87 protein-coding genes, 1 pseudogene and 1 riboswitch (1 of these 89 running past the window's edge) are annotated in these 115,343 nt (G+C 75.4%); of the genes and pseudogenes, 50 read left to right on the top strand and 38 right to left on the bottom strand.

The annotated features are described in order from the left end of the window. Positions 1-408, bottom strand: the 5' portion of a protein-coding gene (locus IE106_RS04770) for an Hsp20/alpha crystallin family protein (RefSeq protein WP_189530162.1). 33 nt of this gene lie to the left of the window's left edge; only the first 408 of its 441 coding nucleotides appear in the window; it begins with the start codon at positions 406-408; its stop codon lies off the left edge, out of view. 137 nt (positions 409-545) lie between these two features. Here IE106_RS04770 and IE106_RS04765 point away from each other — a divergent pair, with 137 nt between their 5' ends. The 7 genes from IE106_RS04765 (at position 546) to IE106_RS04735 (ending at position 8,026) form a co-directional block, all read left to right on the top strand. Beyond that, positions 546-1,247, top strand: a complete 702-nt coding sequence (locus tag IE106_RS04765; protein WP_189530160.1) for a type III effector protein — start codon at positions 546-548, stop codon at positions 1,245-1,247. A 143-nt stretch (positions 1,248-1,390) separates the two neighbouring features. Beyond that, entirely contained in the window at positions 1,391-2,779 is a 1,389-nt protein-coding gene (locus IE106_RS04760) for an ABC transporter substrate-binding protein (RefSeq protein WP_189530158.1), read from the top strand. A 38-nt stretch (positions 2,780-2,817) separates the two neighbouring features. Beyond that, the gene (locus tag IE106_RS04755) at positions 2,818-3,726 is read left to right on the top strand and encodes a carbohydrate ABC transporter permease (RefSeq protein WP_189531124.1); all 909 of its coding nucleotides are present in this window, start codon (positions 2,818-2,820) and stop codon (positions 3,724-3,726) included. After that, a complete protein-coding gene (locus tag IE106_RS04750) occupies positions 3,726-4,559 on the top strand; it encodes a carbohydrate ABC transporter permease (protein ID WP_189530156.1) in 834 nt (277 codons plus the stop codon). Before IE106_RS04755 ends, IE106_RS04750 begins: the two co-directional genes overlap by 1 nt. A 54-nt stretch (positions 4,560-4,613) precedes the next feature. Further along, complete coding sequence (locus IE106_RS04745) at positions 4,614-5,810, top strand: ABC transporter ATP-binding protein (RefSeq protein ID WP_189530154.1); 1,197 nt, start codon at positions 4,614-4,616, stop codon at positions 5,808-5,810. A 196-nt stretch (positions 5,811-6,006) separates the two neighbouring features. Then, entirely contained in the window at positions 6,007-7,191 is a 1,185-nt protein-coding gene (locus IE106_RS04740) for a S8 family peptidase (protein WP_189530152.1), read from the top strand. A 106-nt stretch (positions 7,192-7,297) separates the two neighbouring features. Next, a complete protein-coding gene (locus IE106_RS04735; protein WP_189530150.1) occupies positions 7,298-8,026 on the top strand; it encodes a class I SAM-dependent methyltransferase in 729 nt (242 codons plus the stop codon). Between the two features lie 85 nt (positions 8,027-8,111). Here IE106_RS04735 and IE106_RS04730 read toward each other — a convergent pair whose 3' ends face one another. Then, on the bottom strand, positions 8,112-9,602 hold the full coding sequence (locus tag IE106_RS04730; protein WP_189530147.1) for a dienelactone hydrolase family protein: 1,491 nt from the start codon (positions 9,600-9,602) through the stop codon (positions 8,112-8,114). 459 nt (positions 9,603-10,061) lie between these two features. Between IE106_RS04730 and fusA the strand changes: the two genes are divergently transcribed. Then, positions 10,062-12,149 (top strand): elongation factor G, encoded by a 2,088-nt coding sequence (gene fusA / locus IE106_RS04725; RefSeq protein ID WP_189530145.1) that lies wholly within the window; start codon positions 10,062-10,064, stop codon positions 12,147-12,149. Between the two features lie 45 nt (positions 12,150-12,194). Here fusA and IE106_RS04720 read toward each other — a convergent pair whose 3' ends face one another. Continuing rightward, entirely contained in the window at positions 12,195-13,556 is a 1,362-nt protein-coding gene (locus IE106_RS04720) for a M64 family metallopeptidase (protein WP_229840041.1), read from the bottom strand. Positions 13,557-13,706: 150 nt separating this feature from the next. Here IE106_RS04720 and IE106_RS04715 point away from each other — a divergent pair, with 150 nt between their 5' ends. Both IE106_RS04715 and IE106_RS04710 read left to right on the top strand, forming a co-directional pair. After that, positions 13,707-15,065 (top strand): tetratricopeptide repeat protein, encoded by a 1,359-nt coding sequence (locus tag IE106_RS04715; protein WP_189530143.1) that lies wholly within the window; start codon positions 13,707-13,709, stop codon positions 15,063-15,065. 130 nt (positions 15,066-15,195) lie between these two features. Then, positions 15,196-16,242: a PASTA domain-containing protein gene (locus IE106_RS04710; RefSeq protein WP_189530142.1), complete on the top strand. Its 1,047-nt coding sequence runs from the start codon at positions 15,196-15,198 to the stop codon at positions 16,240-16,242. 120 nt (positions 16,243-16,362) lie between these two features. Here the strand turns inward: IE106_RS04710 and IE106_RS04705 are convergent, their stop codons facing one another. Continuing rightward, positions 16,363-16,758, bottom strand: coding sequence for a DUF5997 family protein (locus IE106_RS04705; RefSeq protein ID WP_189530140.1), 396 nt, complete (start codon positions 16,756-16,758; stop codon positions 16,363-16,365). Between the two features lie 57 nt (positions 16,759-16,815). Between IE106_RS04705 and IE106_RS04700 the strand changes: the two genes are divergently transcribed. The 3 genes from IE106_RS04700 (at position 16,816) to IE106_RS04690 (ending at position 23,179) form a co-directional block, all read left to right on the top strand. Beyond that, a complete protein-coding gene (locus IE106_RS04700) occupies positions 16,816-17,595 on the top strand; it encodes a LysR family substrate-binding domain-containing protein (RefSeq protein ID WP_189530138.1) in 780 nt (259 codons plus the stop codon). 560 nt (positions 17,596-18,155) lie between these two features. Beyond that, positions 18,156-20,051: a ricin-type beta-trefoil lectin domain protein gene (locus IE106_RS04695; RefSeq protein ID WP_189530135.1), complete on the top strand. Its 1,896-nt coding sequence runs from the start codon at positions 18,156-18,158 to the stop codon at positions 20,049-20,051. Positions 20,052-20,095: 44 nt separating this feature from the next. Then, entirely contained in the window at positions 20,096-23,179 is a 3,084-nt protein-coding gene (locus tag IE106_RS04690; RefSeq protein ID WP_189530133.1) for a glycoside hydrolase family 3 protein, read from the top strand. Between the two features lie 76 nt (positions 23,180-23,255). On the opposite strand, the gene IE106_RS04685 is transcribed toward IE106_RS04690, so the two are convergent. After that, a complete protein-coding gene (locus IE106_RS04685) occupies positions 23,256-24,530 on the bottom strand; it encodes a serine hydrolase domain-containing protein (protein ID WP_373295901.1) in 1,275 nt (424 codons plus the stop codon). A gap of 178 nt (positions 24,531-24,708) precedes the next feature. Next, entirely contained in the window at positions 24,709-25,296 is a 588-nt protein-coding gene (locus tag IE106_RS04680; protein WP_189530131.1) for a DUF2867 domain-containing protein, read from the bottom strand. A gap of 94 nt (positions 25,297-25,390) precedes the next feature. Between IE106_RS04680 and IE106_RS04675 the strand changes: the two genes are divergently transcribed. Continuing rightward, a complete protein-coding gene (locus IE106_RS04675; protein WP_189530129.1) occupies positions 25,391-25,939 on the top strand; it encodes a TetR/AcrR family transcriptional regulator in 549 nt (182 codons plus the stop codon). A gap of 101 nt (positions 25,940-26,040) precedes the next feature. Here IE106_RS04675 and IE106_RS04670 read toward each other — a convergent pair whose 3' ends face one another. Then, positions 26,041-26,319, bottom strand: a complete 279-nt coding sequence (locus IE106_RS04670) for a hypothetical protein (protein WP_189530127.1) — start codon at positions 26,317-26,319, stop codon at positions 26,041-26,043. A gap of 239 nt (positions 26,320-26,558) precedes the next feature. Here IE106_RS04670 and bdeA point away from each other — a divergent pair, with 239 nt between their 5' ends. From bdeA to IE106_RS04655, 3 genes are all read left to right on the top strand, one after another. Continuing rightward, positions 26,559-27,458, top strand: a complete 900-nt coding sequence (gene bdeA / locus IE106_RS04665; protein WP_189530125.1) for a bis(hydroxyethyl) terephthalate hydrolase — start codon at positions 26,559-26,561, stop codon at positions 27,456-27,458. A gap of 229 nt (positions 27,459-27,687) precedes the next feature. Continuing rightward, entirely contained in the window at positions 27,688-30,507 is a 2,820-nt protein-coding gene (locus tag IE106_RS04660) for a helix-turn-helix transcriptional regulator (RefSeq protein ID WP_189530123.1), read from the top strand. An 84-nt stretch (positions 30,508-30,591) separates the two neighbouring features. Next, on the top strand, positions 30,592-31,893 hold the full coding sequence (locus tag IE106_RS04655; protein ID WP_189530121.1) for a PucR family transcriptional regulator: 1,302 nt from the start codon (positions 30,592-30,594) through the stop codon (positions 31,891-31,893). Positions 31,894-32,034: 141 nt separating this feature from the next. Here the strand turns inward: IE106_RS04655 and IE106_RS04650 are convergent, their stop codons facing one another. From IE106_RS04650 to IE106_RS04635, 4 genes are all read right to left on the bottom strand, one after another. Continuing rightward, the gene (locus IE106_RS04650) at positions 32,035-33,396 is read right to left on the bottom strand and encodes a serine hydrolase domain-containing protein (RefSeq protein WP_189530119.1); all 1,362 of its coding nucleotides are present in this window, start codon (positions 33,394-33,396) and stop codon (positions 32,035-32,037) included. A gap of 209 nt (positions 33,397-33,605) precedes the next feature. Continuing rightward, the gene (locus tag IE106_RS04645; protein WP_189530117.1) at positions 33,606-33,749 is read right to left on the bottom strand and encodes a hypothetical protein; all 144 of its coding nucleotides are present in this window, start codon (positions 33,747-33,749) and stop codon (positions 33,606-33,608) included. Then, on the bottom strand, positions 33,737-34,753 hold the full coding sequence (locus IE106_RS04640; RefSeq protein ID WP_189530115.1) for a DUF72 domain-containing protein: 1,017 nt from the start codon (positions 34,751-34,753) through the stop codon (positions 33,737-33,739). Before IE106_RS04640 ends, IE106_RS04645 begins: the two co-directional genes overlap by 13 nt. Positions 34,754-34,871: 118 nt before the next feature. Further along, the gene (locus tag IE106_RS04635) at positions 34,872-35,288 is read right to left on the bottom strand and encodes a CBS domain-containing protein (protein ID WP_189530113.1); all 417 of its coding nucleotides are present in this window, start codon (positions 35,286-35,288) and stop codon (positions 34,872-34,874) included. Positions 35,289-35,733: 445 nt separating this feature from the next. Between IE106_RS04635 and IE106_RS04630 the strand changes: the two genes are divergently transcribed. Next, complete coding sequence (locus IE106_RS04630) at positions 35,734-36,252, top strand: DUF6328 family protein (RefSeq protein ID WP_373295915.1); 519 nt, start codon at positions 35,734-35,736, stop codon at positions 36,250-36,252. Between the two features lie 14 nt (positions 36,253-36,266). Continuing rightward, positions 36,267-37,358: a glutamate--cysteine ligase 2 gene (locus IE106_RS04625; RefSeq protein ID WP_189530111.1), complete on the top strand. Its 1,092-nt coding sequence runs from the start codon at positions 36,267-36,269 to the stop codon at positions 37,356-37,358. Between the two features lie 202 nt (positions 37,359-37,560). Here IE106_RS04625 and tatA read toward each other — a convergent pair whose 3' ends face one another. Next, entirely contained in the window at positions 37,561-37,758 is a 198-nt protein-coding gene (tatA, locus tag IE106_RS04620; protein WP_189530109.1) for a Sec-independent protein translocase subunit TatA, read from the bottom strand. A 273-nt stretch (positions 37,759-38,031) separates the two neighbouring features. Here tatA and IE106_RS04615 point away from each other — a divergent pair, with 273 nt between their 5' ends. Together IE106_RS04615 and IE106_RS04610 are read left to right on the top strand one after the other, a co-directional pair. Continuing rightward, on the top strand, positions 38,032-38,502 hold the full coding sequence (locus IE106_RS04615) for a cation:proton antiporter regulatory subunit (RefSeq protein WP_189530107.1): 471 nt from the start codon (positions 38,032-38,034) through the stop codon (positions 38,500-38,502). Positions 38,503-38,505: 3 nt separating this feature from the next. Beyond that, positions 38,506-39,750 carry a cation:proton antiporter gene (locus IE106_RS04610; protein WP_189530105.1) on the top strand — a complete coding sequence of 415 codons (1,245 nt, stop codon included), beginning with the start codon at positions 38,506-38,508 and terminating at the stop codon, positions 39,748-39,750. Between the two features lie 71 nt (positions 39,751-39,821). Here the strand turns inward: IE106_RS04610 and IE106_RS04605 are convergent, their stop codons facing one another. Continuing rightward, positions 39,822-41,015 (bottom strand): globin domain-containing protein, encoded by a 1,194-nt coding sequence (locus IE106_RS04605; RefSeq protein WP_189530104.1) that lies wholly within the window; start codon positions 41,013-41,015, stop codon positions 39,822-39,824. Positions 41,016-41,096: 81 nt separating this feature from the next. Continuing rightward, positions 41,097-41,540, bottom strand: coding sequence for an RrF2 family transcriptional regulator (locus tag IE106_RS04600; protein ID WP_189530102.1), 444 nt, complete (start codon positions 41,538-41,540; stop codon positions 41,097-41,099). A gap of 198 nt (positions 41,541-41,738) precedes the next feature. On the opposite strand from IE106_RS04600, the gene IE106_RS04595 reads away from it, so the two are divergent. Beyond that, on the top strand, positions 41,739-43,184 hold the full coding sequence (locus IE106_RS04595; protein WP_189530100.1) for a glyceraldehyde-3-phosphate dehydrogenase: 1,446 nt from the start codon (positions 41,739-41,741) through the stop codon (positions 43,182-43,184). Positions 43,185-43,249: 65 nt separating this feature from the next. Here IE106_RS04595 and IE106_RS04590 read toward each other — a convergent pair whose 3' ends face one another. Beyond that, complete coding sequence (locus tag IE106_RS04590; RefSeq protein WP_189530098.1) at positions 43,250-43,894, bottom strand: class I SAM-dependent methyltransferase; 645 nt, start codon at positions 43,892-43,894, stop codon at positions 43,250-43,252. A gap of 149 nt (positions 43,895-44,043) precedes the next feature. Here IE106_RS04590 and IE106_RS04585 point away from each other — a divergent pair, with 149 nt between their 5' ends. The 4 genes from IE106_RS04585 to IE106_RS04570 all read left to right on the top strand — a co-directional run bounded on the left by IE106_RS04585 (position 44,044) and on the right by IE106_RS04570 (position 48,487). Next, on the top strand, positions 44,044-44,406 hold the full coding sequence (locus IE106_RS04585; RefSeq protein WP_189530096.1) for an MmcQ/YjbR family DNA-binding protein: 363 nt from the start codon (positions 44,044-44,046) through the stop codon (positions 44,404-44,406). A gap of 162 nt (positions 44,407-44,568) precedes the next feature. Beyond that, complete coding sequence (locus IE106_RS04580) at positions 44,569-46,851, top strand: AbeC-like domain-containing protein (RefSeq protein WP_229840040.1); 2,283 nt, start codon at positions 44,569-44,571, stop codon at positions 46,849-46,851. 11 nt (positions 46,852-46,862) lie between these two features. Next, entirely contained in the window at positions 46,863-47,267 is a 405-nt protein-coding gene (locus IE106_RS04575; protein ID WP_229840039.1) for a DUF5955 family protein, read from the top strand. Between the two features lie 158 nt (positions 47,268-47,425). Beyond that, positions 47,426-48,487: a chitinase gene (locus IE106_RS04570; RefSeq protein WP_373295900.1), complete on the top strand. Its 1,062-nt coding sequence runs from the start codon at positions 47,426-47,428 to the stop codon at positions 48,485-48,487. Positions 48,488-48,490: 3 nt separating this feature from the next. On the opposite strand, the gene IE106_RS04565 is transcribed toward IE106_RS04570, so the two are convergent. The 3 genes from IE106_RS04565 to IE106_RS04555 form a co-directional block, all read right to left on the bottom strand. Next, positions 48,491-49,444, bottom strand: coding sequence for a GNAT family N-acetyltransferase (locus IE106_RS04565; protein ID WP_189530090.1), 954 nt, complete (start codon positions 49,442-49,444; stop codon positions 48,491-48,493). Between the two features lie 127 nt (positions 49,445-49,571). Continuing rightward, positions 49,572-50,234, bottom strand: coding sequence for a ribonuclease H family protein (locus IE106_RS04560; RefSeq protein ID WP_189530088.1), 663 nt, complete (start codon positions 50,232-50,234; stop codon positions 49,572-49,574). A gap of 93 nt (positions 50,235-50,327) precedes the next feature. Continuing rightward, positions 50,328-51,053 (bottom strand): restriction endonuclease, encoded by a 726-nt coding sequence (locus IE106_RS04555; RefSeq protein ID WP_229840037.1) that lies wholly within the window; start codon positions 51,051-51,053, stop codon positions 50,328-50,330. Positions 51,054-51,316: 263 nt separating this feature from the next. On the opposite strand from IE106_RS04555, the gene IE106_RS04550 reads away from it, so the two are divergent. From IE106_RS04550 to IE106_RS04500, 11 genes are all read left to right on the top strand, one after another. Beyond that, the gene (locus IE106_RS04550; protein WP_189530086.1) at positions 51,317-52,285 is read left to right on the top strand and encodes a chlorinating enzyme; all 969 of its coding nucleotides are present in this window, start codon (positions 51,317-51,319) and stop codon (positions 52,283-52,285) included. After that, the gene (locus IE106_RS04545; RefSeq protein WP_189530084.1) at positions 52,282-52,560 is read left to right on the top strand and encodes an acyl carrier protein; all 279 of its coding nucleotides are present in this window, start codon (positions 52,282-52,284) and stop codon (positions 52,558-52,560) included. Before IE106_RS04550 ends, IE106_RS04545 begins: the two co-directional genes overlap by 4 nt. Before the next feature lie 31 nt (positions 52,561-52,591). Next, positions 52,592-53,320, top strand: a complete 729-nt coding sequence (locus tag IE106_RS04540) for a thioesterase II family protein (RefSeq protein ID WP_229840034.1) — start codon at positions 52,592-52,594, stop codon at positions 53,318-53,320. Next, a complete protein-coding gene (locus IE106_RS04535; RefSeq protein ID WP_189530079.1) occupies positions 53,320-54,912 on the top strand; it encodes an amino acid adenylation domain-containing protein in 1,593 nt (530 codons plus the stop codon). Before IE106_RS04540 ends, IE106_RS04535 begins: the two co-directional genes overlap by 1 nt. Then, positions 54,909-56,108, top strand: a complete 1,200-nt coding sequence (locus IE106_RS04530; RefSeq protein ID WP_229840032.1) for an acyl-CoA dehydrogenase family protein — start codon at positions 54,909-54,911, stop codon at positions 56,106-56,108. Before IE106_RS04535 ends, IE106_RS04530 begins: the two co-directional genes overlap by 4 nt. 76 nt (positions 56,109-56,184) lie before the next feature. Further along, positions 56,185-57,720, top strand: coding sequence for a peptide ligase PGM1-related protein (locus tag IE106_RS04525; RefSeq protein ID WP_229840030.1), 1,536 nt, complete (start codon positions 56,185-56,187; stop codon positions 57,718-57,720). 281 nt (positions 57,721-58,001) lie between these two features. Then, entirely contained in the window at positions 58,002-58,157 is a 156-nt protein-coding gene (locus tag IE106_RS04520) for a hypothetical protein (protein ID WP_189530077.1), read from the top strand. An 88-nt stretch (positions 58,158-58,245) separates the two neighbouring features. Further along, positions 58,246-60,636, top strand: coding sequence for a DUF4135 domain-containing protein (locus tag IE106_RS04515; RefSeq protein WP_189530075.1), 2,391 nt, complete (start codon positions 58,246-58,248; stop codon positions 60,634-60,636). Further along, the gene (locus tag IE106_RS30650) at positions 60,633-61,856 is read left to right on the top strand and encodes a hypothetical protein (protein WP_268255279.1); all 1,224 of its coding nucleotides are present in this window, start codon (positions 60,633-60,635) and stop codon (positions 61,854-61,856) included. Before IE106_RS04515 ends, IE106_RS30650 begins: the two co-directional genes overlap by 4 nt. Then, positions 61,853-63,139: a JmjC domain-containing protein gene (locus tag IE106_RS04505; protein WP_189530073.1), complete on the top strand. Its 1,287-nt coding sequence runs from the start codon at positions 61,853-61,855 to the stop codon at positions 63,137-63,139. Before IE106_RS30650 ends, IE106_RS04505 begins: the two co-directional genes overlap by 4 nt. Before the next feature lie 239 nt (positions 63,140-63,378). Continuing rightward, positions 63,379-65,580, top strand: coding sequence for a discoidin domain-containing protein (locus IE106_RS04500; RefSeq protein WP_189530071.1), 2,202 nt, complete (start codon positions 63,379-63,381; stop codon positions 65,578-65,580). A 241-nt stretch (positions 65,581-65,821) separates the two neighbouring features. Here IE106_RS04500 and IE106_RS04495 read toward each other — a convergent pair whose 3' ends face one another. From IE106_RS04495 to IE106_RS04475, 5 genes are all read right to left on the bottom strand, one after another. After that, positions 65,822-66,862, bottom strand: a complete 1,041-nt coding sequence (locus tag IE106_RS04495; RefSeq protein WP_189530069.1) for a LacI family DNA-binding transcriptional regulator — start codon at positions 66,860-66,862, stop codon at positions 65,822-65,824. Positions 66,863-67,398: 536 nt separating this feature from the next. Beyond that, on the bottom strand, positions 67,399-68,469 hold the full coding sequence (locus IE106_RS04490) for a glycoside hydrolase family 43 protein (protein ID WP_189530066.1): 1,071 nt from the start codon (positions 68,467-68,469) through the stop codon (positions 67,399-67,401). A 432-nt stretch (positions 68,470-68,901) separates the two neighbouring features. Next, complete coding sequence (locus IE106_RS04485) at positions 68,902-70,314, bottom strand: DEAD/DEAH box helicase (RefSeq protein WP_189530064.1); 1,413 nt, start codon at positions 70,312-70,314, stop codon at positions 68,902-68,904. Between the two features lie 368 nt (positions 70,315-70,682). Beyond that, on the bottom strand, positions 70,683-71,960 hold the full coding sequence (locus IE106_RS04480) for a glycoside hydrolase family 16 protein (RefSeq protein WP_189530062.1): 1,278 nt from the start codon (positions 71,958-71,960) through the stop codon (positions 70,683-70,685). A 298-nt stretch (positions 71,961-72,258) separates the two neighbouring features. Next, the gene (locus tag IE106_RS04475) at positions 72,259-73,722 is read right to left on the bottom strand and encodes a 3-hydroxybutyrate oligomer hydrolase family protein (protein ID WP_189530060.1); all 1,464 of its coding nucleotides are present in this window, start codon (positions 73,720-73,722) and stop codon (positions 72,259-72,261) included. Positions 73,723-74,278: 556 nt separating this feature from the next. Here IE106_RS04475 and IE106_RS04470 point away from each other — a divergent pair. After that, complete coding sequence (locus tag IE106_RS04470) at positions 74,279-75,772, top strand: extracellular catalytic domain type 1 short-chain-length polyhydroxyalkanoate depolymerase (protein ID WP_229840136.1); 1,494 nt, start codon at positions 74,279-74,281, stop codon at positions 75,770-75,772. A 213-nt stretch (positions 75,773-75,985) separates the two neighbouring features. On the opposite strand, the gene IE106_RS04465 is transcribed toward IE106_RS04470, so the two are convergent. After that, positions 75,986-77,518: an MDR family MFS transporter gene (locus IE106_RS04465; RefSeq protein WP_229840026.1), complete on the bottom strand. Its 1,533-nt coding sequence runs from the start codon at positions 77,516-77,518 to the stop codon at positions 75,986-75,988. Between the two features lie 154 nt (positions 77,519-77,672). Further along, the gene (locus IE106_RS04460; protein WP_229840024.1) at positions 77,673-78,287 is read right to left on the bottom strand and encodes a TetR/AcrR family transcriptional regulator; all 615 of its coding nucleotides are present in this window, start codon (positions 78,285-78,287) and stop codon (positions 77,673-77,675) included. Positions 78,288-78,866: 579 nt separating this feature from the next. Between IE106_RS04460 and IE106_RS04455 the strand changes: the two genes are divergently transcribed. Beyond that, positions 78,867-79,739, top strand: coding sequence for an SGNH/GDSL hydrolase family protein (locus IE106_RS04455; protein ID WP_189530053.1), 873 nt, complete (start codon positions 78,867-78,869; stop codon positions 79,737-79,739). Positions 79,740-79,868: 129 nt separating this feature from the next. Then, entirely contained in the window at positions 79,869-80,636 is a 768-nt protein-coding gene (locus tag IE106_RS04450; RefSeq protein WP_189530049.1) for a class I SAM-dependent methyltransferase, read from the top strand. Here IE106_RS04450 and IE106_RS04445 read toward each other — a convergent pair. Next, complete coding sequence (locus tag IE106_RS04445) at positions 80,561-83,596, bottom strand: LuxR C-terminal-related transcriptional regulator (RefSeq protein ID WP_268255278.1); 3,036 nt, start codon at positions 83,594-83,596, stop codon at positions 80,561-80,563. The two genes, IE106_RS04450 and IE106_RS04445, sit on opposite strands and share 76 nt — an antisense overlap. 563 nt (positions 83,597-84,159) lie before the next feature. On the opposite strand from IE106_RS04445, the gene IE106_RS04440 reads away from it, so the two are divergent. Further along, entirely contained in the window at positions 84,160-85,767 is a 1,608-nt protein-coding gene (locus tag IE106_RS04440; protein WP_189530047.1) for a S8 family peptidase, read from the top strand. Between the two features lie 87 nt (positions 85,768-85,854). Here the strand turns inward: IE106_RS04440 and IE106_RS04435 are convergent, their stop codons facing one another. From IE106_RS04435 to IE106_RS04425, 3 genes are all read right to left on the bottom strand, one after another. Beyond that, complete coding sequence (locus IE106_RS04435) at positions 85,855-86,850, bottom strand: GerMN domain-containing protein (RefSeq protein WP_189530045.1); 996 nt, start codon at positions 86,848-86,850, stop codon at positions 85,855-85,857. Positions 86,851-87,028: 178 nt separating this feature from the next. Next, positions 87,029-88,864 carry a serine/threonine-protein kinase gene (locus IE106_RS04430; protein ID WP_229840020.1) on the bottom strand — a complete coding sequence of 612 codons (1,836 nt, stop codon included), beginning with the start codon at positions 88,862-88,864 and terminating at the stop codon, positions 87,029-87,031. 254 nt (positions 88,865-89,118) lie between these two features. Then, complete coding sequence (locus IE106_RS04425) at positions 89,119-92,457, bottom strand: S8 family peptidase (protein ID WP_189530042.1); 3,339 nt, start codon at positions 92,455-92,457, stop codon at positions 89,119-89,121. A 293-nt stretch (positions 92,458-92,750) separates the two neighbouring features. On the opposite strand from IE106_RS04425, the gene IE106_RS04420 reads away from it, so the two are divergent. The 4 genes from IE106_RS04420 (at position 92,751) to IE106_RS04405 (ending at position 101,312) form a co-directional block, all read left to right on the top strand. Next, positions 92,751-96,584 carry an nSTAND1 domain-containing NTPase gene (locus IE106_RS04420; protein WP_189530040.1) on the top strand — a complete coding sequence of 1,278 codons (3,834 nt, stop codon included), beginning with the start codon at positions 92,751-92,753 and terminating at the stop codon, positions 96,582-96,584. 474 nt (positions 96,585-97,058) lie between these two features. Continuing rightward, a complete protein-coding gene (locus tag IE106_RS04415) occupies positions 97,059-97,742 on the top strand; it encodes a hypothetical protein (RefSeq protein WP_229840018.1) in 684 nt (227 codons plus the stop codon). Next, complete coding sequence (locus IE106_RS04410) at positions 97,739-100,552, top strand: M56 family metallopeptidase (protein ID WP_229840016.1); 2,814 nt, start codon at positions 97,739-97,741, stop codon at positions 100,550-100,552. Before IE106_RS04415 ends, IE106_RS04410 begins: the two co-directional genes overlap by 4 nt. Before the next feature lie 460 nt (positions 100,553-101,012). Beyond that, on the top strand, positions 101,013-101,312 hold the full coding sequence (locus IE106_RS04405; RefSeq protein WP_189530038.1) for a hypothetical protein: 300 nt from the start codon (positions 101,013-101,015) through the stop codon (positions 101,310-101,312). A gap of 173 nt (positions 101,313-101,485) precedes the next feature. On the opposite strand, the gene IE106_RS04400 is transcribed toward IE106_RS04405, so the two are convergent. From IE106_RS04400 to IE106_RS04375, 7 genes and pseudogenes are all read right to left on the bottom strand, one after another. Next, positions 101,486-101,752, bottom strand: coding sequence for a DUF4235 domain-containing protein (locus IE106_RS04400; protein ID WP_189530036.1), 267 nt, complete (start codon positions 101,750-101,752; stop codon positions 101,486-101,488). Next, complete coding sequence (locus tag IE106_RS04395; RefSeq protein WP_189530034.1) at positions 101,749-102,204, bottom strand: DUF3618 domain-containing protein; 456 nt, start codon at positions 102,202-102,204, stop codon at positions 101,749-101,751. Before IE106_RS04395 ends, IE106_RS04400 begins: the two co-directional genes overlap by 4 nt. Further along, on the bottom strand, positions 102,201-102,620 hold the full coding sequence (locus IE106_RS04390) for a phage holin family protein (protein ID WP_189531104.1): 420 nt from the start codon (positions 102,618-102,620) through the stop codon (positions 102,201-102,203). Before IE106_RS04390 ends, IE106_RS04395 begins: the two co-directional genes overlap by 4 nt. Before the next feature lie 451 nt (positions 102,621-103,071). Then, positions 103,072-103,194 (bottom strand): annotated as a pseudogene (locus IE106_RS30910) (MFS transporter); the annotation flags it as partial. Positions 103,195-103,219: 25 nt separating this feature from the next. Beyond that, positions 103,220-107,110, bottom strand: coding sequence for a CHAT domain-containing protein (locus tag IE106_RS04385; RefSeq protein WP_189530032.1), 3,891 nt, complete (start codon positions 107,108-107,110; stop codon positions 103,220-103,222). A 6-nt stretch (positions 107,111-107,116) separates the two neighbouring features. Continuing rightward, positions 107,117-107,890, bottom strand: a complete 774-nt coding sequence (locus IE106_RS04380) for a caspase family protein (RefSeq protein ID WP_189530029.1) — start codon at positions 107,888-107,890, stop codon at positions 107,117-107,119. Between the two features lie 585 nt (positions 107,891-108,475). Then, complete coding sequence (locus IE106_RS04375; RefSeq protein WP_189530027.1) at positions 108,476-108,733, bottom strand: hypothetical protein; 258 nt, start codon at positions 108,731-108,733, stop codon at positions 108,476-108,478. Between the two features lie 28 nt (positions 108,734-108,761). Beyond that, a riboswitch (cobalamin riboswitch) is annotated at positions 108,762-108,962 on the top strand. Between the two features lie 30 nt (positions 108,963-108,992). Here IE106_RS04375 and IE106_RS04370 point away from each other — a divergent pair. The 5 genes from IE106_RS04370 (at position 108,993) to IE106_RS04350 (ending at position 112,555) form a co-directional block, all read left to right on the top strand. After that, a complete protein-coding gene (locus tag IE106_RS04370; RefSeq protein ID WP_189530025.1) occupies positions 108,993-110,045 on the top strand; it encodes an ABC transporter substrate-binding protein in 1,053 nt (350 codons plus the stop codon). Between the two features lie 26 nt (positions 110,046-110,071). Next, a complete protein-coding gene (locus IE106_RS04365; RefSeq protein ID WP_229840014.1) occupies positions 110,072-111,157 on the top strand; it encodes a FecCD family ABC transporter permease in 1,086 nt (361 codons plus the stop codon). 20 nt (positions 111,158-111,177) lie between these two features. Then, a complete protein-coding gene (locus IE106_RS04360) occupies positions 111,178-112,035 on the top strand; it encodes an ABC transporter ATP-binding protein (protein ID WP_189531102.1) in 858 nt (285 codons plus the stop codon). Then, positions 112,032-112,307, top strand: a complete 276-nt coding sequence (locus IE106_RS04355) for a hypothetical protein (protein WP_189530021.1) — start codon at positions 112,032-112,034, stop codon at positions 112,305-112,307. The genes IE106_RS04360 and IE106_RS04355 overlap by 4 nt, the downstream gene beginning before the upstream one ends. Before the next feature lie 95 nt (positions 112,308-112,402). After that, positions 112,403-112,555: a hypothetical protein gene (locus tag IE106_RS04350; protein ID WP_189530019.1), complete on the top strand. Its 153-nt coding sequence runs from the start codon at positions 112,403-112,405 to the stop codon at positions 112,553-112,555. Between the two features lie 141 nt (positions 112,556-112,696). On the opposite strand, the gene nhaA is transcribed toward IE106_RS04350, so the two are convergent. After that, positions 112,697-113,989, bottom strand: coding sequence for a Na+/H+ antiporter NhaA (nhaA, locus tag IE106_RS04345; RefSeq protein WP_189530017.1), 1,293 nt, complete (start codon positions 113,987-113,989; stop codon positions 112,697-112,699). 264 nt (positions 113,990-114,253) lie between these two features. Beyond that, the coding region (locus IE106_RS04340; RefSeq protein ID WP_189530015.1) for an alanine/glycine:cation symporter family protein at positions 114,254-115,343 on the bottom strand (1,090 nt) is incomplete at its 5' end.

The following is a 115,343-nucleotide window of genomic DNA, read 5'->3' as shown; positions in this document are numbered from 1 at the left end:
GAGGGCGCTGATGCTGATCTTGCGCGGCTTGGCGCGTTCGGCGATCGGGATGCGCAGGGTCAGCACCCCCGCGTCGTAGTCGCCCTTGATGTTCTCCACATCGAGGGTATCGGCCAGCATCACCTGGCGGGAGAAGACCCCCAGAGGGCGCTCGGACAGCTCCATCTGGACGCCCTCGGCCCTCGTCGGCGGCCGGCGCTCGGCCTTCACCGTCAGCATGTTCCGCTCGACGTCGACGTCGATGGCGTCGGGGTCCACGCCGGGCAGGTCGAAGGCGATCACGTACTCGTCGCCTTCGCGGTACGCGTCCATCGGCATCGCGGTGGGACGCGACCACGTCCCGGACGTGCCGAGGAGCCGCTGGGCGATCCGGTCGAACTCCTGGAACGGATCGGTGCGCATCAACATCGTGAAACACCTCCACTGGCTCGCTTGCTCCATGCCAATGCGGTCACCTGACTCCCGTTGTAACATGTCATCGCAACGATGACAAGCCATCCCGTCGTCGGAACGACGACGATGGAGGATCCCGTGGAGGAGGACCCGTGAGCGAAGCCGAGCAGCCGACGCCCCCCTCACCGGCCCCCGGCTCCTTCGTCGCCGCCGCGGCCGCGCTGAGCGCGATCGACGAGGCGATCCGCACGGCGCACGGGACCCCGGCGGGCGGGACCCCGGCGGACGGGGGGCCGCCCGGGCCGGGGAGCCCCTCGCCCGGCACGGAGGACGCCCTCGCGGCGCTGCTGCTGCTCAGGGAGGTGCGGCGGCGGCTGGCGGACTGGGAGCCCGCGCTCATCGAGACGGCCCGCTCGGCCGGCGCCAGCTGGGCCGACCTCGCCGGCCCGCTCGGCGTGGCCAGCCGGCAGGCGGCCGAGCGCCGGTACCTGCGCCTGCGGCCGGGCGGCGGCCCCGACGTGACGGGCGACCAGCGGGTCAAGGCGACCCGCGACCGGCGGGCCGCCGACCGGTCGGTGAGCGCGTGGGCCCGGCGCAACGCCGCGGACCTGCGGCAGCTCGCCGGGCAGATCACGGCGCTCGGCGACCTCGCCCGGCAGGCCCGGTCGCCGATCGGCCGGCTCACCGAGGCGCTCGCCGGGGACGACGCGGCCGGTCTCCTCGGCCCGCTCGCCGACACCGGCCCGCACCTGCGGGGCCGGCACCCGGAACTGGCCGCGCGGGTCGAGGACGTGACGCGGCGGACGGACGAGCTGCGCCGGGCCAGCGACCACGACCGGCGCTCCCTGGGCTGACCGCGGGCCCGCCGCCGGGGGCCCGCACGCGGGCCGACGCCTCCCCCGCCCGGCCGGGGAGGCGTCGGCCACTCGGGTGGCCGTGTGCCGCGACCGCCCGTGCCGCGCGCCCGGTGCCGCCGCCGGGACCTACCGTCGGCCGCATGCCAGGAGAGGTCCGGGAGGACGCCGTCCGCCACCGGCCGGTACCGGCCGGTGGGCGCGGCACCGGGACGGGTGCCGGACGCCGCGCGCCCGGCCGGGACCGCGGGCGCGGCAAAGCGCGCGGGCGCCGCGTGCCGCGCGGGCTGCGGGCGCTGCTCGTGCTGCCGCTGCTGGCCTCGCCGCTGGCGTCCTGCGGCTCCGGTGAGCACGCCGGGGTCCCCACGCTGAACTGGTACAACTTCCCCGACGACTCGGGGGCGCTGGACTCCGCCGCGCGCAACTGCACCCGCGCGGCGAAGGGCCGCTACCGGATCGTGTACCACAAGCTGCCCCGCACCGCGGACGGGCAGCGGCAGCAGCTGGTGCGCCGGCTGGCGGCCGAGGACGACTCGATCGACGTCATGGGCCTGGACGTCACGTGGGCCGCCGAGTTCGCCGAGGCGGGCTGGATCCTGCCGTGGACCGGTCGGACGCGCCGCCTCGCCGAGCAGGGCACCCTCCGGGTGCCGCTCCAGACCGGCACGTGGAAGGACCGGCTGTACGCGGTCCCGTACAACACCAACACGCAGCTGCTCTGGTACCGCGCCGACCTCGTCGACGAGCCGCCGCGCACCTGGGCGCAGATGCTGGACGCCGCCCGCCGGCTGGCCGCCGAGGGCAAACCGCACCTCGTCGAGATCCAGGGCGCCCAGTACGAGGGACTGACGGTCTGGTTCAACACGCTCGTGGCCAGCGCGGGCGGCTCCGTCCTCGACGCCGGGGCGACCGCCCCGTCGCTGGGGCGGCCGGCGGTCCGGGCGGCCACGATCATGCGGGACCTCGCCAGGTCCCCGGCGGCCGACCCGTCGCTGCCGAACCAGATGGAGGACCAGAACCGGCTGGCGATGGAGTCCGGGCGGGCGGCGTTCCAGCTGAACTACCCGTTCGTCCACCCGTCGATGAAGGCCAACAACCCGGAGCTGTTCCGGCACTTCCGCTGGGCGCCGTACCCGAGGGTGGACGCCTCGCGGCCCGCCAGGCCGACGATCGGCGGGATCAACCTCGCGGTCGGCGCGTACTCCCGCCACCCCCGGCAGGCGTTCGAGGCGGTGCTGTGCCTGCGCAACCGGGAGAACCAGATCGCGGCCGCCGTGGACGGCGGGCTGCCGCCGACGCTGCGGGAGCTGTACTCGGACGAGGAGTTCGTCCGGAACTACCCGTTCGCCGACGCCATCCGCCAGGCGCTGGAGAACGCGAGCGTCCGCCCCCGCACCCCCGCCTACCAGAACGTGTCCATCGTCATCGCCCACACGCTGTCCCCTCCCTCGGCGATCGACCCCCGTCGGTCCGTGGAGACCATCGAGGGCCAGATCGCCGACGCCCTCCAGTCGAAGGGGCTGATCCCGTGAGACCCGCGACGAGGGAACGGGCCGGGAGCGGCGCGCCGGTGCCGGGAGCGGCGGCCGCCGCGCGGCTCTCCGCGGGCGCGCGGCAGGAGCGCCGGCTCGGCTGGCTGCTGTGCGCGCCCGCCGTGCTGGTGATGGCGGCCGTGACGGCGTATCCGATCGGCTACGCGGTCTACCTGTCGCTGCAACGCTACGACCTGCGCTTCCCCGACCGGGCGGAGTTCGTGGGGCTGGGCAACTACGCGGCGGTGCTGTCGTCCCCGTTCTGGTGGGAGGCGTTCGGGGTGACGCTGTTCATCACCGTCGTGTCCGTCACGGTCGAGCTGGTGCTCGGGATGGCGCTGGCGATGGTGATGCACCGCACCGTCCTGGGGCGCGGCACGGTCCGCACGGCGGTCCTCGTCCCGTACGGCATCGTCACCGTCGTCGCCGCGTTCTCCTGGCAGTACGCCTGGACGCCCGGTACGGGGTACCTCGCCGCGCTGCTGCCGGCCGGCGAGGCGCCGCTGACGGAGCAGTGGCCGGCGCTGGGACTGATCATCCTGGCGGAGGTGTGGAAGACGACGCCGTTCATGGCGCTGCTGCTGCTCGCCGGGCTGGCGCTGGTGCCGGAGGAGACGCTGCGCGCCGCGATGGTGGACGGGGCGGGCGGGTGGCAGCGGTTCGTCCGGGTGACGCTGCCGCTGATGAAGCCGGCCGTCCTGGTGGCGCTGCTGTTCCGCACCCTGGACGCGTTCCGCGTCTTCGACAGCGTCTTCGTGCTGACGGCGGGCGCGCACGGCACCGGCTCGGTGTCGATCCTCGGCTACGACAACCTGTTCACCGCGCTCAACCTCGGCATCGGGTCGGCGGTCTCCGTGCTGATCTTCCTGTGTGTGGCGCTGATCGCCTTCGCTTTCGTCAGGCTGTTCGGGGCGGCCGCCCCCGGATCCGGGGAGGGTGGTCGCTGATGGCGCGTGCGGGGAAGCGGCATGCGGCCGGGTGGGCCGTCGCCAACGTCGTCGTCGTGGCGTACGCGCTGTTCCCGGTGTGGTGGATCGCGGCGCTGTCCTTCAAGGACCCCACGACGCTGACGGACGGCAACTTCGTCCCCGTGAAGTGGACGTGGGACAACTACCGGGGGATCTTCGAGACCGCGGAGTTCACCCGGGCGCTGGTCAACTCGATCGGCATCGCGCTGATCGCCACGGTCATCGCCGTGGCGCTGGGCACGATGGCCGCGTACGCGGTGGCCCGGCTGCGCTTCCCGGGCAAGCGGCTGCTGATCGGGCTGTCGCTGTTGATCGCGATGTTCCCGCCGATCTCGCTGGTGTCGCCGCTGTTCGACATCGAGCGGGCGCTGGGGCTGTTCGACACGTGGCCGGGGCTGATCCTGCCGTACATGACCTTCTCGCTGCCGCTGGCGATCTACACCCTGTCGGCGTTCTTCCGGGAGATCCCGTGGGACCTGGAGAAGGCGGCGAAGGTGGACGGGGCGACGCCCGCGCAGGCGTTCCGGCTGGTGATCGCGCCGCTGGCGGCGCCCGGGGTGTTCACGACGGCGATCCTGGTCTTCATCTTCTGCTGGAACGACTTCCTCTTCGCGATCTCCCTCACCTCGACGCAGTCGGCGCGGACGGTCCCGGCGGCGATCGCGTTCTTCACCGGCAGCAGCCAGTTCCAGCAGCCGGCCGGGTCGATCGCCGCCGCCGCGATGGTGATCACCGTGCCGATCATCGTCTTCGTGCTGCTGTTCCAGCGTCGCATCGTCGCCGGACTGACCTCGGGGGCCGTCAAGGGCTGACCGGCGGCCCGCCCGACCCCCACCCCTACGGCACCCCTCCAAGGAGCTCCCACCGTGGCCGAGATCGTGCTCGAGGGCATCACCAAGCGGTACCCGGACGGCGCCGTGGCCGTGCGGGACGTCGACCTGACCGTCGCCGACGGGGAGTTCGTCATCCTGGTGGGCCCCTCCGGCTGCGGGAAGTCCACGACCCTCAACATGATCGCGGGGCTGGAGGACATCTCCGAGGGCACGCTCCGCATCGGCGGGCAGGTCGTCAACGACAAGGCGCCCAAGGACCGCGACATCGCCATGGTCTTCCAGAGCTACGCCCTCTACCCGCACATGAGCGTGCGGGAGAACATGGGCTTCGCGCTGCGCCTGGCGAAGACCGACAAGGCGGTGATCCGGGAGAAGGTGGAGGAGGCCGCCCGCATCCTCGACCTCACCGAGCACCTGGACCGCAGGCCGGCGAATCTGTCGGGCGGCCAGCGGCAGCGCGTCGCCATGGGCCGCGCCCTCGTCCGCGCCCCCAAGGCGTTCCTGATGGACGAGCCGCTGTCCAACCTGGACGCGAAGCTGCGCGTGCAGATGCGCACCCAGATCTCCCGGCTCCAGCAGCGGCTCGGCACCACGACCGTGTACGTGACGCACGACCAGACCGAGGCGATGACGCTCGGGGACCGCGTGGTGGTGATGCGCGGCGGTGTCGTCCAGCAGGTCGGCACGCCCCAGCACCTGTACGACCAGCCGCGCAACCTGTTCGTGGCCGGGTTCATCGGGTCGCCCGCGATGAACTTCCTGCACGCCACGCTGGAGGAGGGCCTGCTGCGCACCGCGGTCGGGGACCTGCCGGTGGACGCGGGGCTGCGCGGGCGGCTGGAGCGGGCGGACGCGCCGCGGGACCTGATCGTGGGCCTGCGGCCGGAGGCGTTCGAGGACGCGGCGCTGGTGGACCCGGACCTGCCGGGCGCCCGGTTCACGGCGACGGTGGACGTCGTGGAGTCCCTGGGCTCCGACGTGTACGCCCACTTCACGGAGGAGGGCTGGGAGCCGGCGACGAGCGCGGACCTCGCGGAGCTGGCGGCGGACTCCGGGACGGCGGAGGCCGGGGGCGGCGGGCACCAGATCATCACCCGGCTCGGCACGACGACCCGGGTGCGGGAGGGCGGCCGGGCGGAGCTGTACGTCGACACCTCGGGCATGCACGTCTTCGATCCGCGGTCCGGCGCCAACCTCACCCGCCGCGAGGCGGCCGCGGACGGCCGCTGACGGCGCCCGGCCGACGGGAGCGGCCCCCGCCGACCCGTTCGGCATCTCATCCCACTAATGGCGTGGCCCCGTCAAGATCGCGTGGCGCGGTCTCCGCGAGCCCACATAACTGACGACGCCACCCCGCCCTCCCGGGTCGGGCGCGCCGGTGGAGCGCGTACGTCGCTCGCCCCTCACCGACCGATCGGAGTCCTCCGTGAGACTGTCCGCGCGCTGCGCATCCGCCGCCCTCCTCCTGCTGCTGCCGTTCGCGGCCGCCCCGGCCACCGCGGCCGATTCCGACACCGCACCGCGCCGCACCGCGCCCGCCCCCCTGCGTCCCGCGGCGGCGGGCGGGATCGACGGCCAGTACATCGTCACCCTCGAACCGACCGCGGCCTCCGCCCAGGTGGCCCGACTCGCCGGGGTCACCCCGCTGTTCTCGTACGACAAGGCGCTGCGCGGCTTCGCCGCGAAGCTGTCGCCGGCGCAGCTGTCGGACGTGCGGTCGATGCCGGAGGTCACGGCGGTCGAGCAGGACGCACGGGTCACCGCCGCCCCGGTCCCGGCGACGCGGGCCGTCGCGAACAGCTGGGGCCTGGACCGGATCGACCAGCCGTTCCTGCCGCTGAACGGCCAGTTCAACGTGAACACCACCGGTTCCGGCGTGTGGGCGTTCATCCTCGACACCGGCATCGACTACGGCCACCCGGAGTTCGCCGGCCGGGCGTACTACGGGTACGACGCGATCGGCGACGGGCGCAACGGCCAGGACTGCAACGGCCACGGCACCCACGTCGCGGGCACCGTCGGCGGCGCCTCCTACGGGGTGGCCCGCGAGGTGAGGCTGGTCAGCGTGCGGGTCCTCAACTGCCAGGGCAGCGGCTCCCTGTCCGGCGTCATCGCCGGCCTGGACTGGGCGGCGGGGAGCTCGGCCCGGCCCGCGGTGCTCAACGCCTCGCTCGGCGGCCCGCGCTCCGAGGCGGTCAACGCGGCGGCCACCGCCCTGTCCGACCGGGGCGTCCTGCCGGTCGTCGCGGCCGGCAACAGCTCCGTCGACGCGTGCGGCTTCTCCCCCGCCGGCGCGGCCCGGGTCATGACCGTCGGCGCCACCAACCACCTGGACCAGGAGGCGTCGTTCTCCAACTTCGGGCCCTGCCTGTCGATCTACGCGCCCGGCACGCAGATCAGGTCGGCCAGGCTGGGCGGCGGCAGCACCCAGCTGAGCGGCACGTCCATGGCCAGCCCGCACGTCGCCGGGGTGGCCGCCCTGTACAAGGCGCAGAACCCGTCCGCGTCGTCCGGCGCGGTCGCCGGGTGGATCGTCGAGCAGTCCGTGAAGGACGTCCTCACCGTGACCAAGAGCTCCCCGAACCGGCTCGTCCAGACCGGCGGCCTGTGAGCCGCCGCCCGCCTCCGGGCCTGCCCGCCCGCCGACCGGAGGCGGGCGGGCCCCTTACCGGGCGTCGTGACCGCGACCGGGCCCTTCGTCCGGTAGCGTCCGGCCGGTGAGCGTGCGATTCCAGGAGCTCGACTGGCGTCCGACCCCGATCGGCGAGATCAGCCTGCGGCGCCGCCGCGACCCGGTGTCGGGCGCGGACGTGTACGAGGTGAAGCTCGACGACGCGTACCTGATGTCGAGCCTCTTCACCGAGGGCGAGGTCGCGCTCGCCCGGCTCGGGCTCGCCGCGCTGGACGGCGCCGTCGGCCCGCTGGACGTCGCGGTGGGCGGCCTGGGCCTCGGGTACACCGCGCGGGCGGCGCTGGACGACGCGCGGGTGGGTTCCCTGGTGGTCGTGGAGGCGCTGGCGGAGGTCGTCGAGTGGCACGAGCGGCGGCTCGTCCCGCTCGGTGCGGCCCTGACCGGCGACCCCCGGTGCCGGTTCGTGCACGGGGACTTCTTCGCGCTGGCCGCGGGGCCGGACGGCCTGGACCCGCCGCGGCCGGGGCGCCGCTTCGACGCCGTGCTCCTGGACGTGGACCACTCGCCGCGCCGCGTGCTGCACCCGCGGCACGCGGCGCTCTACCGGCCCGCCGGGCTGCGGGCCCTCGCCGGGCACCTGCGGCCCGGCGGGGTCTTCGCCCTGTGGTCGGACGACCCGCCGGACGAGGCGTTCACCGCCGTGCTCGCCGGGGTGTTCGCGCGGGCGGAGGCCCATGTGGTGGCCTTCCCCCACCCGCTGCGGGGCGGCACGGCGGCGAACACCGTGTACGTGGCGCGCCTCGGTCCCTCCTGACCGGGGCCCGGTGGGCGGGGCGCCCCGCCCACCGGAGCGCGGGGCACCGGCGCGGCCCCCTCCGGGAGCCGGGTGCCCCTCCGGCTCACGCGCCCCGCAGGTGGCCGAGGACCGTGCGCACGGCCTGCTCCACGGCCCCGCGGGTCTCGTCCGTGTGGTCGACGGTCTCGAAGCCGTGGCGCGCGCCCGGTACGTCGACCACCTCGACGGCCGCCCCGCAACCGGCCGCGGTGGCGAGGAACTCCTCGACGGTCGCCGCGATCTCGGGCCGTTCGCGCTCCACGCGGGTCACCACGAGCGGCAGCCGGCCGGCCGTGCGGACCGCGTCGGCGGGCCGGAAGCGCGACCCGGTCATCCCCCAGGCGGACATCGGCGCGAACAGCGGGTACGTCGCGGCCACGCAGCGCAGCCACGGCGGTGGCGCGGCGATCCACTGCGCGGACAGCAGCGCGCCGGCGGAGAAGAACCACAGCGCGACCCGGCCGGCGTCGACGCGCGGGTCGGCCCGTACGAGGGCGACGGCGTCGGCGACGTCCTCGGCGGCGCGCGCGTAGTCGGCGATGTCGTGCAACCGGTGGTCGAGGGTGACCCCGACGGCGCCGAGGCCGGCGACGTACCCGGCGTAGCCGGTGAAGGCGGGCCAGTCGCGCGGGGTCGGGCGCACTCCTGCGGGCACGGGGCCGCCGTGCACGAACACCACCGCCGGCAGGGGCCGCCCGGGTCCGGCGCCGTCGGGGAGGTACAGGTCGACGGCGCCGTGCCGTTCGCGGTGCCGCTCGGGCACGTCCAGCAGGAACGGCCGCAGGTGCGGCGGCGGTTCGGCCCCGGCGGGGGTCAGCCGGTGGCCCTCGCCGGCGGCCGCGCCGAGCAGGGCGTCCGCGAGCTCCCCGGGCATCGACAGCATCGGCCAGTGGCCGGTGGCGAGTTCGAAGAACGTCACCCGGGGGTCGGCGAGCGCCTGGAGCCGGGGGTCGCCGAGGTCGACGAGTCCCTGGACCGTCTCGATGCCGGCTCCGCCGGCGCTGCAGAGCACCCCGGTCGTCGGCACCCGCGCGGCCGCGCCGGTCAGCCGGAGCGGCGCGGTGAGGGTGCGCGGCGGCTGCGGCACGGCCAGCCGGGTGAGCCGCTCCAGGGCGGCCGCGGGGACGCCCTCGGTGCTGCCCCAGCGGCCCCACGCGTCGGGCGTCGCGGGCGGCGCCACCGGCTCGTCCCCGGCGTCCGGCCGCAGCAGCCGCTCGCGCACCTCCCCGTCGGGGAGCAGCTTCAGCGCCGGGTCGCCGTCCTGCGGCATGCCCGCGTCCAGGTGGACGACCCGGGCGGTCCTTCCGGGGCGCAGGTCGGCGGCGCCGAGCACGGGGTGGATGCCGTATCCGTGCCCGACGAGCACGACCCGCTCCGCGGCGGCCCCGTCGACGAGCCGCACCACGTGCCGGACGTGGGCGTCCAGGTCCGTGCCGGGGTCCGCCGGGAGGGCCGCCGCGTGCACCTCGGCGCCCGCCTCCCGGAGCCGGCCGGCCACCTCGTCCCAGATCCACCCGCCGGTGAAGACTTCCCCCACCAGTACGAACGCCGTCATGAGTCCTCCTCGTCCTCGCTTCGCACCGCACGCTAGGAGCTCCCCCTGGGGGAGATTCAAGGAGGTCCGGGGCGCGGAAAACCCGGTGCCGCGCGTCCGGGCCGCTCACTACACTCGCGGTGCGCGCCGCCGGCACACCGCCGCGACGCGCCGCCGCGTGTGACCGGACGACGAGTGAAGGGGGCCCGACCGTGCGAGACCGCACCGCTGTCGCCCCCTGGTCGCGGTACGACGTGATCCCGGTGTCCTCGTAGGCCCGGTGCCCGCTGCGCGGCCGGCACCGGCCGTTCCGTGACGAGACGCCACCCCTCCCCGCCCCACCCGGCCGTTCCGCCGGGGCCGCTCCGGCCCGCCGGCGAGCCGTGCGGGCGCGAGGGCCGCCCGGCCGTGCCCGGGCGCGTCCGCCACGGGTGATCGCGCCGCCCACGACACGCTTCACCGGCAGAAAGGCCACGGGCCGTGCGTACCGACCCGCGACACCCCTCCCCCACCCCCCTGACCGCCGTGCGGAACCTCGGCGTCCTCGCCCACGTGGACGCCGGGAAGACCACCGTGACGGAGCGGATCCTGTACCTGACGGGCGCCGTCCACAAACGGGGCGAGGTCCACGACGGGACGACCGTCACCGACTTCGACGCGCAGGAACGCGACCGGGGCATCACCATCTTCGCGGCGGCCGTGAGCTGCGTCTGGGACGGCCACCGCGTCAACCTCATCGACACCCCGGGCCACGTCGACTTCTCCGACGAGGTGACGCGCTCCCTGCGCGTCCTCGACGGGGCGGTCGCCGTGTTCGACGCGGTCGCCGGCGTGGAGCCGCAGAGCGAGGCCGTGTGGCGGGAGGCCGACCGGCACGGGGTGCCCCGCATCGCGTTCGTCAACAAGATGGACCGGGCGGGCGCGGACCTCGACGCGGCGGTCGCGTCGATCAGGGAGCGGCTCGCCGTGGTGCCGCTGGTGGTACAGCTGCCGATCGGGCGCGAGGACGGCTTCACCGGCGTCGTCGACCTGCTGCGGATGCGGGCCCTGGTGTGGGGCGAGGGCCGCGACGGGTACGAGGAGGCGCCCGTGCCCGAGGAGTTGCGGGACGAGGCGGCACGGCGGCGCGCGCTGCTGGAGGAGGCCGTGGCGGAGCTGCACCCGGCCGCGCTGGAGGAGTTCTGCGCGCGCTCGGCGCTCCGCGCGGACACGCTGGCGGCGGCGCTGCGCGACCTGACCCGCGACGGTGGGGGCGTCGTGGTGCTGTGCGGCGCGGCGTACCGGGACCGGGGCGTCGAGCCGCTGCTGGAGGCCGTGGTGGCGTACCTGCCGTCGCCCCGGGACGTGCCGCCGGTGCGGGGCGCGTGGGGCGGCGCGGTGGAGGAGCGGGCCGCCGACCCGGCGGCGCCGTTCGCCGCGCTGGCGTTCAAGGTGCAGTCGACGGCGACGGGCCGGCTGACGTACCTGCGCGTCTACTCGGGCACGTTGCGGAAGGGGGACTCCGTGCTGGACGCGGGCGGGCGGCGCACCGAGCGGATCGGCCGGATCCTGCGGGTGCAGGCGGACCGGCACGCGGAGACGGAACAGGCGGTCGCCGGTGACATCGTCGCCGTGGTCGGGCTGAGGTCGGCGCGCGCGGGGACGACGCTGTGCGCGCCCCGGGCCCCCCTGGTGCTCGAACCGCCCGGTGCAGCCGAGCCGGTGGTGTCGGTCGCGGTCGAGGCCCGGCGCGCCCCGGACGCGGAACGGCTGGCGGTGGCGCTGGCGCGGCTCGCCGAGGAGGATCCGTCGCTGGTCGTGCGGAGCCATCCGGAGACCGGGCAGACCCTGCTGTCGGGCATGGGCGAGCTGCACCTGGAGGTCGCGGTGGAGAAGGTCCGCCGCGCCCACGGGCTGGAGGTCGCCGTGGGCCGGCCCCGCGTGTCGTACCGGGAGACGGTCGTCCGGGGCGTGTCGGGGCTGGTGTACCGGCACGTCAAGCAGGACGGCGGCGCGGGCCAGTTCGCGCACGTCGTGCTGGACGTGGAGCCGCTGGAGGTGCCGCCCGGGTCGACCGGGGGGTTCGCCTTCCGGTCGGTGGTCACCGGGGGCCGGGTGCCGCAGGAGTTCGTCCGCGCGGTGGAGGCGGGCTGCCGGGACGCGCTGGCCGAAGGCCCGCTCGGCGGCCATCCGGTGACCGGGCTGCGGGTGACGCTGACGGACGGGGCGACGCACTCCAAGGACTCCTCGGAGACGGCGTTCCGCGCGGCCGGCCGCTTCGGGCTCCGCGAGGCGCTGCGCTCCGCCGGGCTGGCGCTGCTGGAACCGGTGGCCCAGGTCACGGTGACGGTGCCCGACGACGCGGTGGGCGGGGTGCTCGGCGACCTGGCGGCGCGGCGCGGCCGGGTCACCGGCTCCACGGCGCGGGCCGGTACGACGGTGGTGGCGGCGACGGTGCCGCTGGCCGAGCTGTTCGGCTACGCGACCCGGCTGCGCGGCCGCACGCAGGGGCGGGGCACCTTCACCGCCCGCCCCTCGGGCCTCGCCCCCGTACCGGCGGGGGTGTCGGACCGCCTCCTGGCCCGGTAGCCCCCGGCCCCGCCCGCCCGCGCGGGCGGGGCCCCGCCGTCCGGCTCAGCGGCGGACGCGCCAGTCGAAGGAGATCCTCAGGGTGTCCGCGACGGCCGGGTCGCGGACGGCGTCCGTGCGGTCCTCGACCGTCACGGACAGCCTGTGCGCGCGCAGGTCGCCGGGGCGCAGGCCCAGTTCCGTGACGCGCACCTCGGTGCGGCCCGCCAGGCGGGGCAGTTCGCGGCCGTCCAGGGACCAGCGGACGGTGAGCCGGTGGCCGTCGGCGGCGGTGAGGCGGGGGACGGCGATCCTCGCCGCCCGGTCGCCGCGCAGCGTCGTGCCGGCGGGGGTGAGGGCGGTGGCCGGCCTGGCGTGGCGGTAGAAGCCCGCGATCATCGCCTCGACGCCGGGCAGGTTGAACGGCTTGTCCAGGACCCGCATGAGGGAGTTGTCCGTGGGCCGGTACAGCCCGGTGGTGAAGTAGCCGCCGCCCTCGTACGCGCCGACCGTGCCGCCGTCCGGCGACTCCTCGCCCAGCCAGCGGTACCACTTGGCGCGCCGCTCGGCCAGGCGGGCGGCGTCGAGGGTCGAGACGTTGGGGTCGGCGGGCTCCTTGCCGGTGTACCGCTCGTAGCCGGGCGTGCCGGGGTGGAAGTACTCGTCGGCGAGGCCGCCGAGCGAGTGGCCGGTCTCGTGGACGGCGACCTGGCCGGACTTCTCGTTGCCCGCGGAGGCCGTGGAGATGCCCGCGTACCCGAGGGTCTGGCTGGGCTCGTTGTAGCCGGCGCCGCCGTACTTGGCGCTGTTGGCGAGGACGAGGACCAGGTCCGCCTCCGGGGCGAGCGCCGCGTACGCGTCGACCTTGTCCTGGTCGACGCAGAGGAGCCGCTCGATGTCGCCGCACCAGAAGAAGGAGCCGAGCGCGGTGTCGCGCACGGTGGTCCGGTCGGGGTCGCCGGTGACGCCGGACTCGCGGGAGACGGCGTCGACGGTCCAGACGTTGAACAGGCCCTGGTACGTCGTGTAGGGCTCGACCGCGGCGATCTCGGCCCACTTGGCACGGGCGTCGGCGTGGAAGCGCGGCAGTTCGCCGGCGGTGTAGCCGTCGCCGATGACGACGACGTCCAGCCGGTCGGCGGTGGGGCCGTTGTCGACGGCCTTGGTGACGGTGCCGTCGACGCGGGCCTGGGCCTCGGAGAGCCGGGACGCGGGCCGGTCGTGGCCGGCGGCGGGGACCAGGACGTGGCCCGAGCCGGCGACGGTGCCGTGCTCGGGTCCGGGCACCTCCACCTCCACCCGCTCGGCCGGCGCGGCCGGCTGCGCGGGTCCGGCGGCGGCGGTGCCGGGTCCGGCGGCGAGGGCGGCGGTGACGGCCGCGGCCACACCGGCGGCCGTCAGCGTTCTGCGCAGGGGAGAGGGGCGCACGGGGCCTCCTGGCGACGAGGGGTCGGGACGGGGGTTAAGCGGAGAATTAAATGCGATGAACAGGTCGCTTAAGGTAGGGGTGCGCACGGTGGCTGCGCAATGGCCAGGAGCCCCTGGATACTGGGGAGTTCGAGCGACCAGGGGGTTTCGATGGACGAACCGGCCGAGATCGGCCGCCGCGTTCAGCGGCTGCGTACCGAACGGGGTCTGACGCAGCGGCAGCTGGCGGAGCCCTCCTACACGGCGGCGTACGTCTCGACGCTGGAGTCGGGGCGGGTGCGCCCCTCGGAGACGGCGCTGCGCTTCCTCGCCGGGCGGCTGGGCACGTCGTACGAGGAGCTGACCACCGGCCGCCCCGCCCGCCTCGCCACCGAGCTGCGGCTCGCACTGACCGACGCCCAGCGGGCGCTCGCCACCGGCTCCGCCGACGAGGCCGCCGAGCGGTACCGGCGGCTGCTCGCCGACGCCGAGCGGCACGGCCTGGCCGCCGAGCGGGCGGAGGCGCTGCTCGGGCTCGGCGACTGCGCCCTGGAGACCGGGGACCTCGCGGACGCCGGACGGCACTTCACCGCGGCGGAGCGGCTGCTGGCCGGCGAACCGCTCCCGCGCCGGGCCCGCGCGGTCCGGGGGCGGGCCGTCGCCCACCTGCTTGCCGGGGAACTGCGGTACGCCTGCTACCTGCTGGAGTCCGCCATCGACGAGCTGACCGGCAGCGGCCTCGCCGACCCGGAGGCCCTGGTGATGCTGTACGCGGCGGCCATCGGGCCCTACATCGACATGGGCGCGCACGCCCGCGCGGCGCACGCGGCGGAGCTGGCGCTCGCCCTGGCGCCGCGGGTCGACGACCCGGCCCTGGTGGCGGGGATGCACCGGCAGGTCGCGCGGACGTTCCTGGCGGAGGGGCGTACGGCCGACGCCGACGCGTCGCTCGCGAAGGCCCAGGCGATGTACCGGCAGCTGCGGCTGGGGACCGACCTGGCGCACTGCCACTGGATGCGCGGCTACGTCAAGGCGCAGAGCGGCGAACTGGACGCCGCGGAGAGGGAGTTGCGTACGGCACGGGAGATGCTGGCGGCCCGCCGGGCGGCGCTCTACACCGCGCAGGTGGAGGTGGAGCTGGCGGACGTGCTGCGGCGGCTCGGCCGGTACGACGAGGCCGCCGGGCTGCTGTCGGCGGTGCTGGACCTGGACGACGGGCGCGGCGCCGTGCACGCGGGCGGCGCCCACCGGCTGCTGGGGCTCATCGCCGAGGAGCGCGGCGACGCCGAGGCCGCCGAGGAGCACTACGTCCTGGCGCTCGGCCTGCTGGAGCGGAGCGGGGCGTCGGGCGACCTCGCGGACCTGTGCCGGCTGCTGGGCGACCTGCTGCGCCGTACGGGCCGGGTCGAGGCGGCCCTGGACGCGTACCGCACCGGGCTGGGCCACCGGGCCGCGCCGGGCACGACGACCCTGGGGCCGGCGCCCGCCGCGCCGCCGTTCCGCACGGGTGGGGGCGGGCACCCGGCCTGATCCGGGTCCTCACGGCCCTTCAGAAGCCGCTCGCCGCGCACCGGGAGGTGCACACCGACCACCCGGAAGGATGCATTCCGATTCTGAGTACGATGCGGCCGGACGACCGTACGACCCGAGAGGCACCACCATGTCCGGCCCGAGAGCCACCGAGAGCCCCGCACCGCCCGACCCGTCGCGCCGGCCCTGGTGGCGGACGAACCGGGCCCGGGTCGGCTCCCTCGCCGCGATCCCCCTGCTGGGCCTGATCGCGCCCGGCCTCGGCGCGGCCGCGCTGATCGCGGCGCTGGTGCTGGTGTGGCGGGGCAGCCCGTGGCCGAAGGCGGGCAAGGTCGTGGCGACGGTCGCCGCGGCGGCGCTGCTCGGCTCGGTGACGCCCGAACCGGAGAAGGACGCGGCCCGGCAGGAGGCGGCGGACGCCGAGGCGGTGCGGCCGAGCACCCCCGCGCCGTCCTCGCCGTCACTGCCGACGCCGTCGCCACCGCCGCCGCGGCCGGCCCTGCCGGACCTGCGGGGCCAGACCCTCGACGTGGCGTTCGCGAAGGCGGGCGAGCGGGGCTACACGGTCGCCTACCACGACGCGTCCGACGAGGGGAAGGACATCATGGCCCGCTCCCTGTGGACGGTGTGCTTCCAGGAGGTCGGCGGGACGGGGGAGAGCCCGACGGTGGACTTTGCCGCCGTGCACACGGGCGACCCGTGCCCGGAGGCGGACGGCGCGCCCCTGCCGTGGCCGGTGATGCCCGAACTGGTGTGGAAGACGTGGGTGACCGCCCGCAAGGAGGTCCTCGCGCTGGGCGTGGACGAGGACAGGCTCCGCGCGGAGACGGCGTACCGCAACGACAAGCTGCCCGACGAGGGCGAGTACGACCACTGGCGGGTCTGCGCGCACGACCCGGCGCAGGGCGCGAGGGTCCCCCGGGACGAGTGGGTGACGCTGTACCTGTCCTCGCCGGACATCGCCTGCCCCGAGCCGGACCGGGGGACCGGCGGCGACGCGCGCCTGCCCGACCGGGACGAGGACGGCGACCCGGACTACCTCGACCCGTACCCGCGCGACCGCAACCGCACGTCGGACTGGCCGAACGGCTTCCCCGGCGGGTCGGACGGGTCGTCCGGCGGGTCGTCCGGGGGCGGCGACGGCTGGAGCCCGTGCCGGCACACCCGCTGGTGCTGACCCGGCACCGCCCGCCCGGCACGTGAGGCGGCCCGGCACGTGAAGCGGCCCGGCCGCCCCTGTGCGGGGCGGCCGGGCCGGGGTCGTACTCCCCCGCCCCGGTACGGGCGGGGCCGGGCGTCAGGCCTGCGGGGCCTCGCCCTTCTCGGCGTGCTTCTCCTTGATCCGCGCGGCCTCCTTGCGGACCTCCGCCTGCGTGGCCCGCTCCTTCTGCAGCCACTCGGGGTTCTCCGCCCGCAGGGCCTCGATCTGGTCGGTGGTGAGGGCCTCGGTGACCCCGCCGCGGGCGAGGCCCGAGATGGAGACACCGAGCCGGGCCGCGACCACGGGGCGGGGGTGCGGGCCGTTGCGCCGCAGCTCCCGCAGCCACTCGGGCGGGTCGGTCTGCAGGGCGTTCAGCTCGTCGCGCGAGACAACACCCTCCTGGAACTCTGCGGGGGTGGCCTCGAGGTAGACACCCAGCTTCTTCGCCGCGGTCGCGGGCTTCATCGTCTGGGTGGTGCGGTGCGACGTCATACGCCCAGGATATCGAGCATGTGCGCGGCTCCCGACCACGCCCGGTAACCTGGCCGGGTGACAGGCTCGGAAGCACCCTCCTCGTTCAGGCTCGCGTACGTCCCGGGTGTGACACCCGCGAAGTGGGTGCGGATCTGGCGGGAGCGGCTGCCGGAGGTGCCGCTGGACCTCGTCGCCGTGTCCGCCGCCGAGGCGCAGGACGCGCTGCGCCGCGGTGACGCGGACGCCGGTCTCGTCCGGCTCCCGGTCGACCGGACGGACCTCAGCGCCATCCCGCTGTACACCGAGACGACGGTGGTCGTGATCCCCAAGGACCACGTCATCGGCGCCGTCGACGAGGTGTCCGCCGACGACCTCGCCGACGAGATCGTGTTCCACCCGCTCGACGACACCCTCGACTGGGAGCGCCCGCCGGGGCGGCCCGCCTTCGAGCGCCCCGCCACGACGGCGGACGCCGTGGAACTGGTCGCCGCGAACGTGGGGCTGCTGGTCGTCCCGCAGTCGCTGGCCCGGCTGCACCACCGCAGGGACCTCACGTACCGGCCGGTCACGGGCGTACCGCAGTCGCGGGTGGCGCTGTCGTGGCCGGAGGAGCGGACGACGGACCGGGTGGAGGACTTCATCGGGATCGTCCGCGGGCGGACGGTGAACAGCACGCGCGGCCGCCGCCCGGCCGCCGGCGCGGAGGAACCGAAGGCCAAGCGCGCCGCCGGCGGCTCGGGAGCGGGCGGCACCCAGCGGCGGGGCGGCGGCGGGCAGCAGGCGGGGAAGACCCCGCGGCGCGGCTCCGGCACCACACAGGGCGCCCGCCGCGGCCGGCCGCGCCGCCGTTCCTGACCCCCTCCGGACCCCCCCCGCTTCTCCCCCTCCGGCACCCTTCCCCGGTGGCGGCAGGCCCCGGCCGCCCGCTCCGGCGGGCGCGTCCCGCCGGACCCGCCGCGGCGGCCGTCGCGCCGACCACCACGGGTGAGCGGGCGCGCACCGGCGCCGCCGATGTCCTCGCGGCCCCCGACCGGCCACCGGCGCGGAGGCGGGCCGCCCCCCATGGCCGGGCACCGGCCGAGCCTCCCCGCACCCGCCCTCGAGGCCGGACCCGACGCCCCCGGGACGCCGTGCGGGTTCCAGAAGGTGAACGCGGCCGCGCCGCCCCGCCCGGCCGCCGGGCTCTCACCAGACCCGCGGGACACATGAGTTACTCCGGTGCGACGCCTTGACGCCACCGCGTGACGCCACTTAAATCAAGCCTCAAGTTAAGCAGTGAGTCGCATTCAGGCAGTGAAGGAAGAGCGCACGGACCGCACGGACGCCTCCCCGCCTCCGTTCCGGCACCTCCCCTCGTCCGCCTCGCCCCGTGCCGCGCCCCCTCCGGCGGCGCCCCCCCCCTGGGAAGGAGCACCATGCGCAGCACCCGACGCGGAAGGCCCCGCCGCCTCGTGGCCTCACTGGTGGCCTGCGTCCTCGCGGCCGGCGCCCTCGTCGCCGCGGGACCCGGCACGGCGCAGGCCGCGAACGAGCGGGTCGACGTGTGGCTGACCACCACCTCGGACGCCGCGGGCCGGACCGTCACCCGAGGTCTCGCCCAGCAGGCGCCCCTCGCCTTCGGCCCCGCCGGCGGTACGGCCGCCCGTACGATCACCGTCGACGAGGGCACCACGTACCAGCGGTTCGAGGGCGGCGGCGCGTCCCTCACGGACACCACCGCCCACCTGCTGCGCGGCGGCCCCGTCAGCGCGGCCACCCGCGACACGGTGATGCGCAGGCTGTTCTCCCCCACGGAGGGCATCGGCCTGTCCTTCGTGCGCAATCCGATCGGCGCGTCCGACCTGTCGCGGCCCGGCCACGTGTCGCTCGACGACACCTGCTGCGACCTGGCCGACTTCGGGGCCAACGGCTACGACACCGACGTCCGGCTGCTCACCGCCCAGGCCAAGCGACTCAACCCGGCGCTCCGGGTGAAGGGCGTGCCGTGGAGCGCGCCCGGCTGGATGAAGGACAACGGCCGCATGGACCAGATGGGCCGGCTGAAGGGGGAGCACTACCCCACGTACGCCCAGTACCTGGTCAAGTACGTCCAGAGCTATCGGGCCGCCGGGGTGGAGGTCGACTACCTGTCGGTGCAGAACGAGCCGAACTGCTGCCGGGCGGACGACCCGACCGCGATGGACTACCCCGGCATGAGCTGGAACCCCTCCGGCCTGGTGGAGTTCACCAAGAACCACGTGTACCCGGCGTTCCGCGCGGCCGGCATCACCACCAAGGTGCTGGTGCACGACTGGAACTACGGCGACTACGCCGGCTTCGGCGCGGCGGTCCTGGCCGACCCGGGCGTCCGCGAGGACCCGCTGTTCGGCGGCATCGCGTGGCACGGCTACTTCGGCGACCCGGCGGTCGGCAGCCAGGTCCACGACCGATACCCGGCGGTGCGGCAGTTCAGCACCGAGCACTCCGGCGGCACCTGGATCGCCGACCAGCACGACGAGGACCTCGCCGACATCGTCGCCTACGCCCGCAACTGGAGCAGCAGCCTCGTCAAGTGGAGCCTGGCGCTCAACCAGCACATGGGCCCGCACAACGGCGGCTGCGGCACCTGCACCGGCCTGATCACCGTGCAGGAGGGCGGCCCGCGGGCCGGCCAGGTCGACTACACCGTCGAGTACTACACGACCGGCCACCTCACGAAGTTCGTCCGCCCCGGCGCGCACCGGATCGCCTCCACCGCCGACAGCACCGTCCGGAACGTCGCCTGGCGCAACCCGGACGGCTCGAAGGCGCTCATCGCCCACAACGGCGGCACGGGCGCGCAGTCGGTGCGGGTGGACTGGGGCGACCGGTCCTTCACGTACACCCTCCCGGCCCGCACCACCGCCACGTTCACCTGGACCGGCGCCCAGGGCGGCGGCCGGACCGGCGGCGCCCTCACCGGCCTGGCCGGCAAGTGCCTGGACGTCGCCGGCGGCGCGACCGCGGACGGCACGCCCGTGCAGCTGCACACCTGCAACGGCACGGCGGCGCAGCACTGGACGTTCGCGGCGGACGGCAGCGTACGGGCGCTCGGCAAGTGCCTCGACGTGACGGGCGGCTCCACCGCGGACGGCGCCCCGGCGCAGTTGTACGCGTGCAACGGGACCGGGGCGCAGCGCTGGGCGTACGACGCCGCCACCCGCGACCTGGTCAACCCGGCGGCCGACAAGTGCCTGGACGTCCGGGACCGCTCCCCGGCGGACGGCACCCGCACACAGATCTGGACCTGCACGGGCGGCGACAACCAGAAGTGGACCTTCGACGCCGCCTAACGCCCCTCCCCCACCCGAGCCGGACGAGCGCCGAAGGAGCCTCCATGCCCGGACACCACCCGCCCCACCCGCGCCGCGGGAGAACGAGGACGGCGGTCCTCGCGGCCACGGCCGTGCTCGCCGGCCTCCTCGCCGGCGCGCCGCCCAGCACCGCCGCCGACGATCCCGCGCCCGTCGCCGTGGACCGGTTCGAGGGCGAGGTGCCGTTCGCCGACCCGCCCGCCGACGGGATATTCACCTGGGGCAGCGACACCGACGACCGGCCCGCCCTGTCCCTCGCGCAGCGCCCCGACGCGCCCGAGGGGGCCAAGGTCCTGGAGGGCCGCTACGACATCAGCGGCTGGGGCGGCTTCAGCCACGAGTTCGCCACCGACCGCCCCGCGCGCGACTGGACCGCCCACCGGGGCGTCCGGTTCTGGTGGTACGGGCAGAACAAGGCGCCGCTGCCACCCGGTTCGGGCAGGCGGATCCACTTCGAGATCAAGGACGGCGGCACCAGCGGCGCCACGTCCGAGCTGTGGACGACGTCGTTCACCGACGACTGGGAGGGCTGGCACCTCGTCGAGATCCCGTTCTCCGACTTCGTCTACCGCGCCGACTACCAGCCGGTCGGCGGCATCGACCAGGTGCTCGGCCTGAACGCGATGTGGGGGTACGCCTTCACGCTGCCGCCCGGGTCGCCCGGCGCGTTCGCCGTCGACGGCGTGGAGCTGTACGGGAAGGCCGACCCGGCCGTCACCGCCCGGGTCGTCGCCGACGCCGCCGTCCACCCCGTCGGCGAGGGCGGCACCGCGCGCGTGAGGCTCTCCGTCGCCACCACCGGGTCGGGGCCGCTCACCGAGCCGGTCACCGTCGCGTACAGCACCGGCGGCGGCTCCGCCCGGCCCGGCGAGGACTTCACGCCGGTCTCGGGCACGTTCACCTTCCCCGCCGGCACGCCGTCCGGGGAGTCCCGCACGGTGGCCGTGCCGACCCTGCGCGACGGCGCGGCGGAGGCCGCCGAGACGGTCCCGCTGCGGCTGACCGTCGCCGGCGCCAAGCCGCCGGCCGAGGACCCGCAGGTGGTCGTGGACGCGCACGGCCTGCCGTACCTCGACGCGCGCCTGCCGGTGAAGAGGCGCGTGGCGGACCTGGTGTCGCGGATGACGCTCGCCGAGAAGGCCGGGCAGATGACGCAGGCCGAGCGCAACGCGCTCGCGTCGCAGGGCGACATCGCCTCCCACGCGCTCGGGTCGCTGCTCTCCGGCGGCGGTTCGGTGCCCACCCCGAACACGCCCGAGGCGTGGGCGCGGATGGTCGACGCGTACCAGCTGCGCACCCGGGCGACCCGCTTCCAGATCCCGCTGATCTACGGCGTGGACGCGGTGCACGGGCACAACAACGTCGTCGGCGCGACGATCATGCCGCACAACATCGGCATCGGCGCCGGGCGCGACCCGGAGCTGGCGCGGCGCACCGGGGCGGTCACCGCGAAGGAGGTCCGCGCCACCGGTGTCCCGTGGGACTTCGCGCCGTGCCTGTGCGTGACCCGCGACGAGCGGTGGGGGCGCTCGTACGAGTCGTTCGGCGAGGACCCGGCGCTGGTCACCGCCATGGCGACGGTCATCGACGGCATGCAGGGCCGGGCCTCGGGCGAGGACCTGGACCGCAACGACAAGGTGCTGGCCAGCGCCAAGCACTTCGTCGGCGACGGCGGTACGGCCTTCGGCTCGTCGTCCACCGGCTCGTACACGACCGACCAGGGCGTCACCCGGGTCACCCGCGAGGAGCTGGAGGCGGTGCACCTGGCGCCGTTCGCGGAGGCGGTGCGGCGGGGCACGGGCACGGTGATGCCGTCGTACTCGTCGCTGGACGTCATCGGGGACGACGCGGGCCCGGTGAAGATGCACGCCGACGCCGCGATGATCAACGGTGTGCTGAAGGGCCGGATGGGCTTCGAGGGCTTCGTGATCAGCGACTGGCAGGCCATCGACCAGATACCCGGCGACTACCCGAGCGACGTGCGCACGTCGGTCAACGCCGGACTCGACATGATCATGGTGCCGACGAACTACCGGGACTTCACCCGCATCCTCCGGGAGGAGGTGACGGCGGGCCGGATCAGCGGGGCGCGGATCGACGACGCGGTGTCGCGGATCCTGACGCAGAAGTTCCGGCTCGGCCTGTTCGAGAAGCCGTACGCCGACACGACGCACCTCGCGGAGGTCGGCTCCCCGGCGCACCGCGCGGTCGCGCGGGAGGCGGTCGCGAAGTCGCAGGTGCTGCTGAAGAACGACGGCGGCGTGCTGCCGCTGAAGGCGTCTCAGAAGGTGTACGTGGCGGGGTCCAACGCCGACGACCTGGGCAACCAGGCCGGTGGCTGGACCATCAGCTGGCAGGGCTCCTCCGGCCGGATCACCACCGGCACGACGATCCTGGAGGGCATGCGCAGGGCGGCGCCGGACGCGGAGGTCACGTACTCCGAGGACGCGTCGGCGGACCCGGCGGGCCACGACGTGGGGGTGGTCGTCGTCGGTGAGACCCCGTACGCGGAGGGCGTCGGTGACGTCGGCAACGGCCACGACCTGGAGCTGTCCCCCGCCGACAAGGCGGCCGTGGACAAGGTGTGCGCGGCGATGCGGTGCGCGGTCCTCGTCGTCTCCGGGCGGCCGCAGCTCGTCGGGGACCGGCTCGGCGCCGTCGACGCGCTGGTGGCGTCGTGGCTGCCGGGCACGGAGGGCGAGGGCGTCGCGGACGTCCTGTACGGCAGGCGGCCGTTCACCGGGCAGCTGCCCGTGACGTGGCCGAAGTCGGAGGCGCAGCTGCCGCTGAACGTCGGGGACGCGGTGTACGACCCGCAGTTCCCGTACGGCTGGGGGCTCACCACCCTGGCGAAGCCCGTGCGGGGCGGTGAGTCCGCGCTGAAGGCCCTCGCCGCCGGCGCCCGGGCCCTGGAGGCGGCCGGGCGCGGCACGTCCCCGGCGGCGCGGAAACTGGTCGGCACGGCGCGGCTGATCGTCCAGCAGAAGATGGCCGGCGGCATCACGGCGGCGTCCGCGAAGCCGTTCGCGGAGGCGGACCGGCTGCTGCTCCGGGGCGAGCCGTCGGCCGCGGTGGGCCGGCTGACGGCCGCGTACCGGGCCGCCTGACCCCCTCCCGCCCGTCCGGGGTGCCGCCCGCCGGGGCGGCACCCCGGACTCCGTCGTGCCGGGGCCCGGGGCCCGGTCAGTCGCGGAGCAGGGCGCAGACGAAGTCCTCCTGCAGTGCGCGCGTGCGGGCCAGGAGCGCGGCGTCCAGGGGGATCTGGCTGGTGGCGGAGAACGTGAGGGAGCGGGTGCCGTCGGGGGTGGCGGCGGCGAGCTGGGTGTAGCCGGGGGTGTTGCCGGTGTGGCCGTACACGACCCCGCAGCGGGTGGTGTAGCGGAAGATCGCCAGTCCGGCGTCGTTGGCGCCGGGGCCGGGGGGCTGGGAGGCGCCGCCGGGGACGAAGGTCCGCTGGGCGCGGCGGGTCGCGTCGGACAGGAGGGCGCCGGACGCGTGGGCGCGGATGAAGGCGCCGAGGTCGGCGGGGGTGGAGACGATGCCGCCCGACGCCCAGCTGCCGGACGCGCCGATGGCCTCGCTGACGTCCTCGGGCGGTGCGGGCGGGTCGACGGCGTACCCGTGCAGGTAGGGCTCGGGGAGGCGGTGCCCCTGCGGCAGGTGGGTGTCGCGCAGGCCGAGGGGCCGGTACACGAGTTGTTCGAGGAGGGTCTCGTAGCGGCGGCCGGTCACGGCCTCGGCCATGAGGGCGACGGCGATGTTGTCGGAGTTGGAGTAGGCGTACCGGCTGCCGGGGGCGAAGCGCAGGCCCTGGTCGGCGACGAAGTCGAGGAGGCGGCGCGAGTCGAAGCGGTGCCGGGGGTCCTCGGTGATGATCGCGAGGAACTCCGGGGAGGCGCTGAAGTCGGGCAGGCCGCTGGTGTGGGCGAGGAGCTGGCGCAGGGTGACGGGGTGCCAGGCGGCGGGGAGGGCGGGCAGGACGCGGCCGATGGTGTCGTCGAGGCGCAGCCGCCCCTCGTCGACGAGGCGCAGGGCGACGGCTCCGCTGAACGCCTTGGCGACGCTGGCGATCCGCATGTGGTCGTGGATCCGGGGCGGGCGGCCGGTGCGGAGGTCGGCGGTCCCGGCCCGGTACACCTCGGTGCGGCCTCCCCGGCCCGCTCCGCCGCCGTCGCGGGTGCCGGTGCGGGCGGCGGCACCCGCGGCGCGGGGGCCGGTACCGGCGGCGGTGCGGGTGCCGGTGCGGTGGAGGACGACGATGGCGCCGGGCGGGCCGCCGGGGGTGGCGACGAGCTGTTCCAGCCGGCGCTGGAGCGCCGCGTCGGGTGCGGGCGCGGGCGTGGGCGCGGTGGCGGCCCGGGCGGGGTGGAGCGCGGGCGCCATGCCCGCCACGAGGACCAGGGCCGCCGCGGCGGCCGTCCGGGCGGCGGCGCGGGGGCGTGCGGTGCGCGTGGGCACGTCGTACCTCCTGTCGGCGGCACGCCGGGCGGGGCGCGGCGGCGTGGCTGCCTCCACCTTCGGTCGGGACGGCGGCCGGGGCCCTGTCGGGGTGCTCCATCCGGAGCCGTCCGCGCCGCCTGCCGCTCCGACGGACCCGCCCCGGCGGACCGGACCGGTCCGCCGGGGTGGCACCTCGTCAGCGCCCGGAGGCGGTGAGCTCCTTCCAGCTGCGCTCCCACGAGCGCATCAGCTGCGGATAGACGATCAGGTGCCGGAAGGGTGCGACGGCGGCCATGTAGGCGGTGCCGAGCCGCCCGTTCGTCTTCACCAGGACGGCCATCCGGCCGCGGTGGCCACCGGAGCCGTCGGGCACCCAGCTCAGGTGCATGACGGAGTGGACCGTGCGGTTGGCCATCTCGGCCGCCCACTCGTCGTCCGTCAGGTACAGCGCCGAGAACGGCTTCCCGGTCGGCGGACCCGTCGGCCGGCCCCGCAGGTCGTCCGGGAGGCGCTCCGCCAGCGACGGGACCCGCGCGCCGACGCCGTCCTCCTCCCCGTCCCAGCCGAACAGGGCGCCGAGCTTCTCCCTGACCGCCCAGAGGAAGCGGACCGGCAGGGACGAGTCCTCCGGGAAGCCGCCGGACCAGATCGCCTCCAGCAGGCGCGGGAAGTCGTCCGGGCCGCCGGAGGCCGGAAGCTCCCAGACGTCCTCGAGTGTGAAGTCGTGCGCGATCCCGTGGATGCGCCAGGGGCGGGAGGTGTGGGCCTCGGGTGCCAGCTTCATGTCGGAACCCCCATTCCATACGCTGGTGTACGGATGACACTACCCCCGTCCATACGCCTGCGTATAGGCGGGTCGACAGAAGGATGAGGACACCGTGGCCGTGGCCCGCACACCTCGCGGCAAGTGGATCGAAGAAGGGCTGCGGGCCCTCGCCGAGGGCGGCCCGCAGGCCGTCCGCGTGGAGGCGCTCGCGCAGGCCCTGGGGGTCACCAAGGGCGGCTTCTACTGGCACTTCGGCGATCGGGACACCCTGCTCCGCGAGATGCTCGACACCTGGGAGGAGGAGGTCACCGCCGAGGTGATCGAGCGGGTCGAGAGCGGCGGCGGGGACGCGCGGACCCGGCTGCTGCGGCTGGCCGACGTCGTCCCGGGGCTGACGACCGACATCCACACCGACCTCGCGGTCCGCGACTGGGCGCGGCGCGACGAGGCGGTGGCACGGCGGCTGCGGCGGGTGGACACGCGACGCATGGACTACCTGCGCGCGCTGTTCTCGGAGTTCTGCCCGGACGAGGAGGAGGCGGAGGCGCGAAGCATGATCGCCTTCTCGGTGTGGATCGGCGGCCACCTCATCGCCGCGGAGCACCCGGGCCGGGACCGCGAGGAGGTGGAGCGGCTCGTGTGGGAGCGGCTGCGGGCGTAGTCCGGCGCAGCCGGGCACCGGGAGGGGGCGGCGGGTGCCCCGGGAGGGGGCGGCGGGCACGCCGGAAGGCGGCGGGCACGCCGGGAGAGGGGCGGGCGCGGTCAGTACCGCCCGGTCTCGACGACCTCCGTGATCTCCGCCTCCGGTCCGACCGCCACCGTCACGCGGGTCCACAGCTCCCGCAGCCGCGCCAGCATGTCCTCGGCCCGCTCCAGGTCGTCGAAGTCGAGGTCGATCATGACCCGGCCGGGGTCCGCGACCGGCCGCATCACGCGGTAGCCCCGGACGCCGGCGGCGCCGCGGCCCAGCGGGTCGCCGTCGAACGCCTGCTTCCAGGCGGCGTAGTCGGGGACCGCGTGCTCGACGCGCAGGACGTACATCGTCGGCTCCTCTCGCCGCTCCCCCCTCCCAGTCGACCACCGGACGGGCCGCGGTGCGCGCCGGGCGGGCCGCGGCGCCGAGACCGGTGATATAGCCGATGCCCCGCGCCCCGGCGCGCCGCCACAGTGACACCGCCACACACCGGCGGGTCACCCACCCCCGGGGCGGTGCGCCGGGGCCGGCCGGCCGCGCGCCCTCCGCCCCGGGGTCCCGCCACGACGGAGAGGACGACTTTGTCGTGCACCAGAACCCCCACACCAAGCGCAGGACCCGTTCGCTGAGCAGCGCCCTCGCGGCGGTCGCGGTCGTCGTCGGCCTCGGTCTCGGACCGACGCCCGGCGCGCACGCCGCGGACAACCCGTACGAGCGCGGCCCCGCGCCCACCAACGCCAGCATCGAGGCGGTGCGCGGCCCGTACGCCGTCTCGGAGACCACCGTCTCCTCGCTGTCGGTGACCGGCTTCGGCGGAGGGACGATCTACTACCCGACGAGCACGAGCGACGGGACGTTCGGCGCCATCGCCGTCTCCCCGGGCTACACCGGCACCCAGTCGTCGATCGCCTGGCTGGGCCCGCGACTGGCCTCGCAGGGGTTCGTCGTGTTCACCATCGACACCAACACCACGCTCGACCAGCCCGACAGCCGGGGCCGCCAGCTGCTCGCCGCGCTGGACTACCTGACGCAGCGCAGCAGCGTCCGCGGCCGCGTCGACGCCACCCGCCTCGGCGTGATGGGCCACTCCATGGGCGGCGGCGGCAGCCTGGAGGCGGCGAAGAGCCGTCCGTCCCTCCAGGCGGCCGTCCCGCTGACGCCGTGGAACCTGGACAAGACCTGGCCCGAGCTGCGGACGCCGACCCTGATCGTGGGCGCCGACGGGGACACCATCGCCCCGGTGTCCAGCCACGCGGAGCCGTTCTACGAGAACCTGCCGTCGTCGCTGGACCGGGCCTACCTGGAGCTGAACGGGGCCTCGCACTTCTCCCCGAACACCTCGAACACGACGATCGCGAAGTACAGCATCTCGTGGCTGAAGCGGTTCATCGACAACGACACCCGCTACGAGCAGTTCCTGTGCCCGCTGCCGCGGCCGAGCCTCACCATCGAGGAGTACCGGGGCAACTGCCCGCACACCTCCTGACCCCCGGGCCCGGCAGGGCCCTGCCTCCTCCGGCGGCCGCGCCCTCCACGCGCGGCCGCCGGTCGTGCGACCGGGCAGCGGCACAGAACCCGCGGGCCGCGCCCTGGGCACCGGCCCAACCCGGCGGCGTCGGCGCAGGCGGGAGGGGGTGGGCGGCGGGCGGCGGCCGCACACCGGGTAACGGACCGATGCCTTCCGGACCGGGGCGCGGGTCACTACCGTCCCGGGGATGACCGTAGAACCGACCCTCGAACGACCTTCCCGCGTGCACGGCCGGGACGTGGAACTGCGGTCCGTCGCCGCCGCGCTGGACGCACCGCGCCACGGCGGAGGCGGGCTGCTGCTGGTGACCGCCGACCCCGGCCTGGGCCGCACGGCGCTCCTGGACCACGCCGCCGCGTCCTTCACCGCGGGCCCGGTCCTGCGGACGGCGGCGACGCCGGGCGACAGCGGCGCCCCGGGCAGCGGCCTGCGCGCCCTGTACGACGCCCTGGCCCGGCGCGGATCGCCGTACGGGGCGGGCGGGGACGCCGCCCCCGCCGGTCCGCCGGCCGCCGGCCCCCTGGCGGCGGCGCTGCGGGCGGCGTCCGCCTCCGGGCCGCTGCTGCTCTGCGTCGACGACGCGCACCTGTGGGACGAGCCGTCCCGGCGCACGCTCGCCGCCCTCCTGCGGGACGTCCGGCCGGCGGGCCCGGTGGCGGTGCTCGTGACGGCCGTGCGGCGGCACCCGGGGAGCCGGGACTTCGCGGGGCTGCCGTCCGTCGTCCTCGGGCCGCTGTCGCGCGGTGCGGCGGCGGCCGTGGTGGACGACCTGGCGGCCGGGCCCGTCGACGCCTCCGTACGGGAGGAGCTGGTGACCGAGGCGGAGGGGAACCCCGCCCTCCTCGCCTTCCTCGTGGAGCGCCTGTCGGCGGCGCAGCTGGCCGGCCGCGCGCCGCTGCCGCGGCCGCTGGTGGACGCGGCGGCGCTGACCCGGGTGGTGCGCCCCGGGCCCGCCGAACTCCCCGAGGAACTGGGCGACCTGCTGCTGCTGGTCGCGGCCGCCTCACAAGGCGACCCGGACGGCGGCACGGCCGACGCCGCGCTCGTCCAGGACGCCGCGCGGCGCTCGGGGCTGCCGGGGTCCGCGCTCGCCGCGGCGGAGGCGGCCGGGCTGGTCGGCTGGGCGGGGGGCCGCATCGCCTGCGCCACCCCGGCGCTGCGCAGGGCCGTGTACGCGGAGGCGCCGCCCGCCCGGCGGCGGGCGGCGCACGGGGCGCTCGCCCTGGCGCTGGACGCGGGCCGCCACCCGCTGGCCCGCCTGACCCACACGGCGCTGTCCGTGCGGGGCCCCGACCCCCACCTGGCGGCGGCGCTCGCCGCCGAGGCGACCCGGGGCGACGTCCGCCACCCGCCCCGCGAGCGGTCCTCGGCACTGGTGCGCGCGGCGGAGCTGACGGTCGGGACGAGCGCGCGCGTGGAGCGCCTGACGGCCGCGGCCGACCAGGCCCGGCTGGCGGGCGCGCCGGGGCGGGCGCGGGAGCTGCTGGCCTCGGCGCGGGCGGCGGGCGGGCACGACGCGGTGCGGGGCCGGGTCGAACTGGTCGACGGGGTCCTGGCGTCGGACGACGGACCGGTGGCCGACGCCCACGAGGCCCTGCGCGCCGCCGCGGCGCTGCTCGCCCCCTACGACCCCGGGCACGCCACGGCGGCCCGCCTGGCCGCGGCGGACGCGGCCTGGGCGGCCGGCGACGTGGCGGCGTGCCTGGCGTCCCTGGACGCCGTCGCGGTGAGCGCGTCCGACGACGACGCGACGCCGCCGGAGCACGGGGCGGGAAGCGGGGAGGAGTACCTGGCCGGCCTGCGGGCCGCGCTCCGCGGGCGGCTGGACCTGGCGCGGACTCCCCTGCGGCGCACCGTCGAGCGGGCCGGGGCCGACGACGCCGATGTGGCGCTCCTGCTGCGGGCCGGCGCCGCGGCGCTGCTGATCGGAGACGTGGCCGCGTCCTGCCGGGTGAGCGCGCGGGCGCTCGCGGTGGCCCGGGCGGAGGGGTCGGCCGCGTCGGTGCCGCGGGCGCTGGAGTACCTGGCGTACGCCGAGCTGAGGGCGGGCCGGCACGCGCGGGCGCGCGCCCACGCCGAGGAGGGGCTGCGGGCCGCGCACCGGTCCGGGCAGCACAACGTGGCCGCGCACCTCCACGCCGTGCTGGCGCTGGCCCTGTCGGTCGAGGGCGACGAGCCGGGGGTCGCCGCGCACGCCGCGAGCGCCCTGGACACCGCGCGGCGGCACGGGCTGGCGCAGGCGGCCGCACTGGCGCAGTGGGCGTCGGCGCGCACCGACCTGAGCCGGGGCCGGGTGCCGGAGGCCGCCGCGCGGCTCCGCCCGGTCGTGCGGTCGGGGCCGAGGGGCGGGCACTTCGCGGTACGCGTCCTGGCGCTGCCCTGCTACGTGGAGGCGACGGCGTTCGCCGGCCAGCCCGGCGCGGCCCGCGCGGCCGTCGAGGAGTTCGCCGTGTGGGCGTCGCTGGGGGCCGACCCGCAGGCGCCCGCCCAGCTGGCGCGGTGCCGGGCGCTGCTGGACCCGGCGGAGGCGGGTGACTGGTACGAACGGGCGCTGTACCGCCACGAGGTGGCGAGCGGGGAGTTCGAGCGGGCCAGGACGCTGCTGCTGTACGGGAAGTGGCTGCGCCGGCAGCGCCGGCCGCGTGAGGCCGGGGACCGGCTGCGCGAGGCGCTGATCGCCTTCGAGCAGTGCGGGGCCCGGGGCTGGGCGGAGCAGGCCGACAGCGAACTGCGGGCGGCGGGCAGCGCCCCGCGCAGCAGGCCCGAGGGCGGCCTGTCGCGGCTGACGGCCCAGCAGCTGCGCATCGCCCGCCTGGTGGCCGAGGGGGCCACCAACCGCGAGGTGGCGGTGCGCCTGTCGCTCAGCCCGCGCACGGTCGACCACCACCTGCGCAACGTCTTCGCCGCGCTGGGCGTCCGGTCGCGGGTGGACCTGGCCCGGATCGTCGACCGGGCGCACCCGGCGGATTCCGGCGGGTCCGCGGAACCGACCCGTGCACACCCCTAGGGACCGACTGGACGGTATGCCATTCTTCCTGGGCGGCAGGGGCCCCGCCGGCCCCCGAACCGACCGACCTCGGGGAGGGACACCATGCGCAACGCCGTACGACCACGCGTTCCGGCACCACCGCGGGAGCCGCGCGCCGTACCGTTCCCCGCCGCGAGGACCGGTACGGGGCGCGGGGCGGCCCTCGCGGTGGTGCACCGGGCGGCCCGCGCCCTCCTGGACGACCTGCCGGACCTCACCGACCGCCTGGTCGCCCTCCTGCGGGAGAGGGAACCGGCCTACCGGGCGGCCCTGGAGGCCGACCCGGGCCAGACCTGGCAGGAGGCGCACCGCTCGCTGCGGCACGGCGTCGCCGCGCTGCTCGACCCGCGGACCGCGCGGGAGACGGCGCGCCGCTCCTCGTGGCGGGTCGGGGCCGCGCGCGCCGAGCAGGGCATGCCGCCGGACGCCCTGCTGCGCGCGTTCCGGCTGGGCGGGTCGCTCGTGTGGGAGGCGCTGGTCGAGGAGACCTCGCGCGAGGCGCCCGAGGACGTACGGCTGCTGGTGCACGTGGCCGGCGACGTGTGGGACTTCGTCGACGAGCACTGCGCGCTGGTCGCCGAGGCCTACCGGCAGGTGGAGCGGCAGCTGACGTGGCGGCGCGAGAACCGGCTGCGGCTGGTGGCCGGCGCGCTCCTCGACGGCGCGACCCGGATCGCGGACCTGCCGGAGGCGGCGGCCGCGCTGGGGCTGCCGGAGCGGGGCCGGTACGCGGTCGTCGCCGTCGCGGCCGGCGGGCGGGCGGGCGCCCCCGCGGGTGGGCCGCCGGGGGCGGACGCGGCGCCGGGCCCGCGGGTGCACTGGCACGTCGGGGCGGACGCCGAGTACGGCATCGTCCTCGTCGAGGAGGGCGACGGCGCGGGCGGCCTCCCCGGCGGCCCGGCCGCGCTCGCGCGGCGGCTGGGCGGCGCCGGCACCCGCGTCGGGGTGGGGACGGTGGTGGAGGGCCTCGCCTCGGTGGGGGAGGCGCGGCGGCTGGCGGACACCGCGCTGCGCATCTGCCCCGAGGGCGGCGGGACCGTCCTGCTCGACGACCACCTGCCCGCCGCCCTCCTCGTCTCCGCGCCGGAACTGGGCGCGTCGCTCGCCGAGCGGGTCCTCGGCCCGCTGCTGCGCCTCGCCCCGGCCGACCGCGACCTGCTGCTGGACACGCTGGCCGCCTGGCTGGAGTGCGACGGCTCGGCGCGCCGCGCCGGCGCCCTCCTGTACTGCCACCGCAACACGGTCCTCAACCGGTTGCGCCGCTGCGAGCAGTTGACCGGCCGCTCCCTGGGCCGCCCCGCCGACCTGGTGGAGCTGACGCTGGCGCTCAGCGCCCGGCGCCTGCTCCTCCACCGGGCCCCGTAGGACCCGGGGGTGGCGCCGGGCGGATCGGGCCGGGGCCGTCGTACCCGGCGACGGGGCGCCGCGGCGCCGGCCGCGCGGTCCCCGTCTCCCCGTGCCCGCGCGGGCGGACCGCCGGGCGGGTGCCCGGGGGCCGCACCGGCCTCACCGCCGCGCGGGGGCGGGCGTGGTGAAGGGCCGCGGCTCGGCCGCCGTGGGCAGCGCCGTGAGCGCCGGGGCGGGCGCGGGCTCCGCCGTGCGGGCGGGGGCCGCCGCGCGCGGGGCGTCCGCGAGGGCGCCCTCGACGTGGCGGAGCATCGCCGCGTCGATCGCGTGGGGTTGCGGGTAGCCGTCGTCGCCGATGCTCTGGTACTTCATCCGGTTGATGCCGATCGCGACCTGCCGGCGGCCGTCCTCCGTGGACAGCGCCCACGTGCCGGCGCCGAAGACCCCGCCGTCGTGGCCCCAGTACCAGCGGCCGTCGGACAGCTTCGTCGTGTACAGGCCGAGGCCGTAGCGCATGCCGACCTCCTGGCCGGGCGGCGCCTCGTACGTGGGGACGGTGGTCTTCATCGCGCGCAGCTCGGCGGGGCCGAGGATCCGGCCGGTCAGGAGCTGCCGGTAGAAGGAGTCGAGGTCGTCCATGGTGGACACGAGGGACCCGGCCACGCCGGCCCAGGACATGTCGTAGACGCTGTAGTCGCGGGCGGGGTCGATGAAGCCGTACATCGACTCGTACATCCTGGAGTGCGGCCCGGTCAGACGGGGCGTGCGGGGGAAGTACGTGTGGCGCAGCCCGGCCTTGCGGATGACGTTGCGGGTGATGTACTCCTCCGGCTCCTGGCCGGTGACCTCGCGGAGCAGCAGCCCGGCGATGACGTAGTTGGTGTTGGAGTAGGCGTACGTGCCGCGCGGCACGGGCGAGGGGGCGGCGAGCCCGAGGCGGACGAGCTCCTCGGGTTCGAAGTGGCGGAAGCGGCCGGCGTCGAGGGCCTTGCCGGGGTCCTCCTGCAGGCCGGGGAAGGCGCCGAGCACGTGGTCGCCGAGGCCGCTGGTGTGGTTGAGCAGCATCCGGACCGTGATGAGGCGGCCCCGCTCGCCGGGGACGAGGTCGGGCAGGTAGCGGCCTATCGGCGCGTCGAGGTCGACGCGGCCCTCGTGGACCTGCTGGAGGACGGCGACGGCGGTGAAGGTCTTGGTGATGCTGCCGACGCGGTGTTGGAAACCGGGCCGCACGGGGCGCTTCGTGTCGACGTCGGCGTAGCCGGCGGCGCCGCGCCAGTGTGACGAGCCGTCACGGACGGCGGAGTACGTGCCGTACATGCCGGCTTGGTGGAGGGCGTCGAGGGAGGCGCGCAGCGCCTCGCGGTCGAGGCCGCGGCCCTGGCGCTCGGCGACGGCCGCGGTGATCGTCGCGGGGGCGGCCTGGGCGGGCAGCGTGCCGGCGGCCAGCGGCAGCAGGACGGCGCTCGACGTGACGGCGGCGAGGCGCAGCCCGCGGCGGGCGGGGCGCGACGAGAGGTCCATGGGCACTCCTGCGAGGGTCGGTGGGGGGCACGGATCCGTGCCCCCCACCCATCCTCACGTCGCCGCGCCGGCCCCCTCCTCCTCCCGCGGAAGGAAGTCGTGCACAGAAGACCGTGACATTTGTCAGACGGACGGCCCCGGTCCGGGCGCGGACGCGCCGCGGCCCCCGACGGGTCGCCGTCCGTCGGGGGCCGCGGCGCGGTGCGCCGTCAGTGACGGCGCAGCCTGCCCAGGAGCCCGCGGCTGCGCGTGCGCCGACGGGGGTCCAGGGCGGCGCGCCGGGCCGTGTGGATGAGCCTGCGGCCCTGCGGGCTGCGGCTGAACCTCTTGATGCGCCTCATCAGTTGCGACATGACACCTCCTGTGTACCGGTTCCGGACGGGGACGGCGTGTCACGCCGGTCCGAGCCGATCGTGTGTGAACGCGTCTGCCCCGTGGGGCCGTTCCCATGTGCGTCGGTACGGGACGGTTCCTCCGCCGCCTCGTCGTCGAGGATGCCGCGCATGGCCTCGGCGGCGCGTACGGCGGCGTCCCCGCAGCAGTTGTTGAACAGCACGTGCACCTCGGCGGCGCGGTCGGCGAGCGCGCGGATCCGGGGTGCCCACTCGCGCAGTTCGGCCGCCGTGTAGTCGTGGCGGAAGCGGTCCTCCTTGCTGCCGGTCCCCCAGGCAGCACTGCGGCCGTGGAACCGTACGACGGAGAGGGCGGGGACGGTCACCGGCACGTCGGGCGTCAGCGAGCCCGCCAGGCCGCGGACCGTGTCGACGGCGACGGCGGCCAGGTCCAGGCCGCCGAGGAACGCCGCCGTGCGCGCCCGTTCGTCCTGCGCCCACCAGCCGGGGTGGCGGAACTCGACCGCCACCCGCCACCCGGCCGTCCGCTCCCGGCACTCCTCCAGGAAGGCGCGGACCTGCGCGCCGGGGGCCGCCCACGGGGGCAGCTGGAACAGCACCGCCCCCATGCGGCCCGCCTCGCGCAGCGGTTCGAGCGCCGCGCCGAAGCGGTGCCAGACCTCGTCGAGGAGGCCCGGGTCGGCGGTCGCGCCGCGCGCACGGCCGTGCCGCGCGAGCGCGGGCCGCAGGTCGGCGGGCACCGCGGCGGGACGCGTGGGGTGGCCGGTGAGCAGCGAGAACGCCTTCACGTCGAAGCGGAACCCGTCGGGGGTGCGCTCCGCCCACAGCCGGCTGTTGCGGACGCTGGGCAGGCCGTAGTAGGCGGAGTCCACCTCCACCACCGGGAACCGGTCCGCGTAGTGCCGCAGCCGTCCCTCCGCGTCCCGTCTCCCGGGCGGGTACCAGCCGCTGGAGACCAGGGCCGGGTCCGTCCACGAGCACGTTCCGACCATGATGTCGCCCATGGCCTGCCCTCCTCCCCTGCCCGGGGCGTCGTCGTCCCCGCCCGCGCGCGGGCGAGGAGGGGCCCCGGCCGCGTGAGCGGGGCGGCCGGGGCCCGTGGTCGGCGGGTTCGCCGGGTCGTCAGTCGGTGGACAGGGCCTCCAGCAGGTCGCCCACCTTCGGCTCGGGGAGCGCCCGGGCGACGTCGGCCTGGGCGACCATGCCGACGAGGTCGTGCCCGTCGATGACGGGGAGCCGGCGCACCTTGTGCTGCGTCATCGTGCGCAGGATCTCGTCCGCGTCGTCGTCGGCACCGATGGTCACCGCCTCGCCCTGGGCCAGTTCACCGGCCTTGCAGTCGGCCGGGTCCTTGCCCGCTCCGAGGACCTTCACGACGATGTCGCGGTCGGTGAGCATGCCCTTGAGCCTGTTGTCGGTCCCGCAGATGGGCAGGGCCCCCACACCGAGTTCCGTCATCTTCTTCGCGGCCTCGAGCACGGTCTCGTCCTCGCCGATGCACTCGGCGCCCTCGGTCATGATCTCTCGTGCCGTCGTCATGGTGTGACGATCCTCCTCCGTGTTGCGCCCTTGCACCCGGACCCGCCGGCGTCGTGGCCGGCGGGTGGGTCTCTGACGCAACACGGGTCCCCCGAGATCCGGTCCGACTAACCCTGTTCGGGGGGATTCGCAACCCGTTCGGCCGGTCGGCATGCTTCGGTACGGAGTGGGCACACGGACGTCCCCTAGTACGGAGGACGACGCCATGACCATGACGGAGCAGCCTCTCGGATGGCCGGCGGGACGCCGCCCCCCGAGAGGGACGTGCCCCTCCTGTGCGAAGAGCGCCGGACTCGCCGGAGCCCACCCCGCCGGGGCCGCGATACCCCTCGGGCCGGACCCGGCGGGCGCGCCCTGCGCGGACGGGCCCGCCACGGCGGCCGCCCTGATCGTCCCGGCCACCGCGGCGGCCGTGCCCGCGGAGGCGGAACGTGCCGCGGCGGCCGTGGGCGCGGAGGCGGAGTGCGCCGCGGAGCCCGATCCGCCGGAGACCGCGCGCGACCGGGTCAACCGCAGGTGGAACGAGATCCTGCAGGAGACGCGGGTGGCCCAGACGGGCGTGCAGATCCTCTTCGGCTTCCTGCTGAGCGTCGCGTTCACGCCCCTGTTCCGGGACCTGGCCATGGCCGACCGCGTGATCTACGTGATCACCGTGGTGCTGGGCGCGACCGCCACCGCCACCCTCATCGCGCCGGTGTCCCTGCACCGGTTCCTGTCGGGGCAGCGGATGAAGGACGAGATGGTCGGCACCGCGCACAAGCTGATGATGTGCGGCATGGTGTTGCTCGCTCTGACGATCGGCTGCACCCTGCTGCTCATCCTCCACGTCGTGGTGCCCGGACTCCTCGCCGACCTGCTGGTGGGCGGGGTGATGCTCTGGTTCGCGCTGTGCTGGTACGTCCTCCCCCTGTGGTTGCGCCGCCGATCCGCCCGGCGGTTCGCGCGGCGCTCTGTTCGAAGCTGAGAAAGGTGATTCGCGTGCGCAGTGTGGGTGTCGAGGAGGAGTTGTTGCTGGTGGACCGTCAGAACGGGGAGCCACGCGCCCTGTCTGCGGCGGTCCTGGCGGCGGCCTCACGCGACCCGTTGGGCAACGAGGAGGTGTTCGAGAGCGAGCTGCAGCGCCAGCAGCTGGAGTTCGCGACCAGTCCGCAGACGGACATGGGGGACCTGGAGGAGGAGATCCGCCGCTGGCGGGCGGAGGCGGCCCGGCACGCCGAGGGCGTCGACGCGTCCGTCGCGGCCCTGGCCACGTCGCCGCTGGAGGTGAGCCCCACCATCGGCACCAACCGGCGCCACCAGTGGCTGAAGGAGCACTTCGGTCTCACCGCGCAGGAGCAGCTGACGTGCGGCTGCCACGTCCACGTGTCGGTGGAGTCCGACGAGGAGGGCGTGGGCGTCCTGGACCGGATCCGCCCGTGGCTGCCCGTCCTGCTGGCGCTCAGCGCGAACTCGCCGTTCTGGCAGGGCGAGGACAGCGGCTACGGCAGCTACCGCAACCGGGTGTGGGGGCGCTGGCCGTCGGCCGGGCCCGTCGAGGTGTTCGGGTCGGCGGACCGGTACCACGAGCAGGTCGCCGACATGATCGCCAGTGGAGCGCTGCTCGACGAGGGCATGGTGTACTTCGACGCCCGCCTGTCGAAGGCGTACCCGACCGTCGAGATCCGGGTGGCGGACGTGTGCCTGGACCCGTCGACGACGGTCCTGCTGGCCACCCTGATCCGGGGCCTGGTGGAGACGGCCGCGCGGGAGTGGCGCGACGGGGTGCCGCCGGCGCGGCACGGCGTGGCCCTGCTGCGGCTGGCGAGCTGGCGGGCGGCCCGGTCGGGCCTGGAGGGGGAGCTGGTCCACCCGGTGACGATGCGCCCCGCCCCGGCGGAGGCGGTGGTGCGGGCCCTGTTCGACCACGTACGGGACGCGCTGGACGAGAACGGCGACACCGTGGCCGCCCAGAAGGCCCTCGCCGACCTCCTGGAGAACGGCAACGGCGCCCGCGTCCAGCGGCAGTTGCTGCACCGCACGGGCAGTCTGCGGTCCGTGGTGGCCGAGTGCGTCCGCCGCACCCTGGCCTGAGCCCCGGCACGGCGGCCCGGCCGGCGCCCGCGCCCCGCAGGGGGGGCGGGCGCCGAACACGGGGACGGCGCGGGTCGGGCGGCATCCGTACGGATGCCGCCCGACCCGCGCCGTCCCCGTTCTCCCGTACGGGAGGGGGGGTGCGCCGGCCGGCGGCGCACGGGCCGTCCCCGGTCCGGGGTCGGACCGGGGGCGGCGGGCTTCAGGAGGCCGGGCGGGACGGGGGCGGCGGCGTCTCCTCCGGCTTGCCGTTCTCGGCCTTCATCGCGGCGGCCTCGCTCTTGAGGATCCGGGCGGACTTGCCGAGGGAGCGCGCCACCTCGGGCAGCTTCTTGCTGCCGAAGAGGAGGACGACGACTCCGACCACGATGGCGAGGTGCCACACGCTGAACGTTCCCATGTTCCCTACCTTCCGACCGGGCCCCGCGCCGGAGCGCCTGTGGCCGTGACCCTTCGGATCGTAACCGCCGAACGTGTACGGCGGGCAAGGGGGCCGTCACGGAATCGCACAGGATCGCACGCGATCACACACCCCCGGCGGGGCGGGCGCCTGAGACGCCGGGAATTCCCCGCACGCCCGGGAATCACCCTATTAGTTGCCCAGGTAAAGTAATCGTCAAAACGCCCCCACCCAGCCACGCCCAAGGAGAGATCCACCGTGCACGCTCCACGGATGAGCAGTACGCCGTTGCCCGGCATCGGGGTCCGCTACGACCTCACGACCCGCGAGGACCGCCGCCTGTCGGTGGTCGCCGGGCGCGACGGGACCCGTGTGCTGAGCGCGTACCGGCGGGACGATCCGGACGAGTGCGCCCTGTCCGTGAAACTGACGGCCCCCGAGGCGGAGGCGCTGATCGACGCCCTCATGCCCTCGCACCACAGCCCCAGCCTCCTGTCGACGACGGACCTCGGGCTGGTGGCCGAGCGCATCGAGCTGTCCTCGACGTCGCACTGGTGCGGGCGGCACCTCGGGGAGACGCGGATGCGGACGGAGACGGGCGTGTCGATCGTCGCCGTCCTGCGCCGGGCCGACGCCATCCCCTCGCCGGGGCCGGACTTCCGGCTCGCCGGCGGGGACACCCTCATCGTCATCGGCACCCGCGAAGGCGTGGACGCCGCCGCCGCGATCCTCGGAAGGGAGTGATACGTGCACTCGTCCGCTGTCTTCCTGATCGAGTTCGGCGCGATCATCCTGGGCCTCGGCCTGCTGGGGCGCCTCGCCGGACGACTGAGGTTCTCCCCCATCCCCCTCTACCTGCTGGCGGGGCTGGCGTTCGGCACGGGCGGGCTGCTGCCGCTGGGCGCGAGCGAGGAGTTCGTGGCGATCGGCGCCGAGATCGGCGTCATCCTCCTGCTCCTCATGCTGGGCCTGGAGTACACCGCCACCGACCTGGTCACCAACCTCAGGACCCAGTACCCGGCCGGCCTGGTGGACGCCGCGCTGAACGCGCTGCCGGGCGCCGCCATGGCCCTGCTGCTGGGCTGGGGCCCGGTCGCGGCGGTCGTCCTGGCGGGGGTCACCTGGATCTCCTCCTCGGGCGTCATCGCGAAGGTCCTCGGCGACCTGGGCCGGCTCGGCAACCGGGAGACCCCGGTCGTGCTGAGCATCCTGGTCCTGGAGGACCTGGCGATGGCCGTGTACCTGCCGATCATCACCGCCCTGCTGGCCGGTGTCGGGCTGGCCGCGGGGAGCCTCACGCTCGCCGTCGCGCTCGGGGTGGCCGGTCTGGTCCTGTTCCTCGCGCTGCGCTTCGGGCGGCTGATCTCCCGCTTCGTGTCCAGCGACGATCCGGAGAAGCTCCTGCTGGTCGTACTGGGGCTGACGCTGCTGGTGGCGGGCATCGCCCAGCAGCTCCAGGTGTCCGCCGCGGTCGGCGCGTTCCTGGTCGGCATCGCCCTGTCCGGTGAGGTCGCGGAGGGCGCCCACAACCTGCTGAGCCCGCTGCGGGACCTGTTCGCCGCGGTGTTCTTCGTCTTCTTCGGCCTGCACACCGACCCCGCGAGCATCCCCCCGGTCCTCCTGCCGGCCCTCGCGCTGGCCGTGGTGACCGCCGGCACGAAGATCGCGACCGGGTACTGGGCGGCGAGGCGCGCCGGCATCTCCGTCAGGGGCCGCTGGCGGGCCGGCGGCACGCTGGTGGCGCGCGGGGAGTTCTCCATCGTCATCGCCGGGCTGGCCGTGACGGCCGGGATCGAGCCGTCCCTCGGGCCGCTGGCCACCGCGTACGTGCTGATCCTGGTCGTCCTGGGCCCGCTGACGGCCCGTTACACCGAGCCGGTCGCGACCCGGCTGGGCTCGCTCCGCCGCCGCACGGCGACGGCCGCGGCGCCCACGCCGCCGCGCGAGGAGATGCTCGACCCGGTCGAGGACGGCACGGCGGGCCGCGCCTGAACCACCCGCCCGGCGGGCCGCCGCGGGGCGCCCCGCCGGGCCGGGCGCCGCGGCCGGCCCGGCGAGGCGGTTCAGGCGCGGCCGAGCCACAGGTCGGGGCCGAACACCTCGTAGTGGACGGCCCGGGCGGGCACGCCGCGGCGCAGCAGTCCGCCGCGCACCGCGCGCAGGAACGGCAGCGGGCCGCACAGGTACGCGGTGAGGCCCTCCGGCAGGTCGAGCGCGGCCACGTCGGCCAGGCCGCGGGAGGCCTCCGCGTCCTCGCCCGGCTCCTCGTACCACAGGTGCAGCCGGGCGCCGGGGAGCGCCCGGACGAGGCGGCGGTGCTCCTCCCGGTGGGCGTGGTCGGCGGGGGTGCGGTCGGCGTGGACCACGGTCACCGGGCGGTCGGCCCCCGCGGCGGCGAGGTGGTGGAGCATGGACAGCATCGGCGTGCAGCCGATCCCGGCGGACGCCAGCAGCAGCGGCCCGTCGCCGTCCGGCAGGACGAGGTCGCCGAACGGCGCGGAGACGCCGAGGACGTCACCGGCGCGGACGTGCCCGTGCAGCCACGACGACACCTCCCCCTCCGGCCCGGCGCCGCCCCGGACGCGCTTGACGGTGATCCGCCACCGCGCGTCGCCGGGAGCGGAGGAGAGGCTGTACTGGCGTATCTGGCGGGCGCCGTCGGGCAGTTCGACCCGGACGCCGACGTACTGCCCCGGGCGGAACGCGCCGGCGGGCGTGCCGTCGGCGGGGCGCAGGACGAGGGACACCGCGTCGGCGGTCTCCTCGCGCCGCTCGACGACCTCCATCGGCCGCCACGTGGCGCCCTCGGCGGTGCCGGCCTCCTGCCGGAGCCGGGTCTCGACGGCGATCAGGGCGTTGGCCATCAGCCAGTAGACCTCGTCCCAGGCGGCGGCCACCTCCTCGGTCACGGCGTCGCCGAGGACGTCGGCGATGGCGGCGAAGAGGTGCCGGTGGACGAGCTCGTACTGCTCGGAGGTGACGCCGAGCGAGGCGTGCTTGTGGGCGATGCGGGAGAGCATCGCGTCCGGGCGGGTGCCGGGGTGTTCGAGCAGCAGGCCGGCGAAGGCGGCGATGGAACCGGCGAGCGCCTTGCGCTGGTCGCCGTTGGCCTGGTTGCCGCGGTTGAACAGATCCCGCAGGAGTTCGGGCCGGTCGGTGAACAGTTTCGCGTAGAACAGCTCGGTGATCTCCCCGATGGCGGCGCCGACGACGGGCAGGGTGGCGCGGATGACCGGGGCGGACTGCTCGGACAGCACGGTGGACTCCTCAAACAGGTAAGTGATCTTCGCATTAACGAAGACGGCCGGCGGCCCCGGCGCCGGGGCCGCCGGGGTGGGTCAGCCGGGGCGGCGGCCGAGGAGGCCGACGAGGACCGGCCCGGTGGGCGAGGACACCAGGTCGGCCACGGTCAGCGGGTCGAGCGCGGCGTAGAAGGCCTCCTGCGCGTCGCGCAACGCGGAACGCAGCCGGCACGCGGCGCGCAGCGGGCAGGGCGCCTCGCCCTCGCAGGCGACGACCTCCCCGTCCCCCTCCAGCTCCCTGACCAGCCAGCCGACCGAGGCCCCGCGCCCGAGCGGGGTCAGCGCCAGGCCGCCGCCGCGCCCCCGGCGGGCCTCCAGCACGCCGAGGTGCCGGAGCCGGGTGACCGCCTTCGCCATGTGGGCGGCGGGTACGCCCATGGCCTCGGCCACCTCGCGGGTGGTCGGCGATCCGTCCCCCTCGAGGACGGCGAGCCGCATGACGGCGCGCAGCGCCAGGTCCGTGAACTTCGTCAGCCTCACGCCCCGGGACGCTAGCAAAGACGCATTTCGGATGCGTGTTCAGGAGGCGGTTCGTCGACCGCCGCGGACCGGGACGCGGGGCCGGCGGCGGCTCCGCTCGCCCTCCGGTCCCCCGGGGGCCCGTTCGACCGGCCGATTGATTGATCAAACTGGCGTGTGGTTAGCATATGAGCACCGCCTAGCTCGAAAGATAAGCCTGTGACTGTCAAAGACGACTCGTTCACCAACTGGAAGACCCGCGAGGAGATCGCGGAGTCGATGATCCCGATGATCGGGAAGCTGCACCGGGAGCGGGACGTCACCGTCCTGCTCCACAGCCGGTCCTTGGTGAACAAGTCGGTGGTGAGCATCCTCAAGACGCACCGGTTCGCCCGGCAGATCGCCGGCGAGGAGCTGTCGGTCACCGAGACGCTGCCGTTCCTGCGGGCCCTCACCACGCTCGACCTCGGTCCCTCGCAGATCGACATCGGCATGCTCGCCGCGACGTACCGGGCCGACACCCGCGGCCTGTCGGTGGAGGAGTTCACCGCCGAGTCCGTGGCGGGCGCGACCGGCGCCGACAAGATCGAGCGCCGTGAGCCCCGCGACGTCGTCCTGTACGGCTTCGGCCGCATCGGCCGGCTCGTCGCCCGCCTGCTCATCGAGAAGACCGGCTCCGGCAACGGGCTGCGGCTGCGGGCCATCGTCGTGCGCCGGGGCGGTGACCAGGACATCGTCAAGCGCGCCTCGCTGCTGCGCCGGGACTCCATCCACGGCCAGTTCCAGGGCACGATCACCGTCGACGAGGCGACCAGCACCATCGTCGCCAACGGCAACGAGATCAAGGTGATCTACGCCAACGACCCGTCGGAGGTCGACTACACGGCGTACGGCATCAAGAACGCCATCCTCATCGACAACACGGGCAAGTGGCGCGACCGCGCCGGCCTGTCGCAGCACCTGCGGCCGGGCGTCGCCAAGGTCGTCCTGACCGCGCCGGGCAAGGGCGACGTCCCGAACATCGTCCACGGCGTCAACCACGACACGATCAAGCCGGACGAGACGGTCCTGTCCTGCGCGTCGTGCACCACCAACGCGATCGTCCCGCCGCTGAAGGCGATGGCGGACGAGTACGGCGTCCTGCGCGGCCACGTGGAGACCGTCCACTCGTTCACCAACGACCAGAACCTGCTGGACAACTACCACAAGGCCGACCGCCGCGGCCGCTCCGCGCCGCTCAACATGGTCATCACCGAGACCGGCGCCGCCTCCGCCGTCGCCAAGGCGCTGCCCGACCTCAAGGCGCCCATCACCGGCAGCTCGATCCGCGTCCCCGTCCCGGACGTCTCGATCGCCATCCTCTCCCTGCGCCTCGGCCGCGAGACCACCCGCGAGGAGGTCCTCGACTACCTCCGCAACGTGTCGCTGACCTCGCCGCTGAAGCGCCAGATCGACTTCATCACCGCCCCCGACGCGGTGTCGAGCGACTTCATCGGCTCGCGCCACGCGTCGATCGTGGACGCCGGCGCCACCAAGGTGGACGGCGACAACGCCATCCTCTACCTGTGGTACGACAACGAGTTCGGCTACTCCTGCCAGGTCATCCGCGTCGTGCAGCACGTCTCCGGGGTGGAGTACCCGACGTACCCGGCTCCGGCCGTCTGACCCCGACGGGCACCGTGCGCCGCCGCCCCGCCGTCCGCTCACCGGACGGCGGGGCGGCGCGTGCGTCAGGCGGGGCGCCGGGCGTGGACGTAGAGGTGCTCCTCGGGCTCCGCGTCGCGCCCGCGCGGGCGGTACACGGCCGTGTGGTGGTGGACGACCCGCAGCCCCGCCTCCTCCAGCAGCCTCAGGTGGTCCTGCGCGGAGAGGCTGCTGACGGTGACCTCGTGGCCCATCCACACGATGTCCAGCCCCCTGATGTCACCGGGCACCGTGGCCATCGCGAACGCCCCGCCCGGGGCGACCCAGGAGGCCGCCCGGGTCAGTGACCGGGCCACCTCGGGCTGGTCCATGACCAGCAGCGGGAAGAACGCGCACACCGCGTCGTACCCGCCCTCCGGTGCCTCGAAGGTCCGTACGTCGGCCTGTTCGAAGCGAGCGCCGGGCACCCGCTCCCGCGCGATCCGCACCATCTCGGCGGACACGTCGATCCCGGTGACCTCGCACCCGGCCCGCACCAGCCTCTCGGCCGTGGGGCGGCCGGTGCCGCTGCCCACGTCCAGCACGCGCGCCCCGGCCGGCAGGGAGCCGACGAGCCAGTCCAGGGCGGCGAGTTGGCCCGGGACGTCGGCGAAGGCCTCCTCGTAGCGCGCGCCCACCTCGTCGAAGACCTCGGCGGCGGACCTGCCGCGGGCCTGCGGCTCCTGGTTCACGCCCTCACCTCCGTGTCGCGGACGGGCCCTCGCCGGGACGGCGGGCCCTGATCGATAGGCCGGACCGTACCCCCCGCGAAGGGTGCCCGGCCAGGGGAACCGGCGGCGGGCGGTGCACGCTGTCAGTGGCGCTGGCTACCGTGTGCGGCATGATCGATGCCGAGGACGTCCGCCGTATCGCGCTGTCCTTCCCCGAGACGGTGGAGAAGGAAGCCTGGAGCATGCCCACCTTCCGCGTGGCGGGGAAGATGTACGTCACGATCCCCGACGACCAGACGTCGTTCGCCGTGCGCTGCCCCCGGCACGAGCGGACCGAGCTGATCGCCGCCGAGCCGGAGAAGTTCTGGGTGCCGCCGCACGAGGCGGGTTCGGCGTGGGTCCGGGTGCGGCTCGCCGCGCTGGAGGGCCCGGACGAACTGCGCGACATCCTCGTCGACTCCTGGCGGCAGGCCGCGCCGGACCACCTGGCCGACCAGCACCCCGACCTGCGGCCGGGCGTGGTGGCGGGCTGACGCGCCGCACCGGCGGGGCGGCCGCTCCGGGCGCCCCGCCCCGGCCGTGTCGTCCAATCGGCTGACACGCCGCCGCCGGCTTCCTAGAGTACGGATCCACTGACAGCTCCGGGGGGTGCCGTGAAACGGGCGGGTGGCAAGGACAGAATCGTCTTACTGTGCGTGTTCCTGGTGGTGCTGGGGAGCCCCTGGGCACGTGAAGCGCTGCTCGGCCTCCGGCCGGACGGCGGCTTCCTCCCCATGCTCCAGCGCGCGCTCCTCTCGCCCGGCTGGGAGCTGTCGCCGAGCTCCGACCCGTACCTGGGCGCCATGGACCTGCGGGGCAACATCGCCTTCGTCGGCCTGCTGGCCGGGACGGCCCTGCTGGTGCCCCGGCTGGTGGGAGGGGCGCCCGCCGGGCGCGGCGTCCGCTTCGCGGCCGCCCTCGGGACCGGGGTGCTCGTCTCGGTCATCGGCTCGGTGCTGTCGTGGGCGGCCGTCGCCACGTACGGGCCGCCCGCCGTCCTCCTCTTCGGCCGGGACGCGGAGGCGGTGCTCGCCTTGTTCCTCGTGGACGGCCTGGTCTTCGGCGTCCTGTTCGGCCTCCTCGTCGCCGCCGTGTACGCCGGGGCGGGCACGGCGGCAAGCACCTCGGACCGGGCGGCGTCCCCCACCCGTGAAGGGAGAACGCCCGTGGCCGACCCCTCCCCTGGCGTGGGGGACCCGCCGCGGTCCGTCGCGACCGGCACCGAGCCGGGTGACGCGACCCGCTACCTGTGCGCCGCCGCCTACACCGACCCGGCGTTCGCCCGCCGTGTGGTCGAGGGCGTGCTCGGGGACCGGTTGGGGGCGATCGCCGTGTCGCCCGGCGTCGACCTGGTGCCCGTGGCCCGGCACAGCCTGACGGCCCGCCGCCTCCGCCGCGAGCGGGACCGGCGGCTGGCGGTGGCGTTCGGCGTCATCGCGCTGGCCGGTCCGCTGTGGCTGCTGTTCGCCCGGCCGGCGCTGGGGTACCTGGGCGCCGCGGCCACGTCCCGCAGCAGGTACCCGGCCGAGCGGGGGCGGCACCTGCCGCACCCGTCCCCGTGGCGGCCGGCCGCCGCGGCCGGCCTCCTGCTCGTCGCGGGCGTGCTGATGGGGACGGCGCTGTCGGCGCTGCCGATGCCGGGCCTCCTGCGCTGGCTGACCGGCGGCTACGGGTACGGCGTGCCGCCGCTGCTCGCGGTGGTCGCGGGCGCCGGCCTGGCGCTGCGCACCGTGCTCGACGAGGAGGCGGACGTCGAGGCGCGGATGCGCGGTGCGCTGCGGCGCGGCGCGTTCGACCCGAACGGGCTGCCGAGGCCGGGCGCGGTGGAGCCGTGGGCGGCCGCCAGGATCGCGGCGGTGGCCGACGCCCAGCGGGGCAACGTCACCTGCTACAGCGGCTTCTCGCCGTTCGCCGGCTACGGCAGGCGGGAGTCGGAGTGGACGCTGTCGCTGCCGCTGCTGCCCGCCGACCCGGCCGCCGGCGACGCGCGGCGGGCACCGGCGGCGGTCACCGACTTCGACGCCTGGGACGTGGTGGAGCGGCTGCGCCACCGGCTCGCGAGGACGGCGGACGACATCCCCGTGCCCGCCGGCCACGGCCGGGCGGGCCTCGTCGTGGAGGACCGGGTGTTCGTCAGCGGCCGGGAACTGGCCGGTGACGGCCGGCTGCTCCCCGATCCGCTGCGCGCCCCCGCCACGCACCTGCCCGAGGAGGCCGTGCGGCAGATCGCGCTGCACCCGGACGGGGTGGCCCGGCACTTCCTGGTCAGCCACCTGCCGCTGTGGGGCGGCGAAGTGGTGCCCAGCCAGTTCCTGCACGTCGCGGTGGCGGGCAGGACGCTGCACCTGCGGTGCGAGCGGTTCGTCCTGGGGCCGGTACGGCGCGAGATGCACGCGGTCGACCTGCTGCCCCCGGCCGCCCTCACCGCGGGGAGCCGCCGCTCCCTGCTGCCCTCGGCGCTGCGGCGCACCGGCGGGGCCCTGTGGCGGGCGCCCCGGTCGTGCCTGGCCGACGCCCTCGCCGAGTACCGCAGGCCGCGCCGGCTGCGCAGCGAACTGCGGGCGGCCCGCGAGGACCCCGCCTTCGACCGGGGCGCGCGGCTGAGCATCCGCGAGGACGCCCAGGGACCCGAGTACTTCCACCACTTCCAGCGGGTGGACGCGCAGCGGACGCTGAACGCCCTCGACCGGCACGCCCTGGCCGCCGTCCGCGACTTCCTGGACGAGCACGGCGTGGACACGGCCGACTTCCGCACCCAGTCCCAGACGATCCTGAACCACGGCGTCCTGCAGACGGGCGGGGTGAGCGTCGTGGGGAACCAGGCGGTCGGCACCGGCGCCCAGGCGTCCGCCGGGTCGGCCACCGCCCAGGCCACCACCACCCAGGCCGCCACCGCCCAGGCCGCGGGTCCGCCGTCCGGCGGCACGGCCGAACGATGAGGAGGGGAACCGTGTCCCAGCAGGTCCAGCGGCCCGCCGACGAGCCGCCCCCGGGGTCCAACTTCGGTGTGCAGCAGTACGGCGGCCAGAGCAGCGTCGGCAACCAGGCCGTGGGCCCGAACGCCCGGGCGGACGCCGGCCGGGTCGCCGTCCAGGCCCCCCGCGCGGAGCAGCACGCCCGGGTCGACGAGCTGGTCCTGCTCGTCGAGCGGCTGCTGGAGGAGCACCGGGCGGAGCTGCCCGACCAGGAGGCGCCGCGGGTGGAGCTGCGCCGGCTGCGCGAGGAACTGGAGGAGGAGGCGCCCGAACCGGGGGTGGTGCGGCGCGCCCTGGACCGGCTGGCGGCCTTCGCCGAACCGGTGGCGCCGCTGGCGGCGGCCGTCGCGGAGCTGTCCCAGGCCGCCCAGTCCTTCTGACGCCCCGGCGGGCGTGCCGGGGCGTCGGGCCCGCACTGACCGGAGTCTGGTCCAGACCTCTTGACGAAAGGTCTGGACCAGAAGACTCTGAGGTTCCCGGCCGTGCCGAAGAAGGAGACGCCGAGATGGCACCTCGCGCAAGGAGAAGGCTTCTGGGCATGGGGCTCGCGATCGCGGGCCTCGTGCAGGCACTGGGCGGCGCGGCGGTGCCGGCGGCCGCGGCCCGCCCCTCCCCCGCCCCCGTCGGCGACGCCACCGCGGTCGCCACCTGCCCCCTCAAGCCGAAGCCCGCCGGCAAGGTCCTCCAGGGCTACTGGGAGAACTGGGACGGCGCCGCCAACGGCGTCCACCCGCCCTTCGGCTGGACCCCGATCACCGACCCCCGCATCCGCCAGCACGGCTACAACGTCGTCAACGCCGCCTTCCCGGTGATCCGTTCGGACGGCACCGTCCTGTGGGAGGACGGCATGGACAACACCGTGAAGGTGCCCACGCCGGCCGAGATGTGCGAGGCCAAGGCCGCCGGCCTGACGGTGCTGCTGTCGATCGGCGGCGCCACCGCCGGGATCGACCTCAACTCGACCGCCGTCGCCGACCGGTTCGTCGAGACGATCGTGCCGATCCTGAAGACGTACAACTTCGACGGGATCGACATCGACATCGAGACCGGCCTGGTCGGCAGCGGCACCATCGGCCGGCCGTCGACCTCCCAGGCCAACCTCATCCGCATCATCGACGGCGTCCTGGAGCGCATGCCGCCCGGCTTCGGCCTGACCATGGCCCCCGAGACCGCGTACGTCACCGGCGGCAGCGTCGTCTACGGCTCCATCTGGGGCGCCTACCTGCCGATCGTGAAGAAGTACGCGGACAACGGCCGCCTGTGGTGGCTCAACATGCAGTACTACAACGGCAGCATGTACGGCTGCTCCGGCGACTCGTACGCGGCGGGCACGGTCGCGGGCTTCACCGCGCAGACCGACTGCCTCGACCGGGGACTCGTCGTCCAGGGCACCACCGTCCGGGTCCCGTACGACAAGCAGGTCCCCGGCCTGCCCGCCCAGCCGGGCGCCGGCGGCGGCCACATGCAGCCGGGCACGGTCGCCCAGGCGTGGAACGCGTACGGCGGCAGGCTCAAGGGCCTGATGACGTGGTCGATCAACTGGGACGGTTCGAGGAACTGGACCTTCGGCGACAACGTCAGGGCGCTGCAGGGACGCTGAGCCTCACACGCCGGCGGGCACCGCGGGAAGCACCACTTCCCAGGTGTCCACGGCGAAGTGGGCGCGCATCCCGTGCGCCTCGTACAGGCGCAGCGCGCCGGACTCGTTGAGCGTGTCGACGCCGAGCCCGACGGTGTCCCGGCCGAGCGCGGCGTACGCGCCGAAGGCGTGCCGCAGCAGGTGGCCGGCGACACCGCGGCCGCGGTACGCCCGGCGCACGCCGATGTTGCCGATCCACGCCATGCTCTGCCGGTCGTTGCGCGAGTACAGCACGGCCGCGTCGTCCGCGCCGAGCGAGGCGATCCACACCAGCGACCAGTCGACGCGGCCGCCGCCGATGTCGTCGAGCCACTGCTCGTACGTGCGCGGCTGGTGGTCGAAGTGCTCGGCGAAGGTCTCCTGGATCAGGGCGTGGGCGCGCCGCCGGTCCGCCTCGTCGGCGCAGTCGCGCAGCACCAGGCCGGCCGGCGGCTCGGGGACCGCCCGATCGGCGTCGGACAGGGGGCGGGTCATCACGTGGTACCGCCGCACCCGGTCCCAGCCGCGCCGCGCCATCATGGCGAGGTCGGTCGTGGGCCGGGCGTTGAGGTGCAGGTGGAGGACGGCGCGGGAGGCGCCGTTGGCCCGCGCCCGCTCGGCGGCCCGCCGCTCGACCAGCGCGAGGAGCCGCTCGCCGGCGGCTTCGTGGCCGGGCAGGACGTAGTGGTCGGTGTCGACGCGCTCGGCGCCGGAGTCGTCCCACACCAGCGCGTACGCGACGAGCCGGCCGCCTTCGAAGGCGAGCCAGGAGTCCTCCCGCAGGTCGACCTCGGGGTGGGCGAGGTCGGTCTCGACGGCGTGCAGTTCGGTGTCGGGCCGGCCGGTCTCGATCGTGTCGATCTCGTTGAGCAGCGCGCATATCAGCGGCGCGTCACCGACGGTGGCCGGGCGTACGGTGAAGGGGTCCTCGGAGTGCATCAGGCCACTCTCGGCCCCGGTGGCACGCCCCGCAAACGATTTCCCGGCCCGTCCGGGGCGGCCCCGCCGGACGCGGGGGCGCCGCCGTGCCCCGCCCCCGCGCGGATCCGCCCCCGGTCGCGGCGCCTCAGGAGGCCGCGGCGCACGCCGGGTGGCCCCAGCCGGCGTCGTTCCTGGCGATCGTCTCGCCCTTCGCGTACGGGTTGCCGCAGCGGCAGCGGCCGGCGAACTTCGCCCGCACCGTGCCCCGGGAGGCGGTCGCGGCGCGCGGGCGGCGGGGCGCCGCCGGGCGTTCGCGGGTGTCGGGGGGCGGCAGGACCGAACCGGCGGCCGAACCGGCGGGCTGCTGGGTGACGGCCGCCTGGCCGGCGGCCGCGTCGGCGGCGGCGTTCAGGCGGTCGCCGTCGACCCGGTGGGCCGGCGTGTGGACGAACCGCACGTCCCGGCCGGTCAGCAGGCCGTCGATGGCGACGACCAGCTCCCGGTTGGCCACGGGCGAGCCGGACGCGGTCTTCCAGCCCTTGCGGCGCCAGCCCGGCAGCCAGGTCGTGACGGCCTTCATCGCGTACTGGGAGTCCATGCGGACCTCCAGCGGGGTCGCCGGGTCGGTGGCCTCCAGCAGCCGCAGGAGCGCGGTCAGTTCGGCGACGTTGTTCGTGGCCCGGCCCAGCGGGCCGGCCTCCCAGGAGGCCACCTCCCCGTCCGTACCGGCGACGACCCACGCCCAGGCCGCCGGCCCGGGATTCCCCTTGCACGCCCCGTCACACGCGGCGATGATCCGTTCCGTCATTGTCCCGATCCTGCCATGCCGGCGGCCCGGCCCCGGCCACCGCCCACCACGCCCGCCCGACCGACCGGCACCCCGCGCTCCCCCGTCCCCGCGTCAGTCACCGGGAGGCGGGGCGGGCTCCCAGGGCGGGGGCCTGCGCCCGTCCGTCCAGGCCGCGAGCGCCTCGCCGTCCACGCAGACGATGCCGAGCGCGGCGGCGTACTCGGCGGCCGGCGCGGTGAAGCCGCTGGTCGTCACCACGACGGCGACCTCCGCCTCGTGGACGGCGAAGCACGTGCCGCCGAAGCACTGCAGGTCCCGCGAGCCCACCGGGTGGTCGGCGGCGTACTGCTTGCACTGCACGACCAGCCGCCGCCCGTCCGGCGTGGTCGCCACCACGTCGGCCCCGAGGTCGCCGGGGCCGCCCGAGACCTCGGTGCGGGTGCAGCCGTCGCGCACGCAGAGGGCGGCGACCGTGTGCTCGAAGCCCTGCGGGTCCACCTGCTCGTGGTCGACGGCGTCACCGTCCAGCACGGGCACGGCCGCCTCCACCGGGGCCGGGGCCGGGGTCCCGGCCGGTGCCGCGGGCACGGACACACCGTCGTCCGGGGGCGCCGGCGGCCGCGCGCCCCGGCCGGCCGCCCGGCGGGCCACCGCGGCGAGGACGACGACCGCGAGGACCAGCACCGCCGGGCCGAAGGCCCCGGACGACGCGCCCCACACCGTCCGCGCCAGCAGCGCCAGTCCGCCCACGGCGGCCCCGACCAGCCCCACGGCCAGTACCACGTCCCGCCACCCGGCGCGCCTGCCCCGCCCGTTCACCCGCTCCGCCACCGCCACGTACGCCCCCCTCCACCGACACACACCACCACCCCGCCTGGCCGCGCGCCCCGTCCGCAAACCTCCCCGGCGCCCCGCACGCCGCTCCGGCGGCGCCTCCCGCGTTTCGGCCAGGGACGAACCGGGGTGCCCGAAGTGGCCTTGTGGTGGACGGAACGTTTCGGGTAGACCGGTGCTGCTCCGCCGAGATCCCCACTGTCACCCGCACCCGCCGCGGCCGCGCCGCGACGCGCGTGTCTGCTCGTGCGACGACGGGAGGTTCCATGGAACAGCGACGCACCACCTTCGCGCTCAGTCCCGCCGAGTCGGAGCGGTTCCACCGCGACGGCTACCTGGGCCCCTTCGACCTCTACGAAGAGTCCGAGATGGAGCGGAACCTGCGGGCCCTGCGACCGAAGCTCCTCGACACCCGGAAGGCCGTCTACGGCGGTGACCGCACCGTGGCCGGGGCCACCGACCTGGCCAACTACGACCGCCACCTCGACGTCGACTTCCTGGCGCGGCACATCACGCGACCGGAGATCGTCGACCGGGTGGCGAGCGTCCTGGGCCCGGACGTGCTGTGCTGGCGCAGCGAGTTCTTCCCCAAGTACCCGGGCGACGAGGGCACCGACTGGCACCAGGCGGACAACTTCTCCAACGTCGCCGGGTCGAAGCACCCCCAGATCGTGTGGCCCGAGGACGCCGGCTTCGGGGGGACCGTCACCGTCTGGACGGCGTTCACCCCGGCCACCGAGGAGACCGGCTGCCTGCAGTTCATCCCCGGCAGCCACCGCACGATGCACTACGACGAGTCGAAGGTGATGGAGTACGACGCCGACTCCATCAACAAGGTCGACAAGGACGGTGTGCGGCGCGGCTTCTTCGGCTACGACTACCGCCAGTTGCAGAAGGACCCCGACTGGCGGCCGGACGAGTCGCGGGCCGTGCCGCAGGTGATGCGGCAGGGGCAGTTCGTCATCTTCTGGTCGACGCTCATGCACGCCTCCCTCCCGCACAGCGGCCGCACCGAGCAGATGCGCCTCGGCTTCGCCGCGCGGTACCTGCCGACGTCGGTGCGGGTCTACCCGTACTCGGACTCCCTGGACGAGTTCGGCGGTTCGGCGAGCCTCGCGAAGTTCGGCAACGTCCTGGTGTCCGGCACGGACCGGTTCGGGCACAACCGGTTCGTGGACCGGACCGTCGGGGGCTTCCCGTTCCCGGTGCGCGGGGAAGCGGGGCGGTCCGCATGAGCGACACCCCCCTCTCCCTCACCCCCGACGACATCGAGCGCTGGGTCGTCGCGACCTGCCGGGACCTCGGCGTGGACCTCGACGGCGCGGACGGCGACTTCTTCGAGGCGGGCGGCACCTCCCTCGCCGCGACCCGGCTGATCGCCCGGGCGGAGGCACGGTACGGGGAGGACGCGCTGCCCCCGGACGACCTGTTCGCCGACAGCGGCGTACGGGCGATCGCGGCGGCCATCGGGCGCAACGCCCGGCGGGGTTCCGCGCCCGGCCGGGCCTGACCCCGGGGCCGCGGTGCTCGCCCACCGGCACGTGACGAGGCTCCGGCCCGTCGACGGCACGCCACGGATCCGGCTGATCTGCTTCTCGTACGCCGGGGGCGGCCTCGGCCCGTTCCGCGCCTGGGCGCCGGACGTGCCCGACGGCGTCGAACTGCTCGGCGTCCGGCTGCCCGGCCACGGCAGCCGGATCCGGGAGCGGCCGCACACCGACTGGGAGCCCCTGGTCGACGAGGTGACCGGCGTCCTCGGGCCGTACCTGGCCGAGCCGCACGCGCTGTTCGGCCACAGCTTCGGCGGGCGGCTCGCGTACGAGGTGGCGCGCCGTGCCGGGGCGCGCCACCCCGGCCGGACCCGCCGCCTGTTCGTCGCCGCGTGCCGCACCCCCGACACCCCCCAGGCCAGGCCGTACCTGCACGAGCTGACCGACGCGCGGCTGCGGGACGCGATGGGCGCGATGGGCGGCGTGCCGCAGGAGGTGCTCCGGGACGACCGGATGATGGGCGTGCTCCTGCCGGTCGTCCGCGCGGAGATGCGGCTCGCCGAACTGTGGGGGGTGCGGCCCGGCACACGGCTCGCCGCGCCCGTCACCGCCCTGTACGGGCGGGACGACCCGGTCGACGGGGCGGCGGAGACGGCACGCTGGCCCCGATTCAGCCGTGCGGCGGGGGAGGTGCTGGAGGTGCCCGGCGGGCACTTCTTCCTCGACGCCCACCGCCCGTGGCTGCTGGACGTCATCGGCGCACGGCTGGGAGGCGACTGATGGACACCCCGGTGGGCGGGCCCGCGGCGATCGGGCTGCACCGCCGCATCAACCACCTGACCACGGTCCCCTACCCCGACGACCGCAGCGTCAAGGACCTGTTCGAGGACGCCGTGCGGCGGTTCCCCGACGCGGTGGCGGTGGTGCACGGCGACACGGAGGTGCGCTACGGGGAGCTGAACCGGCTCGCCGACCGCCTCGCCCGCCGGCTGCGCGCGGACGGGGTGCGTCCGGGGGCGGTCGCCGGGGTGTGCGTGGACCGCTCCGTGGGCATGGTGGCCGCGCTGCTCGCCGTCCTCAAGTGCGGTGCGGCGTACCTGCCGTTCGACGCGGCGTGGCCCGGCGCGCGGCTGCGGCACCTGTTCGACGTGGCGGGGTGCGAGGTGCTGGTCACCGACCGGCCGGACGCGCTCGCCGCGCGCTTCCCCGGGCGGCGGGTCACCCCGGTGGCCGGCGGGGAGGACGGTGACGCGGACGGCGGGGAGGACGGCGCCGCGGACGTGGCGGTCGGCCCGGACGACATCGCGTACGTCAACTTCACCTCCGGGTCGACCGGCACGCCGAAGGGCGTCCCGATCCGGCACCGCGCGGTCGCCCGGCTCGTGTTCGGCGCCCGGTACGCCCCGCTCGACGAGCACACGACGCTGCTCCAGCTGGCGCCGGTGACGTTCGACGCGACGACGTTCGAGATCTGGGGCGCGCTGCTGCACGGCGGGACGTGCGTCCTGTACCCCTCCGCGTTCCTCCGCCTCTCCGAACTGGGGCAGGTCCTGCGGGCGCGCTCCGTCACGGTGCTGTTCCTCACGACCGCGCTGTTCAACACGGTCGTGGACGAGGCCCCCGACGTCCTGGACGGCGTGCCGACCGTCCTGACCGGCGGCGAGGCCCACTCCCTGCCGCACATGGCGCGGGCGCTGCGGCGCTACGGCCCCGGGCGCGTCGTCCACGTGTACGGGCCCACCGAGTGCACGACCTTCGCCACGTACCACCCGGTGCGGGAACTGCCCGCCGACGGCACGCCCCTGCCGATCGGGCTGCCCGTCCAGAACACGCGGGCGTACGTGGTGGGGGAGGACGGCCGGCTGTGCGGGCCCGGGGAGACCGGCGAGCTGCTGGTCGGAGGGCCCGGCCTGTCCCCCGGCTACCTGTCGCTCCCCGACGCCACCCGGGAGCGGTTCGTCGAGCTGGACGTCGACGGGCGGGTGCGGCGGCTGTACCGCACCGGCGACCTGGTCCACGCGCGCGAGGACGGCGCCCTGGTCTTCCGGGGACGCGAGGACGGGCAGGTGAAGATCGACGGGCACCGCGTCGAACTCGGCGAGGTCGGCCACCACCTGAACGACCACCCGCAGGTCCGGCAGAGCCACGTCACCACCGTCCCCACCGCGACGGGCGGCCGGGCGCTGGTGGCCTTCGTCGTGCCGCGCTCGCCGGAGTGCACCGCCGCGCTGCTGCGGGAGCACCTCCGGGCCCGGCTGCCCGCCTCCATGGTGCCGTCCGACATCCGGTTCCTGGCGGCGCTACCGCTGACGCCGCACGGCAAGGTGGACCGGCGCGCGCTGCCGGCCGCCGGGGGCGGGGCCCGCTCGTGACGGCCGGGGAGGCCGCCGCCCCGGGGACCGGCGCGGACCCCGTGCCGGGTGCCGACGCGCCGTACCTCACCGCCGCGCAGGACCGGCTGCGCGAACGGGTGCGCGGTGTCCTGGCCCGCGCGGTCCTCCCCCACGCGGACCGCTGGGAGGAGCTGCGGCACGTCCCGGCGGAGGCGTGGCGGACCCTGGGCGACGCGGGACTGCTGGGCCTGCCGCTGACGGGGCCGGGCTTCCTGGACAGCGCGGTCCTGCTGGAGGAGCTGGGGCGCACCGGGTACGCGGGCGTCCGCGCGGCGGTCGGGGTGCACGCGTACATGGCGGCCTCCTACCTCGAACTGTTCGGCACGCCGCGGCAGCGGGCCGCGTACCTGCCCGCGGTGCGCCGCGGGGAGCGGGTGGCGGCCCTGGCGATCAGCGAGGAGGGCGCCGGGTCGGACCTGCGCGGGCTGAGCACCCGGGCGGTCGCGGACGGCCCGTGCGGCTACCGCGTCACGGGCCGCAAGTGCCACGTCGCCAACGGCTCCCGCGCGGGCTTCTACGTGACGCTGGCGCGGACCCGGCAGGACGCGCCGCGCCGCGGCCTGGCCGGTGCGAGCCTCCTCGTCGTCGACGCGGACCTGCCCGGGGTGACCCGCCGTCCGCGGCCGCTCGCCGGCTGGCACGCGGCCGACGTGTGCGAGGTGGAGTTCGACGACGTGCCGGTGCCGGCGGACCGGCTGATCGGGAAGCCCGACCGGGCGCTGGTGTACCTGATGCGGGCGCTGGACCTGGAGCGGCTGGCCGCCGGGCTCCTCGCGGTCGGCGGCGCGGCGTACTGCGTCGGCCTGCTGGACCGGTTCGTCCGCACGCACCGGGTGCGCGACGCGCCGCTCGGCGCCCAGCAGGCCGTGCGCCACCGGGTGGCCGACCTGACGGCCGAGCTGGACCTCGTACGGCACTACGGGCTGCGGGCCGCGTGGCTGCACGGCGGGGGCCGGCTGGACACGGCCACCGCGTCCGTGCTGAAGCTGCGGTCGACCGAGCTGGCGGTGGCGGCGGCGCAGGCGTGCGTGCGGTTCCACGGCGCGCGCGGCCTGCTGGAGGGGTCCGCGGTGGCGCGTCTGTACCGGGACGCGGCGGCGGGGACGATCGCGGGTGGCGCCAGCGAGCTGATGCGTGAGCTGATCTACGAATCCACCGGGGAACGGGGCGTGTGAGGGACCGTCACGGCCCGGTGTTTGCCATGCTGATCACCGTTGGTGACGTCGTCGACACGGCAGGAGGACGGCCCTCGTGACACGGGACGGACAGGGCGGGACGGGCGCGGACGAGGGGACGACGCCCTTCCAGCGGCTCCAGCTGCGGCTGCGCTCCCCCTTCGGGCCCGACGGCGCGGGCGCGGGCGAGGGGCCGCCCGGGGTGGTCGTCGTCGTGCCCAGCTTCACCCTCGACCAGGCCGGGATGGACAAGATCCCCGGCATCCTCCACTACGAGGAGCGGCTGCTGTCGTTCCTGCACCTCCTGGCGGACCCGCGGCGGCGGATCGTGTACGTCACGAGCCGGCCCCTGCCGGAGCCCCTCGTCGACTACGCGCTGGGACTGGTCCGGTCGGTGTCCGCGCGGGAGGCCCGCGCCCGGCTCACCCTCCTCGACTGCGGGGACGACCGGCCCGTACCGCTCACGCGGAAGATCCTCCGGCGGCCCGCCCTGGTGGAGCGCGTCCGGGGCCTCGTACCGGACCCGCTGGACGCGTGCGTCCTCGCCTTCAACGGTTCGGCGCACGAGCGGGAGCTCGCCCTGCGGCTCGGCGTGCCGCTGTACGCGTGCGACCCGGACCTGGCGCACCTGGGCGGCAAGAGCGGGGCGCGGGCCCTGTTCAAGGAGGCGGGTGTGCCGGTGCCGCGGGGCGTGGAGGGGCTGCGGGACGGCGACGACCTGGTGGGCGCGCTCGCCGCGCTGCGGGCGGCGCACCCGGAGGTGCGCCGCGCGATGATCAAACTGAACGAGAGCTTCGGGGCGGGCGGCAACGCGATGTTCGACTTCCGGGGCGTGCCGGAGGGGCGCGGCGCGGAGGACTGGATCCGCCGGGTCCTCCCGGAGCGGGTGGAGTTCGCGACCCCGCCCGACACGTGGGAGGAGTACGCGGAGAAGCTCGCCGCGATGGGCGGCGTGGTCGAGGAGTTCCTGGAGGGCGGGGAGATCGTGTCGCCGTCGGCGCAGGTGCACGTCGCCCCGGGGGGCGCGGTGCGCGTCGTCTCGACGCAGGACCAGCGCTTCGAGGGCGCGGCGGGCCAGACCTACGCCGGGTGCGCGTTCCCCGCGCGGGCGGAGTACCGGCAGTCCCTCCAGGAACTGGCCGGCCGGGCGGGGCGCGCCCTGGCGGACCGGGGGGTGGTCGGCATCGCCAGCGTCGACTTCGTGACGGTCCGCGAGGGGGCCGGGTTCCGGCACCACGCGGTGGAGGTCAACCTGCGGATGGGCGGCGGGACGGCACCGCTGATGTTCCTGCACGGCGTGACGGGCGGCCGGTACGAGCCGCGGACCGGGGAGTTCCTGACCCCGGAGGGCGAGCCGCGCTGCTACGTCGCCTCGGACCGCGTGCAGTCCCCCGCCTACCGGTCCCTCACCCCGCGGCGCCTGCTGGACGCGGCGGCGCGCAACGGGGTGCTGTACCGGCACGAGGAGGGCCGCGGGGCGGTGTTCCACATGCTGGGCGCGCTGCCCGGGTTCGGCAAGCTGGGGGTGGTCGCCGTCGACACGACGGGCGAGGGCGCGGAGGCGGGCTTCCGGAAGGTGGTCGACTTCCTGGACTCGCTGGCGGCCGGCTGACGGCGGGCGCGCGCCGGACGCCCGTGGCGCGGCGGGCCGCCCGGGCGGGCGTTGCCCGTGGCGTGGCGGGCCGCCGGAGGACCGCGGGCGTGCGCCCCGGTGCGACGGCTCCGATCCCGGGCGGGGGCCGCTCCCGGCCCGCGCCCCGGCGCCCGGAACGGGGCGTCACTTGACCGAAACTGGCCCGTACGCACCCCTGTCCCGCCCTCCTGCGGGCACCTAGGCTCGACCGGACCGCCGCGGCACTTCCGATCGCCTCTCGTCGACCCAGGAGGACCATCGTGAACCAGGCCACCACCCACGAGGGCCAGTCCCGCCTCGAAGCCCGCCCCGCCGGTGAGGAGGAGCTCGACCTCGTCATCGGCGAGCTGGAGCAGGAGATCCCCGCCCGCACCGGGGCGGCGGCCGGGACCTGCATCCGCGTCTACTGCATCTGACGGCTCGTCCGGGGCCGCCGCAGGCCACGGCACGGTACTCGGGTGCCGCCCCGCGATCCGCGGGGCGGCACCCCGCACGGGAGGCACCATGACCGAGGTGCTGTGGGACGCGGTGCCGCCGTCCGGCCCGGGGGACGCGTCCGCGCGCCTTCCGGCCGCCGCCCGGAAGGTGGTGGAGGCCGTACGGGCGGGCTCCGCCGGGCGGCTGTTCCCCCCGGTCCTGCGGCCGGGCGAGGACGGCACCCTCGCACACCACCGCTTCCCGGCGGGCGACACGGACGCGGCGGTCCTCGCCGCGGCGCTCGCCACGCCCCGCTTCGCCCCGCTCGCCGCGCTCCTGGACTCCCTCGACGCCTGGTGCCGCGCGGCCGCCGCCCGGCACGGCGGCCTGCTCGCGCCGGGCCTGCCCGACGTCACCGACGGCGCCCTCTTCGGCCCGCTCGTGGCGGAGTGCTTCACCGCCTGCGCGGCGGGCGCCCCCTACGACGCCGCCGGGCAGTGCGCCCGGTGGACGGCCTTCCTCGACCTGTTCCTCCGGCGCCTGGCCCGCGACGCCGCCGGGCCCTGGTTCGACCGGCCGTCCCTGCGCCTGCCCGTGACCGGTGTCGAAGCGCAGGACGGGGAGACCCACAACGGCCGGCGCAGGGTGCTGCGGGTGCGCCTGGGCGGGGGCGGGAGCGTCGCGTACAAGCCACGCCCGGCAGGCGGCGAACCGCTCTTCCTCGCCCCGGACGACTCCGTGTTCGCCCTCCTCAACGCCCTGCCGCCCGCGTCCGGCGCCGTGCGCCTGCCCGTGCTGCGCTGCACCCCCGGCTCCGGCCCGGACGGGCGGGAGTACACCTGGCAGGAGTGGCTGGAGCCGCCCGCCCAGTGGGGCGTGATCCGCCGCTCGCCCGCGTCGCGGCTGTACGGCACCCGGCTCGGCCGCCGCCAGGCCCGGCGGTTCTGGCACCGGGCCGGGGCGTTCGCCGCCGCCGCGTTCCGCTTCGGCCTCGCCGACCTCGGGGAGGGCAACGTCCTGGCGGGCACCCGCCCCGGGGAACGGGAGCCCCTGCTCCACCCCGTCGACCTGGAGGTCTTCCTCACCCCGCTGCGGAGGCTGTACGACACCGGGCTCGTCGCGGACACCGCCGCCGGCGACCACCACCACCCGGGCCTGGAGGACCGGGCCCGCTGGTGCACCGTGGACGGGCCCGTCGCCCACTTCGCCGAACGCCCCGGCGGCGGCCTGCGGCTGGTGCGGCGGCGCCGGCCCTGCGCCCGCGCCGGGACCCGCACGGTCGTCGCCGACACCGGGGGGCGCACCGGGTACGGGCCCTACCTCCCCGCCTTCCTGCGCGGCATGTTCGACGCGTGGACGCTGATGTCCCGCCACCACGACACCGTCCGCGCCTTCCTCGACCGCGCGGCGCGGGACCGGTACGTCCGCGTGCTGCTCAAGCCGACGGCGGCGTACACCGAGGTCCTCGCCGACCGCCTCACCGGCACCGGGGACGGCGCCGAGGCGGCCGCCGGGGACGGCGCCGAGGCGGCCGCCGGGACCGGCCCGGGGTCCGGCGCGCGGGCCTCCTTCGGCCCGGCCGAGACCGCGCAGCTCGACGGCCTCGACGTCCCCTACTTCCTCCGCCCCGCCTCCGGCGGCCCGCTGCTGTGCGCCGGCCCCCCGCACACCCCCGTGCCCGCCGGGCCGCACCCGGGGTGGCCGCCCTCCCCCGCCGTGCGCGACGAGCGGGGGCGTGACCTGTCCGGCCTCGGCGTGGCGCTGCGCGACGCGGCCGAGTACGCGTACGACACCGTGGGACCGCGCACCCTGCACGGCGAGGGCGTCCTGGTCCGGCTCACCGACCGGCACACCGGCGAGGTCCGCTTCGACTGGCCGGAGGCGGGCCGCCGGATCACCTACGCGTGGGACCGGGACGCCGTCCGGGTCCGCGCCGAACCGCTCGTCCGGCCCGCCCCCGCGCCGGACGTGCGGCGCCGGCTGCTGCGCGTGGACCGGGTGGACGCGGCGCTGCGCGCCCGCTGGGTCGCCTCCGGCTTCACCGACGAGGACACCGAGGAGCGGCTGCGCACCCTGACCTCCGCCGCGATGCACTGGCTGCGGGGCGTGGTGGAACGGCACGGCTGGCCGGGGCGCGCCCTCGTCGGCCCGGCCGCGGCGGACGCCGCCTGCCGGCTCGTCCAGCACGCCGAGGGACCGCTCGCCTTCCCGCGCGAGTGCCTCCGGCTCGTCGAACGGGCCGCCCGTGACGGCGACCTGCCCTGGCGGCAGGTGGCGTACGTGACCGACGCGCTGCGCGTCCGGGAGGGCCGGCCGCAGCTGTACGGGACGAAGTTCCGCATGCGGGAAGGGGAGTTGGAGCCGTGTCCCATGGAACAGCCCGACCTGGTGGACGAACGCCGGCGCGACCTGGGGATGGAACCGCTCGCGCGGTACGCCGCCCGCCTGCGCCGCCGCTACCGGCCGCAGGCGCCGTGACCGGCCCGGACCCCGCCCCGGCCGGTGCCGCCGCTTCGGCCGCCGCCTGGGACGGCTTCGCCGCCCGCCACTGGGCGCGGGAGCCCGTCGTGCTGCCCGCGCCGGGCGGGACGGGCGCCGTGGACCCGCGCCTGGCGTACGCGGTGATGGTGGAGGCCGCGTGGCCCTTCCGCACCGGGACGCGGTTCCGGGCCCTGCCCGACGTGCGGTTCCTCGTCGACGGCGGCCGGATCCGCGCCCCGGGCGACCTGCTGCCCGGCCCCGGCGACACCACGGCCGCGCGGTACGCCGACCGGCTCGACACCCGGATGGAGGGGCGCGGCCGGCTCCTGGCCGTGGAGCAGCCCCTGATGCTCGACCACCGGCTGTGGGCCGGGGTGCGGGAGCTGGTCGCGCCGCTGTGGGAGCGGGTCGGGCACCCGGTGCTGCCGGTCGTCTCGGAACTCGCCCTCGGCGACGGGGCCGTCGACGGCGACGGCCTGGCCCGCGAACCCGTCCGCTCCACCCTGGTGTGGGTGCTGCGCGGCACCCTGACCGCCGTACCGCACGGCCCGGCCGGCGGCCCCGCGCCCACCGCCGGGGCCGGGGACCTGCTGCACTGGCCGGCCGGGCGGCCGTACGCCCTGCGCTACGGGGCGCGCACCCTGGCGCTGCGGCTGCTCGTGCCCGGCGACCCGCGCCTGCTCACGGAGGCGGTCAAGGACGTCGTCGCGGGGATGCTGCACGAGCGGCGCGGCGACGACCGCGTGCCCTACCTGCCGCACCCGCCCGCCACCGGAGACGGCCCCGCGCCCGACGTGCCCCACCTCGCCGAGGCGGGAAGGGCGTTGCGCGAGGTGACCGGAGCGGACCGGCTGGACCGCGCCCTGGGCGTCCTGTGGGCGCGCAGGGCCAGCGCCGCCGCCCTGGAGCCCGTACCGGACCCGAGGCCCCCCGTCCGCCTCGCGCCGGACGACCGGGTGCGGCCGGGTTCACCCGTCGTGCGGATGCCGCTGGAGGACGGGCGGTCGTGGGTGTGGGCCGTCGACGGGCACGCCTTCTCGCTGCGCGGCGCGCTCGGCGAGCGGGTGCTGGAACGGCTGCGGCGGGACGGGGCGCCGACCGTGCGGGAGCTGTGCGCCCTGGCCGGTCCGGGCCGGGAGGAGGGCGTCGTGGCGCTGCTGGAGAAGCTGTACGCCCTGCGGGGCGTGGACGTGGCCGGACGGGAGGCGCCGAGGTGAACGGGCCGGTGGCGGTGGAGGCGGGGTTCTCCTGGAGGACGTTCACGGAGCGGTACTGGGACCGGCGGCCGGTGCTGTTCCGGTCCGTGGCTCCCGCGCCGTTCGAGGCGGCGGACGTGTTCCGCGCGGCGGTCCGGGCCGGGGGGTCCGCGCACCCGGGCGGCCGTATGCCGCCGAACGTGCAGCTCACCGTCGGACGCGTGCAGCGCGACGCCCCGGACGGGCTGCTGCCCGCCGCCGGGGACGGCTCCCTCGACGCGTACGACGCACGGCTCGCCTCCCGCCTCGGCGGCCGCCGCTACGCCCTGGTCGTCAACGGCTTCCACGCCTTCGACACGGCGCTGTGGCACCGGGAGCGCGCCTTCTTCGCCGGACTGTGGGAGTCCGTCGGCCTGCCGCTGACCGGGGCGATCACCACCCTGTTCCACGGCACGTACGAGCACAGCCCGGTCGGCGTCCACAAGGACCGCTTCGCGACCTTCGTGTTCGGGCTGCGGGGCCGCAAGCGCATGCGGTTCTGGCCGCGCAGGCCGTGGGAGGAGCCGGTGTCCACCAAGGTCGACTACGCCCGCCACACGGCCGCGTCGTTCACCGCCGAGGTCGGTCCGGGCGACCTGCTGTACTGGCCGGCCGACTACTACCACGTCGGGGAGGGCGCCGGCGCCGGGCCCGCGACGAGCGTCAACGTCGGGGTGCCCCGGGACGAGCACCACGCCGGATACGAGCTCGAGGACCTGCTCGCCGACCTCGACCCGGCGCGGCTGGCCGGCGGCGGCGTGGACTGCCTGCTGCCCGCCCCGGACGCCCCCCTCACCGCGCCCGGCCCCGGCGCCGGCGGCCTCCTCGCGCCGTCCCCGCCCGAGGCGCTGACCGCCGCGGTCCGGACCCTCGGCGCGTACGGCGACCCGGACCGGATGCGCCGCCGCGTCACCGTCCTGTCGCTGCGCCGCTGGACGGCCGGCGGTTTCGAACCCGTACCCGCCGCCGCGCCGCCGCGCCCCCTGGCCGACGGGGACCTCCTGCGGGGCGATCCCCGCTCCCGGGTCCTGTGGGCGCCGGACGGCGACGGCGGCACCCTCTGCGCGGCGAACGGGCACGACACCCGCACCCCGCTCGGCCACCCCGACGTCCTCCGGCTGGTCCGGGTGCTGTCCGGGGCGGCCCCGGTGCCGGTGGCGGTGGCGGACCTGCTGTCCGCCGTCGGGCCGGGCGCGCGGCGGGCCGACGTCCGCGACCTGCTGGTGCGGCTGGAGAGCTTCGGGGCGCTCCGGCGCGGGACCTGACGCCCGGTCGGCGGCACCGCGCCCTCCGCCACCGCCTGTTCGGGCAGCCGGAGCGCGCGCCGCCGGGCGTCGAGTCGGCGGGGCGGCACACGGCGGTCACGACGGTCGGGCCGCTCCTTCACGACGGTCGGGCCGTGCCGTGAGGAAAGCGGTGCGCACCCCCTTGACCTTCCGGCTCACGGCCCCCAACCTGTCGGTTCGGAGAGCGCTCTCCCGCCGTTCTTTCCGAAGGAGATCCCATGAGACCCGCCGGCACCCCCCTCGCCCCACCACCCCGTACCCCCACCGCCCTGCCCCGTCACGCGCTCGTCGGGGCGGTCGTCGCCGCGCTCCTCGCCGCACTGCCGGCGTTCGTCCCCGCCCCGGCGGCCCAGGCCGCGCCCGCGCTGCTCTCCCAGGACAAGCCGGTGACGGCGTCCAGCCAGGAGCACTCCGGCACCCCCGCGTCCGCCGCGGTGGACGGCGACAACGGCACCCGCTGGTCCAGCGCCTGGTCCGACCCGCAGTGGATCCGCGTGGACCTCGGAGCCCCGGCGAGCGTGAGCCGGGTCGTGCTCCGCTGGGAGAGCGCGTACGCGAGGTCGTACCGCGTCGAGTTCTCCGGCGACGGCACCACCTGGACGACCGCGCACACGACCGCCTCGGGTTCCGGGGGGACGGAGACGCTCGCCGTCTCCGGCACCGCGCGTTTCGTACGCGTCCACGGCACCGCCCGCGCCACCGGCTACGGCTACTCGCTGTGGGAGTTCCAGGTGTACGGCACCCCCGGCGGCGACGGCCCCGGCCCGGTCACGCCCGGCGGTGACCTCGGACCCCACGTGCACGTCTTCGACCCCTCCACGCCCGGCCTCCAGGTCAAGCTGGACGAGGTGTTCAGGAAGCAGGAGTCGGCGCAGTTCGGCAGCGACCGCCACGCCTTCCTGCTCAAGCCGGGCACGTACCGCGGCATCAACGCCCAGATCGGCTTCTACACCCAGATCGCGGGACTCGGCCTGCGGCCCGACGACACCACCATCGACGGCGACGTGACCGTCGACGCCGGCTGGTTCGACGGCAACGCCACTCAGAACTTCTGGCGGGCCGCGGAGAACCTGGCGCTGAACCCGGTGAACGGCACCAACCGGTGGGCGGTCTCCCAGGCGGCGTCGTTCCGCCGCATGCACGTCAAGGGCGGGCTGAACCTCGCGCCGAACGGCTACGGCTGGGCCAGCGGCGGCTACATCGCCGACTCGAAGATCGACGGCCAGGTCGGCAACTACTCGCAGCAGCAGTGGTACACCCGCGACAGCGCCATCGGCGGCTGGTCCAACTCCGTGTGGAACCAGGTCTTCTCCGGCGTCGAGGGCGCCCCCGCGACCGGCTTCCCCGAGCCCCGCTACACCACCCTGGACACCACTCCCGTCTCCCGCGAGAAGCCGTTCCTCTACGTGGACGGCGACGAGTACAAGGTCTTCGCGCCGGCCAAGCGCACCCACGCGCGCGGCACCACCTGGGCGAACGGCACCCCGCAGGGCGAGTCGATCCCGCTGAGCCGGTTCTACGTCGTCAAGCCGGGCGCGACCGCCGCCACCATGAACGCCGCCCTGGAGCAGGGCCTGCACCTGCTGTTCACCCCGGGTGTGTACCACGTCGACCGGACCATCGACGTCAACCGGGCGAACACCATCGTCCTGGGCCTCGGCCTGGCCACGATCATCCCCGACAACGGGGTGACCGCGATGAGGGTCGCCGACGTCGACGGCGTGCGGCTGGCCGGTTTCCTCATCGACGCCGGCCCGGTCGACTCCCCCACGCTGCTGGAGGTCGGGCCGCAGGGAGCCTCCGCCGACCACGCCGCCAACCCCACCACCGTCCAGGACGTCTACATCCGCATCGGCGGCGCCGGGCCCGGCAGGGCCACCACCAGCATGGTGGTCAACAGCGACGACACGATCATCGACCACACCTGGGTCTGGCGGGCCGACCACGGTGACGGGGTGGGCTGGGAGACCAACCGGGCCGACTACGGCGTCCGCGTCCACGGCGACGACGTGCTGGCGACCGGCCTGTTCGTCGAGCACTTCAACAAGTACGACGTCGAGTGGTACGGCGAACGCGGCCGCACGATCTTCTACCAGAACGAGAAGGCGTACGACGCGCCCGACCAGGCGGCCATCCAGAACGGCTCCACCCAGGGGTACGCCGCCTACCGGGTCGACGACTCGGTCACCACCCACGAGGGCTGGGGCATGGGCAGCTACTGCAACTACAACGTGGACCCGACCATCCGTCAGCACCACGGCTTCAAGGCCCCGGTCAGGCCGGGGGTCAGGTTCCACAGCCTGCTGGTGGTGTCCCTCGGCGGCATGGGCCACTACCGCCACGTCATCAACGACACCGGAGCCTCCACGGTGCCCTCCGGCACCTCGACCGTCCCGTCGACCGTGGTCTCGTACCCCTGACCGGTGTCTCCCGGGCCGCCGGCCGGTCGGGCGCCCACGCCTGACGACGACCCGCCGGTCCCCGGCCGGCGGGGGGGGGGGGAGCCACGGGGGCGGCTCCGCCCCGCGGCGTACCCGGAACCGGGCGGCGCCGGGCACTCCTTGCCGACCGGGCGCTCCCCCGCCGGCCGGGCGCTCCCTCATCCGGCCGGGTGTTCCCCACCAACCGGGCGTGCCCGTCCGCCGGGTGCCTCCCGGCCGGTCACGCCGACCCGCGCACCACCAGTTCGGGGTCGAAGATCACCGCGGTGGGCTCGTCGCGCGCCCCCTCGATCTCCTCCTGGAGGAGCCGCGCCATCGTCGCCGCCATCTCCTCCATCGGCTGGCGGACCGTGGTGAGCGGCGGCCGGCAGGAGACGGCGACACCGGAGTCGTCGAAGCCGACCACCGCCACGTCCTGCGGCACCCGCCGGCCCCGCTCGTGCAGGACCTGGCAGACTCCCTGCGCCATCAGGTCGTTGGCGGCGAACACCCCGTCGATGGCCGGGTGCTCCGACAGCAGCCGGTTCATCGCCGCCGCGCCGCTCTCGACGGTGAACCCGCCCTCCGCCACGGGTACGTACGGGTGGCCGTGGCGTTCCATCGTCTCCCGGAACCCGGCCAGCCGGTCCTGGGCGGCGGGCAGGTCCAGGGGACCGGTGATGGTGGCGACGCGCCGGCAGCCGCGCGCGAGCAGGTGCTCGGCGGCCAGGCGCGCGCCGTCCCGGTGCGCCAGGTCCACGTAGGTGACGGGGACCGGCGTGGCCGGGCGCGCGAACAGGACGCAGGGCAGGTCCTCGGACGCCAGGAGGACCGGCAGCGGGTCCTCGGCGTGGGTGGAGAAGATCAACGCGCCGTCCGCCCTGCCCTGCCGCAGGTAGGCGACCACCTCCTGCCGGGCCGTGTCCGTCCCGGCGAACATCAGCACCGGGTACATCGACCGGGGGCGCAGGAACCTGATGACCCCGCTGACCACCCGCCCGAAGAACGGGTCGGCCAGCACCCGGGAGGCGAAGGCGTCCTGTTCGCCCTCGGAGTCGTCCCGCGCGCCCGAGACGACCAGGGCGATGGTCTCGGCGCGCCGGGTCACCAGTGCCCGGGCCGCCCGGTTCGGGGCGTAGCCGGTCCGCTCGATCGCGTCCCGTACGGCCTCCTGGATGGCGGGGTCCACGTTGCGGATGCCGTTGACGACTCTGGACACGGTCGCGCGGGAGACGCCCGCCTCCCGCGCGACGTCCTCGAGCGTCGGGGCGCGTCTGGTCATGCCCGTACCCTACCGGCGGTGCGCGGGCCGCCGTCAGCCAAAGGGCGAGCGCTCTCCGGCGGGACGCGACCGGCCACCGGCAGCTGCGCGGAAGCGCTCGGGGACGGCTCCCCGACGATACCCCCGGTGCGGCGCGCGCGGCCCCGGCCGCCTCCGCGAGGGCCGCGGCGGGGTCGGGCGGCTGCGGGGCGGTGGGACCGAGGGGCCCGTCTCGTCCCAGACTTCGTCCGCACCCCCGCCGGCCCGTCGGGCATCGTCTCCCGCGGGCCGGCGGCGGGTTCGGCGGCCGTACGCCAGGTCGCCCCGCGGTTGAGGATGCGCACCTTCCGTCCGGGATCCCCCTCGTCCGGCGGCCGTGTGCGCTCTGCCGGGACACCCGTTCCCCTCCGGGCACCCGTGGAGGAGAGCGCTCTCCGGAACTATGGCCAAAGCGGTTCGCCGTGTCAACGCACGCGGGCCGTCCCGGCCGGCCGGGGCACGGCCCCGGGAACGGCCGCGGGCGCCGCTCACGCGGCCGCCCGCGGCGCACGTCGTCGTCATTCGAAGAACTTGAGGCTCCAGCCGGTGTCGGTGTGGGGGCCGGGCACGTTGGCGCGGCGGTAGGTGGTCCCGCCCCACCAGCAGAACGTGCCGGTGTACCAGTACCGGTTCTCCCACGCGTACGGCGTCCCCTTGGGCACCGCGTGGAACATCAGCGGGAACCTCGGACCGGCGGGCGGGCTGGTGCCGATGTCACCGTCGAGCAGGACGAAACTGTGGTGGCCGGGCCCGTCGACGTGCAGCGTCGGGTCCCAGCCGGCCATCATCGTCGCCCGGTGGGAGCCGAACAGGCAGCCGTTGGACTTGTACCAGTCCCACACGTGCGTCGGGTCGCCCCCGGCCCGCAACCGCAGATCCGCCAGGCAGTACTGGTCGCTCCAGCTGCCGTTGGCGGAGTACACGACGTGCAGCTGCCCGTCGGGGTCCCTGATGGGCTGCGGGCCCTCGTTGATGTAGGGGTTGCCGACCACCCGCTCCCAGGGCTCCCGCGGTTGCGAGATGACGTACCGCGCCCCGGTCGGCGTGGTCGGGCTGCTCATCCGGGCGATGTAGAGGTTCTGCTCGACGTCGGTGTCCCCGGCCCAGCCGGACCAGACGAACCAGCGCTGCCCCTCGAAGGTGAACAGCGTTCCGTCGATGGCCCACTTGTCGTCGGGCAGGGCCAGTTTCGTCGCGGCCGTGTAGCCGCTGTCCGGTTCGGTGGAGCTGATCACGTACATCCGGCGGTCCGGGCCGCCGCCGGCCGAGAAGTAGATGTGGTAGCGGCCGCCGTCCCGCACGATCTCCGGGGCCCACACCCCACCGAGGTCGGGGGTGCCCGTCCAGACCTGCCGGGCGGGCGCGGAGGCCAGCGCGGCCGTCGACGGGGCCTGCCGCACGACGATGCCGTCACCGGTGGACTGCACCGAGACGTACGTACCGCCGACCCGGAGCACGCTCGGGTCCGCGGCCCGCAGGCCGGTCTGGTCCGCCCGGGCCGGCCCGGCGGACGACAACGCCGTCGTGACGGCGAGGACACCGCACGCCACGAAGGCGACGGCGGTGGAAAGACAACGAGAGAGCCTCATGGTCCCCTTCCCTGATCGGCCCCCGTCCCGACGCCCGGCCGGAGGCGGCTCCCGGGGCGAGGACGGCGTCCGGCCAGGATGGCACCGCGGGGGGTCGCGGGAGGCGGATTCGGCCGTCGTGTCCCCTGATGGTGTACCGGGGAGCCGCCCCGGCCGGGAGAGCGCTCCCTCACCATGCCGACGGCGTACCGGGGCTCGTCAGGGCCGACGGCGTACCGGGGCTCGTCGGGGCCGACGGCGTACCGGGGCTCGTCGGGGCCGACGGTGCCCGCTCCCCCGCCACCATCGCGCCGTGTCCCGGAGCGGGACACGGCCCGGTGACCGCCGGGTCCTTCGACACCTTCGGCGATCGGGGGCGGCAGGGTCACCGGCGTGGCCCGGTTCCGGAGGGGGACGGCGCACCGAGTCGGCGGCCGGGGGGCGCGCAGGAGGTCAGCGGCCCTTGCGCACCCGGGCCGCCGCGCGGGCCTCCGCCGTCCTGCGGGCCTCGGCGGCCTTGCGGGACTCCTTCGCGGGGCGGCCGGGGCGGGTGCCCAGGCCGCGGAAGGGGGCGTTGCCGCCGGTGGCCCTCGCCTCGGCGGGCGGGCGCTTCGCCCCGGTGAGGGCGGTCAGCCTCTCCTCGCCGGAGCGCACCTGGGTGACGGTCGGCCGGATCCCGGCGTCGGACATCATCCGGTTCACGTCGCGCCGCTGGCCGGGGGTGACCAGGGTGACCACGTTCCCTGACTGCCCGGCGCGCGCGGTGCGCCCGCCGCGGTGCAGGTAGTCCTTGGCGTCGGCCGGCGGGTCGACGTTGACGACGAGGTCGAGCGCCTCGACGTGGATGCCCCGCGCCGCCACGTTGGTGGCCACCAGTACGGTGATCTCGCCCTCTTTGAACTGGGCGAGCGTGTGCGTGCGCTGCGGCTGCGACTTCCCGCTGTGCAGGGCGGCGGCCCGCACACCGCTGGCCCGCAGGTGCCGGGTGAACCGGTCCACGCCCGCCTTGGTGTCCAGGAACATCAGCACCCGGCCGTCGCGTGCGGCGATCTCGGTGGCGGTCGCGTACTTGTCGGCGGGGTGGACGTTCAGCACGTGGTGCTCCATCGTGGCGACCGAGCCCTCCGCCCGGTCGACCGAGACGAGCAGGGGGTCGTCCAGCCAGTCCCGCACCAACTGGTCGACGGCGCGGTCGAGCGTGGCGGAGAACAGCAGCCGCTGCCCGTCGGGGCGGACTTGGCCCAGGATCTCCGAGACCTGCGGCAGGAACCCCAGGTCGCACATCTGGTCCGCCTCGTCCAGCACGGTGATCCGCACCCGGTCCAGGTGGCAGTCCCGGCGTGACACGAGGTCGACCAGCCGGCCCGGTGTCGCGATGACCACGTCGGCGCCGGCCCGCAGCAGCGCCGACTGCCGGTTGATCGACAGCCCGCCGACCACCGTCGCCAGCCGTACGCCCAGCACCTGCGCGTACGGTGCCAACGCGTCGCCCACCTGCTGGGCGAGTTCCCGGGTCGGGACCAGGACCAGGGCGAGCGGCCGTTTCGCGTCCGCCCGTCGGCCTGCCGTCCGGACGAGCAGCGCCAGCCCGAAGGCGAGCGTCTTGCCGGAGCCGGTCCGCGCGCGGCCGAGGACGTCGCGCCCGGCGAGCGCCTCGGGCAGGGTGGCCGCCTGGATCGGGAAGGGCTCCCTCACCCCGAGGTCGGCCATCGCCGTCGTCAGCTCCGGCGGCAGCCCGAGTGCGTCGAAGGACCCGGCCGGCGGCAGGTCCGCGGCCGTCCGCGGCGTCGAGTGCCCGTCGTGTGGCGCGCTCTCCCGCGGCTCGTCGGGGCGGGGGAGTCCGGGGGCGGGCGGCTTCGCGTTCATGGGGAACCTTCCTCGATCTGGCGCCCGGAACGCGCCGGGGCCCGTACCTCTCGGTACGGGCCCCGGCGGTGTCGAAGCGTGCGTCCCATTTTACCAGCGGGGCCCGGGAGCCCTCCGCCGCCGGTGTCCGCCTCCCTCCCGGGCCGGCCGGCGGGGAGGCGCCGCACGGGCGGGGCCCGCGCGAGCGGGGTGGCGGGAGGGGAGTCAGCCGGTGGGCGGGACGTGGTGCCGGCCGGGGCCCCGCGGCCACCGGGGGACGCCCGGGCGGAGGTCGGCGCGGGCGGCGGCGCGGGACCGGGCGCGGCCGGCCGGGCGGCGGGCCGGGCGCGCCCCCGGGTGTGGCCGGGGGTGGTGCGGAAGTCCCGTGGTCACCGGGTCACGGTCCACTTCTGGTGGACGGCTCCGGTGCACGTCCAGATCTGCAGCCGGGTGCCGTTGGCGGAGCTGCCGCCCGTGGCGTCCAGGCACTTGTCCGCCTGCGGGTTGACCACGTCGCGGGCGGCCGGGACCGCCCACTGCTGCGCGGCGGTGCCGTTGCAGTCCCACAGCTGCACCGGTGTCCCGTCGGCCGTGCCGCCCGACGCCACGTCCAGGCACTTGCCGAGCGCGCGGATCGTCCCGTCGGCGCCGACCGTCCACCGCTGCGCGGCGGTGCCGTTGCAGTCGTGGAGCTGTACGGCCGTGCCGTTGGCGGTGTTCCCGCCGGCCACGTCCACGCACTTGCCGCCGACGCCGGTGATGGGACCGCCGCCGCCCGGTTGTCCGGTGTTCGTGCTGACCCGGACGTAGTCGACGAGGAGCTGCTGGGGGAAGACCGTGCTGCCGTCGGGGTCGCCGGGCCAGTAGCCGCCGACCGCGAGGTTGAGGATCAGGAAGAAGGGCTTGTCGAAGACCCACTGGCGTCCGCCGAGGTCGGCGGGGGTGCGTCGCTGGTAGACGGTGCCGTCGACGGACCAGGTGATCGCGTTCGGGCTCCAGTCGACGGCGAAGGTGTGGAAGGCGTCGGCGAACGCCTGGCCGCCGGGCAGGGTGTACCCGGCGCCGATGCCGCCGGAGCCGGAGTAGCCGGGGCCGTGGAGGGTGCCGTGGACAGTGGAGGGTTCGAAGCCCACGTTCTCCATGACGTCGATCTCGCCGGAGGCGGGCCAGCCGACCTGGCCGATGTCGTTGCCGAGCATCCAGAACGCGGGCCACATGCCCTGCCCGCGCGGGACCTTCATCCGGGCCTCGACGCGGCCGTACGTGGTGGTGAACCTGCCGGCCGTGTTCAGCCGGGCGGAGGTGTACTCGCACCGCCCGTACCAGCACTGGTAGTTGCCGGGGTTCTCGCGGCGGGCGGTGATGACCAGGTGTCCCCGGCCGTCGAGGGCGGCGTTGCGGTTGCCGGCGGTGTAGTACTGCCGCTCGTGGTTGGAGACGTTGTCGCCGGTTTCGGTCTGCCACTTCCCGCCGTCGACGGCGGAGCCCGCCGGCCCGTCGAACTCGTCGGAGAACGTGACGGCGGCCGGTGAGACCGCGGCGCCGCGTGCGGAGGGTTCCGCGGGGTGCGCGGGGGCGCTCCGGGCCGGTCCGGTGGTCAGCGACGCGAGGGCGAGGACCAGGGTGAGGGGCAGCAGCAGGCGTCGGGTCAGGCGCGGGGAATCCATGACTCTCCCTTCGGGGAGCGTGACGAGGAAGACCCGGTACGACATGGACATGACATAGATGGGGGCACACGGGGCCCGATGACGCCGCGCCGACCGGGGTGGGGGGTGACTCGCTGGGGGCAGGGCTTAATTCACTACGTGATTTAAGAAGTGAACTCTGGACCTGTCAAGGGCCTGGTCTGGACCGGACCCCGTGAAGACCACCGCCCGCCCCGCGCCCCGGCGGGCGGGTCCGCGCTCCTGGTACGGGACGGCCGGCCGTCCCGTACCAGGGGCGCGCGTCGCGTCCGGGCAGGGGTCAGGACGAGGAGCGCCCGGAGGTCCGCCCGCCGAGGGGACAGCGGGTCAGGAGGTCCGCGGCGTCCGCCCCGGCGGGTGGTACGACGGTGCGGGAGGCGGGGGGCCGGTGTCCCGCGACGAGCCAGTCCTCCAGCGCGGTGAACGCCGAGCGGTGGCAGGGCGTGAGCGGACGCAGCTTGTCCGGGAAGGCGTCGACGAGGGCGTCGGTGTGGGTGCCGCCCTCGATCCGGTAGTAGCGGTGGAGGTGACCGCGGCCGGCGTCCTCCACCATGCGGGCGTAGACGTCCGAGACCCGGCTGATCGGGAGCAGGACGTCGAGGGTGCCGTGCAGGGTGACCAGCGGCTTGCCGATCCTGCCGGTGAGCGCGACCTTCCGCACGGCCCGCCTGACCTCCTCGGGGCGCGCCGCGTAGTCGTAGTCGGCGTCGCAGGCCGGGGTGCCCGGCGCGCAGTACGGCGTGCCGGCCTCCAGCGCGCCGTCGTAGCCGGGGTCGAACTCCTCGCGGTAGACGCGCTGGGTCAGATCCCAGTAGACCCGGTGGTGGAACGGCCAGAGGAACTCCGAACCGGCCGGGAACCCGGCGGCGTGCAGGGAGTTCCGCGCCCGTTCGGCGTCCGCGCCGCCCGCGGCGTACACGGGGTGGTCGCGCAGCGCCCCGGGCAGGAAGTGCAGCAGGGTGGGGCCGTCGGGGCGCCACAGGGTGCCCTCCCAGTCGACTCCCCCGTCGTAGAGCTCGGGACGGTTCTCCAACTGCCAGCGCACCAGGTAGCCGCCGTTGGACATGCCGGTCGCCAGGGTGCGCGACGGCGGGCGCAGGTAGCGCTGGGCGACCGCCGCGCGCGCGGCCCTGGTGAGCTGGGTGAACCGGTGGTTCCACTCGGCGACGGCGTCGCCCGGCGCCTTCCCGTCCCGGTGGAAGGCGAGGCCGGTGTTGCCCTTGTCGGTGGCGGCGTACGCGTAGCCGCGGGCGAGGACCCAGTCGGCGATGGCGCGGTCGTTGGCGTACTGCTCGCGGTTGCCGGGGGTGCCGGCCACGACCAGGCCGCCGTTCCAGCGGTCCGGCAGGCGGACGACGAACTGGGCGTCGTGGTTCCAGCCGTGGTTGGTGTTGGTGGTGGAGGAGTCGGGGAAGTAGCCGTCGATCTGGATTCCCGGGACGCCGCTGGGGACGGCCAGGTCCTTCGGGGTCAGCCCGGCCCAGTCGGCCGTGTCGGTGTGGCCGGAGGCGACCGTCCCGGCCGTGGTCAGCTCGTCCAGGCAGGCGGCCCGCTGGTGCTCGGCGCCCGGCACGCGCACCTGCGCCAGGCGCGCGCAGTGGCCGCCGCCACCGGGCGTGGCCGTGGCCGTGGTTGAGGCCGTGGCCGTGGCCGTGGAGGGGGCGAGGACGACGGCGGCCAGGGCGAGGGCGGCCGGGACGCTCCGTTTCCAGGAGCGTGGTGTGGAGCCGCGGGAGAGACGCATCAACTGCCTCCGGGGTCGATTGCGGGGATGCGCGGGAGGTTAGGCCGCCGCGTGCGCCCTGACCCATGGGTCCGCGACCCACCGTCCGGCTGCGGTCGGTGGCGCGGGCCACCACATCGAAGCCCGCCCGACGCGAACGGGTCTCCCCCGGCCGCACGTCCGGCGGCCTTCCCGGCACCCCGGGTCCGGGGGCGTACCGGAGCCGCCCGAGGGCTCCGGGGCTCCCGGCCTACACGCCCGGTCGCGGGCGGGGCCATGGACAGCCGTCACACAGGGCCTCCCCCCGCCCTGTTTGCCGCGTCCATGTCAACAAGGCCGGGCCGCCCGGATGATGCACCCCACGCCGACAGCCGGGCACCGCCCCGCCACCGGACCGAGAACGCGTCCCCCACCGCAGGAGGCAGCCGACATGGGACAGCACCGTCCACCGCACCGCTCCACGAGGGGCCGCCGCGCCATCGAAGGCGTCCGCCGCCGGGTCGCCGCCGCGGCAGGCGCCCTCGCCCTCGCCACCGGCCTGGTGGCGGCGGACCCGCAAGCGTCCGCCGCGGGCCTGATGGCGGCGGGCCCGCAGGCGTCCGCCGTAGCCCCGGTGGCGGCGGGCCCGCAGGCGTCCGCCGCGGGCCTGACCCAGGTCACCGGGTTCGGCACCAACCCCGGCAACCTGTCCATGTACGTGTACGCGCCCGACGCCCTGCCCTCCGGCGCGCCGCTCGTGGTCGCCCTGCACGGCTGCACGCAGAGCGCCGGCGACTACCACGCCCACTCGGGGTGGCCGAAGTACGCCGACCTCTACGGCTTCGCGCTGGTCTTCCCGCAGACGAGCAGCGCGAACAACGGCAACTCCTGCTTCAACTGGTTCGAGCCGGGCGACAGCGCGCGCGACCGGGGCGAGGCGCTGTCGATCAGGCAGATGGTCGACGCGGCGGTCTCGCGGTACGGCAGCGACACCCGGCGCGTCTACGTCACGGGCCTGTCGGCCGGCGGCGCCATGACCGCGAACCTGCTCGCCGCGTACCCCGACGTCTTCGCGGGCGGGGCCGTCGCCTCCGGGCTGCCCGCGCACTGCGCCGGCAGCGTGGCCGCGGCCTACTCCTGCATGTACGCCCCGCAGGACAGGACCCCGGCCCAGTGGGGGGCCCTCGTGCGCGCCGCCGCCCCCGCCGGCACCACCTCCTGGCCGCGGGTGGCGATCTGGCAGGGCACCGCCGACACCACCGTCCGGCCCGCCAACGCCACCGAGCTGCGTGACCAGTGGACCGACGTGTGGGGTGTCGGCCAGACCCCCTCCCGCACCCGGAGCCTCGCCGGGGGCACCACGCTGAGCATCCACGACGACGCCTCCGGCCGGCCCGCCGTCGAGGTCTACTCGGTCCCCGGGATGGGCCACGGGCTCGCGGTCGATCCCGGCGGCGGCACCGGGCAGTGCGGCACCACCGGCGCCTACTACCTCGACGCCATCTGCTCCAGCCACCACACCGCCCTCTTCTGGGGGCTGGACGGCGGTGACGGCGACGGCGACCAGGGCACCGGGGCACTGCCCGCCCCCACGGGGCTGACGGTCACCGCAACCACCGACACCACCGCCGCGCTGCGCTGGAACGCGGTTGCCGAAGCAACCTCGTACGCCGTCTTCCGCGGCGGTGCGAAGGTGGGCGTCACGACGTCCACCGCCTACACCGACACCGGTCTGGCCACCGGCACGACGTACGGCTACTCCGTGGCCGCCGTCGACTCCGCGGGCGCCGCGGGAGCGCTCTCCCCGGTGGTCACCGCGACCACCACCGGGTTCACGCCCACGTGCCACACGGCGAGCAACTACGACCACACCGTCGCCGGACGGGCCCGCGAGAGCGGCGGACACACCTACGCCAAGGGCTCCGACCAGCCCATGGGGCTGTGGAACACGTTCGTCACGCACACGCTCAGGCAGACCTCGCCCGGCCACTACGTGATCGCCGACTCCGGCTGCGCCGTCCGGGCGGAGACCACCGGCGAGGCCCCGGACGACGCCGTCCCCCACCGGCGCGCCCCCGGCCCGGGCCGCTAGGGGAACCCGGCGGGGGTGGGGGCGGCCCGGGGGGCGGGAGGACGGCCTCTGGTCGGGCAGGCGGCCCGGTGGGACGTGCCGGGGGCCGCGAGGGCGTGGCGGCCGGGGCGGGGCGGGCGTACCGGGCGCTCACCGGGTACGGGCGAAGGCCGCCCGGGTGCGTACCCGGGCGGCCTTCGGGGGGCGTGCCGGTGTTCCGGCTCCGACGGGGGCTCAGTGCGCCGCGGTGAGCGGCTTCTCGCTCTCCGCGGCGAGGCGCTCCAGGCCGCTCTGCGTCTTGAGCGGCTTCTCCTTGACGAACAGCACGGCCACCAGGGCCAGCAGCGCGAAGGGCGCGCCGGCGAGGAAGACGTCGGCGGTCGCGTTGCCGTAGGCCTGCTCCACGACCTCGCGTGCCTGCGCGGGGAGCACCGTGAGGTCGGGGATGGCGTGGCTGCCGCCGTCCCCGGCCGCCGCGCCACCGAGGCCCTTCTCGATCTCGCCGGTCACCCGGTGGCTCAGGACCGCGCCGAGCGCGCTGGTGCCGACGGCGCCGCCGAGGCTGCGGAAGAAGGACAGGACGGAGGTGGCCGCGCCCAGTTCGGTCGCCGGCACGTCGTTCTGCGCGGCGAGCACGAGGTTCTGCATCAGCATGCCGACGCCGACGCCGAGCACGACCATGTAGAGGGCGAGGAGCCCGAACGAGCTGTCCGCGCCGATCGTGGCCAGCAGGCCCATGCCCGCGGTCATGACCACGCCGCCGGCGACCAGGAAGGCCTTCCACTTGCCGGTCTTGGTGATGATCTGGCCGGCCACCGTGGTCGACACCATCATCCCGAGGATCATCGGCAGGCTCATCAGGCCCGCGACGGTCGGGGACTTGCCGAGGGAGATCTGGAAGTACTGCGAGAGGAAGACCGTGCCGCCGAACAGCGCCACACCGACGAGGAAGCTGGCCAGGGTGGTCAGGGAGACCGTCCGGTTGCGGAAGATGTCCAGCGGGATCATCGGTTCCTCGACCCGCGACTCGACGAGGACGGCCAGGCCGATCAGCACCGCGCCGCCCGCCACGAGGGCGAGCGTCTGCCACGACATCCAGGCGAACTGGGAGCCGCCGAGCGTGACCCACAGCAGCAGGGCGCTCACGCCGGACACGATGAGGAACGCGCCGAGGTAGTCGACCTTCGCCTTGCGGCGGACGACCGGCAGGTCGAGCGTGAGCTGGAGCAGCACGATCGCGAGGACCGCGAACGGCACCCCGATGAAGAAGCACCAGCGCCAGCCCAGCCACGAGGTGTCGACCATCACGCCGCCGATCAGCGGCCCGGCGACGGTGCCCACGGCGAACACGGCGCCGAACAGGCCCGAGTAGCGCCCGAGTTCACGCGGCGGGATGATCGAGGCCATCACGACCTGGGCGAGCGCGGTGAGACCGCCGGCGCCGATGCCCTGGACCACGCGGCTGATGATGAGGACCGTGACGCTGTCCGAGAAGCCGGCGACGAGCGAGCCGACGATGAACATTCCCAGCGACAGCTGGATGAGCAGCTTCTTGTCGTAGAGGTCGGACAGCTTGCCCCAGATCGGCACGGTGGCCGTCATGGCCAGCAGCTCCGAGGTGACCACCCAGGTGTACGACGACTGGCTGCCCCGCAGGTCGGTGATGATCCGGGGCAGGGCGTTGGCGACGACGGTGGACGCGAGGATGGCCACGAACATTCCGGCCATCAGGCCGGACATCGCCTGGACTATCTGGCGTTTCGTCATGGACGGGGACGCCTGGGGGGCAGGCGTCTCGGCGGCGGACATCGGTGGGCGTACCTCGGTTCTCTGAGGGTCGGTTCCCCGGGAGGGAAGGACGTGTTCACCGGGGACCTTCGGGGGTCCCCGGGCAGGTGAGGGGGGCGGGGCCGGCGCGGCGTCAGTCGCGCAGCGCTCCGGCGACCGCGGCGAGTTCGGCGAACGCCTCGTCGTGGAGGGCCCTGAGCGGCCGGGTGCGGCCGGTCGCCGTCCAGAGCTCGACGGCGGACCGTACGGCGGCGAGGGCGGTGTGGACGAGCAGCCGCGGGCGCAGGTCCGTGCGGGCGTCCACGTCCAGCCGTTCGGCGACCGCCGCGATCAGCGCCTGCTCGTCGGCACCGCGCGCCGCGAGGAACCGCGGGAAGAGCGACGGGCTGTTCCCCAGCACCGTGCACTGCAGCTCCCACCGGTCGTGGCCGTCCTCGATGTGCGTCAGCTCCTCGGCGATGGCCTCGCGCAACACGCTGAGGGTGGACCGCTCCGGCGGGGCTCCGACGATCGCGCGGCAGGTCCGCGCGGTGCTGTCGGGGGCGGCGACGAGGATCGCGTCCTCGAGGTGGCCGAAGTAGTTGAAGAACGTCCGTACCGAGACGCCGACCTCCGCGGTGACCGCTTCCACCGTCACCTGGTCGAGTCCGCGCTCCGCCGCCATCCGCAGCGCGGCGGTGGCCAGGGCGTCACGGGTCGCACGCTTCTTGCGCTCGCGCAGGCTGACGGACGGGTCGGAGGGGGTCACGAAAATGCATACTATGCAAAAATGCATGGTCTGCAAAACGGACGGACGCGGGGGATGCGGGCAGGTCCGGCCGGAACGACCGCCCCGCCGGGGCGCACCTCCGACCGGGAGACGACACGACGGCGGACGGTGCTGACGGGGGACGGTGCTGAGGGAGGACGGTGCTGAGGGGGCAGCGGACGGCGCCGAGGGGGGCGTGCCGGCGAGGTAGCGCGCGGGCACGGGCAGGAACGGCGCGAGGCGGGGACGGCACGCCCCGGTGCCGGGGTGCCCTTCACCGCACCCGCGCCGCCGCGCCGCCGTGCCATCGGCCGGAACGGCGGAGTGCCACCGGCCGGGCCTCACACGTGGGTCCCGGAGCGCGGGCGCGGTCTCCAGCCCGCGCTGTCCGACACCTTGACGGACCGTCACTCCAGCCACATATTACGTACCAGTCAGTACGCACCAGTGACTGCGCGCAGTGCCCCGCGGCAACGGCAGGCGGACGGGACCGCCTGCCGCAGCTCCGCCCGCCCCCGGCCTCCCGCCGACCGGAGGGCGACACCCCCGCCCCCGCCCCCCGTCACGAGAGGCACCGCCATGCGCTTCGCCCCGTCGAGCCGCCGCGTCCGCGCGGCCGTCGCCGCCACCGCGGCCGCCCTGACCGTGACCGGCCTCGGTGCCGGTCCCGCCTCGGGCGCCGAGACCCCGGTCGACCGCTACGTCGCCCTGGGCGACTCGTTCGCCTCGGCAGCCGGCGTGCCGGACCAGGTCGACTCCGCGTGCGCGCGCTCCAGCCGCAACTACCCCGCCCTGGTGAACGCCTCGCTGACCCCCGCCGCCCACCGGGACGTCACCTGCGGAGGGGCCACCACCGTGCACATGACCTCCTCCCAGAACGCCTCCGCGCCCCCGCAGTTCGACGCGCTGAGCACCGACACGGACCTGGTCACCCTCACCATCGGCGGCAACGACATCGGCTTCGCCGACATCATCGTCCGGTGTGTGAGCCTCGGCCTGTTCAACCCCTTCGGATCACCGTGCAAGAACAGCTACACCTGGACCGGTACCGATCGGCTCGCCGCCACCATCGACGCCACGGCCCCCAAGATCGCCGCGACCATCGACGGCATCCGCCAGCGCGCGCCGCACGCCAGGATCCTGGTCACCGGCTATCCCGCGATCCTGCCCGACGACGGCACCAACTGCCCCTCCGTCGTCTCGATAGCCCGGAAGGACGCCCCCTGGCTGCGGGACACCCACAAGCGCCTGAACGCCATGATCGCCACCCAGGCCGCCGAGCACGGGGCCGTGTACGTCGACACCTACACCAGGTCCATCGGCCACGACGTCTGCAAGCCGTCGGGGACCCGGTGGATGGAACCGCTCGTCACCGACGCCGCCGCGCCCTTCCACCCCAACGCGGCCGGTGAGCGGGCGATGGCCGACGCCGTCCTCGCCGCCACCCCCTGACCGGTCGCCGGCGCGCCCTGACCGGTCGCCGGCGCGTCCGGCGCCGGCGGGCCCGGGCCCGTCCGGGGCACGTGCGCCTCCGTCGTTATCCCGTTGCCGACCCGTGCCGCCCTTCGGTCGAATGCCTCCATGACTGCTCACGGCGATCAATCCGACCACACGGAGCTGAACCGGCGTTACTGGGAGGACAGGGCGGCCGCCTGGCACGGGCCGCTCGCCCGCGACCAGTGGTCGCTGCCGGAGCCGTGCTGGGGTCTGTGGGGCACTCCGGAGGCGCGGGTCCGTGTGCTGCCCGACGACCTGGCGGGGATGCGCACGATCGAGCTGGGCTGCGGCACCGCCTACGTCTCGGCGCGGCTCGCCCGGGCGGGTGCCCGCCCGGTCGGGGTCGACTTCTCGGAGAAGCAGCTCGCCACCGCGCGTGCGATGCAGGCGGAGTTCGGCATCGGCTTCCCCCTCCTCCTCGGCAGGGCGGAGGAGGTGCCCTGCGGGGACGCCACGTTCGGGCTGGCGATCAGCGAGTACGGCGCCTCCCTGTGGTGCGATCCGCACCGGTGGATCCCGGAGGCCGCCCGGGTCCTCGTGCCCGGCGGCCTGCTCGTGTTCATGCGGTACTCCCCCCTGTTCGCGTTGTGCGCGCCGCCCGGGGGCCGGGCGTCCACGACCCTGCTGCGCGGGCAGTTCGGCCTGGGCCGGCTGGAGTGGGGGGAGCGCACCGAGTTCGTCCTGCCGCACGGCGAGATGCTGCGGCTGCTGCGGTCCCACGGCTTCGTCGTGGAGGACCTGATCGAGGTCCAGGCGCCCCGGCCCGCGCACCGGGACTACGCGGAGGTGTCGGCGGACTGGGCCCACGAGTGGCCCAGCGAGGAGATCTGGAAGGCACGGCTGGCCGGGTGACCTCCCCCACGGCGCCCCTCCGGCCGCGGGGGTGCGGCGGTCACCTCCGGGCCGCCCTCCCCGCCCCCGGCGAGGAGGGCGGCCCGCTCGTGCGCGGCGGCGATGTCCGTCCGGGAGGCGACGTCCAACTTCCGCATGATCCGGGCCACGTGGTGCTCCACGGTCCGGGTGGACAGGACCAGGCTCTCGGCGATCTCGCGGTTCGCCCGCCCCTGGGCGACCAGCCTGGCCACCTCCTCCTCCCGGGGGGAGAGCCGGTCCCCGTAACCGAGGCGCCCGCGGCGGTGCGTGGTGACGATGTCGTGGCGGCGCAGCAGCCGGTGGCAGCGGGCCACGTCCCAGCGCGCCCCGAGGTCCTGGTAGGCGGCGACCACGCCCCGGACGGTCGCCGCGGCCTCCTCCTGCCGGTCGTGGAGCATGCACCGCCCCCGGGCCTCCGCCGCCCGGGCCGCGTCGAAGGGACGGCGGAGCCGCCGCCACGCGGCCTCGGCCCGGGCCAGCAGCTCGGCGGCCTCGCCGGTGCGGCCGTCCGCCTCCGCCAGCAGGGCCCGGCACACCGTCAGCGCGGCCCGGGCCGCGGGGGCGTCGCGGTCGGCGGTCCCTGCCGCGAAGTCCTCGACGAGCCGGTGCGCCCGCTCGCCCTGCCCGCTGCCGCGCAGGGCCTCGACGGCGGTGGGGACGACCTCGGTGGCCCACACCCAGCCGCCCGTCCGGTCCAGGTGGTGCAGGGCCGTCTCCACCGCGTCGCAGGCCTGCCCGGGCCGCCCCGCCTCCAGGTGCAGCCGGGCGGTGGCGGCGGCGGAGGCGGTGAGGATGACCCCGGTGTCGTAGCGGGTGGTGCGGGCGGCCTCGGCGAGGTCCCGCCGGGCGGTGGGCACGTCACCGAGGACGTGCAGCGCGGTCAGCCCGCGTACGAGCATGGCCTCGGCGGTCAGGTCGGGTATCTCCCGGTACGCCCGGCTGACACGGTCGGCTTCCCCGTGCAGGCCCTCCCACCGCCCCTCGTGCCAGTCGACGACCAGGCGAGCGGTCTGCGTCAGCCCTTCCAGGTACGGGCTGGAGGTGGTGGCGAGCCCGACGACGGCACGGTCCAGGAACTCCCGGGCCCGCGCGGTGTGCCCGAGGGCGGTGGTCGCGTGCGCCAGGTTGGCCCACCCCCGGGCGTACTGGGCGGCCTCCAGGGCGGAGGCGGCCGGACGGCGCAGGGCGTCGGCGGCGGCCCACGCCCGCTCGTCGCCCAGGAGCATCAGGGCCGTGGCGCGGTTCGCGGCGACCGCGGCACGGGTCGCGGGCTCCGTCACCGTGCCGCCTGCCGTCTCGATCCTCTCCAGCCAGGCCAGGTGGTGGCTGACCGGCCACCCCTTGAGGGAGGGGATGGCCGCCACCGCCATGGCGCGAACGGCGGTCTGCGGATCGGACGCCTCCAGGTCGGGGATGGCACGGGCGATCTCGGTCAGGCTGTCGAGCGGCGCGGTGCTCTGGTTGCGCAGGATGACGCTCAGGTGGAGGCGGATCTCCCCCCGCAGCCGGGGCGGTGGGGCGTCCTCGTCCAGGACCCGCCGGACGGCGTTCACCACATCGTCGCCGGCCCGGGCGAGTTGGGCGGTGCGGGCGAGTTTCACGGCGGTGCGGACACGGGCCCCGGCCCGGGGTTGCTCGGTGACCGCCCGGGTGTACAGGGCGGTCGCGGCGGCGTAGTCGCCCTGGGCGGCGGCTCGGTCGGCGGCCGCCACCAGGTAGCGCAGGGCCTCCCGCGTCCGCCCGGCCGCGCGGTGCAGACGGGCCAGGTCGGCCAGCGGCAGCGGACCGCCCAGCCGGTGCAGCGCACGTACGGCACGCAGGGCGAGCCGTTCCGACCGGGGCCCGGCGATCTCCTCGTGGACCGCCTGGCGGTCCAGGGGGTGCCGGAACCCCACCTGCCGTCCGTCGGCCCGCAGCACCGAGCGCCGGACCGCGAGCGACACGGCCCGTTCGGCGTCCCCGGCCGCCACCCCCGCCACCTCGGCCAGCACGTCCCCGGTGACCGGCCGGTCGAGGACCGCCGCCGCCTCCACCATCCGGTCCGCCTCCTCGGTGAGGGGCCCGCGCCGCCGGGCCATGTCCCGCCGGAGACTCGGCGGGACCCCGGCCGCCCGCACGTCCGCCACCCCGACCGGCCCGCCGCCGGAAGCGGCCGGCCCACCTCGTCCGACCGCCCGCAGCAGGGCCTCGACCGCGCCGGGCAGCCCGCCCGTACGCGCGTGCACCAGCTCGGCGAGACCGGGCCCGGCCGCGCGCCCGCCGAACCACCGCCGGACGAACTCCCCCGTCTCCTCCGGGTTCCACGGCCGCAGGGTGACCTCCTCCACCCGCACCCGGTGCCGGGCGCGGACGCCCAGGACGGGCAGGCCCGGGGCGGCGCGTTCGGTGACGACCAGGCGGAGCGCCGGCGGCATCGCCTCCGTGAGCCGGTGCAGCAGGTCGAGGGTGCGGGCGTCCGCCGCGTGTACGTCCTCCACGACCAGCACCGTCGGCCCCAGCGCCGCCAGCAGGGCCCGCACCCCGCGTGCCAGCAGTCCCTGCCGCAGCGCCGGGTCGGACTCCTCGGGCGGCGGCGGCAGCCGGTCCGCCAGTTCGGGGACCACCCTCCCCACGATGCCGGTCACCGGCGGCAGGAGGACGCCCGGCCGGTGCGGCAGCCCGGCCAGCGCGTCGGCGACCGCGGCGAGGGGGGCCCCGGCCGCCGGCTCGGGGCACGTCCCGCGCAGGTGCGCCCAGTCCGCGCACACCGGATCGGCCAGCAGTTCGTCCACCAGTCGGGACGCGCCCGCCCCGGCCTCCCCCCGGACGACCACCACGCACGGGCCCTGCGCGAGCACCGCGCGGAGGAGAGCCGTCTCGGCGTCCCGCCCGACGAGGCCGTCAAGGCCGTCAAGGCCGTCAAGGCCGTCAAGGCCGACGGGAACGACAGGACTTTCCACTGGCTCCTCCTCCACTCCGTCCGTCCACCGGCCGCCGGCCGCCGGCCACGGCCCGCGACCGCGACCGTGACCGCGCGGGACGGGTGGTGGGTGGTCTACCGGCTTGTTCCCACCGGTGCAATAGGGGTCCGTCACCTATCGGTTCACGGGAGAAGCCGGGCCCCTCCGCCGAGCGCCGCCCCGTTCCCGGCTCCCCTCCCCGCCCCACTCTTTGGGTAGCGCTACGGATTGCCCGGCTCCCGCCGTCTGGCCGAAGCTCTGGGCCGTCGGGCAACGTCCTCGCCTCACACCCGCGGTCCCTGACCGGCGGGACCGGGTGCCGGGCGGCGGCCGTTCCCACACGGCCGTACGACGCGGCCCGACCCGGTGCCGCGCGAAGTCCCCTTCGTGCGGCGCCCGCCCCCCACCGCTCGCGGACACCGGCACGGAGAACGGAGACCGGACGCCGATCGCGTCCTTGTCATGACCTCGACAATGTCGGGACCCCGCGTTCCGCCCGTCGGCCCCGCGACGTGCACCACCGCCGGACCAAGCCGGTCCGGACCGCTCTCAAGGGAGAAACCATGGAGTTCGACGCTCGCACCGTCCGGCGACTGCTCGCCGTCGGTGCCAGTGCCGCCTTGCTCGTCGGGGCCGCCACCACCGCCGGGGCCGCCGCGACCGCCCCCGTACCGCCCGGAGGCGAGGGCCGGATCGTCGGCGCGGACCGCGCCGGGGCCATCGAAGGCTCCTACATCGTCACCCTCAAGGACTCGGTCGCCCGCACCGACATACCCGCCTCCGCGAAGGCCCTGGCCAAGCGGCACGCGGGCAGCCTGCGCCACACCTACACCGCCGCCCTGCGCGGCTTCGCGGTCGAGATGACCGAGGAGGAGGCGAGGGAACTGGCCGCCGACCCGTCCGTCGCCCGGGTGGAGGCAGACGGCGTCGCGTACGCGGCCGACACCCAGACCAACCCCCCGTCCTGGGGCCTGGACCGGATCGACCAGCGCTCCCTGCCGACGGACTCCCGCTACACCTACGGCACCACCGCGTCCAACGTCACCGCGTACGTCGTGGACTCCGGCGTCCGCCTGAGCCACCGGGACTTCGGCGGCCGGGCGGTCAGCGGCTACGACTTCATCGACGACGACTCCAACGCCTCCGACTGCCAGGGCCACGGGACCCACGTCGCCGGAACGGTCGGCGGCAGTTCGTTCGGCGTCGCCAAGGGCGTCAAGATAGTCAGCGTCCGCGTGCTGAACTGCCAGGGCAACTCCGGCAGCAGCTGGGCTCCGGTCCTCGCCGGCATCGACTGGGTCACCAGGAACGCGGTCAAGCCGGCGGTGGCCAACATGAGCATCGGCGGCGGGAAGAACCAGTCCGTCAACGACGCGGTGGCGGCCTCCATCGCCACCGGGGTCACCTGGGTCGTCGCGGCGGGCAACAACAACGCCGACTCCTGCCAGTACTCCCCCTCCTCCACCCCGTCGGCCATCACGGTCGGCGCCACCAACAGCAAGGACGCCCGCGCCACCGGCTGGAACAACGGCCAGGGCTCCAACCACGGCTCCTGCCTGGACATCTTCGCCCCGGGTGACTCCATCGTCTCCACGTCCCACTCGGGCGACACCGCTTCCCGGCCCGACAGCGGCACCTCCATGGCCTCCCCGCACACGGCGGGCGCGGCGGCTCTGATCCTCTCCGCGAACCCGACGTGGTCCCCGGCCCAGGTCCGCGAGAAGCTGGTGGCCGACGCCACGGCGGACAAGGTCACCGACGCCCGCGCGGGCTCCCCGAACCGCCTCCTCCACACCGGCGCCGGCGGCACCACCCCGCCGCCCACCGGCGCACGCTTCGAGAACACCGACGACCACCCCGTCCGCGACAACGCCACCGTCGAGTCCCCGCTCACGGTGACCGGCGTCAGCGGCAACGCCCCCTCCGGCCTGTCCGTCACGGTCGACATCCGCCACACCTTCCGCGGCGACCTGAAGGTGGAACTGGTCGCCCCCGACGGCTCCGCATACCTGTTGAAGGACTACAACACCAACGACAGCGCCGACCACGTCCAGGCCACCTACACCGTCAACGCCTCCAGCGAGGTGGCCAACGGCACCTGGAAGCTGCGCGTCACCGACAACTGGACCAACGACACCGGCTACGTCAACGCCTGGTCGCTCCAGTTCTGACCCCGCGCCGCCCGGCACCCTCCCGCGCCGCCCGGCACCCTCCCGTGCCGGGCGGCGCCGCCTTCGGCCGGGCCGCACGGCCGGCCGTCAGCGCCGCACGGTCACCGGGACGGTGGCGGAGTCCACGAGGCGGCCCTCCTCCGGGGAGTCCCAGAAGGCGGTCAGGACCCCGGCGCCCTCGCGCGTGGGCTGGAAGGCGACCGTCAGGTCGAAGGTCCCGCGCGTGCCGCTGCCCGAGGAGGCCATGCCGTGCACCTTCGCCGCGGTCCGGCCGGCCGCGTCGGTGAGCCTCAGCCCGAAGGACGCCTCGAAGGTGTTCGCGGTCCCCCACGCCCTGACCGGGCTGCGGACGGTGTCGCCGATCATCGGCGACTCCACGAGCACGGCGGGCGTCAGGTCCTCGAAGTCGGCCCGGCCGACCGGCCGGGTGAGGTCGACGCCCTCGCCGCCGAAGCGGGTGACCGGCTTGCCGTCGAGCGCGAACCGCACCGACCTCACCGAGGGGAAGCGCGTCACCGTGAAGACGACCTGCGCGAGCCGGGACCGCATCGACCGGGAGCCGCGCCCGTCGTCGTACCGGCCGGACAGGTCGACGGTGGCGACGCCGCCGCGTACGGCGAGGGACCTCAGCTCCGTCCCCGTCGGGATCGCCGTGGCCCGGCCGTGTCCGCGTTCGAAGCCGCTCGGCCCCGACAGCAGGGCGCGCAGGGCGCCCGCCGCGGTGGCGGGGGTGGCGACGGCGCGGGGGGCGGGCGACACCCGCTCGCCGTGCAGGAAGTAGACGGCGACCCGCACCTGCTTGCCCCCGGCGGGCGGGGTGGTGGGCTGGGCCGTGGCCGGGGTGGTGGGCGCGGGCGGGGTGGCGCGGCCGGGGGAGGCCGCGCCGGACGCCGGCGGTGGGGCGGTGGCGGCCGGGTCCGCCGGCGTGGACGATCCGGTGCGCGGCACGCCCGCGGGCACGGTCGCCCCGCCGGCGCCCGCCGCGCACGCCGGGAGTGTGAGCGCGAGGGCCAGCACGGAGGCGAGTGGCGCCGTCCGTGCCCACCTGGCCTGCGTGGATGTCGTACGGGCCCGAAATGCCATGGCAGCCTCCTCCGACCCCTCAAGGGCACGTCTTCCCGCTGTACGGGGAATGGTCGGGTACCCCATGTTCCGCGCCCTGTAGCCGCGTTCGGCCTTCGTCATCCGTAAGTGTCCGGATCGTGGGCGTACGGAGCCGGGAGACCGGCGCCCCCCGGCCGGACGCGGCCGGCGACCGCCGCTAGGAGGGCGCCGGGTAGGAGGACACGATCTTGCCGCGGCCGTCGGCGGCGAGGTAGCCGGACGCCCGGTACTCGTTGGAGAGGTAGAAGCGCACGGTCGGCTGGTCGGCGTTGAACGTCCACCGGTCGACGATGACGTACCGCAGGTTCGGGTCGTCCACGTTCAGTTCCTTCTCGCCGCGGCGCATGAGCGCGGGGAGGGTGTCCCAGGCCAGGGCCGCCGCGTCGAACGGCTGCTCGTCGGGGGCGTCGGAGTCGATGGTGCCGCCCGGACCGGTCCTCCTCGCGACGCCGTCGCGGTACTGGTACTCGTCGTACGTCTTCGCGCCCGGCTTGGTGGGGATGTCGGCCAGCGCGTAGTCCTCGTAGACCGTCACCTCCTTGACCTGCGGGTTGCCGCTCGCCTCGCGGAACGCCCCGAGGACGGTGCGGATGTTCGCCGTGGTGAGGAGGGTGCCCCTGGTCCCGGCGCGGGGGCCGCCGGCCGACGGGGACGCCCCGGTGCCCGGCACGGTGCCGCGCGTGTCGGACGCCGGGGAGCGCGGGGTGGAACTCGCCGACGGGGCGGCCCCCTTGCCCCCGCCGGCCGCGCCTCCGCCGGACGGCCAGTTCAGGGCGGTCACGACCACGGCGGCGACGGCCACGGCCGAGGCGAGGGAGAGGACGGCCGCACGGCGGCCCGCCGGCCGGCGGGCGGGCGGCACGGGCGGCCCGAACGCCCCGTTCGGCGCGGTGGCGTGCGGCGTCCAGGTCGAGGCGTGGGCCTGCGGCCCCGCGTACGCGGGGTGCGCCCCGTACGGCGCCGCGCCCGGTCCGTGTGACGGCCCGTGTGACGGCCCGTGGGACGGCACGGTCGCGGCGTGCGGGGCGTGGCCGGGGGCGGTGGCGTGGCCGGGGGCGGTGGTGGCGGATCGGCCGTCCTGCCGCTGGTCCCGCCGCGGGCCCGGCCGCGCGTCCTGCCGCGGGTCGCCCGCCGGTGCCGTGCCCGACTGGCGCGCCGACGCCTCCCGCAGCAGCCGCTCCAGCTGCGCGCCGTCGGGGCGCCGCGCGGGGTCGCGGACCAGCAGCCGGTCCAGGACGGGGCCGAGCGCCCCCGACCTGACCGGCGGCGGGACGGGGTCGTCCAGGACGGCGACCACGGTCGCGAGGCTGGTCGCCCGGCGGAACGGGTGGTGGCCCTCGGCCGCCACGTACAGCAGCATGCCGAGCGACCACAGGTCGGAGGCCGGGTTGCCCTCCTCGCCGCGCACCCGCTCGGGCGCGATGAACTCCGGTGAGCCGATGAGGTCGCCGGTCGCGGTGAGCCGGGACGTCGCCCCGGACAGTTCGGCGATGCCGAAGTCGGTCAGGACGGCGCTGCCGTCGGGGCGCAGCAGCACGTTCGCGGGCTTGACGTCGCGGTGGTGGATGCCCGCGGAGTGCGCGGCGCGCAGCGCGGACAGGACCTCCAGGCCGAGCCTGATCACCTCAGGCACGGGCATGGGCCCCTGGGCGAGCCGGTCGTACACGGAGCGTCCCTCGACGAGCTCCATGACGATCCAGGGGTGGGAGCCGTCGGCGGGGTCGACGATGTGGTGGATCGTCACGACGTGCGGGTTCGACAGCCGGGCCAGTGCCCTGGCCTCGCGGATCGCCCGCTCGCGCAGCTGCGCGGCGAGGCCGGGGTCGGCCTCCTCGACGGCCGGGTCGGGCGGGCGGACCTCCTTGAGCGCGACCTCCCGGTCCAGGGCGACGTCCCGTGCCCGCCAGACCGTGCCCATGCCGCCGCTGCCCAGGCGGGAGACCAGTTCGAACCGTGCGTCGACCAGTGGTCTGCCGCCCTCACTCATGCTCATGGCCGGTCATCGTAGGGGGCCTGGGCGCACGTCTGTGCGGCAGAGTCCGGGAACCCGGTGCCGGGGCCCGTACGGGATCCGCCGCGCACGCGCCGTGCGCGCCGCCGCGCGAGCCCGGGAGGCACGTTGACCGTGGCACCGTGCCCCTTCCCGCCGCGCGAGCCCGGGCGGCACGCGCCCCGGCTCCCGGCGTGCGAGGGGGGCGGCGCCCCGGAGCACGTGGCCCCGGGACGCCGCCCCCTGCCGTCAGGGCGTCACTTCCCGCGGTACGCGTCGTGGACGTCCAACGAGGAGCGGTTGCCCTGCTTGTCCACGATCAGGGCGCGGAAGGAGATCCCCTTGCCCTGGTCCGGGTTGCGCACCGCTGCCTTGCCGTACGCCACGGTGAGCGCTTTCCAGCTCTTGCCGTCGTCGTAGGAGGCGTACACGGCGAGGGACTTGAGGTTCCCGCCCGCCGCGGCGCCCTGCACCGTCAGCGGCACGAGCTGGACCTGCCGGGCCGGGGCGGTGCCGTCGAGGCCGACGGCGGCGCCGAAGCGCACCGTGGAGGCGGGCAGCCGGGTCTCGGCCGTCGTCTCCCCGGAGGAGAACTCCCAGCTCGCGTCGATGCGCGTGGAGGTCGCCGCCACGGCGGGGTCGCGTGTGACGGACGTGGCCAGCCAGTACCGGGCGCTGCCGGCGGGCACGGTGAAGGGGGCGCGGTCGACCGGTCCGTCGCTCTCCGCGATCTTCACCCCGTCGCGGTGGAGCGTGGTCCGCGCCGACGCGTGGAGGGTGCGGCCCGCGTGCCCGTGGCCGTCGGAGAAGAGCGGTACGTCAGCGGAGATCTCGTTGCCCTTGCGGGAGAGCGCGTACCGGGAGTCCAGCCGGGGGGCGAGGACCGCGGTGTTGAAGACCTCACGGTAGGTCTGCCCGCCGCGGTACTCCTCGGGTTCCTCCGGTGCGAAGCTCGCCTCCGTGACCCAGCCGTCCCCGCTGCGGCCCATCTGCTGGAAGCCCGTGTTCCAGCGCGCCCCGTCGAGCGCCGACAGGTACAGCGTGTACGCGGCGGGAAGCTGCCGGAGGGGCGAGGAGGGCGCGAGGAACGCCGGCGGCGCGCCGGGGACGGTGGCCGAGGGGAAGAGGGCGCCGCTCTTGCCCGGGACGGAGGCGCCGAGGCCCACCCGCACGGTGGCCAGGTCGTTCACGCCGAGGTGCCGGGTGTATCCGGTGGCGAACCGGTCCGACCGGCCGCCCAGCGACACGTGGTACTCCTTCGCGCCGTTGGTCCACGTCCCCGACCACAGGTGGGCGAGCCCGGAGGTGACCGGCGGGCCGAGGTGCGCGGTGCGCAGGCCCCCGAACGAGCGCATCGCGAGGAAGGTCGTCTGGCCGAACTCGCCCTGCTCGTAGGAGAAGCCCACGAAAGCGCTCTCCAGTGTCGCGTCGGGGTCCGGGACGGTGATGTCCACCGGCTTCGTCGTCCGCGCGTCGAGGGTGACCGTCTGCGCGCCCGTGACCTCCAGCACCGGCTGGACCAGCCAGTTCGTGCCCGTCTCGGGGTCGTCGATGTGGGAGTCGAGGAAGTAGGTGCCCTTCGGCAGGCGGGCCGTGGTCGTGCCCGAGGTGTCCGAGAGGTACGCCTCCTCGCGGTACAGGCCCTCGGTGGAGCCCCTGACGACCGTGCTGTAGCTCGCGGCGGTCCCCCCGTCGCGGCCGACGTGGTCGAACGTCACGTCGTAGGACTCGATCTCGCGCTCCACCACCGCCGGGGTGCGTACGCTCCACTCGCCGTCGCCGGCCAGGACCCGCACGGAGTACAGGCCGTCGGCCGTGCCGCCGATCCGGGTGTCCGCGGTCAGGTCCACGGAGGCGGTGCCGCCCGCGGGGACGGTCACCTCGTCGGCGCCCAGGGTGAAGAACCCGTCCGGGGCGGGCCCGCCCCGGGGGTCGCGGGCGTCGAGCGCGAGGGCGAGGGTGACGGGTTCGTCGCCCGTGTTGCGGTAGGTGACCTTCCTGGTCAGGACCGGGTCGTCGGCGTGGGGCCACTGCGCGACGCCGAAGTTCAGGCCCGACTGCTGGGCGAACACGGTCTGCCGCAGCGCCGCGTCGACCCGGATGCGGCCGGTCCCCCCGTCGAGGAGGCCGTACGGGCCCTCCTCGGCGGATCCGGTGAGGGCGCCCTTGAGTTCGGCGTACGTCCACTGCGGGTGCCGCTGCTTGAGGATCGCGGCGGCGCCGGCGACGTGGGGGGTCGCCATCGACGTACCGGAGAGCGTCAGGTAGCCGTCGGGGCCCTGGCCGTGCCGGTCGGCCAGGACGCTGCCGGGGGCGGCCGCCGCGGTGACGTCCACGCCGGGCGCGGTGACGTCGGGTTTGACGCCCCCGTCGCCGGTGCGCGGGCCGCGGCTGGAGAAGTCGGCCAGCGCGCCGGAGTCGTCGACCGCGCCGACGGTGAGCGCGGCCTCGGCGCTGCCCGGCGACTCCACCGAGGAGGCGCCGGATCCCGAGTTGCCGGCCGCGACGGCGAAGAGGACGCCGGTGTCGGCGGAGATCCGGTCGACGGCCGCTTCCAGCGGGTCCAGTTCGGGGGTGTCGGTGCCGCCGAGGCTGAGGTTGACGACGTCGGCGCCCTGGGCGACCGCCCACTCGATGCCCGCCAGGATCTGGGAGTCGCTGCCGAAGCCGTCGTCGTCGAGCACCTTGCCGCTGAGCAGTCGGGCCCCGGGGGCCACGCCCCGGTGGGCGCCCCCGGACGTGGCGCCCGTGCCGGCGGCGATGGAGGCGACGTGGGTGCCGTGCCCCTGCCGGTCCTCGGCGTCGGCCGCCGACGAGAAGTTGCGCTCGGCGACCACCTGGCCGGCGAGGTCCGGGTGCGTGGCGTCGACGCCCGTGTCCAGGACGGCGATCCGGACGCCCGTGCCGTCGTACCCGTCGGCCCACGCCTTCGGCGCGCCGGTCTGCGGCACGCTCCTGTCCAGGCTCGCCCGGCGGCCGCCGTCGAGCCAGACGCGGTTGACGCCGGGTGCGGGCGCGGCGGGGGCGGCGCCGCGGGTGTCGGTGAGCGCGGACCACAGCGCCCCGGCGTCCGTGAGGGGGGTCTGGACGGCTTCCGCGTTCAGCGCCCTGAACGTCGTGCGGACCGCGCTGCCCCCTGCCTCGCGTACCTCGGAGCGGGCGGCCGGGGCGGAACCGCTGTACTGGACGATCACCTTGAGGCCGCCGCGCTGTGCGGCGGCGGTCTCGGGGCGGGTCAGCTCGGTCAGGTCGAACAGCCGCCGGTCGAGCTTGCCCGTGGCGATCAGGCGTTCCGCGTCGGCGGGCACCACGAGGGTGCGCCCGCCCAGGACGCGTGTCCAGACGGGGATCTTCTCGCGGCCCTCGCCGTGTTCGATGCGGACGGGCCTGCCGCTGCCGTCCACGCTCACCCGGTCGCCGGTGATCAGCGTGACGCTCGTCAGGGGCGCGGCGGCCCCGACCGCCCGGGCGGGGCCTTCGGTGCCCGCGGGCACCGCCCCGGCGGGGGCGCCGAGGCCCGTGGTGAGGGTGGCGGCGGCCGTGGCGAGGGCGAGGGCCCCCGTTCGGCGTCGGGTCCTCCGTGGGGATCTGTACAACTCTTCTCCTGGTGAAAGGGGGGTCGTCCGCCCGTGCCTCCGGGTCCTCCGGGGCCCCGCGGGGCGCGGATGCCGCTCCCGTGGGCGCTCGTGCCGGAGGGGAGGCCGGGCGCGACGCGTGTTCCGCGTCGCCGCGGTGTCTGCCCGAGCAGTCCACCGGTTCGCGGGTTGTTCGGCAGCCCCGTTCCGTACCTCTGAACAACTGCCTTCGTCTGTGGCAGGTGGGGCTCCGGGTGCGTGGAGAGGTACGTTCCTCGCAGGGGAAGCACCTTGATCAACTGAATGGGAGCGGTGTGGGAAGGCCGGAGAAGGAGCTCGATCCGGAAGCGGGGCCGGTGCCGCGTTTCGCCCACGGACTGCGCGGACTGCGCCGGGAGGCCGGGGGGCCCTCGTACCGGGAGATGGCCCGGCGCGCCGGGTACTCGGTGACGGCGCTGTCCCAGGCCGCCGCCGGGGAGAAGCTGCCGACGCTGCCCGTCGCCCTCGCGTACGTCGCCGCCTGCGGCGGGGACGCGGAGGAGTGGGAGCACCGCTGGAACGCCGCCGAGGCGGAGCACCTCGCCGGGCTCGCCTCCGGCCCGGACGACGGGAGCCTCCCGCCCTACCGCGGTCTCGCCCGCTTCGAACCCGAGGACGAGGCGGTCTTCTTCGGCCGCGGGCAGCTCACCGACGAGCTGACGGACCTGGTCGCCACGCACCGCTTCACCGTGGTCTTCGGCCCGTCCGGCAGCGGCAAGTCGTCCCTCCTGCGCGCCGGTCTCCTCCCCCGGCTGCGCCGGTCACGGGCCCCGCTGCCCCGGGCCGCCGCCCTGCGGATCCTCACGCCGGGCGAGCACCCGATGCGGACCCACGGGAAGCTGCTCGTCCCGGCCGGCGGGGAGGGCGAGACCTGGCTGGTCGTGGACCAGTTCGAGGAGCTGTTCACGCTCTGCGCCGACGCACGGGAGCGCGACGCCTTCCTCACCGCCCTGCTGGCGGCCCGCCGGCCCGACAGCGGGCTGCGGGTGGTGCTCGGTGTGCGCGCCGACTTCTACGCACGGTGCCTCGCCCATCCCGGCCTGGCGGCCGCCGTCAAGGAGGCCGCCCTGCCGGTCGGCCCGCTGACCGCCGAGGAGTTGCGCGGGGCGATCGTGCGACCGGCGGCCGCTTCCGGTCTCATCGTCGAACGGGCCCTGACCGCCCGCCTGGTGGAGGAGGTCGCCGGTGAACCCGGCGGCCTCCCCCTGCTGTCCCACGCCCTCCTGGAGACCTGGCGCCGCCGCCGCGGCCGCACCCTGACCCTGGAGGGCTACCACGCCGCGGGCGGGCTGCACGGCGCCATCGCGCAGACCGCCGAGGACCTGTACACGGACCTCACCCCCGCCCAGGCGGAGGCGGCCCGCCGCGTCCTGCTGAGCCTGATCACCCCGGGCGACGGCGCCCCGGACACCCGCCGCCCCGTCGGCCTCTCCGAACTCGCCGGCACCGGCGCGGAGTCGGACTCGCGCGCGGTCCTGGACCGGCTGGCCCGCGCCCGGCTCGTCACCCTGGACCGGGACACCGCGGACCTGGCCCACGAGGCGCTGATCACCGCGTGGCCCCGGCTGCGCGACTGGATCGACGAGGGCCGCGAACGGCTGCGCCGCCACCGGCGCCTGACCCAGGCGGCCCACAACTGGCTGGCCCGGCAGCGCGACAGCGGGGCGCTGCTGCGCGGCGGCGAGCTGACCGAGACCGAACTCGCCTTCGCCACCGCCCGGGAGCAGCGCGAACTGTCGGCGCGGGAGCGGGACTTCCTGCGGGCCAGTACCGCGGCGCGCACCCGGGCCCGGTGGACCCGCCGCGCGGTGACCTCCGCGGTGGCGCTGCTCGTCGTCCTCGCCACGGTGGCCGGGGTGACGGCCTGGCAGCAGGGCCGCGACAGCCTGCGGCAGCGCGAGGAGAGCAGGCAGCAGCGCGAGGAGGCGGCCGCCCGCCGCGTGGCCTCGCTGGCCCAGGGCGTGCGCGCGTCCGACCCGGCCCTGGCGATGCGGCTGAGCCTGGCCGCGTGGTCCCTCAAGCGGACGACGGAGACGCGTTCGGCGCTGCTCGGGGCGTTCGCGCAGCCGGAGTCGGACACGTACGACGTCCCGGACGGGGTCCGTACGGCGGTGTCCTCCGGCTCGCCGCCGGTCCGCCTCAGCGCGGACGGCCGCACCGCCGTCGTCGTCGGCGAGTCCGAGGTGCGGGCGTGGGACGTCACCACGCGCGAGGCGGTCGGACCGCCGGTCCCGCTCCCCCACGACAGCCGGGTGAGCGGGACCTCCCCCGATGGCCGGACGCTCCTCGTGACGTCCCGGATCCAGAGCGCGGACCCCGGCGTTCGGCGGTGGGACCTGACGTCGGGCAGGCCGGTCGGCGCCCCCCGGCGAACGGACGGGACCGTCCACGGCTACGCGCCCGACGGCCGCGCCGTCGTGGACCTGCGGCTCGACGAGAGGGGGCGGGGCGGCCTCGGGCTCCGGGACGCGCGACACGGCCGGCTCCTGATCGAGCGCCCCGCGGGCCGTGATCCGCGATGGGCGGTGAGCCCCGACGGCCGCCTCCTGGCGCTGTGCGCCGAGGGGGCCGAGGAGGGTGCGCGGGAGGCCGTCCCGCTGGAGATCTGGGACGTCACCCGGCGCCGTGAGCTGCCCGCGACACGGCCCGGTGCCTGCGCCGCGAAGTCCCTCCGGTTCACCGGGGACGGCGGGACGCTGATGACGCGGACCGCCGACGGGCTGCGCTTCTGGGACCCGGTCACCGGGCGGGAGCGCGCCCCCATCCGCCACGCGGACCTGACCGACGCGACGACCAGCCCCGACGGGCGGTTCGTCGTGGCCGCGGACCGCCGCGAGATCCTCCTGTGGCGGCTGTCGTCGCCCGCGGAGCCGGTCTTCCGCTTCCCGCTGGCCAACGAGGCCGCCACCCAGCTCAGGATCGACACGGCGGCCGGGGTGATCCGCTACGTGACCGAGCGCCACCGCTCGGACAGCGTCGTGCGCACGGTCTCCTACGGCCCGGCGACGACCGCCGACTGGAGCCGGGAGCCCGCCTCCCAGGGCACGTTCAGCCGGGACGGCCGGACCCTCGCGGTCGACCGCCGCCGGGGCGGCACGTCGTACTCCGAGGCGTACCGCGTCGCGGACGGGCACCGGACGGCCCGCACCCCCGCCCTCCCCTGCCCGGCGGGCGGCCCTCCCCCCGCCGACGACGAGTGCCACCCCCTGCTCGCGCTCAGCCCCGACGGCCGGACCCTCGTCCACGGCAGGACCAGCCTGTTCGGGGACCGGGAGCGGGAGGACTACCGGGACCTGGTCCTGTGGGACGTGCCGGCCGACGCGCCCGCCCGTCCGCTGGCGGACCCCCGCCCGCCCCACTCGGCGCGGCTGCCCGTGACGGGGGTCGCCTTCACCGGGGACGGACGGTCCCTGCTCGTCACCCGCTTCGGCATGGACACGATCGACATCTGGGACGTGGCCCGCAGGCAGCGCACCCGGTCCGCCGCGCAGTCCGAGGCCCACTTCCGGGTCTTCGACCTCGGCCTCTCGCACCCCAGCACACCCCTGGCGCGCCCCGACGGCCGTCTGGTCGCCACCCCCCGGCACGTCTTCGCCCTGCCCTCGGGCCGGATCACCTCGCGCAGCCTCCGCATGGACGCCACCAGCGTGCTCGCCTTCAGCCCGGACGGCACGCACCTGGCGGTCGGCGACAGCGCGGGAGGGGTGACCCTCTGGGACGGCGACGTCACCCGGCGGCGCGGGGCCCTCCTCGGAACCCGGGACGCCGCCCGCCGGGGCACGGTCGAAGCCGTCGAGGCACTCGCCTTCTCACCCGACGGGACGACCCTGGCCGTCGCGGGCGACGGCGGCACGCTCCAGCTCTGGGACGTGGCGTCGGGCCAGCCACTGGGGTCGCCGCTGCCGACACCGGGCGACGGCATCGTCGCGGTCGCCTTCGCCCCCGACGGCCGCAGCGTGCACAGCGTGGGCGAGCACAGCGGCGTCCGGTCCCATCCGGTGGCCCCCGACCGCCTGGTGTCGTCCGTGTGCGGGCGCGCGGGCGGCGGGCTCTCCCCGGACGACTGGGAGACGTACCTCCCGGGCATCCCGTACCGGAAGGTCTGCTGACCGCGGGGCACCCGGCGGGCCGGCCCACGGCCCGCCTCCGGTCCCGACGGCGGCTCCGCTCCGGGACAGGGCGTCCGGTCCGCCGGGCCACGCACCCACCGGTGTCACGGCCGGTACCCACGCCCACGTCCGGCTCGTCTCCAGCGGGACGCCGTCAAACGGCCCGGCACCGCATCCGACGGCCTGAAGCATCCTTCGGGAAGTCCGCGAACAGCGGCCCGGTGGGTCGCAGTGGGTGAGCGGGTGTGGTCGGCGTGGGTGTGGGCCGCGCGTCCGCTGCGGGTCGGTGAGGTCCACGGGCGCGTGCCGTGTCCGCACGGGACCGCCTCAGCGGCGCGCCCGGTGGTCCCGTGCGGGCGCGGAGCGGGGTGGCCGCGCGGGTGGCCGGGGGTCGTCTGTCCAGGGCCGTGCGCACTGGTGCATCCTGGCCGGAGGGGCCGTACGGGAACGGCGGGCGCGGAGGGGGGCGGGCGCATGCGTGCGACCGTGCTGGACGTGGTGGGGAGCGTCGTCGAGCGGCACGCACCCCAGGAGAGGCAACTGGTCGAGGACCTGGCGGGCCTGGACTACGACCTGGTGGTACGGCGGATGCGGCAGGCGTCCTCCGGCGGACGGTCCGACCCGCTGGGCTTCGGCTTCGGTGACGTCGCGACCCTGCTCACGCCCCTGGTCCTGCTGGTGGTCGACGAGGCGTGCCGCGCCGCCGTCGCGGACGGGACCGGCCGGCTGATGAACCGGGCCGCGGCCGTCCTCGGACGGCTGCGCCCGTCCGCCCGGCGCGCGGCCGGCCCTCCCGAGGTGCCGGCCCTCGACCGGGGGCAACTGGCGACCGTACGGCGGCGGGTGCGGGAGGAGGCGGTCCGGCGCGGCATCGGCGGCACCGAGGCCGACGCCCTCGCGGACAGCGTGGTCGCACGGCTGGCCCTGGCGGGCGCGGAGGACCCGCGGGACACCGGACCCGAGGCGCCACCGGGTGGTTCGGATGAGTCCGGTGCCTCGGGTGGGTCAGGGGGCTCGGGTGGGTCAGGGGATTCCGGCGGCGCCAGTGGCTCCGGGGACTCCGGTGGGTCGGGGAATTCCGGTGGCCCCGGAAGGGATTCCGGTGGCCCCGGCGGCTCGGGGGACGGCGGTCGTCAGGAGGACGGGCCGGGCCGGTGAGCGGGCACGCGGAGGCGGCCGCACCCCCTCGGGACCCGGTGCCGCCGGCTCCCGACCCGGGCGCGCTGCCCGCCGGGACCGCCCTGCGCTTCCTCGTCCTGGTCGTCGCGATGGCGGTGGCCACGTTCGAGATGCTGAGCGCCGTCCTGCGGCCGTACCCCGCCCGGAACGCCCGGTTCCTCTGCGAGTTCGCGGCGGGTCACGACCCGGCCGGGGCCCTCGTCGACAACGTGGCGCGGTACAACGCCCAGGCGGCGGCGGTCAAGGAGTGCGCCGCGGCGGCCCCCGTGTCACCGGAGTGGTACGGCCCGGCCGGCGGCGTCGTCGTCCTGCTGGCGGCCGTGGCCGTGTACCTGCTGCTGCCGCGCTGGAAGCGGTGGCGGCGCGGCCTGGTGCCGCTGCACGGCCGGGACCCGCGGGGCGAGGTCCGGGCCGAGGTCGCCCGGCTGGCCGGGACCGCCGGGGTGCGCGTCCTGCCCGACCTGGTGGTCGATCCGGCCGCCTTCGACGCCGGCGCGGTGGTCTTCGGCCGGGCGGGCCGGCGGACCCTGTGCCTCCACCACGGCCTGCTGCACGTCCGCCGCCTCGACCCGGCCCGCTTCCAGGCCGTGGTCCTGCACGAACTGGCCCATCTGCGCCACCGGGACGTGGACATCGCCTACGCCGTGACGGCGCTCTGGCGGGCCTTCCTCGCCCTGGCCGCCGTCCCGTTCGTCCTCGTGGTCGGCGGGAGCCTCGTCGCGGCGCACCTCGGCTGGTTCCTGGGCGCCGACGCCGTCTTCTGGCCCGCCGCCCGGCCGTACCTGGTCAAGGAGGTCGCGACCGCCGCGTTCCTGTTCCTGCTGGTCGTCCTGGCCCGCGCCGACACCCTGCGCCACCGCGAGCTGTACGCCGACCGGGGGGCCGTGGCCCGGGGCGCCGACCCCGGGGTCTGGCGGGCACGGGCCGAGGGGGCCGCGGCGCGGGGCCGTGCGGCGCGGGACGTCTCGGCGCTGTGGCGCAGCCACCCCTCCTGGGAGGAGCGCTGCCGCGTGCTCCGGGATCCGGCGGGCCTGTTCACGCTGACGGGCACGCCGCTGTTCCTGCTCGGCGCGGTCACCGTGGTCACCGGGAACGCGCTGGGCGGCCTGTGGGAGGCCGGTCCGGCCGCCTGGCTCACCGGGGGCCTGGCGGCGGCCCTCCTGACGGTCTCGGTCTGGCGCGCGGCCCTGTACGCCGCGCACCGGGGCACCCCCGGCCCCTCGGGCGTGCGGGCCGGCCTGGCGCTCGGACTGGGCCTGGTCTGCGGGGAGTTGCTGTCCGGGACGAGCGTCGGCCCCGGCTGGGGGCCCGCGCACCCGGAGCCCCTGCTCTTCCCGTTGCTCGGCGCCGTGGCCTACGTCTGCTGGCTGGCCCAGTGCACCCGGCTGCGGCTGCGGGACACACCGGGCACGCCGTCCGCGCTGCGCGGGGCGATGCTCGTCGCGGCCGTCGCGGGGTGCGTCGTGGCGGCCGCCGGTCTCGGCTGGTGGATGGGCGAGGGCCAGTTGTGGCTGGCCGGGGCCCCGTACCGGACGGGCGGCCTGGAGCAGCACATCCGCGAGGTCTTCCCCGGCCCCTGGGACCGGTACGGGCAGTACGCGGCGGTGCTGCCCTGGATCGCCGCGGTCCTCGTGAGCGTGAGCGCCGCGGGTTCGACCCCCCTGGTCGTCGCGGCCGCGGCGGTGCTGTGGATCCATCCGGCGGTGCTGCTGCTCCGGCGGCCGCGGGCGGCGGGGCTGCGGTCCACGGTCCTCGCCGGGCTGGCCGGGGGCGTGCTCGGCGTCGCCGCGGTGGCGGTGGTGATGGCGTACGTCCACTCCTGGCGCCCTCCGCTGGAAGAGCGGGGCACGGCCTTCGGCCTCGTCCACCTGTGGTGGCGGACCGTCGCCCTGTGGGCGGGGGTGGCCGTGACGGCGGCCGTCGTCGCCGCGGCCACCCGCACCCACCGGCTGCCCCGCGCCCTCACCGCCGCGGGCATCGCCCACGTCACCGCGCTGGCCGGGCAGTTCGTGCTCCAGTCCGCCGACGGCTGCCTGGGCCCGCTGCGGGTCATGGGCGACACCTGCCACTGGCTGCCCGAAGCGGCGTGGCCGCTGACCGAACTGCTGGTGCAGATGACCGTGCCGGCGATGTTCGGCGCCGCCCTGGTCGCCGCGCCCCTGGCCCGTCTCCCCCGTGCCGGAAGGCCCTCGGCGCCCGCCGAAGCCGTACGGCGGCCCTGGCCGCCCCGGATCGCCGTGGGCCTCGCCGCGGCCCTGGCCGTCGTGTCGTCCGTCGTCGCGGTGCGTTCGGCGTCGGGCGGCGGTACGGCCCTGGCGGTGCCCCGGCGCCCCCCGGCCGCCGACACCGACGCACGGGTGCGCGCCTTCCAGTTGCTGGCCTGGTTCAAGGTGGGCGGCCAGGCCGACATGGTCGCCCTGGCCTCTCGGTACGCCGAGTTCGAGAAGTGGTTCAAGGAGTCGACGAACCCCGACACCGGTGCCTTCGACGGTGACGCCCTGCGCCCCGTCTGCGCCGGTCTCGCCCGCGACACGGCCACCGCGCGGCGCCATCTGGGCGTACCCGACCCGGAGTTGGACCGCAGCTGGTCCGCCCTGCTGGCCAAGAGCCGGGACGCGGCCCGCACGTGCACGTCCACGCTCGACTCGGACAGGAACGACGTGGCGCGCAACACGAGGATGCTGGAGCGGCTCTTCGACGCCTACGAGCAGGCGGGCGGCACCCTTCCGCGCCTGACGGACCGCGTGGACACCGCGCTGGAGCAGTGGCCGCGGTGGAAGGCCCGCTGACCGGTCCGCACGTCGTGCGGAGCCCGCCGCGGCCCGCTTCCCCCGGGGAGGTCGCGCGTGCTCCCGGCTTCCCCGGTCGGTGCCCGTTCCGCCCGGGGCCCACCCGGCGGGCCTGATCCGCCATGTTCGGCAACGGCCCGTGACCTCACGTCCCCCGCGCGTTCCCCCGCGCCCCGGTGGCACCCCGCCGGGGCTTCGCCGCCCCCGGCGTGACCGGTTTCCCGCCACCCGACGATCGCGGCCTCGGGGGCGCCGGATCCCGTGAATCACCAGGTCCTCGGGGCCATCGCCGCCGTCCCGGACGGTGGCGGCAGGACACGGCCGTCGCCGCCGGGCCGACGCGGCCGGAAAGCCGTCACCCACTCGCGTTACCCGCGCATGTCCCGGTCCTGCGGGGAGCACATCCCGTTCAGCCGTCGAAAAGAGCGGGCGGCGGGACAGTGAAGGAGTGACAACGGCCATGAGCATGATCCAGACCGGAAAGGTCTCCCTGGACTCCCGGCACCCGGTCGAGACCCAGGGTGACGACCTCTCGACCTTCACGCACGTCAGCTTCCCCACGCCGTTCCCGCAGGGGACCGAGGTCGTGGTCTTCGCGCAGGTGCAGACGTTCCACGGACCCCACACGCCCGGGGTGCGCATCGCCAACGTCACCCGTACCGGTTTCCACATCCGCATGAACGAGCTGTTCGGCGCGAACATCATGAGCGACGGGCCCCACGCGCTGGAGGAGATCGGCTGGATCGCCTCGACCGTCTGATCCCGGCGGGGAGTGGGGGCCGGACGGCAGGGCCCGGCGCTGCGGGAGGGGTGGGCGGCGCCGGGCCGTGGCTCCGGAACCGCCCACCCGTCACCCGGGAGGCGGGCGACGACCCGCCGGCCCACCCGCGTTCCGCCGGCCGCCGCCGTCCTCCCGCGCGGGGCCGGTCTCCCTCAGCCGGGCCAGGTGCCGGTCACCCGTTGCACGGTGGTGGCGCCGGCCCGGTCGACACTGGCCTTGACGACGGCGAAGATCGCTCCCTGTACGGCGGCGGCGATCAGCACCTCCCCCCAGGTGCGGTCCTGGTCGGTGGCGTCGGGAGCGTCGTCGTCGTGGCCCAGCATCTTCCACGCCTGCTTGAACGCCGCCGCGGCGATCATGCCGCTCGTGGCGCCGAGGAGCAGGCCCACCGGCTTGTAGGCGATCTTGGACGCCTTCATCGACGCCCCCTGCCACGGCGCTTCCTGACGAGCACCAGGAGCACGACGACGGCCACCGCCGACAGGGGCCCGCGCCGCCGGCGCGCGGCCTGCGCGACCTGTCCCGCCTTGTCGCCGAAGCCCTCGGGCGCCTTCTCCCGGAACTTGCCCGCCACCGTCGCGGTGGCGCTGATGATCCGCTCCTTCGCCTGGGTGGTGCTCTCGGTCACCGGGGCGGGAAGCCTGTCCTGCGCGGCCCGCAGGGCCTCGGCCGCCTTGTCCTTGGCCTGCACCGCCCGCTGCCGCGCCTGCTCCCTGGTCTCGGCCGTCTTCTGCCGCATCCGGGCCTTCACGTCCGCTTCACCGGCCAGGGCCTCCACGGTCTGCCCGAGTTGCTCACGCGTGGCCTCCGCCTTCTCCCGCAGTTCCGCGGGCGTGGGGACCGAGTCGTGCGACTGCGTCTTGTCCGTCATCGGTGTGCTTTCTCCTTGATCTCGGCCACGTCGGCCTTGATACCTTCGATGGCCCGCTCGGGCACGGGTGGGGCGGCGCCGGCGACCTGCTTCCTGCCCGCCAGGGCCAGGGCCGCGGCGATGGCCGCCAGCGCACCGCAGACGATCAGCGCCGACGCCCACACGGGCAGCACCAGGGCCAGTGCGGCGATCCCCGCGGCCACCAGGGCCTGCAGCGCGAGGAACGCCACCATGCCCGCGCCGCCGAACAGCCCACCGCCGATACCGAACCGCTTTCCCTTCTGAACCATCTCCGCCTGCGCCAAACGCATCTCGTCACGCACCAGCTGCGACAGCTGCTGCGACGCCTGCGTCACCAGCGCCCCGATGGAGTCCTCCCTCCTGCTCGGTCCCGCGGGCTGTTCGACGGTACTCATGGGCATTCACCCGCCTTCCTTGTGAGATCGCCCCGTGCGGGGGTCGTCCTTTCGCGGTTCTCACGCCTGCCGTGTCCGCTCGTCCGCATCGCCGGTGACGGCTCCGCCCCGACGAAGCCGGCGGAGCCGATGCCGCTCGGACGCGCGCGGTGGCCCTCGACGTCCCCATCGGCGACGCGGTGGCCCTCGCCGGACCGGTGCCGGGCTTCCTGACATGCCGTCGTCATCCCTGCCTCCGAGTCGCCGGTCACGCGGATACCCCGAGCGGGCCGAGGCATCCCGCCCGCTTTCCGGCATCGCCTCCCCGCGGCGGGCGGCCCGGTGGTGCCGCGGGCCCCTCGTAGGACTCCTCGCTCGGGGCGCGGCCCGTACGGGATCGCTCTCACGGTCGTGACCAGCGGACGGCGGGCTGCGGCACGCCGGGTCCTGCCCTCATCCGCAGGAACGCTGCGACGGGAAGGCCGATGGTCGTGCCGAGCGGGCGCACCAGGGTGTCGAAACCGGCGGCGGCGGCCGTCTCCGAGACCGGGACGACGCTCGTGATCCGGGCGGGTCCCCTTCCGTCCGGCAGCCCGGCCGCGAGCGCCGCCCCCGCCGGGTCAGTGCGGGAACGGGGCGGTGATCCGGTTGTACGAGGCGAAGTCCAGGCCCATGGTGTACGGGAGCGTCAGGAAGGTCCGTTCGTACAGTTCCGGTGCCCTGCCGACGAACATCGACAGCTCCCCGAGCCACGGCCGCCCCCCGGCCCCGTTCAGCTCGACCCGGCATCCCCACCGGTCGAACGTGACGAGGGTGCGGGGGTCGTCGCCCGCCTTTCCGGTGTAGGTGACGAGCAGCGGGACCAGCCCGGGTTCGAGCTCGACCGACACGTCGTAGGGGATGGTCGTGCTGCCCCAGGTCTCGACGTAGAAACCGCCGGTGTCGCCTGCGGTGTGCCGCAGGGGGACCTCGGCGCAGCTGACGCACGCCTCGTCGCCGTCGGCCAGCTCGCAGACGGCGGCGCCGGCCACGACCATGCCGTCGGCCTCCTCACCGCCGCGGAGCGGGAACAGGCTGTAGACGACCGGAGGTCCGGTCCGCTCCCCGCCCCGGTCTTCGCGGTAGGTGGTCAGCCTGGTGCGGACCCGCAGGCCGTCGGAGACGGTGACGCTCCCGATCCGGCCGAGGGAGCCGTCGGCGGCGAGCTGTTCGACGGCGGCCGTGTTGCGGGGGTGCGCCGCGTGCGACAGGAGCTCGTAGTCCGGCACCGCCCGGCCCTGGGGCCACGCCTTCTGCGCCGTGTACCCCAGCAGTGCGAGCCGCCAGAGCCGGCGGTCGGCCAGTTGGCGCCGGATCGACTCGGTGTTGTCCCAGACGTCGGCCACTTGTCCGCCCAGTTCCTCGTGCACGTCGGGACGTGCGCGAAGGATCCCGCCGAGCCGGTGTGAGCTGTCGAAGAACCTTCGCAGGTACCGGGGTGCGGGGCGCCCCCGGTAGGCCCGCGCGGCCACCCTGGCGACGAAGACGTGGGTGCGCGCCGACGCGTTGAAGTGGCGGGCCTCGGCAAGGGCCCGGGCGTTGTCGGAGCCGTACGACAGGGCCCGGTCGAAGTCGCCGTGCTCGTAGTACCAGACGGCGAGTTCGTTGATCAGGGCCGACGGCTGCCTGCCGGGCGCGCCCAGGTACCCGGCGATCTCGTCCCTGCGGGCGCGGGCGCGCCCGTGGTCGCCGCGGGCGGCGTGGTACACGGCGAGGGCGGCGAGGAGGTCGCAGCGGTGGTTGACGCGGTCGAGCAGGGGCTCCATCGCGTCGGCCAGGGTGAACGCGTGCCGCACGAGGTGTTCCGGCACCTCCGTGCCGTCCTTCGCGGCGTCGCGCAGCCGCCGCGCCGCCTCGTGGCACTCGCCGTGGGCGTCGGCGCGTGGACGGGGGGCCTCCGCGGCCCGGCGGAGCCGGGCGGCCGACTCGTGGTCTCCCAGCATCTCGCGGGCCGAGGCGAACCAGGCGATCAGGCCGGACCTGTCGAGCACCTCGGCGAGCAGGTCGACCTCCACCGGCCCCTCGGGCCCCGGCGCGCCGTCGGAGGGGTACACCGGGCGGGTCGGCACGACCAGCCCCGTCCTGATCCGCCGGACCAGCACGTCGTCGGGCACTTCCCCGTCGGCGCCGGCGCCGTCCGGGTCGCCGACGAGCCGGGTGGCGGTGTCCAGCCACCGGCGTGCCCTCTCCGTGCACGCCGGTTCGCCGACTTCGGCGAGCGCGCACACCCCCGGCAGCACGCACCGGGCGACGAACAGCCACTGCCGTATCGGGCGTGACAGGCCCTCCTCGGCCTCCGTCGTGCCGTTCCTCGCGCTCCAGGACTCCAGTTCCCGGTGTGCCACGTCGAGCGTCGCGTCGAGCCGGTGGGCGAGGCCCCGACGCCGGTCCAGCGGCGCCGTGAGCCGGATCGTGTCGAGGAGTCGGAAACTCTCCACCGCCAGGACGTAGTCGATGTCCAGGACACCGGCGTACTGCAGGGGCGGTGCCAGGTGGAGCTGTACGGGCCCGGGGGCGGCCAACGCGCGAAACCGTTCCCGCAGTGCGGGCAGCGCCGCCTGGTGCAGCGCCTCCGCCGCCTCGGTCCTGTTCTCCTCGGCCAGGGTGCGCATGCACGCGAACAGCGCGAGGAGGACGCCGGTCAGCACCGTCACGGTCTCGACCTCGTCCACCGCGGGGCGCGAGGACACGCGGGTCTGCGGGAGCCCGACGTAGAGGTAGGCGGCGGCGTCGGGGTCGTCGCCGACGGCGCCCTGCACCGCCCGTGCCAGGTCCTGGTGGTGCAACCGGTCGGCGATGCGGGAGCCCACCCGTACGGCGAGGTCGTTGGCGACGGGCCAGAGCGTGCTGACCACGGCCCGCGCGCCGGCGGTGACGAACGCCGCGCCGGTACTCGTCCAGCTGCCGCAGGAGTTGTTCACCACGACGGGGTGTCCGCGCATGCGCCACGTTCGGATCAGGGCGTCCGGGATCCGGTCGTTGACCCCGTCCTCGATGTGGTCGTCCCGGCTGTGCGCCACGATCAGCAGCAGGTCGACGTCGATTCTGTGCAGCACTTCCTCGAGCACGGCCCGGCGCGCGTACTCGGCGGACAGGACCAGCGGCGCGGACAGGCCGCCGGCCAGCTGGTCCTCGTAGGCCGGGCGTTCGGTGGCGGTGAGCGCGCCCAGCGCGTCGAACACCACGCCCAGGGCGACGGGCGGGGCCGGTTCGCCGGTGTGGTGGAGGAGGCGCGGCACGAGCGTGCTCGCCGTCTGGGCGGGCAGGTGCGCGAGGGCGTAGCGGTCCATCCACCGCTGTGTGCCCTCTGCCAGCGGCGTCAGGTGCAGGGGGAGGTTCCGCGTGAACACGGTCAGTGTCCCGGCGTCCGGGCGCCGCAGGCTCCGCGGCACGGCCGCACGGGCCCGCCGTGCCAGGTCGGCCGCGTCGGTGAAGGCGCCCTGGTCCGTGACGGGCGGCAGGAAGGCGATGCGGCTGCCCCTCAGTGCCGCGTAGCCCACCGCTTGGCACACCAGCAGGTCGGCGGCGGTGCTCTCGCAGATCACGAGTTCGTCGGCCGGGCCGCCGAACAGGTCCAGCGCGGTGCCCAGCACGTCGGCCGGTGCCCAGTCACCGGTGCCGTCGCTCAGCGTCAGGCGGTCGACGTCGGCGAACGCGAGCCGGGCCCGGTGGGTCACGGCGAGTGCCAGCGCCGGGCCGTGGACGTCCGCCCGGCCGGGGGCGAACAGCGTGACGCGGTCGTCCCGGTGGGTCCGGGTGCCGTCGTCGCGGACGAAGGTCGCGGCCAGCCCGGCCGTCCACGGCTCGGCCCCGAGTCCGACGCCGATGAGGACGCCGATGGTCAGTCCGGCGAGGAGGCGGGCCATCGCCGCGGGGTCGGCCCACTGCTCGGGGGTGACCGCGAAACACGGCACGAATCCGGGGCCGCGGTCGGCCCGGACCACGAGGGCCTCGCGTTCGTGGCCGACACGGGCGACCACCACGGTGTCGTGCACGCGCGGGACCTGCGGGCGGATCTCCACCGTGAACGTCACGGTGCCCGGCTGCGCGCCGGTGACGGTCTGGAACGTCGTGCCGTCGTGGGCCCACGGCAGCGAGGTGGAGACGGTCAGCTCGACACCGGGTGCGAGTTCGAACGTGTCGCCGTCCTGGCCGAGGCAGCTCCAGCCGACCCGGTGCAGGGCCCGTTCCGGGAGGTCCACCCGCAACCGGGCGGCGAGCGTCGCGTTCCGGGTGGGCTCGACCCGCTCGTAGCGGAGGGTACGGCCGAATCCGTTCGGCATGATCATGTGCGGCCGGTCCTGGCTGTCGACGACCAGGGTGGGCAGCGGACGCGGCTCCTCGGCGAGGTCGACCAGTTCCGCTTCGGTGAACGCGATGGTCTCGGCCCGGCGGGCCCGGTCGCACAGCCCACTGATCGTCCAGCCGGACATCAGGAAATAGATGTGGTTGTACTCCCCGAAGAAGTGCATCGTCCCTCACCAGAGGTAGGGCAACCGGGCCCGCGCGGACCGGCCGTTGATCACTGGTACCTGACGTCCCCCCGTGTGCTCGGCGACCGCCGCGGCGACTTCCTCGTACAACCGGTGCACGCCGACGGTGAACCCCTCGTCCGCGGCGGAGGGCCCCTTGAGCAGGTAGTGCGTGAAGACGCCGTGCCCCAGCTCGGCGCTCTCCCGGGCGACCTGGTCGTCGTCGCAGGCGCCGACCATCAGCCGTCCCTCGCCCAGTTCCAGTTCGCTGAGCGAGACCGTCCCCCCGGCGCGGTCCGACGCCCGCGCGGCTCGCAGCCGGGGGCCTTCGAAGGTGCGCCCTCCCGCCCTGCCGCTGAAGCAGGCGTCGACCAGCAGCACCACCAGCGGTGGCCCGGTGATCCGCTCGAACAGCCAGGGCAGTTCGCGTTCCATGCTGAGCCCGGTGGCGTACACGTGGTCGTACTCGGTGTCGTGCAGGACCAGGTAGCGGTCGACCCCGTTCGGGCCGGGGCTGGTCTCGGGGCTTCCGTGGCAGGCGAAGTAGAGGAGCACGAGATCGTCTTCGGTGGCCTCGCCGGCCAGCCGCTCGCCGATCTCGACGTGTACGTTGCGCCTGGTCGCCTCCTCGTCCAGCAGCAGCGTGACGCGGCGTTGCGACGGGTGGACCTGCTCGACCAGTTCCGCGACGGCCTCGGCGTCGCGCCGGGCCCAGGACAGGTCGGCGATGCGCGGGTCCCGATACCGATCGACACCGACGACGACCGCGTGCAAGACCACCGGCCCCTCCCCCACCACGCCTCGTCCACCCGAGTACGAGCACGGTGCCGTCCGCGCTCCCCACCGTCAAGACGGTCGGACCGCCGCGGTCGGGTCCGTCCCCGTGCCCACCAGAGTCGCACGGGAGGGCACCGCTCACCGGCGGGGAGCGTGCGCGGCACGACCACGGGTTACGGCCCGGACAGGAGTTCGCCCCATCGTGCCGCCACCCTTCGGACCGGGCGAGGGCCGCCGACGACCGGGGAAGCCCGCCGGGAGGGAGGCGAAGCCGAGCGGGAGGGCGGGGCCCCTGCCCCGCCGCTCGCCCTCTTCGCTCCGTCGTCCCGGGGTGGGCCTCCCCCCGGGGTGCCACCGGGCCGCCCGTCCAGACGCGTGTCGAACGTGTCCCGGGGCGCATGTTCCTCACCCACGTCCCGGCTAACTCACCGTGGCCGTCACAGCGGATCCGCACCGACGAATGCGAAGCGCCCGAACGAACGCCGACTGAAGGTCCCACAAGAGTTGCAGGTCTCCGCCGATGGGCAGCGTTGTACGGCGGAATCGGCCTGTGGGAGGGGCTGTGGCGCGCAAGAAGTCTCTGGCGGGTCAACTGCTGTCCGTGTACCAGCAGCGCCAGAAGGCGAAGGCAGCCGAACAGAAGCGGCAGCAGCAGGAGGAGTCACGGCGGACGCGGGCGGCGGAACAGGAGCGGCAGCGGCAGGAGCGCGCCGAGGCGCAGGCGGCCAGAGAGAGGAGGCAGGCTTCGTCGAGGTCGAGGTCTTCGGCGGATTCGACGGCCGCCCGTACGACCAGGACGCCGAGCGGCTGATCCTGCGGGCCACACGTCACGGGTGACTTCGGCACAGGAGCGCACGGTTTCGGCCGTGCGCCCTTTTGCACATCATTCGCAGGTACGTAGTATCACCTGGTCATCACCGCGACGGGAGACAGGAAGCCGGTGCGAATCCGGCACGGTCCCGCCACTGTGACCGGGGAGTGCACCCTTTGACACGCCACTGCGCACGACGCGCGGGAAGGCTGGGGGGAACGTCGATCCGGGAGTCAGGACACTGGTCTGTCGCGGGCCCGTTCCGAGGAGCGCGGACTCCCCAGGAGGCTTCACGTGTACGACGGCACGCCCCGTCCCCTGTCCTTTCCCCCTGTCCGGTCCCGGCGCCGCGCCCTGCGTGGCGCCGCGGCGGTCCTCACCCTGTCCGCGGTGCTCCTGACCGGCTGCTCCGGCACGGCCGCCGAGAGCTCCGCCACCAAGGGTCCCGAGGCCGCGGAGTCATCGGCCGAGGGCTTCCCGGTCACCGTCGACAACTGCGGCACCCGCACGACGTACGACAAGGCGCCCTCCCGCGTCGTCACCATCCACCAGCACCCGGCCGAGCTGATGCTCGCCCTCGGGCTGAAGGACCGGATGGTCGGCACGGCCTTCCCCGACTCGTCCGTCCTCCCCCGGCTCCGCAAGGACTTCGAGGCCATCCCGGAACTGGCGAAGAAGGAACCGTCCTTCGAGAACGTGCTGGAGGCCGACCCGGACTTCGTCTACGGCGGCTACGGCAGCGCCTTCGCCGAGAACGAGGGCCGCTCGCGCGAGGCGTTCGCCGACGCGGGCATCGACACCTACCTCAACCGCGAGTACTGCGGCAAGAAGCAGGTGTCCATGCAGGACACCTACGACGAGATCCGCACCATCGGCACCATCTTCGGCGTCCGGGACCGCGCCGACCGGCTCGTGGCCGACCTCCAGGGACGCATCGCCCGGACCACCCAGGCCGTCAAGGGCGTGCCCGCCGTCCCCGTCTTCGTGTACGACAGCGGCGACAAGGCGCCGTTCACGGCGGGTGGGAAGAGCCTGGGCACCGAGATCATCCGGCTCGCCGGCGGCCGCAACGTCTTCGCCGACCTGGACGAGGTCTTCGGTGACGCCTCCTGGGAGCAGGTCGTGGACCGCAGGCCCGAGGTGATCGCGATCTACGACTACGCGGGCGCGGGCGGCGTCGAGCAGAAGAAGAAGTTCCTGCTCTCCCAGCCCGCCCTCGCCGACGTCCCCGCCGTGCGGAACAAGCGGTTCGTGGTGCTGCCGCTCACCGCGACCCTGGTCGGCGTACGCCCGCCGTACGCCGTCGAGGACCTGGCGCGCGGACTGCACCCCGAGCGGTTCCGGTGACGGCCCCCGCGAAGACCACTCCCTCCATGTCCCGTGCCCCCGGCCGTCGGGCCTCCCAGGACGGGCGCCCCGCGACGGCGTTCACGGGGACGCTCGCGGTCCTGGGCGTCCTGCTCCTGGTCTCGATGACCGCGGGCATGGCCATCGGCTCGGTCCATGTGCCGCCCGACCAGGTGTGGGGCATCGTGACGCACGCGCTCGGCGCCGACTGGTCGGAGCCCACGTGGTCCCGGGCGCGCGAGACCATCGTGCTCGACGTGCGGGCTCCGCGCGTGCTGCTGGGCGCGGTGGCGGGTGCCGGGCTCGCGGTGGTGGGCACGGCGATGCAGGCCCTGGTGCGCAACCCGCTGGCGGAGCCGTATCTCCTGGGGGTGTCCTCGGGTGCATCGCTCGGCGCGGTGGTGGTGATCGTCTTCGGGGTGAGCCTGTTCGGGCCGGTGTCGCTGTCGGTCGCGGCGTTCGCCGGGGCGCTGCTGACCCTGCTGCTGGTGTACACCACGGCCCGGTCCGGCGGCCGCATCACCTCGGTGCGCCTGGTGCTGTCCGGGGTGGCGTTCGCCTCGGTGCTGACGGCGGTGATGGACGTGCTGCTGCTGACGTCGGACCGGGGCAACGAGGCGCGGGCGGTCCTCGCCTGGACCCTCGGCGGGCTGGGCGGTGTGCAGTGGGGCACGTTGTGGCTGCCCGGAGCCGCGCTGCTGCTGGGCGTCGGCGTGCTGCTGGTCCAGGCCCGGTCGCTGAACCTGCTGCTGGCGGGTGAGGAGGCGGCCACCACCATGGGGCTGGACGTGGCCCGCTTCCGGGCCCGGACGTTCGTCCTGCTGTCGCTGGTCACCGGGGTGCTGGTGGCGGCGGCGGGGCCGATCGGTTTCGTCGGGCTGATGCTGCCCCACATCGTGCGCCTGTTCGTCGGCGGGGACCACCGCCGGGTGCTGCCCGCGGCCGCACTGGGCGGCGCGGTGTTCCTCGTCTGGGCCGACATCGCGGCCCGCACGGTCGCCGCGCCCATGGAGATCCCGGTCGGTGTCCTCACGGCGCTGTGCGGCGGGCCGTTCTTCCTGTGGCTGATGCGCCGGGACGCCCGGCGGAGCACCGACCGAGGAGTGGGATGACCTCCACCACGACCCCGCCCATGGGCGCGGCCGAACTCGCCGTGGAGAGCGTCACCCTCACGGCCGGTGCCCACCACCTCGTACGGGACGTCTGCCTGACCGCGCGGCCCGGTGAGGTGGTCGGTCTGGTCGGGCCGAACGGCAGCGGCAAGTCCAGCCTGCTCCGCGCCGTCTACCGCGTCCTGCGCCCCGACGCCGGGTGCGTACGCGTGGACGGAGCGGACGCCTGGGCCCTGCCGGTGCGCCGGCTGGCCCGTACGCTGGCCGCCGTGGTCCAGGAGTCGGCTGCCGACTTCGACCTGACCGTACGGGACGTCGTCGCGATGGGCCGCACCCCGCACAAGCGGCTGCTCGACGGCGACACGGCCGAGGACCGCCTGCTCATCGAGTCGGCCCTGGAATCCGTGGACGCGACCGGCCTGGCGGACCGGCGCTTCGACCACCTCTCCGGAGGCGAACGCCAGCGCGTGCTCATCGCGCGCGCCCTGGCCCAGCGGCCCGCGCTGCTGGTGCTCGACGAGCCGACCAACCACCTGGACATACGCCACCAGCTGGACGTCCTCGGCATCCTCCGTGAACTCCCCGCCACGGTCCTGGTCGCCCTGCACGACCTGAACCTCGCGGCCTACTACTGCGACCGCCTCTACGTCCTCCGCGACGGCGAGGTCACCGCCTCGGGCAGCCCTTCCGATGTGCTCACGCCGGAGTTGCTGGCCGAGGTGTACGGCGTGACGGCCGAGGTCACCGTCCACCCGCGCACGGGCGCGCCCCACGTGACCTTCCTCCCCGGCGCTCCCCAGCGGCCCGGTCACTCCGGCTCGGGAGCGGGCGGAGCCACCGCGGGCGGCTCCGCCGGGCGGGACCGCCCACCGTCGTGACCGGACACCGCCACGGTGACGACGCCGACGACCACGGGGCGGCGGTGAGCCTCCCGACGGCCCGGACGGTCCGGCTCGGCGCGCCCCGCCTGTCGGGTCGCCCGAGCCGCTCGGACCGCCGGGCGGGCCGCAGCAGCCCGGACCAGCCGAACGCCCGGCTGAGCGGGTACCTCCAGAACGGGTTCGGGTCGTCCACGAACGGCATGACCGCGACCGTCGCGGAGTCACCCGAACGCATACGCGCGTACAGCAGGAGGAACGCGGCCCCATGACCGCTGCCGCACCGGCGTCGTGAAGGGACGCCCGCAGGTCCCCGCGCACCGGTGCGGCCGCTGGTACGGCCCTGCTCTCCCTGAGCTACGGCGAAGTGACACGTAGCTCTGTGCAGCGGACCCGGGGTGCGCTTGTCAGGGTTTTCGATTTCCCCGAGTACGCCGCGATGGTGCTGGTCACGCTCTACGGCGTGCTGCTCATCGGGTACGCGATCAAGGTGTTCGCCGTCTCGCGCGCTCGCGGGTGACGTAGGTCGGTCGGCGGAGGCTCCGCGGTCAACCGTGTAGGCCACGGGAGCACCGGCCGGTGCCGCCCGTGCCACGGCGTCGTACCCCGGCCACCCGGCAGCCGACGACAGCCAGGAGAAGCCCGCTCGGCAGGCCGGCGGTCAGCGTTCAGCGGTGCGCTGGTAGATGTCGGGGATGCCGTCGTGGTCCTCGTCGCGCTCCTCCTCCTCGTACAGGCGCCGGTAGATGCCGTTGCGGCGCTTGATGAGGAGGGCCGCAAGGAAGGCGGCGATGACGGAGCCGATCAGGACCGCGGCCTTGACGCGCTCGGTCATGGCCGGGTCGGGGAAGGACAGCTCACCGATCAGCAGGGCCACCGTGAAGCCGATCCCGGCGAGGACCGCGAGGGCCAGGACGTCGGCCCAGGCGAGGTCGGGGTTGAGTCGGGCGCGGGTGAAGCGGGCGGCCAGGTAGGTGCCGGCGAAGATGCCGAGGGTCTTGCCGACGACCAGGCCCAGGACCACGCCGAGCGGCTCCGGCCGGGTGAAGACCTCCGTCAGGGCCGCGCCCGAGACTCCGACGCCGGCGGCGAAGAGCGCGAACAGAGGGACCACGACTCCCGCGGAGAACGGGTGGATCAGGTGGGAGGTGCGCTCGGCCGGGGAGGCGGTCTCGCCCTGGTCGCGGGTGGTGCGCAGGATCAGGCCGATGGCGACGCCGGCGACGGTGGCGTGGATGCCGCTGTCGTACATCAGCGCCCAGGTGACGACGCCGAGCGGGACGTACCACCACCAGCCGCGTACGCGGAATCTCTGGAGCACGTGGAAGACCACCAGGCAGGCGACGGCCCCGCCGAGGGTGGTGAAGTCCAGGTCGCTGGTGAAGAAGATCGCGATGATGAGGATGGCGCCCAGGTCGTCGACGACGGCGAGCGTGAGCAGGAAGGCGCGCAGCGCGGCGGGAAGGTGGGTGCTGAGAACCGCGAGGACGGCGAGGGCGAAGGCGATGTCGGTGGCCATGGGCACCGCCCAGCCCTTCGGGCTGCCTCCGCCCGCTGCGGCTGTCGCGGCGTACAGGGCGGCCGGTACGGCCATGCCGCAGACTGCGGCGATGACCGGCAGGGCAGCCGTGGCCGGTGTGCGCAGCTCGCCGACCACCAGCTCACGCTTGAGCTCGATGCCGGCGACGAGGAAGAAGAGGGCGAGCAGTCCGTCGGCGGTCCAGTGTCCGACGGACAGGTCCAGGCCGAGGGCCGGTATGCCGAAGTGGAAGTCACGTATCCGTTCGTAGGCGCCGCTCCACGGGCTGTTGGCCCATGTCAGCGCGATGACGGCGGCCGCGAGCAGGACCAGCCCACCGACGGTTTCCGTCCTCAGTGCCTGAACCACCGCGTTGCGCTCCGGCAACGACAGGATGCCGAGAAAAGGGGAACGCTCGCGGGGCGCGGCAGCCATGAGGAGGTACCTCCGGGGTTTTCGGCTTCAGGGCATACGAGCCCCAGGACGCCGACCAGGCTTCCCGGCACACCGCGCGTCGGATGCAGCCGCTCGCAGGGCGGGGCGCTGACGCGTTCCTTGCACCCTAGCGGTCTCGGATGAATGCCGCCAGACCTCGTTCTACCTGCTGAAACGGGACCGCGGGCATGGCGAGCGGGCCCGTCCACACCAAGGCGCGAGGTGTGTACGGGCCCGCTCAGGAGCCGGGCCGCCGGGGGGCGGTCAGACGGTGGTCTTCACCGGCTCCCGGTCTTCGTCGTCCTCGGTGATCTCACCGGCGTTGCGGGCGCGGACGAACTCCAGGAAGGAGTTCAGCTCGCGCTTGACGACCGGGGCGAGGAGGTACAGGCCGATGATGTTGATGACGGCGAGCATGAACAGCACCGCGTCGGCCATGTCGATCAGGGTCTGCAGCGTCAGCAGGGAGCCCGCGACCGCGAACAGCGTGTAGAAGACCTTGAAGGTCGTCTCGCTGGCCCGGCTGCGCCCGAAGAGGTGCGTCCACGCCTTCATGCAGTAGTAGCCCCAGGTCAGCACCGTGGAGATGGCGAACAGCATCACCGCGAGGGTGAGGATGTACGGGAACCAGGGCAGCACCGTCGCGAAGGCGTCGGAGGTGATCGTGACGCCGCCGATGGACTCGCCGCCCTCACGGACCTCGACGTAGCTGGCCGGGTTGGCGATGACGATGGTCAGCGCGGTCATCGTGCAGATGACGACCGTGTCGATGAACGGCTCCAGCAGGGCGACCAAGCCCTCGCTGGCGGGGTGCTTGGTCTTGACCGCGGAGTGCGCGATCGGCGCGGAGCCGAGACCGGCCTCGTTGGAGAACGCGGCGCGCTTGAAGCCGATGATCAGCGCGCCGAGCACACCGCCGGCGACACCCTGCGGGTTGAAGGCGCCCTCGATGATGGTGCCGATCGCGGCCGGCACGGCGGAGACGTGGACCAGGATGACGACCAGGCAGGCGACGATGTAGATGCCGGCCATGGCCGGGACGAGCTTGCTGGTGACGTTGGCGATGGAGCGGATGCCGCCGAGCAGCACGATGCCGACGAGTGCGGCGATGAGGATGCCGAAGAACAGCGCGCCGGCGGAGGAGCCCATCAGGCCGTCCTCGCCGCCGGTGACGGAGACCAGCTGGGCGTAGGACTGGTTGACCTGGAAGAGGTTGCCGCCGAAGAGGCCGAAGAACAGCACGAAGAAGGAGGCCAGGATCGCGAGGACCTTGCCGAGGGTCTTTCCGTTCTTGCCGAAGCGGTCGGCGAGGCCCTTGGGCAGGTAGTGCATCGGGCCGCCGGAGACGGTGCCG

The organism is Streptomyces roseolilacinus, assembly GCF_014649335.1.
Lineage (GTDB): Bacteria > Actinomycetota > Actinomycetes > Streptomycetales > Streptomycetaceae > Streptomyces > Streptomyces roseolilacinus.
The sequence above is the reverse complement of the archived record's forward strand: the minus strand, read 5'-3'. Positions and strand labels throughout refer to the sequence as shown.

Coding starts and splice junctions, on each gene's coding strand:
- IE106_RS04760 (WP_189530158.1), top strand. CDS start 1,391: ATGCCAGGAGAGGTCCGGGAGGACGCCGTCCGCCACCGGCCGGTACCG.
- IE106_RS04750 (WP_189530156.1), top strand. CDS start 3,726: ATGGCGCGTGCGGGGAAGCGGCATGCGGCCGGGTGGGCCGTCGCCAAC.
- IE106_RS04730 (WP_189530147.1), bottom strand. CDS start 9,602: ATGACGGCGTTCGTACTGGTGGGGGAAGTCTTCACCGGCGGGTGGATC.
- IE106_RS04715 (WP_189530143.1), top strand. CDS start 13,707: ATGGACGAACCGGCCGAGATCGGCCGCCGCGTTCAGCGGCTGCGTACC.
- IE106_RS04710 (WP_189530142.1), top strand. CDS start 15,196: ATGTCCGGCCCGAGAGCCACCGAGAGCCCCGCACCGCCCGACCCGTCG.
- IE106_RS04705 (WP_189530140.1), bottom strand. CDS start 16,758: ATGACGTCGCACCGCACCACCCAGACGATGAAGCCCGCGACCGCGGCG.
- IE106_RS04695 (WP_189530135.1), top strand. CDS start 18,156: ATGCGCAGCACCCGACGCGGAAGGCCCCGCCGCCTCGTGGCCTCACTG.
- IE106_RS04690 (WP_189530133.1), top strand. CDS start 20,096: ATGCCCGGACACCACCCGCCCCACCCGCGCCGCGGGAGAACGAGGACG.
- IE106_RS04680 (WP_189530131.1), bottom strand. CDS start 25,296: ATGAAGCTGGCACCCGAGGCCCACACCTCCCGCCCCTGGCGCATCCAC.
- IE106_RS04670 (WP_189530127.1), bottom strand. CDS start 26,319: ATGTACGTCCTGCGCGTCGAGCACGCGGTCCCCGACTACGCCGCCTGG.
- IE106_RS04660 (WP_189530123.1), top strand. CDS start 27,688: ATGACCGTAGAACCGACCCTCGAACGACCTTCCCGCGTGCACGGCCGG.
- IE106_RS04655 (WP_189530121.1), top strand. CDS start 30,592: ATGCGCAACGCCGTACGACCACGCGTTCCGGCACCACCGCGGGAGCCG.
- IE106_RS04650 (WP_189530119.1), bottom strand. CDS start 33,396: ATGGACCTCTCGTCGCGCCCCGCCCGCCGCGGGCTGCGCCTCGCCGCC.
- IE106_RS04645 (WP_189530117.1), bottom strand. CDS start 33,749: ATGTCGCAACTGATGAGGCGCATCAAGAGGTTCAGCCGCAGCCCGCAG.
- IE106_RS04640 (WP_189530115.1), bottom strand. CDS start 34,753: ATGGGCGACATCATGGTCGGAACGTGCTCGTGGACGGACCCGGCCCTG.
- IE106_RS04635 (WP_189530113.1), bottom strand. CDS start 35,288: ATGACGACGGCACGAGAGATCATGACCGAGGGCGCCGAGTGCATCGGC.
- tatA (WP_189530109.1), bottom strand. CDS start 37,758: ATGGGAACGTTCAGCGTGTGGCACCTCGCCATCGTGGTCGGAGTCGTC.
- IE106_RS04615 (WP_189530107.1), top strand. CDS start 38,032: ATGAGCAGTACGCCGTTGCCCGGCATCGGGGTCCGCTACGACCTCACG.
- IE106_RS04585 (WP_189530096.1), top strand. CDS start 44,044: ATGATCGATGCCGAGGACGTCCGCCGTATCGCGCTGTCCTTCCCCGAG.
- IE106_RS04570 (WP_373295900.1), top strand. CDS start 47,426: ATGGGGCTCGCGATCGCGGGCCTCGTGCAGGCACTGGGCGGCGCGGCG.
- IE106_RS04565 (WP_189530090.1), bottom strand. CDS start 49,444: ATGCACTCCGAGGACCCCTTCACCGTACGCCCGGCCACCGTCGGTGAC.
- IE106_RS04560 (WP_189530088.1), bottom strand. CDS start 50,234: ATGACGGAACGGATCATCGCCGCGTGTGACGGGGCGTGCAAGGGGAAT.
- IE106_RS04550 (WP_189530086.1), top strand. CDS start 51,317: ATGGAACAGCGACGCACCACCTTCGCGCTCAGTCCCGCCGAGTCGGAG.
- IE106_RS04545 (WP_189530084.1), top strand. CDS start 52,282: ATGAGCGACACCCCCCTCTCCCTCACCCCCGACGACATCGAGCGCTGG.
- IE106_RS04535 (WP_189530079.1), top strand. CDS start 53,320: ATGGACACCCCGGTGGGCGGGCCCGCGGCGATCGGGCTGCACCGCCGC.
- IE106_RS04515 (WP_189530075.1), top strand. CDS start 58,246: ATGACCGAGGTGCTGTGGGACGCGGTGCCGCCGTCCGGCCCGGGGGAC.
- IE106_RS04500 (WP_189530071.1), top strand. CDS start 63,379: ATGAGACCCGCCGGCACCCCCCTCGCCCCACCACCCCGTACCCCCACC.
- IE106_RS04495 (WP_189530069.1), bottom strand. CDS start 66,862: ATGACCAGACGCGCCCCGACGCTCGAGGACGTCGCGCGGGAGGCGGGC.
- IE106_RS04490 (WP_189530066.1), bottom strand. CDS start 68,469: ATGAGGCTCTCTCGTTGTCTTTCCACCGCCGTCGCCTTCGTGGCGTGC.
- IE106_RS04485 (WP_189530064.1), bottom strand. CDS start 70,314: ATGAACGCGAAGCCGCCCGCCCCCGGACTCCCCCGCCCCGACGAGCCG.
- IE106_RS04480 (WP_189530062.1), bottom strand. CDS start 71,960: ATGGATTCCCCGCGCCTGACCCGACGCCTGCTGCTGCCCCTCACCCTG.
- IE106_RS04475 (WP_189530060.1), bottom strand. CDS start 73,722: ATGCGTCTCTCCCGCGGCTCCACACCACGCTCCTGGAAACGGAGCGTC.
- IE106_RS04470 (WP_229840136.1), top strand. CDS start 74,279: ATGGCGGCGGGCCCGCAGGCGTCCGCCGTAGCCCCGGTGGCGGCGGGC.
- IE106_RS04465 (WP_229840026.1), bottom strand. CDS start 77,518: ATGACGAAACGCCAGATAGTCCAGGCGATGTCCGGCCTGATGGCCGGA.
- IE106_RS04455 (WP_189530053.1), top strand. CDS start 78,867: ATGCGCTTCGCCCCGTCGAGCCGCCGCGTCCGCGCGGCCGTCGCCGCC.
- IE106_RS04450 (WP_189530049.1), top strand. CDS start 79,869: ATGACTGCTCACGGCGATCAATCCGACCACACGGAGCTGAACCGGCGT.
- IE106_RS04440 (WP_189530047.1), top strand. CDS start 84,160: ATGGAGTTCGACGCTCGCACCGTCCGGCGACTGCTCGCCGTCGGTGCC.
- IE106_RS04435 (WP_189530045.1), bottom strand. CDS start 86,850: ATGGCATTTCGGGCCCGTACGACATCCACGCAGGCCAGGTGGGCACGG.
- IE106_RS04430 (WP_229840020.1), bottom strand. CDS start 88,864: ATGAGCATGAGTGAGGGCGGCAGACCACTGGTCGACGCACGGTTCGAA.
- IE106_RS04415 (WP_229840018.1), top strand. CDS start 97,059: ATGCGTGCGACCGTGCTGGACGTGGTGGGGAGCGTCGTCGAGCGGCAC.
- IE106_RS04405 (WP_189530038.1), top strand. CDS start 101,013: ATGAGCATGATCCAGACCGGAAAGGTCTCCCTGGACTCCCGGCACCCG.
- IE106_RS04400 (WP_189530036.1), bottom strand. CDS start 101,752: ATGAAGGCGTCCAAGATCGCCTACAAGCCGGTGGGCCTGCTCCTCGGC.
- IE106_RS04395 (WP_189530034.1), bottom strand. CDS start 102,204: ATGACGGACAAGACGCAGTCGCACGACTCGGTCCCCACGCCCGCGGAA.
- IE106_RS04390 (WP_189531104.1), bottom strand. CDS start 102,620: ATGAGTACCGTCGAACAGCCCGCGGGACCGAGCAGGAGGGAGGACTCC.
- IE106_RS04385 (WP_189530032.1), bottom strand. CDS start 107,110: ATGCACTTCTTCGGGGAGTACAACCACATCTATTTCCTGATGTCCGGC.
- IE106_RS04365 (WP_229840014.1), top strand. CDS start 110,072: ATGTCCCGTGCCCCCGGCCGTCGGGCCTCCCAGGACGGGCGCCCCGCG.
- IE106_RS04360 (WP_189531102.1), top strand. CDS start 111,178: ATGGGCGCGGCCGAACTCGCCGTGGAGAGCGTCACCCTCACGGCCGGT.
- nhaA (WP_189530017.1), bottom strand. CDS start 113,989: ATGGCTGCCGCGCCCCGCGAGCGTTCCCCTTTTCTCGGCATCCTGTCG.